The organism is Streptomyces sp. NPDC006335 (assembly GCF_040612795.1).
Classification (GTDB): domain Bacteria; phylum Actinomycetota; class Actinomycetes; order Streptomycetales; family Streptomycetaceae; genus Streptomyces.
The window spans coordinates 1-115343 of sequence record NZ_JBEXQX010000025.1 but is presented as its reverse complement, the minus strand read 5'-3'; the positions used below and the strand labels follow the sequence as shown (position 1 = coordinate 115343).

The window sequence follows — 115343 nt, the reverse complement described above, 5'->3', positions numbered from 1 at the left end:
ACCGAGAGCGTCGTTGTCCCAGCCGGTCACGCTGACGTCCCCCGGCACGTCCCAGCCGCGCTCCGCGGCGCCCCGGATGACGCCGGTGGCGACGAGGTCGTTGGCCGCTATCACCGCGGTCGGGCGGGCGCGGCTCGGAAGCGACCTGATCGCCTCGGTGCCGGACTCGCCGGACCAGTCGCCGTCGAAGACTCCGACGGACTCCAGCCCGAGGCGTTCGACCGTGTCGAGGTAACTCTGCTTGCGGGCCCTCGCCGAAGCGAACTGCGCGTCGCCCGCCACGTGCAGGAACCGCGAGTGCCCGAGCTCCGCCAAGTGCTCGATCATCCGCACGATCGGCGTGGCGTCGGCCAGTTGACCGATGACGCGCATCTCGTCGTCGAAGTCGGCCGAGATCACCACGGTCGTCCTCTGATGCAGCTTGTTCTCCACCGAGGGGAGGACCGGGGCGAGCGACAGGATGCCCTCGAACTGCCCCGAGTCGGCGAGTTCCAGCAGGCGCTCACTCCTCGCCCGTATGCCGCCCCCCGCGCTCACGACGTCCACGAAGTAGCCCGCGGCCTGTGCCTGCGCGGTGGCCCCCGCCAGCATGCGCGAGGGGTTGAACGCCATGGCGGGCATGAGGATCGCCAGCCGGCCGGTCTTCCGTGTCCGCATGGACCGTGCCACCAGGTTGGGGCGGTAGTCCAGTTCCCTGATCGCCTTCTCGACGCGTTCCAGGGTCGTCGGCTTCAGTCCGCCGTTGAACCGCAGATACCGCGACACCGTCTGGGGAGACACCCCGGCCAGCCGCGCCACATCGGTGATCGTCGGCCGTCGTTGCGCCGTGTCAGCGCCGTCCATCCGCTTCTCCCACCCATCCGCCAACGTTCGGTGAAGTCAGAGACTACACACCCTTGACGCAAAAAGTGATCGTTCACTATGGTCCTGGCATCCCCACAGAGTGAACGATCACTTTTCGGGTGACGCGGGGCCCGGGACGGGCCCGCACCACTGTGTTTCCGATGCCGCCGCTCAAGGGAGCAGTGCCGTGAGCTCCATCAACGAACTACGCCGGCTGCGCGGGTCCCAACGGGGCGCGCGTCAGCAGAACAAGGCGGCGTTCTTCTTCCTCCTGCCGTGGTTCCTCGGGCTGTTCGGGATCACTCTCGGCCCGATGCTGGCCTCGCTCTACCTCAGCTTCACCAAGTACAACCTGCTCCAGCCGCCGCAGTTCAGCGGGCTCGACAACTGGACCCGGATGCTCCACGACGAGCGGCTGCACCAGTCGCTCAAGGTGACCTTCACCTACGTCCTGGTCTCCGTCCCGCTGCAACTGGCGCTGGCCCTGGGGCTCGCCCTGCTGCTGGACAGGGGAGTGCGGGGTCTGGCGTTCTACCGCTCCGTCTTCTACCTGCCGTCACTGATCGGCGGCAGCGTGGCGATCGCGGTGCTGTGGCGCACGCTCTTCGGGACGACCGGCCTGGTGAACAAGGGGCTCGGGGTGTTCGGCCTCCATGGGCAGGGCTGGATCTCGGAACCCTCGACCGCGCTGTCGACCCTCATCGTCCTGAACGTATGGACGTTCGGCTCACCCATGGTGATCTTCCTGGCCGGTCTGCGTCAGATCCCGACCTCCTTCTACGAGGCGGCCTCCGTCGACGGCGCGTCGCGCTGGCGCCAGTTCCGCAGCATCACGATCCCGCTGCTGACACCGATCATCTTCTTCAACCTGGTGCTGCAGATCATCCACGCCTTCCAGACGTTCACCCAGGCCTTCGTGGTCTCGGGCGGCACCGGAGGCCCCGCCGACTCCACGCTCTTCTACTCGCTCTACCTCTACCAGCGCGGCTTCGGACACTTCGACATGGGTTACGCGTCCGCGCTCGCGTGGGTCCTGCTGCTCATCGTCGCGCTCTTCACCGCCGTCAACTTCTGGGCCTCAAAGTACTGGGTGTTTTACGATGACTGACCGCGCCGTAGCCGTACCCCCCTCGCCCCCCGTCGCCCCCTCGCCCCCCGCCGTCCGGTCACCCACGGCGAGCCGCGCCCAGCGCAGGATCCGCCCCCTCCTCAAGCACCTCCTGCTCGCCGGCTGTGCCCTGCTGATGCTGTACCCCGTCCTGTGGATGGTCGTCAGCTCCGTGCGCCCCAACAGCGAGATCTTCCGCAACGCCGGCCTCGCCCTGACGCACCTGCGGGTGGAGAACTACAGCAACGGCTGGAACGCCTTCTCCCAACCGTTCAGCCACTTCCTGATCAACTCGCTGATCGTCGTGACCGGCGCGATCCTCGGCAACCTCTTCGCCTGCTCCCTGGCCGCCTACGCGTTCGCCAGGCTGGAGTTCCGGGCCAAGCGCCTGTGGTTCGCCATCATGCTCGTCACGATCATGCTGCCGGTCCACGTGATCATCGTTCCGCAGTACGTCCTGTTCTCGCAGCTCGGCTGGGTCAACACCTTCCTGCCGCTGATCGTGCCGAAGTTCCTGGCGACCGACGCCTTCTTCATCTTCCTGATGGTGCAGTTCATCCGCGGCATCCCGCGGGAGATCGACGAGGCCGCACGGATCGACGGCGCGGGCCACCCGCGGATCTTCTTCCACGTCATCCTGCCGCTGATGGTCCCCGCGCTGGCGACCACCGCGATCTTCACCTTCATCTGGACCTGGAACGACTTCTACACCCAGCTCATCTACCTCACGGACCCGGACAAGTACACGACCCCCCTCGCGCTGCGGGCCTTCGTCGACCAGCAGAGCGCGACGGACTGGGGTTCGGTGTTCGCCATGAGCGTGGTGTCGCTCGCACCCGTCTTCCTCGTCTTCCTCGCCGGACAGCGCTTCCTGCTGCGAGGCATCGCGACCACCGGCGGCAAGTAACCCGGGGGCCACTGCCGGACATGCGGGGGCGACCGGGCCACGGCCGCCCGGAAGCACCGCAGCCATCCCTCTCACCCACACTCCACGCACAGGAGAAGCACATGGAAGCCAGCCCCTTCAGACGCGTCGCGATCGGAGCGGTCGCCTCTCTCTCGCTCGTACTGACCGCCTGCTCCGGCACCGGCAGCGACTCCCCGGCCAAGCTCAGTGACAAGCCGGTCACCCTCCGCCTCACCTACTGGGGAGCGGACGCCCGCGCCAAGCTCACCGACGAAGCCATCGCGGCGTTCGAGAAGAAGTACCCGAAGATCAAGGTCAAGGGCCAGTACAAGGACTGGAACGGCTACTGGGACGCGCTCGCCACCTCGACCGCGGCCAAGGACTCGCCCGACGTCGTCCAGATGGACGAGCTCTACCTCTCGTCGTACGCGGACCGCGGAGCGCTGTACGACCTCGGCAAGGCGAAGAAGTTCGTCGACACCTCGCAGTTCGACGCCAAGGCCCTCGCCACGGGACAGGTCGACGGTACGCAGTACGCGCTTCCCGTCGGTATCGGCGTGATGTCCGTCGTCGTGAACACCGACCTGTTCAAGAAGTACGGCGTGGCCCTCCCCGACGACAAGACGTGGACCTGGGACGACTACGCCAAGGTCGCCAAGGAGCTGACGGACAAGAGCGGCGGCAAGATCCACGGCACGTCCAGCGCACCGGGCTTCGACGCCGGCAGCGTCAAGTACTGGGCCCGTCAGCAGGGCGGCAACCTCTTCGGCAAGGACGGCAACGTCTCGCTCAAGCCGACGGCGCTCGCCGACATGTGGAAGTACGGCCAGAAGCTGATCTCCTCCGGGGCCAGCGTCAAGGCCTCGACGCTGGTCGAGGACCTGACCGCCGGTATCACCGCGGGCAGCTTCGCCACCGGCAAGACAGCCATGATCGGGGCCTACAACACGCAGATCACCGCGTTGCAGCAGGCGACGGGCGCGCATCTGAAGTTGCTGCAGGTGCCCCACGTCGGCACCACGAAGGCGAACTTCCTCAAGCCCTCCATGTACTGGGCCGTCTCGAGCCAGAGCAAGCACCCGGCCGAGGCTGCCGAGTTCGTCAACTTCCTGCTCAACGACCAGACGGCCGCCGACATCCTGAAGACGGAGCGCGGGACCCCCGCGAACAGCAAGATGCTCCAGCACCTCCAGGCCGGTCTGACCGGGCCCGACAAGGAGGCGGTCGACTACCTGAACACGGTGACACCGGGTGAGTCGCCGGTCGTGACCCCCAACGGCGGCAGCGGGATCGAGCCGGAGCTGCAGCGCTACAGCCAGGAGGTCTACTTCGGGAAGACCTCGCCGGAAGCCGCCGCGAAGGCCTTCATCAAGGAACTCCAGGGCGAGATCGACGCGGCCAAGTGACCTCTTCCCCGGGGGCCGCCGCCCTCCCCACGGCCCCCGGGAAGAGCCCCCGCGAAGAGCGGGTCGGAAACCAAGAGAGAGAAACCACCCATGCCCAGCTCCCGGCCGCAGTACCGCGTGGCCATCATCGGCACCGGCGGCATTGCCCACGCCCACGCCGAAGCTCTCGCCGAACTCCGCGAACGCGCCCAGCTGGTCGCCGTGGCCGATGTCGACCGGACACGCGCCACCGAGTTCGCCGACCGATACGCCGTGCCGAACGTCTTCGACGACCCCGAGGCCCTCCTGGCGAGCGAGAACCTCGACCTCGTGCACATCTGCACGCCACCCCAGACGCACGCACCCCTGTCCTCCATGGCGATGCGGGCCGGTGTCACCGCCCTGGTGGAGAAGCCGACGGCGCTGAGCCTGCGCGAGACCGACGAACTGGCCGCCGTGCAGGAGGAGACCGGCTCAAGGGTCCTGACCGTATTCCAGCACCGCTACGGAGCGGCGGCCGTGCGCCTGCGCGCACTCGTCCGGTCCGGCGCACTGGGCCGGCCGCTGGTCGCCACCTGCGAGACCCAGTGGTACCGGCCCGACGCGTACTTCGAGGTGCCGTGGCGGGGGCGCTGGGACATCGAGGGCGGCGGCCCCACCATGGGCCACGGCATCCACCAGTTCGACCTGATGCTGTCGGTCCTCGGCCCCTGGTCCCGGATCACCGCCCTCGCCGCGCGCCAGGCCCGGCCCACGGACACCGAGGACGTCTCCGTCGCCGCCGTCCGGTTCGACAACGGCGCCCTCGCCACGGTGGTCAACTCCCTGCTGTCCCCCCGGGAGACCTCACGCCTGCGCTTCGACTTCGAGTACGCCACGGTCGAACTGGAACACCTCTACGGCTACCGCGAGGAGCACTGGCGGTTCACCCCGGCCCCCGGTCACGAGGAGCTCGCGGAGCTCTGGACCCACGGCGACGCACCGGACATCACCAGCGGCCACCGGGTCCAGATCGAGGCCATCCTCGACGCGTGGGACGCCGGTCGGGAACCGGGGGTCTCCCTGCGGGACGCGCGGCGCACGCTGGAGTTCGCGGCGGCGACCTACGCCTCGGCCTTCCGCGGTGTCCCCGTCGCCGCCGGCGAGCTGACCGACGGTGACCCCTTCACGCTCAGCATGGACGGCGGCTCCGTGCCGTGGGAACAGATCAAGGAAACCCTCGTATGAACGCGCTGGAGATCAGACACGACCTCGACGCCTCGGTCACGGTCCGGGACGGCGACACCGAGCTGTTCCACTACGTGTACCGGCCGGACACCGTACAACTGGAATCGCCCAAGCCCTACCTGCACCCCCTGCGCACGCGCGCGGGCAAGGTCGTCAGCCTGTTCCGCCCCCACGACCACGTGTGGCACAAGGGCATCGCCTGGTCCCTGCCGCACGTCGGCGAGGAGAACTTCTGGGGCGGACCCACATACGTCCACGGCAGCTTCTACGTCCAGTTGGAGAACAACGGCACGCAGGCCCACCGGGAGGTCGTCACGCTCGACCGGTCCGACGGCACGGCGACGTTCGCTCACGACCTGGACTGGGTCACCCAGTCCGGCGCGCTGTTCTTCACCGAGCGCAGGACACTGCGGGCGAGCCTGATCTCCCCGGACGCCTGGGCGTTGACGTTCGAGACACGGATGACGAACGTCTCCGGATCGGACGTCGCCATGGGATCGCCGACCACCAAAGGGCGGGAGAACGCCGGCTACGGCGGCCTGTTCTGGCGCGGCCCGCGGTCGTTCACCGGCGGACAGTTCGTCACCGACCAGGGCCTGGGCGGCGACGAGGTGCGCGGGCGGCGTATGGAGTGGATGGCCTTCGCGGGCCGCCACGACGAGACGGACCTGGAGTCGCTGGTGCTCATGGTCGACGACACCGCCAACCCCAATCACCCGCCGCAGTGGTTCGCCCGCACGGAGGAGTTCGCCTGCCTGAACCCGGCACCGTTCTTCAGCGAGGAACTGACCGTCGAGGACGGCGAGACGGTGCGGTTCCGCTACGGCGTGGGCGTCGCCGACGCCGACGCGAGCGCGGCACCCGCCCTCGCGGACGCGGTGCGCGAAGTGCTCGCGCGGTCCACCGAGACCACCGCTGCCGCGCACCCCGCATGAGCACCGGGGAATGAGGGCCGAAGTGCCGGGGCGCACCCGGCACTTCGGCGTGATCCGCTGTGCGGCTCTCAGCGGCGGTCGCGCCTCACTGCGCCGAGGCGGGCTGCGGAGTCGGAGGTCGGGCTCTAGGATGATCACCCTTGGCCGAGGGGGCCGTGGGGGTCGTAGGTGACAGGGGGATGCCGGACATGACTGCGGCGGGGCCGAGACCTGACGAGACGGAACCGCCTCGTGCCTCCCCGAGCGCGACGAAGTCCGGGGGCAGATCCCGCGCTGGGGTCCGGCCGCGTTGGATCGTCGCGGCCGGGGCGGCTGTTGTCGTGCTGGTCGTCGGAGTGACCGCGATGGTCACCCGGGACACGGACGGTGCCAGGCCGCGATCGGAACCTGCTCCGGTCAAGACGTACGCGTCCCCGGCCGCTTCCGCGCCGAGCGACGGCCCGCCGTACGTGGCGGTTCCGCGGTTCAGCTCTCCTTCGGCCCGTGACACGGCGTTCGTGGGCGACGTCGCGCCCTTCTCCACGTGGCCGAGCGGCACCGAGTCCTACGGCGTCATGTCGTCCGCGCCCGGCGGCAGCGACATCTCGGACTTCCACGGGGCCGTCGTGGCGGACGCGAAGGCCGTCTGCGAGGCACTCACCGCCGGAACCGACATGAACGACGTGCCCGACACGGTGGGCCTGGCCCTGACCGACCCGATCGACCAGGCCGGGTTCATCGTGGAGGCGGTCACCTTCTACTGCCCCGCACGCATGGGCGCGGTGACCGACGGCGTCTACAGCAAGCCGGTACCGACCGAGCAGCGCGAGGACTGCCCCACGGCCCGCGCCCTGGAGGTGAAGGCCTCGATCGGGGAGGAGACGGGCGACGACCTGATTCACACGTCCTCGTACAGCGTGGAGGTCCACAACACCTCGTCGTACACCGTTCGCGCCCAGTTGCAACAGCGCTGGTTCGCCGACGGATTCGCGGATGACGGTGTCTGGGGGACCTTCGGCGACGTGACGGCCGATCCCGTCGTCACCATCGAGGCGGGAGAAAGCTTCACCTACGAGAGCGAGCAGAGCGGGATCTACCACTGGAAGCGGACGGACGTGCGTGTCCAGCCCGGGCAGTTCGTGTTCTTCGGATGCGGCTACCAGCCCGGCCCCGGCCCGGGGGACGCGATGTAGCGCAGGGCGGCCGGGCGCGCTCCTCGCGGGGGTGAGGGAGGCCGCCCCCCCCGGGTGAGGAGGGGCGGCCGTAGGGCGCGGAGTTCTACGGGTAGTTGGTCAGGTTCGCCACGTTGGTCGAGGAGTTGGACGGGCCGCCGGTGCCGTTGACGACGTGCCGGATGGTGCCAGTGCCGCCGAGGGAGACGGTCACCATGCTCTGGAATCGCACCCCGGCGGAGTTCGGCGCCTCGATGGCCCGTTCCGCGGCCACGCCCGGGTTCACGTTGAAGTAGCAGTAGCTGCCGAGGCCGTAGGCCTGGTGGCCGGTGACGGAGTCGGCGACCTTGTAGGCGGCGTAGCCCTGCGTGGAACCGTTCATCCAGGCCGCCTGGTTGGGCGGGTCGTAGGGCATCTCGTTCTGGTAGAAGTACGTGCGGCCGCCGTTGCCGTTCCAGACGGTCTGGTACTTCTGGTAGTGCTCGACGAACAGGCCGTACGCGGTGACGTTGTCGCCGTTGACGACGAGACCCGTGTCCGCGGTGTTGGTGGTCCAGCCGACCCCGCTGCCGTGGTCGGCGCGCCAGATCCACATGTGGTCGCCGATGACGTTGTCACTGTTGATCACGAGGCTGGTGGTCGCCTTGCCGACGCCCGCGCCGCCGACGCGGAAGTACACGTCGTGCAGGGAGGTGGGGTTCGCGGAGTGGGAGGCGGCGGAACCCGTGGGCCCGACCTCCATCAGGGTGGGCGAGTTGGTGGTGCCCGCGTCGAAGAGGACGCCCGCGACCTTCACGCCGTCGACGTCGGCCACCTTCATCGCGGTGACGCCGTTGTCCGGGACGAAAGTGGCGAGACCCAGGCCGAGGACGACGGTGTCGGCACGGTTCACCTGGAGGGTCTGGTTGAGGTGGTAGACCCCCGGGGTGACCAGGAGGTTCTTGCCCGCCGCCAGCGCCGCGTTGATGTCCGCGGCACTCGCGCCCGGCTTCACGACGTAGAAGGTGTCCAGGGAGAGGGAGCTGCCGGACGGGGTGCCGTTCGCCCAGCTGGTGCCCGTCGAGTTGGACCGCACCGACGGCACGAACACCTTGTAGGCGCCGTCGCCGTCGACGTACAGGAACGGCTTCTCCCGGCTGACCGGGGACTGCGCGACCGTGGTGTGGGGCGGGTTGGGGAAGGTGGTGCCGGGGACGCCCTGGCTGCCGACGAAGACCATGTTCCAGTTGGCGCCGGTCCAGCTGCCGAGCTGGGAGTTGCGGGTCAACCACTGTTGCTGCGAGCCGGAGTTGACCTGTCCGTCGACCTTCGTGTCGGCGAGCAGACCGCCGCTTGACCAGCCGTTGTCGTCCAGGGCGAGGTTGCCGCGCAGATGCATCCGGCGGTACGCCGCCGCCTGGGAGACCGCCCAACGGTCGCCGCCGCCGGTGGGGTTGACGGACAGGTTCTCGGCCCCGCGCCAGAAGTTCTGGGTCGCGTTGCCCTGGAACCAGTCGGCCTCGGCGTGCACCGCCCCGTTGATCGTGACCGCGTCCGGGGTCAGGCCCAGCCCCGCGACCTGGGTGTAGAAGCCGACGTTGGCGTCCGCGGTGTAGGAGCCGGGCTTGAACAGGACGGCGTAGCGCTGGGAGCCGAACTGGTTGGTCTCCTGCTGCTGGAAGATCGAGTTCAGCCTCGACTGGATGGTCGAGGACGACATCGACGGGTCGAAGACGACCACGTTGGGGCCGAGGTCGGGGTTCGTGGCGGACTGGGTCACGGGGACCACCTGGAAGCGCTGGGCCGCGCTGCCGTTGCACGTGTACTGCACGAACTGCACGCTGTCGGCGGTGGAGGCGCCCGGGTCGTCCAGGCACTTGCCGCTGTTGCGGTTGACGAAGTGGTAGGCGCCGCCGCCCTCGTGGACGGGCAGCCACTGCTGGTTGGCGCCGCCGCCGTAGGCCCACAGGTGCACGGGCGCGTTGTCGGCGGTGGAGACGTCGGCCACGTCCACGACGTGGGCGGTGTTGTTGCGGTTGTCGATGCGGACGTAGCCGTCGCTCGTGGCCGTGAAGCTCCACTGCTGGGCCGTGGTGCCGTTGCACGCGTACTGCTGGACGACGGTGCCGTTGGCGGTGGCGGCGGACCTGGCGTCCAGACACCGTCCACTTGCCGCGTTCATGACAGCAGAGAAGCCGGCGGGGAGCGCGGTGGCGGCGACGGCGGGGGTGGGGACGGAGGTCAGGGCGGAAGCGGCGGCCACCGTGACGAGGGTGGCGACGCCGGATCTGCGGAGGCGCGTAAGGGTGTGCATGCGCGGCCCTTCATGGGGGGTGGGGTGTCGCGGGGGTCTGGCTGACCCGTGAACCTAAAGGTATGGACCACTTACGTCAAGAGATGAAGTAAGGTTTGAGGGAAGGCGGTTGGGGCTGGAGGGGAAGCAGGAGTTTCCGGTCCGGGCGCTTGGACGGCCCGTGCGGGGAACCCGGCTCGATGTTGTCGGCCGGGAGGGAACCCGCGTTGTGATCGCCGTCGCCGTGTCGCTGCTGCCCGCCTTGGGGATGCTGCTGTACGCCATGGACCGCATCGAGGACCGGTTGTCGGCCAGGTCGTCGACGCCCCGTCATGCGAGGAGGCGTCATCTGCGGCTGGTCCGCGGCACCGCCCCCGCCCGTGCCGAGCGCGGTCCTGCCGAACGCTCCGGTACCGGGCCAAGCCCCGAACGCTCCACTGCCGGGCGCAGTCCCGCCGAACGCTCCGCGCGCCGCCTCGACGCGGCGTGACACCGCCGCGTGGCGGCCCCGATCCGCGGTCGCCGCACGGGGCGGGTGAACGGGGCGGGTGGGCGGATGCCCACCGCGTCGACGTCCCCCATGAGGGCCTGATTGGGCGGGTCTCCGGGGGTACCCGGCCGACATGAAGCTGCATTTGCCAGGACGAAAAGACCGCCACGGCAGCGACGAGGCTCCGGAGCGCGAGGTCCCGTCGTCGGAGGAGGTGGGCCCCGGGCCCGCCGTGGAGGAGCGTGCCCCGGACACGCCGACGCAACTGCCGAAGACGGCGTGGGGAGCGGTGCTGCGGGGCAGCATGCGGGAGTTCAAGGACGACGAACTGACCGACCGGGCCGCTGCGCTGACGTACTACGGCCTGTTGTCGCTCTTCCCGGCCATCCTGGTCCTGGTGTCGATGCTCGGCCTGACCGGCAAGTCCGCCACGGACACGGTGCTGAAGAACCTCAAGCAGTTCACGCCGGGTTCCGCCCGCGACATCATCACCGGGGCCGTCGAGCAGCTCCAGAACAAGGCCGGCGTCGGGTCGGTCATGGCGATCGTCGGCATCGTCCTGGCGGTGTGGTCGGCGTCCGGGTACGTGGCCGCGTTCATCCGGTCGGCCAACCGGGTCTACGACATGCCGGAGGGCCGCCCGATCTGGAAGATCCTTCCGGTACGGGTCGGCCTGACGGTCGTCCTGATGGTGCTCGCGGTCGTCAGCGCCCTGATCGTCGTGTTCACCGGCACCCTGGCCAACAAGGCGGGCTCGGCACTCGGCATCGGCGACACCGCCCTGACGGTGTGGGCGATCGCCAAGTGGCCCGTCCTGGTGGTCCTGGTCACGATCATGATCGCGCTCCTGTACTGGGGCACCCCGAACGCCCGCGTGAAGGGGTTCAGGTGGATCACCCCGGGCAGTTTCCTCGCCCTCCTCATCTGGCTGGTCGCCTCCGCCGGCTTCGCGTTCTACGTGGCCAACTTCGCCTCGTACAACAAGACCTACGGCACCATGGCCGGTGTCATCGTCTTCCTGGTCTGGTTGTGGATCAGCAACCTGGCGATCCTCCTGGGCCTGGAGTTCGACGCCGAGACCGTCCGGCAGCGGGCGATCGCCGGAGGGCTGCCGCCGGACAAGGAGCCCTACACGGAGCCGCGCGACACCAGGACGTGGGACGAGCAGGACCTGCGCAGGCTGGACGACTCGGGACCGGCGCACGGCGGGTGACGGACGGATCGGAATTCTGGCGGCTTATCTCGGGGAGCTTGGGACATTCGCAGGTCATGAGGTTGCTGACGGACTTGTGTGAGGTCGACGGGGCTCTGACACGGCGGGCGGCTTCCCGGATCCCGCCGGGCGTCGGCAAGGTGTTGTCGGCGGTGGAGGAGACGGCGGAGAGCTCCAAGCTGTGGTGCGGCGCGGCCGCCGTGATGGCGTGGAAGGGCGGGTGGCGGGGCCGACGTGCTGCGGCCGCCGGAATGGGGGCCCTGACGGTGGCCCAACTGGTGTCGAACGGCCTGTGCAAGCAACTGGCCGACCGCCCCAGGCCGCCCGCGGAGTGGATCCCGCACGACGAGGTGGCCGACCGCCCCGACTCGTCCTCGTTCCCCTCCGGGCACACGGCGGCCGCGGTCGCCTTCACCGCCGCCGTCGCGCCGACCTGGCCGGTCGCGGGCGCGCTGTGCGCGGTGCCGGCCGCCCTGGTCGCCGTGGAAAGGGTGCAGTCCGGCGCCCACTATCCCAGTGATGTCGCCGTCGGCGCCGCGATCGGCCTGGCCGGTGCCTGGCTCACACGTCGTGTCCCGGCGCTGTTCCTGCGCCACTGGCCGTAGGCGGTACGGAGAAAGAGGGCATCCGATGCGTCAGTGATGTCGCGCGTCGGCCCGCTCGAACGTGCTGAGCGGGCCGACGCCGTGTGCCGGCAGCCCCACACCGCGGGCACACACGGGACAAGCCACCGTGGGCCGCCGCCGCGGCTCCCCAGAGACCCAAGAGGCGGGTAACCCGTATCCCACGACGTAATCCCGGCGATCTGTGCCGCGTGAGGGCCGTGAGGACGAGGAGCACGTTGACCGGTGAGCCCGGTCCGGCCTACCGTCGTCGCCACACGTGTGCCGGAACGTTCCGGCAGGGAAGCGGCGGCACCTCGCCGCGGAAGCGGAGCGACCCATGGGCCTGCCGTCCACGGACTGGCTGGTGCGACCCGTCGCACCGATCGACGAAGCCACGGCGTCGGCCGAGCTGGCGGCCCGGTTCGGGGTGCGGGGCTCCGTGCGGGACCTGGGGAGCCAGCAGGACCGCAACTACCGGGTGCGCGCCGAGGCAGGGGAGTACGTCCTCAAGGTCGCCAACCCGGCCACCGGGACCGCCGAACTGCGGACCCAGTGCGACGCCGTGGAGCACCTGGCCCGTGCGCTGCCCGGCGTCCGGCTGCCCCGGGCGGTCCCCGGCACCGACGGTGACGTCGTGCAGCCCTTCCTCGCGGACGGAACCGAACTGGCCTGCCGGCTGCTGGACTTCGTGCCGGGTGAGCCGATCATGGACAGCCGCTACCTCGCCCCCGCGGTCGTCGCCCGCCTCGGCGAACTGTCCGGGCGGATCGCCGCGGCCCTCGCCGACTTCACCGCCCCCGACCCCGACCGCCTGCGTCCGTGGGACCTGCGCAACGCCCTCGAAGTGATCGAGGCCCTCGCCCCGCACTGGCCCGACCGGGACCGCGCCGACCGGGTGCTGAGCGCCGCCCGCACCGCGTACGCCCACGTGGAACCCCACGCGAAGTTTCTGCCGGTCCAGTTCGTGCACGGTGACATCACCGACAACAACGTCGTGTGCGAGACGGCCCGGGACGGCCGGCGGATGCCCGTCGGCGTGATCGACTTCGGGGATCTGGGCACCGGCTGGACCGTGGCGGAACTGGCGGTCACCTGCACGTCCGTCCTGCATCACCACGGCGCCGGCCCCGCCTCCGTCCTCCCCGCCGTCCGCGCCTTCGACGCCGTACGCCCGCTCTCGGACGGGGAGGCGGCCGCGCTGTGGCCGCTCATCGTGCTGCGGGCGGCCGTCATGGTGGTCAGCGGGCAGTACGACGTCCTCCAGGACCCGGGCAACGGCTACGCGTCCGCCGCCCTGGACCGGGAATGGGCCATGTTCGAGGCGGCCGTCTCCGTCCCGGCGGAGGTGATGACGGCCCAGGTGCGGGAGGCCCTCGGACGCCCCCTGCCCCGGGTCGCCGTCGAGCCCGCCCACCGCATGCTGCCGGACCTGCCCGACGACCTGCCGGTGCTCGACCTCTCGGCGCGGAGCGACGACCTGCACACGGGCCGCTGGCTGGAGGCGGACGCCGAAGCCGCCCTCGCCTCCGGCCGGCCGGCGGCCCGCACCCGGCACGGCGAGTTCCGCCTGACCAGGACCACGATCGACACCACGGCCGCCCCCGCGACCTGCGCCCTCGGAGTCGACCTGCACCTCGCCGACCCCCTGGAGGTGCGCGCGCCCTGGGCGGGCACGCTCACCCGGCACGCCGACGGCACGCTCGACCTGCGCGGCGAGGGGCCCGTCCTGTGGCTGTACGGCGTCGAAGGCCCGCCCGCATCCGGTCCGGTCGCCGCCGGACAGCGTCTCGGCACCGTCGCCGGGCGGGACGGCAGGCACACCCTCGGCCTCGGCCTGTCGACCCTCACCGACCGGCGTCCCCCTCGTTTCGCGACCCCCGACCTGGCCGCCGGCTGGCTGGCGGTGAGCCCGGATCCGACGCCACTGATCACCGGGCGGGCCCCCGTGGAGCCGTCCGCCGACCAGGACCTCCTCGACCGCCGCGACCGCGCCTTCGCCACCGTCCAGGAGCACTACTACGACGAGCCGCCCCGTATCGAACGCGGCTGGCGCCACCACCTCGTCGACGACCAGGGCCGCGGCTACCTCGACATGCTCAACAACGTGACCATCCTCGGCCACGGCCACCCCGCGCTCAGCGACGCCGTGCACCGGCAGTGGCGGCGCCTCAACACCAACTCCCGCTTCCACTACCGCTCGGTCGTGGAACTCTCCGAGCGGCTCACCGCGCTCCTGCCCACGGAACTGGACACCGTCTTCCTCGTCAACAGCGGCTCCGAGGCCGTGGACCTCGCCCTGCGCCTGGCCTGGGCGGCGACCGAGCGGCAGGACACGGTCGCGGTCGAGGAGGCGTACCACGGGTGGACGTACGCGAGCGACGCGGTCTCCACCTCGATCGCGGACAACCCGAACGCCCTTTCCTCGCGCCCGGGTTGGATCCACACGGTGGCCGCCCCCAACTCCTACCGCGGCCGCCACCGGGGCGCCGAGGCACGGCGGTACGGCTCCGAGGCCGCCGCGCGGATCACCGAACTCGCCGCGCAGGGCCGCCCGCCGGCCGCCTTCATCTGCGAGCCCTTCTACGGCAACGCGGGCGGCATCCCCCTCCCCGACGGCTACCTCCGCGAGGTCTACGAGGCGACACGCGCCGTCGGCGGACTGTGCATCGCGGACGAGGTGCAGGTCGGCTACGGGCGACTCGGCACCCACTTCTGGGGGTTCGAGCAGCAGGGTGTCGTGCCGGACATCGTCACTGTGGCCAAGGGGATGGGCAACGGGCATCCGCTGGGCGCTGTGATCACCCGACGCGAGATCGCCGACGCCTACCGCACCCAGGGGTACTTCTTCTCCTCGGCCGGGGGCAGTCCGGTCAGCAGCGTGGTCGGGCTGACCGTGCTGGACGCGCTGCGGGACGAACGGCTCCAGGACAACGCCCGGGAGACCGGAGGGTACTTGAAGCGGCGGCTGGAGGAGCTCGCCGCCCGGCACCCGCTGATCGGCGCGGTGCACGGCTCGGGGCTGTATCTGGGCGTCGAGTTCGTCCGGGACCGGGAGACCCTGGAGCCGGCCACCGAGGAGACCGCCGCGATCTGCGACCGGTTGCGCGAGCTCGGCGTGATCGTCCAGCCGACCTCGGACCGCCAGTGCGTGTTGAAGATCAAGCCGCCGCTGTGCCTGACCCGGCAGAGCGCCGACGTGTTCGTCACCGCCCTGGACGACGTGCTGACCCACGGCTGGTGAGGAGGGTGGCGGCCAGGAGTCCCCGTAAGCCGGCCGGATCGGGCGCGTCCGCCACCCTCGCCGACGTCGCCCGGGGAGCGGGCGTGTCCAAGACCACCGTGTCGGACGCGCTGCGGGGCCACGGCCGGGTCTCCGACGCGACCCGCCGGGCCGTCCTGGACACCGCCCGGCGCCTCGGATACACGCCCAACCGCAGCGCCCGCAGCCTGCGCACCTCCGTGACGGACACCGTCGCCCTGCACATCCCGGAGTTCCTCACCGGCGCCGAGTACTACATGTCGTTCGTGTTCGGCGTCGCCGAGCAGGCCGCGCGCGCCGGGCTGAACGTGACCCTGGTGTCCTCCGGCCGCCTCCCGCAGGCCGACGGGCTGATCCTGTGCGACCCGATGCCGGACAACCCGGTCGTGGCCGAGCTGATGGACGCGGGGCTCCCGGTCGTCACGGCCGAGCGCTACGGCGGCGAGGGCCGGCCGGCCGGGGTGGTCTGGTCCGACCACGAGACGGCACTGACGGAACTCCTCGACCACCTGCGGGCCAGGGGCGCCCGCGGGCCCGCGCTGATCGCCTCCGACACCACCGCCGACTGGGCCCTCACCCTCCAGCGCACCTACGCCCGCTGGTGCGCCGGGCACGGCGTCCGGCCGCTGCTGCGCAAAGCGCCGTTCGGCGCCCCACCCGAGGTGCTCCGGTCCGTCGTGGGGGAGTTGCTCGCCGAGGAGCCGGAGACCGACGCGATCGTGTGCGCGGCCGACGGGGCCGCGGCGGCCGTCCTGCCCGAGATCCGGTCGGCGGGCCGGGTCGTGGGCGAGGATCTGTTGCTGGCGTCCTGCGTGGACAGCCTGGCGATGCGGACCGCGGAGCCGCCGATCACGGCGATCGACCTGAGGCCCCGTCACATGGGCGCGGAATGCGTCCGGTTGCTCTGCGGGATCCTTGCCGGCGAAGCGCCGAGCGGCACCATCGGCACGGTGGCCATCGACATGGTCGTCCGGGCGTCCACGGGTTCGGGACGGTGAGGTTGGGCAGCGGGGCCGCTCTCAGCGTCCCGGCGCCGGTCCGCTGCTCGCGCGGACGACGAGGTCGACGGGGACGAGCGAGGCGGGACGGGGCGGTTCCGCCGAGGCGTCGATCCGGCTCAGCAGGAGCCGCAGGCACCGGGTGCCGATCTCCGCGAAGTCCGTGCGCACGGTGGTGAGCGGCGGCAGCAGATGCGCGGCCTCGGGGATGTCGTCGTAACCCACCACGCTGACCGAGTCCGGCACCGGGCGGCCCGCCTCCTGGAAGGCGTGCAGGGCGCCGAGGGCCATCTGGTCGTTGGACACGAACACCGCGGTGACGTCCTCGCGCCGGGCCAGCCTGCGGCCCAGGTGGTAGCCGGAGTCGGCGCTCCAGTCGCCGAACAGCGGCTCGGGGACCGGCGCGCCGGCCGCCTCCAGGGTGGAGCGCCAGCTCGCCAGACGCTGGTCGGCGGAGGTCCAGCCGCTCGGCCCCGCGATGTGCCAGACGGTGGGGTGGCCGAGCCCCAGCAGATGCTCGGTGGCCTTGCGGGCGCCCTCCCGGGAGTCGCCGGTGACCCGCTCGCTCTCGGGGTCGAAGCCGTTCTCCAGCACCACGAGCGGAGTGTCCAGACGGGTGTCCGCCAGGGCGTGGCCGACCCACAGCTGCGGGGCGATGGCGATCACCCCGTCCGCGCCCTCGGCGCAGAGCCGGTCGACGGCCTCGACGACCGTGTCGTGCTCGGCGGAGTCCAGGGCGATGGAGCTGAGCAGGTAACCGGCCTGCTGGGCGGCGGTGTTGATCGCGGTCAGGATCGCGGCCGGTCCGTAGCGGGCCGCGTCGAAGGAGATCACCCCGAGCATCCGGGTCCGCCCGCTGGCCAGCGACCGGGCGCTGCGGCTGGGCCGGTAGCCGAGGGTCCGCATGGCCGTCAGGACCGCCTCGCGGGTCTCGGGGCGGACGGACGGGTGCTCGTTGAGCACCCGGGAGACGGTCTGCTTGGAGACACCGGCCAGCCGGGCCACGTCGTCCATCACCGGGCGCGAGCCGGCGAAGTTGCGTCGGCTGCGCCCCTTCGGAACGGCTCCCTCGGCGGCGCTTGAGGTCATGGTGACGGTTTCCTAGACGTGGTGGTGGCGGTGGAGGTACGGCGGTGCCGGCCCGCCCGGGAGCACAGCATAGGCGGGCCGGTAAAGAGGGCCGGGCAGGTCAGCCGGCCAGGACCGACCAGGTGTGCCGGGTGATCCACTCGGCGTGCGTGACGGCGGCCGTCCCCCGCTCGCCACGCGCCTGCTCGGGCAGGTGAACCGGCGCACGCTCGTGCAGCGGCAGCACCCGAAGCCGCAGACCCTCGGCGCGCAGCGCGCCCGCGGGCAGCCGGTCCAGGCCGATGTCCCAGACCCGCCCCGCGCAGAACTGGTCGGCGACCAACGTGTCACCCACGTACGCCCGCCCCACGTCCCCGTGCCAGTGCAGCCGCAGCAGCGTCCCGGACGGCAGCCCGTCCGGGACCTCGACGCGGTACTCGGCGGCCACGGTGTCGAAGTACTTGTCGGCCGGCGCGCTCGCCCGGCCCAGGACACCGGTGACGGCCTCGGGGGCGGGCCCGACGGCCCGCACGAGGGTGACCTCCGCCGGGGAGCCCTCGACGGCCGACGCGGCCGGGACCGCGTACCTGGTGAACACCCCGTCCGCGACCGCCTCAGCGGTCTCTCCGTCCACCACGGGCGCCCGCTCCGGGGCGGGCAGCACGGCGAACGACGTCGCCGTCCCCGTGCCGTGCAGCCGTACCTCGTCCCGGTCGAAGACCACCCCGTCCCCGCTCAGCACCAGCCGCTCGGCACCCCAGGCCTCGCCCCGGTAGACGGTACGGGCCGTCGCCGCGTCCAGCACCAGCAGGCCGGCCCTCCCGCCGTCGGCGGTGTCCACCTCCACGAGGGCGTCGGTGCCGGGGCGCAGCCCGGTCACCAGCAGCCGCCCACCGACCGGGGCGACCTCGCCGGAGGGCGTGTGCACGGTCGCCACCGTGGCCGCGTCCAGGGCGAGTTCGGGCGCGATGCCGTCCGTGGCGGCCAGCACCAGGACCGTACGGCCGTCGACGTCGACCGTGCACACCGGCTGGGCGGTGGCCCACTCCAGGCGCAGACCGGCCACGTCGAGACGCAGCGGCCAGCAGAAGTACGCGCCGCTCGGAACCGTGACCGGAGTGCTGGGAAGGGTCAACTCGCCACCGTCGGATCCGAATTCGACCCTGAACGACGTGTCCGGGTGATCCGGGAGCTGCTCGTGCGGCTGGTGGTTGTTGACGAACAGGAAGCCCGCGGTGCCGTCGCCGCGCACCGCCCAGCGCAGGGTCTCCCGGTCGGACTGCCCCTTGGGCCGCCGCTCGGGCAGCGTGGACCCCATGGGGGCGATCAGGTGCCCGAAGTCCGCCAACAGCAGGTGCTGGAGCCGGAGTTCGTGATAGGTCCGCCGGTACTGGCCGTACTCGCCGAGGGGTGCCTGGAAGTCGTACGTGAGGACGGGCAGGTCGTTGGGATAGCCGGTGGCGTGCGACTCCTGGAGGGTGCTGAGCTCACCCGCCGGGTTGGTGCCGCCGTGGAACATGTAGTAGCCCTGCCAGACCGAGCCGCAGCCGATCTTGGTGAGGCCGAGTGCCCCGATGTCGTCGGGGTCGACGTACGGCCGACGGTGGTACGCCACCGCCATTCCGCCGCCCAACTCGCAGGTGGCCCAGGGGAACCGGTCCGCGAACGCGTCGGGCTCGCTGCCGCGCACGCGCACCGGGCGCAGGTCCGATCCGATGCCCTCGTCGTCGCGCTGGTGGGTGAAGAAGAAGTGCTTGCGGCACGTGTCGGGCCAGCCGCCGTCGGCCTCGGTCCAGAAGGCCTCGGTGTACCCGCCGTACAGCGGAAGGAGCTCGTCCGGCGGCAGTTGGACGCCACCCCAGGCGGTCGACGTCCACAGGGGAGCGCTCAGGCCGGCCTCCTGGGCCATCCGCTTCAGCGTCAGCAGATGGCCGGGCTGGTCGTAGAGCTCGTTCTCGATCTGGACGGCCACGATCGGACCGCCGTGGGCCCGGTCGAGGCCGTCCAACTGCTCGGCGATCGCCGCGAACCAGGGGCGTACGGCGTCCAGGTACACCGGGTCGTCGGTGCGGGGCACGCAGTCGCGGGCCAGGACCCAGTCGGGCAGTCCGCCGCCCCGGACCTCCGCGTGCGACCAGGGGCCGACGCGGGGGATGAAGTCCAGGCCGTGCCGGGCACACAGCTCGGCGAAACGGCGCAGGTCGCGGTCGCCGTCGAAGCGGACGCGGCCCTCGATCTCCTCGTGGTGGATCCAGATGATGTAACTGGCCACGGCCGTGACACCGCCCGCCTTCATCTTCAGCAGCTCCTCCTCCCACTCGCCCGCGGGGTAGCGGGAGTAGTGGAACTCGCCGGAGACCGGGAACCAGGGGCGGCCGCCGCGGGTGAGCCAGCGACTGGTGACCTCGATCGGGTCGGGCACCCCGGGGGCGTCCGCGAAGGGCAGGTGCCCGGTCAGCGGAGGCCCGGCGGGGGAGGGGACGCGAAGGTGGTGCGGGTGGGCCATCAGTCGCTCTCCGGTCCGAGGTCGGGCGTGTCGGTGAGCTGGGCGCGCGTACCGGTGGTGGCGTGCAGTTCCAGCAGGACCAGTTCGTTGGCGCCGGGGCGCAGCACGGGGCCGGGGACGTACAGGGTGTGCTGCGGGCCCCGGTTCCAGTAGCGGCCGAGGTGGAAGCCGTTGACCCAGGCCTGGCCCTTGGTCCAGCCGGGCAGCGAGAGGAAGGTGTCCGCCGGGCCGTCCACCTCGAAGGTGCCCCGGTGGAAGGCGGGTACCGCGTCCGTGGTCGCCTCGGACGGGCCGAACGGCACGTCGGCCAGGTCGTCCAGCGGCACGGCCCGGCACTCCCAGCCGCGCAGTTCGGTGCCCTGGAAGGACACCGGTCCGAGCAGCCCCTTGGGCGCCCCGATGCGCGGCCCGTAGTTGACGCCACCCATGTTCTCCACCAGGACCTCGAGGACGGCACCGGCGTGCGGGACCCGTACGGACAGGGTCTCGTCGTGCCGTTCCCGCTCCAGTACGCCGACCGGGGCGCCGTCCACGAAGACCTGGGCGCGGTCCCCGACCCCGCCCGGGAAGTGCAGCAGACCGTCGCCCGAGCCCGGAAGCGTGCTGCGGTAGAGCACGTAACCGGTGTGCACGCCCAGTTCGTTCATCGTCACCGGGGTCTCGGTCGTCGTCGACGACAGCCCGCGGACGTACGGCAGCAGCGGCGCCCGGTGATCCAGGTCGACGTCGGTCAGGGGGAGTTTGGGAGCGGGCGAGGGCGCCGGCTCGTCGGGCGTGGCCGTGTGGCGGGCGATCACCTCGCGGAACGCGTGGTACTTGGGACCGGGGTCGCCGCTCTCGGTGAGCGGCGCGTCGTAGTCGTAGGACGTGATGGTGGGCTCATAGGCGTGCTTGTGGTTGGCGCCGTTGGTGAAGCCGAAGTTGGTGCCCCCGTGGAACATGTAGATGTTGACCGAGGCGCCGGCCGACAGCAGGCGGTCCAGGTCGGCGGCGGCGTCCGCGGCGGACCGTACGTGGTGCGGGCCGCCCCAGTGGTCGAACCAGCCGACCCAGAACTCCGAGCACATCAGCGGGCCCTGGGGCTGGTGGGCGCGGAGCGCGGCCAGGTTCTCCTCGACCCGGCTGCCGAAGGTGACCGTGGCGAGCGTACCGGGCAGGGTGCCGGCCGCCAGGTGCTCGGCGCCCGCCTGGTCGCAGGTGTACAGCAGCTCCTCGACACCACGGTCGCGCAGCGCCTGGTGGACATGCTTGAGATACGCGGTGTCGTCGCCGTACGCCCCGTACTCGTTCTCCACCTGCACGGCGATCACCGGACCGCCGTGCGCGGCCATGAACGGCCGCAGCGCGGGCAGGAGCCGGTCGAGGTAGCCGTCGAACGCCGCCGTGAACCGGGGGTCGCTGCTGCGCAGCCGGATGTCGGGGTCCGCGAGCAGCCAGGCGGGCAGACCGCCGTCGTCCCACTCGGCGCAGATGAACGGCCCCGGGCGCAGCAGGACGTGCAGACCCTCGTCCTGGGCGAGGCGCAGCCAGCGGGGCAGATCCAGGAAGCCGTCCAGGACGAGCGTCCCCGGCTCGGGCTCGTGGAGGTTCCAGGGGAGATACGTCTCGACGGTGTTGAGGCCCATCAGCCGGGCCTTGCGCAGCCGGTCGGTCCACTGGTCGGGGTGGATACGGAAGTAGTGCATGGCCCCGGAGATGATCCGGAACGGCTCGCCGTGCAGGAGGAAACCGTCGGAGGACGTCGTCAGAGCGGGCATGCGGGGCAACCCTTCGAGTCAGCGGGAGTTCGGTTGTTTAGCGGGTTCGGGTGCTGCGGACGAGCCAGAGCGTGGCGGCCAGGCACAGGGCCGAGACAGCGCTCAGGAGAAGCGGGACGGCCCGGACGCCGGACCACTCGATGGCCCTGCCCAGGGCCGGCCCCGCCGCCACACCGCCGATCATCGAGGCGGCGATGACGAGGGCGCCCGCCCGTCGGGCGCCGGGGGCGGCCCGGTGCAGCCAGGGCAGGCCGGTGGGGAAGATGGGCGCGATGAACAGACCGACACCCGCGTACGCGTAGGGCGCCAACTCCCGTACGGATGCCAGGAGCAGACAGACCGTCATGCCCGCGCAGGACACGGTGACGATGGCCTGCGCCGAATATCGCAGGGCGATCGGGGCGACGAGGAAACGGCCCACGGTCATCATCAGCCAGTAGACGGAGGTGGCGGTCGCGGCCACCCCGGCGCCGTATCCAACGGTCTCCAGATGGGTGGGTTCCCAGCCGCCGACGCCCGCCTCGATGCCCACGTGCAGGACGTAGAGCGCGACGAACACGCCGAGCACCGAGGCCAGACTGCGGCGGAGGACGCCGGGGGAGTCGGAATCCGGGCCGGACGGCTGCGGCGCCCGGTCCCGTACGCCCTTCAGGCACAGCAGCAGGGGCAGGTTGGCGAGCGCGAAAGCGAGGAAGACCGCCGGATAGCGCCCGGCGCCCACCACGCCGATCAGCGCCGGACCGAGGATCGCGCCCACTCCGAAGTGCGCGTTGAGGATGTTCAGCATGGCGGTGGAACGGTGTCCGAAGCCGACCGCGAAGAGCTGGTTGAGGCCGTAGTCGATGCCGCCGAAGCCGAGACCGGCGAGGAGTGCGGCGGTCAGGGCGACGGGCCAGTTCGGCGCGAGCGCGAAACCCGCGGCGCCGAACGCCATCAGCAGGTACGAGGCGCCCAGGATCCGTCGGTTGCCGACGCGGCCGAAGAGCCGGTCGAACAGCAGGACACCGGCCACCCCGCCCACGAAGTGGGCGCTCAGCCCCAGTCCGGCCGCGGAAGGAGAGAGGCCGAACTCCTCGCGGAACGCGGGGATCGCCGGACCGTACAGCGCTTGGAGCGCGCCGATCAGTACGAAGCCGACGCAGGAGGCGACCACTGCGGCCGGGCTGAAGACCGGAGTGCGCGCGGGCGCCAGTGTCGAGGACATGAAGGTTGATGTTACCGGTAACATCAGGCCCGTCAAGATCCCGGGACATAGGCGTGAGGAAGATGGGGGTTGGACTGGTTGTCCAGCAGCTGGACTGTTAGTCTAGATGGACAGGTGGAGGCGGGAGGGTGTCATGGAGGCCGAGCGGGACGCGATCATCTCCGCGCTGACGTCGGTCGTCGACGGGATCGCGGCGACCTTCGGGCCGGTGTGCGAGGCGGTGCTGCACGACTACCGGAGACCGGAGAACTCGGTGGTGGCCATCGCCGGCTCGGTGACCGGGCGCACGGTGGGCGGGGCGATGAGCGAGATCGGCCTGCGGATGGTGGCCCGGGGCGACGAGGCGGCCGACGAGCTCAACTACGTCACCCGCACCGACACCGGCAAGCTCGTCAAGTCGTCGACGATGCTGCTGCGGGACTCCTCGGGCGCGGTCTTCGGCGCGTTGTGCCTCAATGTCGACGTCACCGCGGCGAGCGAGGTCCATGCCCTGCTGGGAGCCCTGGCGGGCATCGGCACGGCCCTCGGGGAACCGCCCGTCACCACCTTCGGCGACGACATCGACTCCGTCGTCGACGTCATGCTCGACACGCACCGGCACCAGTCGTGGGCGCTGCTCGACCGCGCCGCTCGCCTGGACCTGTTCCGCAGCCTGGACGAACGGGGCGTCTTCGCCGTCCGGCGGGCGATCGAACAGGTCGCCGGACGGCTCGGGATCTCCCGCGCCTCCGCCTACAGCTATCTGTCCCAGTCCCGCAAACAGGCGCACACTGGAGGGCACCCGTGACGACCACCACCCCGCCGGTCACCCTGGACGACGTCCGGGACGCGGCCACCCGGCTCCAGGGCGTCGCGCACCGCACCCCGGTGCTGCGCTCACGGACCCTCGACGCCCTGGTCGGCGCCGAGGTCTTCCTCAAGTGCGAGAACTTCCAGCGGGTCGGTGCCTTCAAGTTCCGCGGCGCCTACAACGCGGCCTCCCGGCTCAGCCCGCAGCAGCTGGCCCGGGGCATCGCCGCCTACTCCTCCGGGAACCACGCCCAGGCGGTCGCCCTGGCCGCCCGCGAACTCGGCACCACCGCGGTGATCGTCATGCCCGAGGACGCCCCCGGCTCCAAGCGGGCGGCCACCGAGGGCTACGGCGCCGAGATCGTCACGTACGACCGCTACACCGGCGACCGCGAGGCCATCGCGGCTGCCCTGGCCGCCGAGCGGGGCCTGGCGCTCATCCCGCCGTACGAGCACCCGCACGTGATGGCGGGACAGGGCACCGCCGCTCTCGAACTCCTTGAGGAAGTAGGGGAGTTGGGCGCCCTGCTCACCCCGGTCGGAGGCGGCGGGCTGATGGCGGGGAGCGCGACCGCCGCCAAGGGCCTGCACCCGGGCATCCGTATGGTCGGCGTGGAACCGGAGGCCGGCGACGACACCAAGCGGTCCCTGGAGGCGGGGCGGCGCGTCAGCATCCCGGTGCCTAAGACCATCGCCGACGGACAGGCCCTGCACACGCCCGGCGAACTGACCTTCTCGGTGAACCGGCGGCTGGTCGACGAGATCGCGCTGGTCTCCGACGACGAGATCCGCGCGGCCATGCGGTTCGCCTTCGAGCGGCTGAAGATCGTCGTCGAACCGAGCGGTGCGAGCCCGCTGGCCGCCCTGCTCAGCGGGCGGGTGAGCGGCCTCCCGGACCGGATCGGGGTGATCGTCTCCGGTGGCAATGTCGACGCGGACCGCTTCGCGCGGCTCTGCGCGGGCGGGGAGTGACCGGGCGGGGAGTGACCGGGCATCCTCACTCGAATGGCAGGCCCGAGTGGACAGGCGGACGATGGGGTGATGGGGCGCGGCCCCCGCCGGTGCCGCCCAGGAAGGGCGGGAGACGGAGACCGGCCCCGGCCGTACCGCAACACGGCCGGAAGGGAGAGCCGTCATGTTTGAGGTGAAGACGCTCGACAAGCCGGACGAGCGCCGCGATTTCCCGCGGGGCCACCTCGAGGCGGTCCACATGAGCGGACTGGACTTCGCCGTGGCCACCTTCGAACCGGGCTGGCGCTGGTCCGAGTCCGTGGCACCCCTAGCGGGGACCACGAGCTGCGAGGTCCACCACAACGGCTATGTGGTCCAGGGCCGCATGCACATCGTCATGGACGAGGGCGGCGAGGGCGAAGTGGGCCCCGGGGACATCTTCGTGGTGTCACCCGGGCACGACGCCTGGGTCGTCGGCGACGAGCAGTGCGTGGTCTACGACTTCGCCGGTGGCATGGCGAAGGACTACGCGAAGGGCAAGTGAGGCGACACGCCGCTTCCGTACCGTCACGGTTCACACCGTGACGACGATCTTCGCGCGTGCGTGCTCCACCTCCAGATGCCGGATGGCCTCGGCCGCCTGGCTCAGCGGATACATCCGCTCGACGGCCGGGGCGATCTTCCCCGCCTCGGCGAGTTCCCGCAGGGCGGCCAGGTTGTCCTTGCGCGCCTTCGCCGGGAGCTGGAGCACCCGCTGCCGGACGAAGGGGGACAGGAGCAGTCCCCGGAGCGTGAGCCGTACCGGGCCGAGGACGCTGCCGCCCTCGTACACACCCCCGCCGGACAGCACGACCGTTCCGGCGGGAGCCGTCGCGCGCCGCAGATCGCGCAGTGAACGATTGCCCACCAGGTCCAGTACGACGTCGTAGCGGCGCCCGGTGCGGGCGAAGTCCTCCCGGGTGTAGTCGACGATCTGGTCCGCCCCGAGGGATCCGACGAGCTCGACGTTGCGCGCACCGCACACGCCGGTCACCTCGGCGCCGTACGCCTTCGCGATCTGCACGGCGAACGTCCCCACACCTCCCGACGCGCCGTTCACCAGGACGGACTGTCCGGCCCTGACTCCGGCCACGTCCCGCAGTCCGATGAGGGCAGTGTTCGCGGCCAGCGGCATCGCGGCCGCCTGCTCGAAGGAGAGGCCGGCGGGCTTGAGGTCCGTCGCGCTGTCCTTCGCGCACACGAACTCGGCGAACGTCCCGTCCGCCTCGCCGTACACCTCGTCGCCCGGATGCAGCCCCTTGACCTCGGCGCCGACCGCCTCGACGCGGCCCGCGAAGTCCCGGCCCCGGATCCGCACCTTCGGCGGGCGCAGTCCGAACGACAGCCGGGCGATCTTCGGGTCGCCGCGCAGGTAGTGCCAGTCGTAGGCGTTGACCGAGGCCGCGTGCACCCGCACGAGCACCTCGTCGGCGGCCGGCACGGGCCGCTCGACCTCCCGCAGCTCCAGCGTGTCCGCCGAGCCGTACCGGTCCTGGACGACTGCCTTCATGCGACCCCCTCCGTCGCTTGGGAGCGTAGGGAAGAGGCCTCGGCTTGCCATCGGAAACCGATCGGTTTACTGTGGGGGTCGTAGTTAAACCGATCGGTTTCCCGACGCTCTGGAGGCTCCCATGACCACCATCGCAGGTTCCGTCGCCCTGGTCACCGGCGGCAGCCGCGGCATCGGCCGGGCGCTGGTGACCGCCCTGTACGAGCGTGGCGCGAAGAAGGTGTACGCCACCGCCCGCGACCCGCGGACCGTGACCCACCCGGACGCGGTGCCGCTGGCCCTGGAGGTGAGCGACCCCGCCTCCGTCGCGGCCGCCGCCGAACAGGCCCAGGACGTCACCCTGCTGATCAACAACGCCGGCGCGGCCGTGAGCGCGAGCTTCCTGGACGCCCCCGTCGAGGACGTCCGCCGCGAGTTCGAGACCAACTTCTACGGCCCGCTCCTCGTGACCCGCGCGTTCGTCCCGGTCATCGAATGCAACGGCGGCGGGCACCTCCTCAACGTCCACTCGGTGCTGTCCTGGCTCGGCGTCGCCGGCTCCTACAGCGCCTCCAAGGCCGCCCTGTGGTCGCAGACCAACTCCCTGCGTCTGGACCTGAAGCCGCGCGGCATCGAGGTCACCGGGCTGCACGTCGGGTACGTCGACACGGACATGACCGCGAAGATCGACGCCCCGAAGGTCACTCCCGAGAGCGTGGCCGCGCAGGCCCTCGACGGCATCGAGTCCGGCGCCTTCGAGGTCCTCGCCGATGACCTGACCCGACAGGTGAAGGCCGGCCTCGCCGCGGATCTCGCCGCGCTGTACCCGCAGTTGGCGGCCTGAGACACCCGGACGCGCGGCCCCGCGCTCCCACCGGGGGTGCACTGGCCCGCCGTCTCCGGCGCGGCCGGTCTCCGGGGCGGTGACGGTCGTTGTCGCCGGATGTGTGTCAGGGAACCCACGTAAGGGGCACCGGGCTGGCGCCATTGGCGGACTGATCCCGGACGCACGGCGCGAACCGGCGGTGGGTGCTCGCATCGGGGCCGCGTCGGCCCGCCGTTCCCGGTGCGGCCGGTCTCCGGGGCGGTGACGGTCGTTGTCGCCGTGTGTGTGTCGGGAACTCACTCGGTATTTCGCGGGGCTGCGCAGTTGGCGGTCTGAGGCGCCCGGACGCGTGGCGCGGGTGCGCCGGTGGGTGCTCCAGGCGGGGCCGCGTCGGCCCGCCGTTCCCGGTGCGGCCGGTTTTCGGGGCGGTGACGGTCGTCGTCGCCGGGTGGGTGTCGGGAACTCACTCGGTATTTCGCGGGGCTGCGCAGTTGGCGGCCTGAGGCGCCCGGACGCGTGGCGCGGGTGCGCCGGTGGGTGCTCGCATCGAGGCCGCGTCGGCCCGCCGTTCCCGGTGCGGCCGGTTTTCGGGGCGGTGACGGTCGTTGTCGCCGGGTGCGTGCACGGGAGCCCACGCTCCGGCACCGGGCCGGCGACCCCGGCTCACAGGTTCGGGGCGGCGCACCGGACAGCAACCTTCTGGGAGGCCTCGCCGTCACCCCCCCCGCCCGGCCCGACGGCATCCGGCGCGGCCCGCGGCCCTGCCGCTCAGATCGGCAGCAGTCGCCCCACCAGCGCGCTCAGCTGCCGGACATTGCGGCACTCGTGCATCTCCACCAACTCGGCGTACTCGTAAGCCGCCGAGTCACCCGTGCCCCACTGCGCACGTGCCTCCGGGTTCAACCAGTGGACGCGGCGCGCCCGTTCGGTGATCTCCCGGAGGGCGGGCAGGTTCGGGTCGCTCATGTTGGTGCGGGCGTCACCGAGCACGAACACCGTCGTGCGCGGGCTCAGCGCGTCCCCGTACAGCGACGCGAACTCGCCCAGCGCCACACCGTAGTCGCTGCTGCCGTGCCACCCCGTGAGCCTGGCCTCGGCGCGGATACGGGCGCCGAGCCCCTCCGCGTCCGCCGCCCCGTGTTCGAGGAGCCGGGTCACCTCGTCGATGCGATTGACGAAGGCGAACACCCGCACCTTGCTGAACTGGTCGTGCAGCGCCTGCACCAGCAGCATCGTGAAGTCCGAGAACCCCGACACCGAGCCCGACACATCGCACAGCAGCACCAGTTCGGGACGGGCCGGCCTGCGCCGCCGCAGCACCGGCTTCATCGGCACCCCGCCCGTCGACAGCGAACCGCGCAGGGTCCGCCGTAGATCGATACTGCCCCGCGCGGCACGACGACGGCGGGCCGCCAGCCGGGTGGCGAGCTTGCGGGCCAACGGCTGGACCGTGCGCCGCAGTTCGGCCAGCCGGTCCTTCCCGGCGAACAGGAAGTCGACCCGGTCGGTGGTCGGGGCCACCGCCCGCCGCGCGATCTCGTCCCGGTCCCGTCGCTCCGCCACCCGCCGCCGGGCCTCGGCCGCCACCAGCGCGCGGAACGCCTCGATGCGCCCCCGGATCTCGTCCTCGAGGAGCCGGTCCGTGAACCCGGACATGCCCTGCCGCGCCCGCACGTCGTCCCGGACGCGCGCGAGCAGCGTCTGCGGGCGCAGCCGGTCCAGGGCCTGGTACGAGGACCAGCCGTCGGAGGAGGGGGAGTTGCCGTATCCGCCGAACCCGTCGACGGCCTCCGCCGCGAGGCGGGCCATCAGGGTCTCGTCGTTCGCGGCGAGGGCCCCGGCGAGACGCTCGCGCAGGTCCTCCCGGTCCGCCGGCCCGGTCTCGGGCGCGCCGACGCCCCGCGGGAAGTACAGGTCGAAGACCGGGTCGAACACCCGCCGTTGCGCGGTGCTGTGCAGCAGGGTCGCCGCAAGCCCCTCCCGCAGCCGCTCGCGGTCGGCGAACCCGAGCGCCTCGACCGCCTGCGCCGCGTCCACCGTCTCGCCCGTCCCGATCCGCACGCCGTGCGCGCGCAGGGCGCCGACCAGGGAGGTGAGCCGCTCGGCGGTGCTCACACCGCGTCCAGGTCGAGCTTGGCCCCGGCCTTGAGGATGTCGTCCTGGTGCTTGAGGAGCACGCCCAGGCTGTCCCGTACGACCGTCTCGTCGAGGTGGTCCGCGCCGAGCGCGAGCAGCGTGCGTGCCCAGTCGATGGTCTCCGCGACCGAGGGCACCTTGCGCAGGTCCATGGCCCGCAGCGCCCCCACGACCCGCACCACGGACTTCGCCAGCGTCTCGTCGAGGCCCGGCACCTTCAGCCGTACGATCCGACGCTCCAGCTCCTCCTCCGGGAACCCGATGTGCAGGAACAGGCAGCGGCGGCGCAGGGCCTCCGACAGCTCGCGGCTGGCGTTGGAGGTCAGGACGACGAAGGGGCGGCGGGACGCGGTGATCGTGCCGAGCTCGGGGACGGTGACCTGGAAGTCGGAGAGCACCTCCAGGAGCAGGCCCTCGACCTCGACGTCCGCCTTGTCGGTCTCGTCGATCAGCAGGACCTTGGGCTCGTCACCGCGGATCGCCGTCAGCAGGGGCCGGGAGAGCAGGAACTCCTCGCTGAAGATGTCCGTGCGCGCCTCGTCCCAGGTCTCGTCCCGGCCGGCGCTGATGCGCAGGAGCTGCTTGGCGTGGTTCCACTCGTACAGTGCCCGCGACTCGTCCACGCCCTCGTAACACTGGAGCCGGACCAGTCGCGCCCCGGCGACCTCGGCCACCGCCTTGGCCAGCTCCGTCTTGCCGACCCCGGCGGGACCCTCGACCAGGAGCGGCTTGCCGAGCCGGTCGGCGAGGAAGACGGTCGTGGCGACCGCGGGCGAGGCGAGGTAGCCGGTCTCGGCGAGGCGTGCGGAGACGTCGTCGACGGATGTGAACAGCAACGGGGCCTCCAGGGCGGCGCGAACTCGTTCCGCCAACTATCTAAGCGCTTGTTCACCTCTTCTGTCACGGGGTCGAGGCCGGTGGACGCGGCCGGAGGGCAGCGAGAAGGGGCGTCACCGAAGTGACGCCCCGGGCCGACCGGTGTCCTTCACGCCGCCAGTCCCACCGCCTCCACCGCCGGAGTGCGCAGCACCCGGTGGGCCGTGGCCAGGCTCGTCCCGATCGTCGCGGCCGCCGCGATCCCCACCACCGCCAGCCAGATGCCGAGGCCCTGGTGGGGCAGCACCGAGTCGGTGCGGACGACGGTGAACGGGATGATCCCGGCCAGCGCCGCCACCGTGCCGAAGAACAGCCCGACCACCGTGAGGATCAGCCCCTCCGTACCCACCGTGCCCAGCACCTGACCCGGGCTCGCCCCGGCCAGCCGCTGCTGACCGAACTCCCGGCTGCGGTAAGTGGTCGCCGCGTACAGCGAGTTGACCAGCATCACGCACACGAACACCACGATGATGCCGACGACCGTGAGGTTCAGTGTCTCCAGGTTCTTCGCGTCGACCGTCTTGACCGCACCCGAGTCCCTCATGGCGTCGCTCTCCACGGCCTGCATGTACAGCGTGGCGACCGACACCGCCGTGAACAGGATCAGCGACACCAGGATCCCGGCGAGGTGGTCCACCCGCCGGCGCAGGTTCCGCACGGCCAGCCAGCCGCTCGCACCGGTCAGCGGCAACCGGTCCAGGACACCCTTCAGCAGCCGCGGCGCCAGCAGCGCGAACCCCACGGACAGCAGGATCGCCCCGTACGCCGGCGTCGCCATGAGCGCCTCGTCCGTCGCCGAGAAGGCGAAGGTGGAGGTCACCGACAGGGCTCCGAGACCGAGCGCCGCGTACGCCAGGTACGTGCGCGCCCGGCCCCGCTGCCGACGCCCCCGCGTGGCTCGTCGTACGGCGAGGAAGGCGGCGCCCGCCGCCGCGACCAGGGTGATGTCGACGCCCGACAGCAGCGCGACGGGGCCGAAGGAGTGGTCGACGTCCTGCGCGACCTGCCCGCTGTCCTGGAAGACGTCCAGCAGCGCCCGCCCGCCGAGCATCGCAGGACCGATCGCCAGCGCGGCACCGATCAGGGCGACCGCCACGGACTCGCCCACCACCATCCGCCTGATCTGCCCCGGTGTCGCCCCCGAACAGCGCAGCAGCTCCAACTCACCCGCGCGTTGACGTACGTTGACCGTCAGGGTCGACGCCACGGCGAAGAACACCAGGAGGGTGCCGTAACCGCCGACCACGCTCGCGGAGGTGGTCAGGGTGTTTGAGCTCGCCGGGTCGACACCCGGCCGACCCGCCGTGTCGTAGAGCGAGTTGAACGTCATGATGATCCCCGCGCCCAGGAAGGCGGCCAGCAGGGTCGCGAGAAACCGTCCGGGCCGTTGTCGTATCGACCGCATCGCCAGCATGAACATGGCTCACACCTCCGTCGTCATGTCGTCGCCCAGGTGCGCGAGCCGCTCGGCCACCGCGTCGGGCGTCGGCGCGTCCATCCGGCCCGCGAGCCGGCCGTCCGCCAGGAACAGCACGGAGTCGGCGTAGGAGGCGGCGACCGGGTCGTGGGTCACCATCACCACGGTCCGGCCGTGCACCCGCACCGCCTCCTGGAGCAGCCGCAGCACGTCCCGCGCGCTACGGGTGTCCAGGGCACCCGTCGGCTCGTCCGCGAAGATCACCCGGGGGTCCGTGACCAGCGCGCGGGCGATCGCCACCCGCTGCCGCTGACCGCCGGAGAGCTGGTCGGGCCGGTGCCCGAGCCGGTCGCCCAGACCGACAGCCGTGAGGACCTCCCTGACCCGCCTCCGGTCGACCTTCCGGCCGGCGAGCTTCAGCGGCAGGACGGTGTTCTGTGCGACCGTCAGCGTCTCCAGCAGGTTGTACTGCTGGAACACGAACCCCACCCGCCCGCGCCGGAACCTCGTCAGCTCCGCTTCGCCACCGCCGGTCAGCTCCGTGCCGTCCACCCGCACGATCCCGCTGTCCGGCCGGTCGAGACCGGCCGCGCACTGCAGCAGCGTGGACTTGCCGGACCCGGACGGCCCCATCACCGCGGTGAAGGTGCCCCGGCGCAGGCTCAGGGTGACCCCGTCCAGAGCGGTCACGGCACTGTCGTCGGTGCCGTAGGTCCTGCTGACCTTCACCAGCCGCAGCGCCTCCGTGGCGGGCCCCGCGTCGTGCGTGCCTCGTGAACCTGTGCGAAACATCGTCGTCCCCCTTCGTCCGGCACGCCGTGTGCCTTGCTGAAGAAGCTACGGAGTCGTGGACCGGGGCACATTGGGCGCAGAACCCGTCTTCGGGGGTGTACTCAGTGACACCCCTCGACGGATGCGGCAGGGTTGTTCGCCATGACCGACGGAATAGCGTGGCTCGCCGAACCGCAGTCCATCGCGTGGGGCGGCTACAGCGTGGTGATCGCCCCCGACCTCGAATCGGAGTCGCTGGCGAGACGGATCGCGGAGACCGCCCACCGACCCACCAGACCCCGCCCCATCGGCGAACTCACCGGCCGCCAGGTGCACGACCTGCTGGAAGGCCTGTACGAAGACGTCGCCCAGGGCATCGCCCTGCGCCACGGCGAGCTCGACGAGTGGTCCTACGTCATCAAGTACGGCGGCTGGCAGGGCGAGTTCGGCACCGGAAGCCGACCGGTCGACCGCGGCGGCCTGCACGTCTACCACCTGGAGTACGAGGAGGAGAACGGCAAGCCGGTGCCCCCGAACTTCGCCTACCGCCACGACGAGAACCTGATGTGCGCGTTCAACCTGCACCTGGACGGGAGTTGGGGCCACGGCAGCCCCGAGGGCGACCCCGACGTGGTCGCCGCCGTCCAGGAGCGGCTCACCGCAGCCGGACTTCCCGACGACGACCTGGAACACCCTGTCGTGCACCGGGCCTGTCTGGAGGTGCTCCAGCAGCACTTCGGCCTCACCCTGCCCCGCGAGCGGATCCTGGAGGACACCCTGCCCACACTCCTGCTGACCGGTCCCTGGCCGTAGGGGCCGCCGAAGCACGCGGGGGCGTTGTCAGTGGGGCGCTGTACTTTCGGCTCATGGGGATCTACCTGGTGAGCGTGGGCGCGCGGGAGTGGTTCGACGCGGACGAGGAGGAGGGCGGCAAGGGCGTCCTCGCCGCCGCGCTCGGCGAGGAGCTGCGCCGACGGGGCCTGCCGCCGTACGAGTCGGTGCCGGAGGAACCGGAGCGGGTGGTGCGCGGGGCGGGGCTCTCGTTCGAGGAGAAGCTGGTGCCTCCCATGGAGGGGTTCGGGGCACTGTGCCGGGAGCACCTGTCGCAGGAGGAGTACCAAATGCTCTGCGGCTGGTCGCTCCTGGTGCCGTTCGCGCTCGACGACGAGATCCGGCTGCCGGTCGAGAACTCCTACGCCGACACGACGACGGTCGCCGGTGCCCCGCAGGTGCTCGCCCTCGCCGAACGGCTCGCGGGGGCCGTCGGCCTGCCGGTGGACGAGATACCCGAGGCCTGCGACAACCTCGACCTGACCATGTGGTTCCTGGACGGGCCGGTGAAGGACGTGGCGGCCGCGCGGCCGGGACCGTGGGCCGACGACCTCGACGCCGCGTTCTACGTGGCCCTGTACCTGCGCGCCGCCCAGCACTCCCTGCGGCGCGGCTGCCCGATCGTCTACTGCTGACCTGAGGGTGGGTCAAGGCGGCAGTCCTTGAACGGTTTCACCTCGCGGCGCGGACGGTGGACACCCCTGTCATCTGCCGTTAACTTCAACCGCCCACCCAGCTGAATCGATACAACTGGGAGCAGTCGAAGGGACCACGGCATGACAGACGGAGCCGGCAGCACGGACGGCGTCGAGGGCCTCACGGTGGAGCACCGCACCGATCCGCTCGGCGTGGACGCGGCCCGCCCCCGATTCGGCTGGCGCACCGCGTCCCGGGTGCGCGGCCGGCGGCAGACGGCGTACCGCGTCCTCGTCGCGTCCACCCCGGACCGGCTCGCCGACGGCCGTGCGGACGTCTGGGACAGCGGCCGGACCGACTCGGCGGACTCGGTGGCCGTGCGCCACACGGGCCCCGAGCTGCGCCCCTCGACCCGCTACCACTGGACGGTCCAGCTCTGGGACGAGAACGGCCACAGGCTTCCCGACGCCCCGGCGGCCCGTTTCGAGACCGGCCTGCTCAGCACCGACGGCGTCAGCGGCTGGGACGGCGCGAAGTGGATCAGCATGGCGGGCAAGGCGCCGAACAGCCCCGGCTCGCCGCTCCTGAGAAGGCAGACGGCCCTGAGGACCGGCCGGGTGCGCGAAGCCCGGCTGTACGTCTCCGCGCTCGGCGTGTACGTGACCTACGTCAACGGCCGCCGGGTCACCGTGCCCCAGGACGGCGGCAGCACGTATGAGCTCCTCACCCCGGGCTGGACCAACTACGACACCACCGTCAACTACTTCACCTACGACGTGACGGCCCTGGTGGCGGGTGAGCCGCAGGTCACCCTCGCCGCGGTGCTGGGCAACGGCTGGTACAACAGCCGTGTCTCCGACAACAGCGTCTACTACTCCGAGGCCGGCGACCGCCTCGCCCTGAAGGCCAAGCTCCTGATCCGCTACGAGGACGGCTCGACCCAGACCGTCGTGACCACCCCCGGCGAGGAATGGCAGGCCACGGACACCGGCCCCTACCGCGCCGACGACCTCTACGACGGCCAGACCTACGACGCCCGCCGGGAACTGCCCGGCTGGACCGCGAACGGCTTCGACACCTCGGCCTGGTCCGCGACCGAGGAGCACGACTTCACCACCCGGTTCCCCGACTCCCGGCTGGTCGCCCACCCCGGCGAATCGGCCCGGCTGATGCCCGAGTGGGACCACAGGCCGCGGTCGATCTCCGTGTACACCGGCGGCGGCGATTTCGTCGCCGACCCCACCCGCACGGGCACCGACCCCACCGAGGCCGCAACCGCCCCCCTCACCCTGCACCCCGGCGACACCGCCGTGATCGACCTGGGCCAGAACCTGGTCGGCGTCCCCCGCTACACCCTCCGCGGCCCGGCCGGAGCCGAAGTCGCCTTCAGACCGGGGGAGATGCTCAACGACACCAGCGCGGGCGCGGACGGCCCCGAGGGTTCCGTGTACCGGGCGAACCTCCGCACCGCCGGGGCGACCAGCACCTACATCCTCAAGGGCGACCCGCAGGGCGAGACGCATGAGGACTCCCTGACGTTCTACGGCTTCCGCTACCTCTCCGTCACCACGTCGGAGACGGTCACCCTCACCGAAGCGACCGGCAGGGTCGCCACCTCCGCCCTCCGGGACATCGGCCAGGTCACCACCGACGACCCCGACATCAACCAACTGACCAGCAACGTCCGTTGGGGCCAGCGCGGCAACTACCTCTGGGTCCCCACCGACTGCCCGCAGCGCGACGAACGCTGCGGCTGGACCGGCGACACCCAGCTCTTCGCCCAGACCGGCCTCTACAACACCGAAGCGGTCGCCTTCCTGAGCCACTTCCAGGACATCCTGATCGACTCCCAGCACACCTACGGAGCGGACGGCGCCCAGTTCACCTGGATCGCGCCCGGCGCCCGCTACAACGAGCCGGTCCCGGCGAGCGGTTGGGCGGACTGCGGGGTCGTCGTGCCCTGGACCGTGTGGCAGATGAGCGGCGACACCACCATCGTCGACCGCAGCTGGGACGCGATGACCGCCTACATGGACTGGATCCGCGCGCGCACCGGCGACACGTACGCCGGACAAGGAGCGATCTTCGGCGACTGGCTGGCCTTCCAGGTCACCAGCACCCAACTCGTCAGCGACGCCTACTACGCCTACAGCGCCCGCCTCATGACGGACATGGCCCGCGCCACCGGCCGCACCGCAGAGGCCCACGCCTACGAGGACCTCTTCTCCCGCATCAAGCGGGCGTTCGTCACCAAGTACCTCCACACCGAGGACGGCCGGCTCACCGTCCGCTCCAGCCTCGGCTCCCCACCGCCGTGGACCCCGGGAGGCAGCCCCACCCGGACCGAGGACGACAGTCAGACCGCGCTGCTGTGGGTCCTCAAACTCGGCCTGTACGACACCGAGGCCCAGCGACGCGCGATCGTCGAGCTCCTCGTCCAGAACATCGGCAACTCCGCCGACTACAAGGCCGCCCACCCCGGCAGCACCCGCGTCGGCCACGCCGAGAACACCCTCTCCGTCGGCTTCCTCGGGGTGAACGTCCTGGCCCCCGTCCTCACCGAGGAGGGCCAGGTCGAGCTGGCGTACAAGGTGTTGCACCAGGACGCGATGCCGTCCTGGCTGTACTCGGTGAGGAACGGCGCGACCACGGTCTGGGAGCGCTGGAACTCGTACTCGAAGGAGGACGGCTTCGGGCCGGTCGAGATGAACTCCTTCAACCACTACGCCTACGGCGCGATCATGGAGTGGATGTACGAGAGCATGGCCGGCATCGCCAAGGACCCGGCCCACCCGGGCTTCAAGCACTTCTTCCTGCGGCCCCACCTCGACCCGACCGGCAGGATCACCCGGGTCACCGGCTCGCACCGGTCGCCGTACGGCGAGATCGTCAGCGCCTGGACGGTCCGGGAGGGCGAGTTCACGCACCGGGTCGCGGTCCCCGCCAACAGCACCGCGACCCTGCGCATTCCCACGGCCGACCCCGACTCCGTGCACGAGGGCGGCACACCTCTGTCACGCGTGGAGGGGGTGCAGTACCTGGGCTTCGACGAGGGGAGCGCTCGGTACGACATCCCCTCCGGCCGTTACGAGTTGACGTCCTCGCTCGCCTGAGTGTCCACCAGGACCACCTCCAGGGTGCGCGGACCGTGCACCCCCTCGACCCGGTCCAGCTCGATGTCACTGGTCGCCGAAGGACCGGAGATCCACGTCAACGGGCGTACCGGGTCGAGGCGTTCGAGGGCCTGCGGCACCGAGGAGACGACCTGGTCCGGAACCCGTACGACACAGATGTGGTGGTCCGGCACCAGGGTGATACGGCGGCGGCCCTGGTCCGGGCCGCCGTCCAGCACGATGGTGCCGGTCTCGGCGACGGCCACCGCGCACGCCGTGACCACGCTGTCGACCCGGTCCAGTTCGTGCGGGGTGCTCTCGGCCCGGTCCGGGACCTGCTCGGAGTCGGCGTCCGCGAGCCACGCCGACTCAAGGCCGGGCGGCACGAGGACGGTCTTCGCACCCCGGGCCGCCAGCATCCCGGCGAGCGTCGCCGGCAGATCGGCCGCGGTGCAGCGGTGCACGATCGCCCGGTAGTCCGCCAGGTTCTCGGCCAGCAGCTCCACCGTCTCCTCGATGCTCCGGTCGCCGTGCTCCCGCAGATAAGCGCGCTCGATCGGGACATCCTCGCCCGGGGCGTCGGCCAGCGCGCGCCGCACCCGGCCCAGGATCCGTTCCCTGCTGCTCACTTGCCGCCCTCCTTGCCGCCGCCTGTGCGCTGCCACCAGTCACGGAACGGTTCCGCGGGCACCGGCGGCAGATCCCGGGTGCCGCTCCACGCCTTGCCGGGACCCGGCAGGGTACGCGGATGGAGACGGCGGGTCCGCGAGGCCGCCCGCTGGCCGGTGCGCAGGACACCGGGGTGGGCGAACGCCCAGCGGGCCGCCCGCATCGCCGCCCGCTCGGCCGCGTGTCCCTTGGCGGGCTTGAGCACCACCTTGTTGCCCTCGCGCACCACAGGACCGCCCTGCACCACCCGCTCCCGCAGATGCACCAGCACCTCGGGGATGTCGATGGCGACCGGGCAGACCTCGTAACAGGCCCCGCACAGACTCGACGCATACGGCAGGGAGGCGTCGATCTCGCTTGCCGTGCCCCGCAGTTGCGGGCTGAGGATCGCGCCGATCGGGCCCGGGTACACCGAGCCGTACGCGTGCCCGCCGGCCCGCTCGTACACCGGGCACACGTTCAGGCACGCCGAGCAGCGGATGCAGCGCAGCGCCTGGCGGCCGACCTCGTCGGCGAGGGTGTCGGAGCGGCCGTTGTCGAGAAGCACGAGGTGGAAGTTCTGCGGCCCGTCCTCGTCGGTCGTGCCGGTCCACGTCGAGGTGTAGGGGTTCATGCGCTCGGCGGTCGAGGAACGGGGGAGCGTCTGGAGGAAGACCTCCAGGTCCTGCCAGCTCGGCACGATCTTCTCGATGCCGACGACCGAGATCAGCGTCTCCGGCAGGGTCAGGCACATCCGTCCGTTGCCCTCGGACTCCACGACCACCAGGGTGCCGGTGTCGGCGACCATGAAGTTGGCGCCGGAGATGCCGACCTTGGCGCGCAGGAACTTCTCCCGCAGGTGCAGCCGTGCCGCCTCCGCCAGTTCGGCGGGCGTGTCGGTGAGGCCCTCGGGGGCCGGGCGGCCCCACTCGCTCATCTCACGCTCGAAGATGTCCCGGATCTCGCCCCGGTTGCGGTGGATGGCCGGGACGAGGATGTGCGAGGGCCGGTCCTTGCCCAACTGCACGATCAGCTCGGCGAGATCGGTCTCGTAGGCGCGGATGCCCGCTTCGAGAAGGGCCTCGTTGAGCCCGATCTCCTGCGTGGCCATCGACTTGACCTTCACGACCTCCGACTCGCCCGTCATCTTGACGAGTTGGGTGACGATCTCGTTGGCCTCGTCGGCGTCGGCCGCCCAGTGGACGGTGCCGCCCGCCGCGACCACCGACTCCTCCAACTGCACGAGGTAGCGGTCGAGATGGCGCAGCGTGTGGTCCTTGATCCGCTTGCCCGCCTCGCGCAGCTCCGCCCAGTCGGAGACCTCGGCGACGGCGTTCGCCCGCTTGGCGCGGATGGTGTGCGTGGCGTGGCGCAGATTGCCGCGCAGGGTCTTGTTGTTGACGGCCTCGTGCGCGGCCTTCGGGAAGGCCGGCATCCCCACGAACGTCCCGCTCATACGGCCGCCTCCTCCTCAGTGCTCGCCAGGATCTCCGCGATGTGCACCGGCCGCATGTCCGACTCCAGCCGGCCCATCGTGCCGCCGATGTGCATCAGACAGGAGTTGTCGGCCGCGCACAGCACCTCGGCGCCCGTCGACTCGGCGTTGCGCACCTTGTCCGTGCCCATCGCCGCCGAGACATCGGCGTTCTTCAGGGCGAAGGTGCCACCGAAGCCGCAGCACTCGTCGGCACCCGGAAGCTCCCTCAGCTCCAGCCCCTTGACCGCCTGGAGCAGCCACCGCGGCCGGTCGCCGAGCCCGAGGCCGCGCAGTCCGTGACAGGTCGGGTGGTACGTCACCGTGTGCGGGTAGTACGCCCCGACGTCCGTCACCCCCAGCACGTCCACCAGGAACTCCGTGAGCTCGTACGTCTTCGGCACCACGGGCGCCAGCGCGGCCGCGAGGCCCTCCCCGCGACCCTCGGCCCGGGCCCGCTCACCCATCCGCGGGTACAGCTCCCGCACCATCGCCCCGCAGGATCCGGACGGCGTCACGATCGCCTCGTAGTCCCGGAAGACATCGGAGAAATGCCGGGCCAGCGGCTCCGCCTCATGCCGGTAGCCGGTGTTGTAGTGCGCCTGCCCGCAGCAGGTCTGGGACATCGGGAAGTCGACGTCGACGCCCAGCCTGGTCAGCAGTTTCACCACAGCGCGCCCGGTGTCCGGATACAGCGTGTCGTTGACACAGGTCAGGAACAGGGCGACACGCATCGCGGCTCCTTGTGGTCGGTCATCGGATGAGTGAAGCGTAGTCCGGGGGTGAGGGCCGGGGGAGACCCCGGGTCAGTTCCCGGCGAGCCGGGCCTGCGCCTCGCGCCAGCGCGCGGGATCGCCCTGCGGCTCGTACCGCGTGAGCGGCTGGGTACGGGTGAGCAGCGCGCGCCCGCCCGCGAGGTCGCCCACGAGCCCGTGGGCCCGAGCCTGGACCAGGACGTTCCCGAGCGCGGCCGCCTCGGTCGGCCCGGCCACCACCGGCAGCCCGCAGGCGTCGGCGGTGAGCTGGCACAGCAGGGCGTTGCGCGTCCCGCCCCCGACGACGTGCACGACGTCCACGGGGTGGTCGGCCAGCCGCTGCGCCTCCTCGACCGCCTTGCGGTGGGCCAGGGCCAGCGAGTCGAGGATGCAGCGCGTGATCTCCGCGGGTGTGCCCGGCACCGGCTGCCCCGAGGCACGGCACGCCTCGGCGATCCGCTCCGGCATCCGGCCCGGCGCGAGGAACCGCGCGTCCCCCGCGTCCACGACCGACCGCAGCGCCGGCACCTTGGCCGCGTCGAGGAGCAGCTCGCCCAGATCCGGGTCGCCCCAGGCCCGTACGCACTCCTGGAGCAGCCACAGCCCCATGATGTTCCGCAGGTACCGGACCGTGCCGTCGAGCCCCAGCTCGTTGGTGAAGTTGGCGGCCCGGCTCTCCTCGGTCAGCACCGGCGCGTCGAGCTCAAGACCCGCGAGGGACCAGGTGCCGGTGCAGATGTAGGCGAACCGCTCGCCGGACGCGGGCACAGCGGCGACCGCGGAGGCGGTGTCGTGCGACCCGACGGCCGTCACCGGCACGGGCCCGCGGAGTCCGGTCTCCTCCAGGACCTCCGGCCGCAGCAGCCCCGCCGGATCGCCCGGCTGCCGCAGCGGCGCGAACAACTCCAGGTCGATGCCGAGACGCGAGGCGATGTCGTACGACCATCCGCGCGTCCGGGGATCGATCAGCTGGGTCGTCGAGGCGTTGGTGAGCTCGGTGCCCTGCTCGCCGGTCAGCCAGTAGGTGAGCAGGTCGGGGACGAGCAACAGCCGCTCGGCGCCGGTGAGTTGGTCGGCGACCAGCTGGTACAGCGTGTTGAAGGGCGCGTACTGGAGCCCGGTCGCCGCGTACAACTCCGGCGCGGGCACGGTCGCCCACACCTTCTCGGCGACGCCCTCGGTGCGGGAGTCGCGGTAGTGCACGGGGTTGCCGAGCAGCTTGCCGTCCGCGTCCAGCAGCCCGTAGTCCACGGCCCAGCTGTCGATCCCGACGGAGTCGACCTGCCCGGCGGCCCTGAGCCCGTCCAGGACACCGCCGTAGAGCGAGAGGATGTCCCAGCGCAGGCCCTCGGGCAGCCGCACGGGCCGGTTCACGAACCGGTGGGCCTCGGTCAGCTCCAGGCTGTCGGGGCCCACGCGGCCGACCATGACACGTCCGCTGGACGCGCCGAGGTCGACCGCGGCGTACGACTTCACGGACGCGCTCATCGCAGGAAGGCGGCCGCGACGCCGGCGTCGACCGGGACGTGCAGCCCGGTGGTGTGCGTCAGCTCCCCGCCGGTCAGCGCGAACACGGCGTTGGCCACGTGCTCGGGGAGCACCTCGCGCTTGAGGATGGTCCGCTGCGCGTAGAACTCGCCCAGCTTCTCCTCCTCCACGCCGTACACGGCGGCCCGCTTGGCACCCCAGCCCCCGGCGAAGATGCCGGACCCGCGCACCACGCCGTCGGGGTTGACACCGTTGACGCGGATGCCGTGCTCGCCCAGCTCGGCGGCCAGCAGCCGCACCTGGTGGGCCTGGTCGGCCTTGGTGGCGGAGTAGGCGATGTTGTTGGGACCGGCGAACACGGCGTTCTTGGAGGCGATGTAGACGATGTCGCCGCCCAGCTTCTGCGCGATCATCACGCGGGCCGCCTCCCGCGACACCAGGAAGGAACCGCGCGCCATGATGTCGTGCTGGAGGTCCCAGTCCTTGGCGGAGGTCTCCAGGAGAGGCTTGGAGATGGAGATACCGGCGTTGTTGACCACGAGGTCCACCCCGCCGAAGGCCAGCACAGCGGCCCGGAACGACTCGGCGATCTGCTCCTCGGAGGTGACGTCGACGGTCACGGCGACGGCCTTGTCGGGCCCGCCGAGCTCCTCGGCGACCGCGGCCGCGTTCTCGCCGTTGAGGTCGGCGACCACGACACACGCGCCCTCGGCGACCAGCCGCTGCGCGATGGCCTTGCCGATCCCGCTGCCGGCGCCGGTCACCAGCGCGACCCGGGTCGCGAGCGGCTTGGGCTTCGGCATCCGCTGGAGCTTCGCCTCCTCCAGCGCCCAGTACTCGATGCGGAACTTCTCGGACTCCTCGATCGGCGCGTACGACGAGACGGCCTCGGCGCCCCGCATCACGTTGATCGCGTTGACGTAGAACTCACCCGCGACCCGGGCGGTCTGCTTGTCCTTGCCGAAGGAGAACATGCCGACACCCGGGATCAGCACGATCGCCGGGTCGGCGCCGCGCATGGCGGGGGAGTCGGGCAGGGCGTGCCGCTGGTAGTAGGCGGCGTACTCCTCGCGGTACTCGGCGTGCAGTTCGTCGAGCCGCGCGATGGCTTCCTCCAGAGGAGCCGTAGGCGGCAGGTCGAGGACGAGCGGGCGCACCTTGGTCCGCAGGAAGTGGTCGGGGCAGGAGGTCCCGAGGGCGGCGAGGCGCGGGTGCTCGGCGCGGGCCAGGAACTCCAGCACCGGCTCGGAGTCGTTGAAGTGCCCGACCTGCGGCTTGTCCTGGGAGGCGATCGCGCGGACGTACGGCGCGAGGGCGGCGGCCCGCTCCCGGCGCTCGGCCTCGGACAGAGCGCCGTACCCCTCGATGACGGGGCCGAAGGGCTCGGCCTTGCCACGCTCCTCCAGGAACTTCTCGGCCGTCCGGATGATGTGCAGCGAGTTCTTCTCGCACTCCTCGGCCGTGTCGCCCCAGGCGGTGATGCCGTGCCCGCCGAGGACGACACCGATCGCCTGCGGGTTGGCCGCCTTGATGGCGGCGATGTCCAGTCCGAGCTGGAAGCCCGGCCGCCGCCACGGCACCCAGGCGACGGTGTCCCCGAAGCACTCGGCGGTCAGCTTCTCCCCGTCGGCGGCGCAGGCGAGCGCGATGCCGGAGTCGGGGTGCAGGTGGTCGACGTGAGCGGCCTCGACGAGCCCGTGCATGGCGGTGTCGATGGAGGGAGCCGCCCCGCCCTTGCCGTGCAGGCAGTAGTCGAACGCGGCGACCATCTCGTCCTCGCGCTCCACACCGGGGTACACGTCGACGAGCGCCCGCATACGGTCCAGCCGCAGAACGGCGAGCCCGGCCTCGGTCAGGGTCCCGAGGTCGCCCCCGGACCCCTTGACCCACATCAGTTCGACGTCCCCGCCGGTGACGGGATCGACGGAGGTGCCCTTGGCGGACGCGTTGCCACCGGCGTAGTTGGTGTTACGGGGATCGGAGCCAAGCCGACGGGAACGGGCGAGGAGGGCGGCGGCTTCGGGATGGGGTGCCATGACTTTCGGTTCCTTACTGGAGAGAGGGCGGGATTTCGCTTTCAGGGGCGCGGGGCTGTATCAATTTGCGGCTCCGCCGCGCGGGCGCGACCAGCCACAGCCGGCCCGCACCCCGCAGACGACAGGACCAGGCAGACGCTTACGCCCCCCAGCCAGCCTGTTCCCCACCAACCCGCGAGGCCACGATCTTCTCGGCCCACCCGGACCGCTTGTACGCGGCAATGGGATTCGCGTCCAGCCCCATCTCCTCGCGCACCTCCGCGAGCAGCGGCCGCACATCCGTGTTGTACGCGTCCATCAGCACCGCGTTCGCCTCCAGCACATCCCCCTCGCGCTGAGCCACCGCAAGAGCATCCCGGTCCACCAGGAGCGCCTTGGCCGTCGCTTCCTGGACGTTCATGACGGACCGGATGATCGCCGGAATCTTCGCCTCGATGTTGTGGCACTGGTCGAGCATGAACGCCACCTCGGAGGTGAACCCGCCCCCGCGCACCACTTCGTACATGATCCGGAAGAGCTGGAACGGATCGGCCGCCCCCACCATGAGGTCGTCGTCGGCGTAGAACCGCGAGTTGAAGTCGAACCCGCCGAGCTTCCCCTCCCGCAGCAGCGTGGCGACGATGAACTCGATGTTGGTGCCGGGCGCGTGGTGCCCGGTGTCGACGACGACCTGGGCCTTGGGGCCGAGCTTGAGGCAGTGCGCGTACGCCGTGCCCCAGTCCGGTACGTCCGTCGAGTAGAAGGCCGGCTCGAAGAACTTGTACTCGAGCAGCATCCGCTGCCCGTCACCCAGACGGTCGTACACCTCGGAGAGACCTTCGGCCAGCCGGTCCTGCCGGGCCCGCAGATCGTCCTGGCCGGGATAGTTCGTCCCGTCGGCGAACCACAGCTTCAGGTCCTGGGAGCCGGTCGCGTCCATGATGTCGACGCACTCCAGCAGATGATCGAGAGCCTTCCGGCGCACCGCGGCGTCCGGATGACAGATGCTGCCCAGCTTGTAGTCGTCGTCCTGGAAGGTGTTGGAGTTGATGGCGCCCAGCTTCACGCCCCGCTCCCCGGCGAACTTCGCCAGCGCGGCGTAGTCCTCGACCTTGTCCCAGGGGATGTGCAGGGCGACGGTCGGGGCCACTCCGGTGAACGCGTGCACCTGCGCCGCGTCCTCCAGCTTCTCCTGCGGGGTACGCGGTACACCCTGCTGGGCGAACACCTTGAAGCGGGTTCCCGAGTTCCCGTACGCCCACGACGGCGTCTCGACGGCCTGGGTCTTGAGAGCGGCCTTCACCGCGGCGAGCTCGGTCACTTGAGGGCTCCTGTGACGTCGGGTCTGAAGGGCATCCGAACAGCTTCACTGTGAAACGATTCAAGACGGGAAAGTATGGGGACCTCGCGGGGGTGTCAACCCCTGCGACCAAGGCTGTTGCCCGTGACCCCCCTGTGACCTGAGTCCATCGAAACTTTTTCGACACGAACCCATTGACGTGACATGCGCTCCATGCCTAACGTCCCGGCAACCAAGTTGAAACCTTTCACGACGCCGTGAGGGCCGTCCCGCCGGCGTCGTCGAGGAGCCCCCAATGACCCACCCGTCCACCACGGGTCCGGCCCCGGTTCTCGCGCTCAAGGACATCTCGAAGTCCTTCGGCGCGGTTCGCGCCCTGCGGGACGTCTCCCTGGAGCTGTTTCCCGGGGAGGTACACGCCCTCGCCGGCGAGAACGGCGCGGGCAAGTCGACCCTCATCAAGACCCTCGCGGGAGTGCACCGGCCGGACACCGGCCAGGTACTGCTCGACGGTGAGCCGGTCGTCTTCCACGGTCCCGGTGACGCCCGCGACGCCGGTATCGCCGTGATCTACCAGGAGCCCACGCTCTTCCCCGACCTGTCGATCGCCGAGAACATCTTCATGGGCCGCCAGCCCCGGCGGGCCCTCGGCCGGATCGACCACAAGGCCACCCATGCCGCGACCCTGGCCCTGATGCAGCGCCTCGGGGTCGAGCTCGACCCCGACCGTCCGGCGCGCGGCCTGTCCATCGCCGACCAGCAGATCGTCGAGATCGCCAAGGCGCTGTCCTTCGAGGCCCGCGTCCTGATCATGGACGAGCCCACCGCGGCCCTGACCGGCAGCGAGGTGGCCCGCCTCTTCGGGGTCGTCAAGGCGCTCCGTGAGCAGGGTGCCGCGGTGCTGTTCATCTCGCACCGCCTGGAGGAGATCTTCCAGATCTGCCAGACGGTCACCACCCTGCGCGACGGCGCCTGGATCTCCAGTGAGCCGATCGACGGCATGACCGAGGACGACCTGGTCCGCCGCATGGTCGGCCGTGACCTCGACGAGCTCTACCCCAAGCAGGACGTACGCCCCGGCGAGGTCGCGCTCACGGTGCGCCGGCTGACCCGGGAGGGCGTCTTCACCGACGTCTCGTTCGAGGTCAGGCGAGGCGAGATCGTCGGCCTGGCGGGTCTCGTCGGAGCGGGCCGTACCGAGGTCGCCCGGGCCGTGTTCGGCATCGACCGCTGGGACGCCGGCGAGGTCTCCGTCGACGGCAGGGCGCTGGTCAACGGCGCCCCGTCCACCGCGATGGCCGCGGGCCTCGCCCTGGTCCCCGAGGACCGGCGCGCCCAGGGCCTCGTGATGGACATGTCCATCGAGCGCAACATCGGCCTCACGGGTCTGCGCACGACCGTCAAGGCCGGTCTGATGGACCGCGGCGCCGAACGCAGCCGTTCACTCGACTGGGCGGTCAAGCTCCAGGTGAAGTACGCCCGCATCGCCGACACCGTCAACACGCTGTCGGGCGGCAACCAGCAGAAGGTCGTCCTCGCCAAGTGGCTGGCCACCGGCCCCAAGGTGCTCATCGTCGACGAGCCGACCCGTGGCATCGACGTCGGCACCAAGGCCGAGGTGCACCGGCTGCTCAGCGAGCTGGCCGCCGACGGGGTGGCCATCCTGATGATCTCCTCCGACCTGCCCGAGATCCTCGGCATGGCGGACCGCGTGCTCGTGATGCACGAGGGCCGCCTCACCGCCGAGATCCCGCGCTCCGACGCCACCGAGGAAACCGTGATGGCCGCAGCCACCGGGAGGGCCGCCGCATGACGGTGACGACTCCCAACCAGGCCCCCGTGACCGACGTACCCAAGTCCAGCGGCACCCGCCTGGTCGACCGCGTCTTCAAGATGCGCGAGCTCGCCATCCTGGTCGTCTTCCTGGTGATGATCGTCGTCACCCAGATCGGGAACAGCGACTTCCTCACCGAGCAGGGCATCAAGGACCTGCTGCTGAACGCCACCATCCTGGTGCTGGTCGCCACCGGTCAGTCGCTGGTCGTGATCACGAGGAACGTCGACCTCTCGGTCGGCTCCACCCTCGGCATCAGCGCCTTCGCCGCCGGCACGTACCTGCACGGCGGCGGGAACCCCGTCGTGGCGATCGTGCTCGCGGTCCTGCTCGGCATCGGCTTCGGCCTCCTCAACGGCCTGCTCGTCAGCCTCGGCCAGGTGCCCGCGCTCGTGGTCACCCTCGGCACGCTCTACATCATCCGGGGCATCGACTCCATCTGGGTCGGCTCCCGTCAGATCACGGCGGCCGACCTCCCGGACAGCTTCGTCGACTTCGGCTCCGGCGGGATCTCCGCCGTGCCGTGGCTGGCCCTGATCGCGCTGGCGGTCCTCGTCGCCACCGCCTACTACCTCAAGCACTTCGGCAGCGGACGCGAGCTGTACGCGCTCGGCTCCAACCCCGAGGCCGCACGGCTCGCCGGCATCCCGGTGCGCAAGCGGATCCTGGCCGCCTACACCTTCTGCGGCGGCCTCGCCGGTCTCGCCGGGGCGATGTACCTGGCCCGGTTCGGCAACGTCGACTCCGGGACCGGCACCGGCTACGAACTGACCGTCGTCAGCGCGGTCGTGGTCGGCGGTGTCGTCTTCACCGGCGGCTCCGGCAGCGTCTACGGCGCGGCTCTCGGCGCCCTGCTGCTGACCTCCATCAACAGCGTGCTGCCCGCCCTCGGCGTCAGCTCGGTCTGGGTGCTCGCCATCAACGGCATCCTGCTCATCCTCGCCATCGCGGTCGACCGGGTCGTCGCGCTGCGCGTGGCCTCCGCCCTGAAGAAGAGGAACGCCCGCCATGCCTGACTCCCTCACGCGTGCGATCCGCTGGGACACGGTGGTCGGCACCCTCCTGATCGTCGTCCTGCTGCTGTCCTTCGGTACGGTCGACGGGTTCGGCAACGCGCTGAACCTGTCCTTCCTGATCGGCAACACCCTGCCGATCGCGCTGATCGCCCTGCCCATGACCCTGCTCGTGGTCTCCGGTGAGATCGACCTCTCCGTCGCCTCCACGGCCGGCCTGTCCGGCGCGGTGATGGGCGCCCTGTGGAACCAGGGCCTGACGATCGAGGTGATCATCCCGATCTGCCTGGTCCTCGGTGTGGTGTGCGGGCTGATCAACGGCCTGCTCGTCACGAGGCTCGGCCTGCCCTCCCTCGCCGTCACCATCGGCACCCTCGCCGCCTACCGGGGCATCGCACAGATCGTGCTCGGCTCCGACGCGGTCACCGACTTCCCCACGCAGTACCTGGACTTCGCCGCCGGACGGATCGGGGACACGTTCATCCCGCAGGCCTTCCTGCCCTTCCTGGTCCTGCTCGCGATCGCCGTGGTCGTCCTGCACGCCACGCCGTTCGGACGCTCGGTGTTCGCGACCGGCGCCAGCGAGGAGGCGGCGCGGTTCGCCGGCATCCGGGTCAAGCGCCAGAAGCTGATCCTGTTCACGGTGACGGGCCTGATGGCCTCGCTCACCGGCATCTTCTGGGCACTGCACTACGCCAGCGCCCGCTACGACAACGCCACGGGGCTCGAACTCTCCGTCGTGGCGGCCGTGTTGCTGGGCGGCATCGACTTCGACGGCGGCAAGGGCACGCTCGGCGGCGCGATCGCGGGAGTCTTCCTGCTCGGCGCGCTGCAGAACGTGATGAGCCTCCAGGACGTCTCCGCCCAGTCCCAGATCGTCGTCACCGGCGTTCTGCTCGTCCTCTCCGTGCTCGGCCCGCGGGTCGCACGGCAGATCTCGGTTGCGAGGGCCGGCCGCCGAGCCGCCTCGACACCGGCGTCCAAGGCGCCCGCCCCGGCCGGCTAGGCCCGGGCGCCCCGGAAACCTCGTATCCGCTCACCCTCGTAAGGAAGATCCGTCATGCGTAAGTCATCCCTCCGCCGTTCCTGCGCAGCCCTCGCCGCCGGCACCTCGCTCGCCCTCGCGCTCACCGCGTGCGGCGGCACCACCAAGAAGGACGTGCAGGACGAGGGCGCCTCGGCGGCCTCCACCGCCAAGGCCGACCCGAACGCGGCCACCAAGAAGGGCCTGACCGTCGGCTTCCTGCCCAAGCAGGTCAACAACCCGTACTTCACCTCCGCGGACAAGGGCGGCGAGAAGGCGCTGACCGAACTGGGCAGCAAGTACAAGGAGGTCGGCCCCTCCAGCGCCACCGACACCGCCGGGCAGGTCTCCTACGTCAACACGCTCACCCAGCAGCAGGTGAACGCGATGGCCGTGTCCGCGCAGGACCCGGGCGCCCTGTGCACCGCCCTCAAGCAGGCCATGTCGAACGACATCAAGGTCGTCACCTACGACTCCGACACCAAGCCGGAGTGCCGCAACGCCTTCGTCTCGCAGGCCTCCGCCGAGGACCTGGGCCGCACCGAGGTCCAGCTGCTCGCCGAGCAGATCGGCTACAAGGGCGAGATCGCGATCCTGTCCGCCGCCCAGACGGCGACGAACCAGAACACCTGGATCGACTTCATGAAGGACGAGCTGAAGCAGGACAAGTACAAGAACATCAAGCTCGTCAAGATCGCGTACGGCAACGACGACGCCCAGCAGTCCTTCCAGCAGACCCAGGGCCTGCTCCAGCAGTACCCGAACCTGAAGGGGATCATCTCCCCGACCACCGTCGGCATCAAGGCCGCCGCCCAGTACCTCTCCGGCTCCAAGTACAAGGGCAAGGTCAAGCTGACCGGCCTCGGCACCCCCAACGACATGCGCAAGTACGTCAAGAACGGCACCGTCGAGGCGTTCGAGCTGTGGGACCCGTCGAAGCTCGGCGCGCTGGCCGCCCAGACCGCCGTCGCGCTGGTCTCCGGCCAGATCACCGGCAAGGAGGGCGAGACCTTCAAGGCCGGCGGCACCACGTACACCATCGGCAAGGACGGCGTGATCAACCTCGGCAAGCCGACCGTGTTCGACGCCAAGAACATCGACCAGTTCAACTTCTGATCTCCCCCTCAAGGAGCGGTACTTCATGCAGCGCGTCTGTTTCCTCCTCAAGGTCCGTGAGGACCGACTCGCCGAGTACCGCGAACGCCACGCCGCCGTGTGGCCGGAGATGCTGGAAGCACTCTCGGCCACCGGCTGGCACAACTACTCGCTCTTCCTGCGCGACGACGGCCTGCTCGTCGGCTACCTGGAGACCGAGGACTTCGAGGCCGCCAAGGCAGGTATGGAAGCCACCGAAGTCAACGCCCGCTGGCAGGCCGAGATGGGCGAGTTCTTCGAGTCCCTCGACGGAGCCCGCCCGGACGAGGCGATGAAACCGCTCACCGAGGTGTTCCACCTCGCCTGAGCCTCCCCATCAGGCCCCATCGGGCCCGATCAGGACAGCAGGAGCCGCTCCATGAAAAGACGCACGCTGCTCGCAGGTGCCATCGTGTCCGCCATGTCCACCTCCGCGCTCACCGGCGGCACCGCCCGCGCCGCCGACCCCGGTCCCTCCGTCACCCGGACCGGCACCACCACGCTCGACAGCCAGGCCGTCTTCTTCGTCTCCTACGACGGCCTCGTCAACAACAACTCGTTCCAGAAGAACGGCCTGTTGACCTACAAGGGCTACCAGTACGCCGTCTGGTACACCGCCGACAAGAACGCCGTCGTCGGCCGGCGCGTCCTCGGCGGGAGCACCTGGTCCACCGTCCAGGTCGGCCACACCCTCAAGGCCAGCGACTCCCACAACGTCATCTCCATGGGCGTGTCCAAGGTGGACGGCCGCCTCCACCTCAACATGGACTCGCACAGCGACGGCTTCACCTACGTCAAGTCGGTCGCGGGGCTCATGGACAACCCGGCGGGGCTGAGCTGGACCTCCGCCCGCTTCGGCGCACCCCAGTCCACCCTGGACGGCCTGGCGCTGACGAGTCAGTTCACCTACCCGCAGTTCATCTCGACCCCCGACGGCAAGCTCCAGCTCAGCTACCGCGTCGGGATATCCGGCAACGGCCGCAACGCCCTCGCGGAGTACAACGGTTCGGCCTGGACCAACCTCGGGGAGTGGTCCAGCTCCACCGGCACCTACACCAGCGAGCACGGCTCCTCGACGGCCCGCAACATGTACCTGCACGGCATCGACTACGACAGGAACGGCCGGCTGCACTCCTTCTTCACCTGGCGCGAGCAGAACGGCGCCGTGATGTGCTCCTCCGGCGGCATCACCAACCACGACACCGGCTACGTCTACTCCGACGACCGCGGCCGCACCTGGCGGAACAACGGCGGCACCGTCGTCGGTACCACCGGCGGCTCCGACAAGGTCGCCGTCACCGACAGCGGCCTGGTCGTCGACGCGCTGAACCCGGACCACTCCCTGATGAACCAGGAGAGCCAGTCCACCGACTCCTCCGGCCTGCCGCACGCGATCATCAGCTACGTCCCCGGCCGCTTCGGGCAGTGCACCACGAACTACGTCGCGGACCGCACCGCCAACGGTCGCGCCTTCCACCTCCGCAAGAACTCCACGGGCACCTGGCAGAAGACCGAGATCCCGGTCGTGCTCGGCTCCAGTCAGCGCACCAAGCTGATCCTGGACAAGTACGACAACGCCTACGCGATCTTCCCGTTCGGCCGGATCGCCGCCGCCTCCAAGGCGTCGGGCTACACCGACTGGAAGGTCCTCTTCGACGGCAGCGGCCTCAACGCCTTCGGCGAGGTCGTGATCGACGAGGCGCGGGTGGCACAGGACAACGTGCTGTCGTTCATGTACCAGGAGAAGTCGAGCGGTACGACCCCCTCGGCGCTCCACGTGGTCGACTTCGCACTGCCCACCTGATCGTGACCGGTGTGGGGGCGGCTCGACGATAATGTGAAGGTCGTCCTGCCGCCCCTCGTCTCCCTGGAGGTCCCTGCCCGATGGCCCAGTCGGTGGGTATCAAGGACGTCGCCCGCGCCGCCGGAGTCTCCGTCGGTACGGTCTCGAACGTCATCAACCGTCCGGACTCCGTCGCGACCGAGACCCGGGCGCGCGTCCTGTCCGCGATAGACCGGCTCGGCTATGTCCGCAGCGAGTCCGCGCGCCAGCTGCGCGCGGGCCGCAGCCGGATCATGGGCCTGCTCGTCCTCGACATGGGCAACCCCTTCTTCGTCGACGTGGCGCGCGGCGCCGAGCGGGCCGCCCGCGAGGACGGCCTCGGCGTGATGGTCTGCAACAGCGCCCAGAGCACGAGCGAGGAGTCCGAGTACCTCTCCCTCTTCGCCGAACAGCGGGTCCGGGGCGTGCTGCTCACCCCGACCGACGCCTCCGGCCGCAACATCGCCTCCTTCCGTCGCCACGGCATCCCCTTCGTCCTCGTCGACCGGGTCGCCGAGGGCACCACGGAGTGCTCGGTCTCCGTCGACGACGTCGCCGGCGGCGCGCTCGCCGTGCGCCACCTCGTCGACGCGGGACACCGCTCCATCGCCTACGTGAGCGGCCCGCCCGGCCTGAACCAGGTCCGCGACCGCCGCACCGGCGCCCTGGGCGCGCTGGCCGAGGCGGGCCTGGGCCCCGAGAACCTGCGCGAGCTGCCCACCGAACGGCTCGACGTGGCCGCGGGCCGGGACGCGGGCGCCCGCCTGCTCGGTCTCGCGGACCGCCCGACCGCCGTGTTCTGCGCCAACGACCTGCTCGCTCTCGGCGTGCTCCAGGCCATGTACGCGGCGGGGGTCACCGTCCCCGACGACCTGGCCATCGTCGGCTACGACGACATCGAGTTCGCCGCCGCCGCGGCCGTCCCCCTCACCTCGGTCCGCCAGCCCGCCGTCACGATGGGCGCCCTGGCCGCCGAACTGCTCCTGGAGGAGACGGAGGCGGAGACCACCGGCAAGCGGCACGAGCACCGCCGGGTGGTGCTCCAGCCCGAACTGGTCGTGCGCCGCTCCAGCCTGGCGGCTCGCTGACCGGAGAGTCAGTAAGATTTCATGATCGAAGGGCTCCGGCGGCGGAGGAACATGTGCTGAACTGGGACGCGCCCTGAAGAATCCGTCCGTCCCGGGAGCCCTGTTGACCTCGACGTACCGCCAGCCCGGCCTCGTCCTCACCGACCGCCGCTTCACCGTCCCCCTCGACCACGACGACCCGGCCGGGGAGACGATCGAGCTCTACGCCCGCGAGGCCGTGGCGAGCGACAAGGCGGGCCAGAACCTGCCATGGCTGGTCTACCTCCAGGGCGGCCCCGGCTTCGGGGCGAACCGCTTCGTCGGCAAGGGAGCCTGGTTCGGGCGGGCCCTGAAGGAGTACCGCGTCCTCCTGCTCGACCAGCGCGGCACCGGCCACTCCAGCCCCGCCAACCGGCAGACGCTGCCCCTGCGCGGTGACGCCGCCGCCCAGGCCGACTACCTCACCCACTTCCGTGCCGACTCCATCGTCCGCGACTGCGAGGCGATCCGCGCCAAGGTCACCGGCGGTGCCCCCTGGACCGTCCTCGGCCAGAGCTTCGGCGGCTTCTGCGCGACGACCTATCTCTCCTTCGCCCCGGAGGGTCTCGCCGGCGCCCTCGTCACCGGCGGCCTCCCGTCCCTCGACGCCCACGCCGACGACGTCTACCGGGCCGCCTACCCGCGCGTGGAGCGCAAGGTCGCCGCGCACTACGCCCGCTATCCGCAGGACGTCGAGCGGGCCCGCCGTATCGCCGACCACCTCCTCACGCACGAAGTGAGGCTGCCGAACGGCTACCGGCTGACCGTCGAGGCCTTCCAGTCCCTCGGCATCCTCCTCGGCGGCGGCGAGGGCAGCCACCGCCTGCACTTCCTCCTGGAACACGCCTTCGTCCGCACCCCGCAGGGCCCCGAGCTCTGCGACGCGTTCCAGGAAGAGGTCCAGGGCCTCCTCTCCTACGCGTCCCACCCGCTGTACGCCCTCGTCCACGAGGCCGCCTACGGTCAGGACGAGCGCCCCACCGCCTGGTCGGCCGAACGGGTGCGCGCCGAGTTCCCGCAGTTCGACGCGGCCAAGTCCCTCGCCGGCGACGAGCCGCTGCTGTTCACGGGGGAGACCATCCACCCCTGGATGTTCGACTGCGACCCGGCCCTGCGACCGCTGCGCGAGACCGCCGAACTCCTCGCCGCCCGCACCGACTGGCAGCCCCTGTACGACCCGGCCCGCCTCGCCGCCAACCAGGTCCCGGTCGCCGCCGCCGTGTACTACGACGACATGTACGTCGACACGGCCCACTCCCTGGAGACCGCCCGCGCCATCCGCGGTCTGCGTACCTGGGTGACGGACGAGTTCGAGCACGACGGTGTCCGCGCGGGCGGCCCCCGTGTCCTGGACCGGCTGCTCGCCCTCGCCCGCGACGAGGTCTGACGCCAAAGACCTGGGCGTTCGTGGCCGCGGGCGCCCTCGGGCGACGACATGCCTCACTCTCGATTCCGGCATAGGGTTCATTTCGGCCGAGTGTCGACGCCGGAGTCGAGAGGACGTCAGCCGATGAGCACACCGTCACCCCACGGACGGTCCCGGATCGCAGCCCTGGCCGTGACTCTGGCCGCCGCCGGCACGCTCGCGCTGACGGCGTGCGGCAGCGACGACGACTCCGGCGGCACGTCGGCCTCCGCGGAACGGCCCACGGCCCCGGACACCGCCTCCTTCTCCGGCGACGCGGCCTCCGCTCTCGCGTCCGTCGAGGCCTCGGCGCGGGCGGAGGCCTCCGAACGGGCCGCGTCCGCCTCGGCGGCCGCCTCCTCCTTCGAGGCCTCCGTCTCCGCCGAGACGGAACGCGCCAACCTGGCCGCGCGCACCGAGCTCGCCAAGGTCGACGGGCAGGGCAACGCGATGTCGGAGGTCACCATGACCGGCAAGCCGCGTTCGGAGACCGGCGGCCTGCTCGCCGTGGTCGTCACCATCACCAACAAGACCGACGAGGCGGCCTCGTACGCGGTCCAGGTCGACTTCCTCGACTCCTCGGACAAGGTCGTGGAGACCCGTTACGTCGGCGCCGAGGACCTGAAGCCGGGGGAGAAGGCGCAGCCCGTCGCCGTGAGCCGCAAGCCCGCCGATCCGGCGCTGACGCCCAAGCTGGCGAAGGCGCAACGGTATTGACCCGAGCCGGGCATCATGTGATCGTCTCGCTTTCACGGACGACACGGGGGTGGCGTGAACGGAACGGAACTGCTCGCGGAGCGCTTCCAGGAGCACCGTGGGCACCTCAGGGCGGTGGCCTACCGCATGCTCGGCTCGCTGGGCGAGGCGGAGGAGGCCGTCGAGGAGACCTGGCTCGAACTGAGCCGCAGCGACCCCGGCGAGATCCCGGACCCGGGCGGCCGGCTGGTCATCTCCGTCGGCCGGGTGTGCCTCGACCGGCTCCGCGCACGCGCCGCACGCCGTGCGGACCCCTCGGCTGACGCCCACGTCCCCGACCCCGTCATCACGCCGCTGTCCCCGGCCGACCCGGAACAGGAAGTCCTGTACGCCGACGCGGTCGGTCTCGCGCTGCTGGTGGCGCTGGAGGAGTTGGACCCCGCCGAGCGCCTCGCGTTCGTGCTGCACGACATGTTCGCCGTGCCCTTCGACGACATCGCGCCGATCGTGGAACGCCCTCCGGCCGCCGCGCGGCAACTCGCCGGTCGTGCCCGGCGCCGGGTGCGCGAGGCCGCCCCCGCCGCGGAACCCGACCTGGACCGGCAGCGCGAGGTGCTCGGAGCGTTCCTGGCGGCCGCCAGGGCGGGGGACGTCGAGGCCCTGGTCGCCGTGCTCCACCCCGACGTGGTGCTGCGCGCGGACTCCGGGGCGCCGGCCTCCAAGGTCCACGGTGCCCGAGCGGTGGCCGAACAGGCCCTGCAATTCCGGCAGTTCGCCGACTGCGCCCGCCTCGCGCTGGTCAACGGCGAGGTCGGGATCGTCAACCTGCCCGAGGGCCGTCCGCTCGCGGTCGCGGGCGTCACCGTCACCGAGGGCAGGATCGCCGCCCTGCACGTCCTGGCCGACCCCGCCAGGCTCGCCCGCCTCGACCTGCCGGGCACCGCCCACTGACACGGGCGGCCACGGCCGAAGGCGGGCCGCTCCGCGGGCCCGTTAGGCTGGCGGCAATGCAAGAACAAATGATCGATCTGCGCGGGGACTGCGGGCGGTGCTTCGGCCTGTGCTGTGTCGCGCTCCCCTTCGCCGCCTCCGCCGACTTCGCCCGCGACAAGCCGGCCGGCAAGCCCTGCCTGAACCTGCGGGACGACCACCGGTGCGGTATCCACGCCAGGCTGCGCACCGAGGGCTACACCGGGTGCACGGTCTACGACTGCTTCGGTGCCGGACAGAAGGTCTCCCAGGTCACCTTCGGCGGCCGGGACTGGCGTACCGGCACGAGCGCGGACGCCCGCCGGATGTTCGACGTGTTCCCCGTGGTGCGCCAGCTCCACGAACTGCTCTGGTACCTCACCGAAGCGCTCACCCTGCCCGCCGCCCGCCCCGTCCACGCCGACCTGCGCCGCATGCTGGAGCGGACCGAGGCGCTCACCCGGACAAGTGCCGAGGAACTCGCCGCCCTGGACGTCCCCGCGCACCGGCAGGAGGTCAACGTCCTCCTGCTGCGAACCAGCGACCTCGTGCGGGCCGGGATCGGCGGCAAGAAGAAGAACCGCCGGGGCGCCGACCTGATGGGCGCCCGTCTCAGGGGCGCCGACCTGCGCGGAGCCAGTCTGCGCGGCGCCTACCTCATCGCGGCCGACCTCACCGGCGCCGACCTGCGCGGCGCGGATCTGATCGGCGCCGACCTGCGCGACGCCGAGCTGACGGACGCGGATCTGACCGGCGCGTTCTTCCTCACCCAGCCCCAGCTCAACGCGGCCCGGGGCAGCGCCGGCACCCGGCTGCCGGAGTCAGTCACCCGCCCGGTGCACTGGACAGCGTGACTCCGCGGCCGGGACCTCGTCGGGCACCGGCACGGGGACGGCCGCGGAGCCACTGAGAGCCCGCCGTTCCAAGTGCAGCCGCAGCCCCTCCGGCATCAGCGTCAGCCGCTCGGTGACGCTGAGCCGGTAGGCGGGGTCGGCCCGCAGCTCGTAGCGGCGCAGCAGCAGCCCGAGCACCAGCGTGGCCTCGTGGAGCGCGAACTGGCGCCCGATGCAGGCCCGCGCCCCGGTGCCGAACGGCTTGAAGACATGCGGGGGACGCGAGCGTACGGCCTTGGGGTCGAAGCGGTCCGGATCGAACCGTTCGGCGTCGGCGCCCCACACCTCGGGGTCGCGCTGGAGCATCGGCGTGAGCACCAGCGTCCACGCGCCCCGGCGCATCGGGTGCCGTCCGGCCAGCACGGTGTCCTCGACGGCCTCCCGGGCGAACGCGGGCGCCGTCGGCCACAGCCGCAGCGACTCGTCCAGCACCCGGCGCACGTACCGCAGCTTCGCCACCTGGTCGTAGCCCGGCGTCTCGGCGGAGCCCCAGACGCGGTCCACCTCGGCACGCGCGCGTGCCGCGACCTCCGGGTGACGGGAGAGGTAGTGCAGGGCGAAGGACAGCGCGCCGGACGTGGTCTCGTGGCCGGCCACCAGGAAGGTGATGACCTGCCGGCGGACGTTCTCCGGCGACAGCCGCTCACCGGTCTCCGGGTGGGCCGTCTCCAGCATCCGGTCCAGCAGGTCGCCGTCCCCGGCCGTCGCGCGCCGGGCCCGGACCAGGTCGTCGACCATGCGGTTGAGGTAGGCGATGTCGTCCGCGTTGCGCCGCGCCGCACGCCGTAGCAGAGCGGGGAACGGCACGGAGTTGAGGCGCTGCGCGTAGGTCAGGGTGCCCACCATCGCGGTCACGAAGGGGTGCGGCCGGTCACGTTCGAAGGAGCCGAAGTCATGCCCGAACCCGGTACGCGCGATGGTCTCCAGGGTCAGCCTGGTCATGTCCCCGGGCACGTCCACCGACCGGCCCGCCGCCTGTTCGCGGTCCCAGTGGTCCGTCAACCGCCCTGCCACGGCCAGCATCATCGGGTGGTAGGCCGCCATCGCCTCCCGGCTGAAGCCAGGTGCCAGCACGTCGTGCGCGAGCTGCCAGTTCGGCTCGTGGTTGTACGCGGTGAACAGTCCGTCGCCGGCGACCGGCCGCAGATTGGCGACCCCGAGGCCGACGTGCTTGGCGAACCGTGACTCGTCCGCCAGGTCCGCCACCAGCTCGGCGCCCCAGGTGAAGACGAACTCCCTGTTGAACGCCTTGCGCCGGTAGATCGGCCCCAACTGGCGGGCGAAGCGCACCGAGTCCTGGAGCGGGGTGGCCCGGTTGACGCCCAGCACATCACCGAGCAGGGGGAGCCGACGCGGCGGATGCGGAATGCGGTGCAGCTCCGGCCAGCCCAGTTCGGCGCTGCGAAATCCCGTGGGCCGGGTGGCCGTCGTCGTCTCCGCCATGACGAGATCTCCCTTGATCCAGCGGCAGTTGAGCGCGTTGTACGTGGGTTCAATAACGCGATCAGTCTCGTCCCCTTGTTGAACCGGCGTCAAGTAAAGTGCGGGCATGGCCGGGAAGCAGGGCGAGCGCACGCGCCGCAGGCTCAGCACCGGGGAGCGTCGGGAGCAGCTCCTGTCGGTGGGGGCGAGGCTGTTCTCGGAGAGCCCGTACGACGACGTGTGGATCGAGCAGGTCGCCGAGATCGCCGGTGTCTCGCGGGGGCTGCTCTACCACTACTTCCCGACGAAGCGGGAGTTCTTCGCGGCGGTCGTCGAGCGCGAGAGCGAGCGGATGCTGGCCATGACCGCCGCCGTGCCCGGCATCCCCGTGCGCGAGCAGCTCACGGCGGGGCTGGACACCTATCTGGAGTACGTCCACGCCCACGCGCACGGCTTCCGCGCCTTCCACCGTGCCGATGCCGCCGGCGACCAGGCCGTACGCCGGGTCTACCAGCGGGCGCTGGCCACACAGGAGCGGCAGATCCTGGCGGCACTGGCCGCCGATCCCGAGTTCGGTCCGGCTGCGCAGGAGCGCCCCGACCTCCAGCTGGCCGTGCGCGGCTGGCTGGCGTTCACGACGGCGGTCTGTCTGGAGTGGCTGCGAGGCCAGGACCTACCCCGGGAACAGGTGCGCGATTTGTGCGCGCGGGCACTGCTCGGCGTTCTCACGCCCTGACCGGAATTCGCATGTCCGTCACACGTCTTCGGTTGGCTTCGTCGCCGATCTTCGATAGGTTAGGCAAGGCTTACCTAAGGAGGAACTGGATGGGTGACAGCCAACCGTGGACGGCCGCGCCTTCCGCGGCGGAACACGCCCGGTCGGTGCTCGCCGCCTCGTGGTCCTGCGCGGTGACCGCCGAGGGCGGCCGCGAGGAGTTCGTCGGCGCGCACACCGTCGCCGAGGACGGGCGGGTGACGCTGGACGTGCCCGAGGACAGCACCCTGCTCGCGGCCGCGATCTGCGCACCCCGCGGCGAGCCGTCGGCCGTCCTGGAGTTCGCCGACGTGGCCCCGGTCCCGGTGCGCAGCCGTATCCGCGCCCGGCTGTGGATCGCCGGCTGGTTCGTCCCCGGGCAGGAGGAGCGGCGGCTGGAGTTCAAGGCCACGCGCGTGGTGCTGCGCCGGCCGTCCGGGGCGGTGGTCGTCGACCTCGACGAGTTCGCCGCCGCCGCGCCCGACCCCCTCGCCACGGCCGAGGCCCGGCTGCTCACCCACCTCGCCGACTGCCATCCGGACGCGATCGAGCGGCTCACCCGGCTCGTCGACCCCGACAGCCTGCACGGCGCGGTCCGCGTCCAGCCCCTCGCCGTCGACCGGCACGGCCTGACCCTGCGCATCGAGCGGGCCCGTGCCGACGGCGAAGTACGCCTGCCCTTCCACGCACCCGCCGACGACGTGGCGCGGCTGACCGAGCGCATGCACGTGCTGCTGACCCAGGCGAGCGCGGCGTCCTGCCCCCGGGCCCTACAGCGGCAGCGCACAGACGGCGACGGGTGAGGCGAACGGCTTGCCCGCGCGGCGCAGTTCACCGCTTTTGACGTCCGCGTGGAACACGCTGACGGTGCCGGACCTCTGGTTCGCCGCGAAGAGCAGCCGGCCGTCCGGGGAGAAGGCGATGTGCCGCGGGAAGTCACCGTCCACCGGCACCGTGTCGAGCAGCCTCAGCCGGGCGCCGTCCGCCTCCACGGCGTACCGGGTGAGGCTGTTGTGCCCCCGGTTGGCGAGGTAGGCGTACGCGCCGTTCGCGGTGACCAGGAACTGCGCCGGGTAGTTCGTGCCCGCACCCGTGCCCGTCGACTGCGGCGCCCCGACGGACAGACGGCCGGTCCGGCGGTCGTAGGCGCAGACCGCCACCGTGTTGTCGGTCTCGTTGGCCAGATAGGCGTACCGGCCCCCGGGGTGGAAGGTGAGGTGGCGCGGTCCGGCGCCCGCCCGGGTGCGGGCCCGCGAGACCTCCGTGAGGGCACCGGTCCGTTCGTTCAGGCGGTAGCTGTAGACGGTGTCCGTGCCGAGGTCGACGGCGAGCACATGGCCGCCGTCCGGGCTGGTGAGGAACTGGTGGGCGTGCGGGCCCTCCTGACCCGGTCCCGGGGCCGGACTGGAGTGCGTGACCACGTCCCTGCGCTCACCGAGCGCCCCCGAGGAGTCGATCGGGTGCACGGCCACGCTGCCGGAGCCGTAGTTGGCGCTGAGCAGCCAGCGCCCGCCCGGATGCACCGACAGGTGGCACGGCCCCGCCCCGCCGGTGCTCCGGCTCCCCAGGACCTTGCGGTCGGACAGGCGTACGGCGGTCACGGCACCGGCGTCCTGCTCGGCGACCGCGTACAGGGTGCGCCCGTCGGGGTGCGGCGCCAGATACGACGGGTTGGTGACCCCGGTGATCGTGCCGGTGCCGGTGATCCGGCCGCTCGTGGCGTCGTAGGTGGCGACGCCGATGCCGGTGCCGCCGCCCTCGGCGGAGGTGTAGGTGCCGAGATAGAGGGGGCGCGGGCCGGTCGCAGCCGGAGCGGACGGGGTTCTCGCCGGGCTTGGTGAGGTGGTGCCGGGGGAGCGGGGAGCCTTCGAGGGCGCCGACGCGGGTCCGGATGAGGCCGACGAAGGACCGGACGCCGTCGACGACGGTCCGGATGACGTGGAGCAGCCGGTGAGGCCCGCGCCCGCTCCCGCGAGAGCGCCGACGAACCGGCGCCTGCTCCAGCCGCCGTTCGCACTGCCCATCCCTGCGCACCCCGGTGATCGATCGACTCGGACCTGGACAGCCACCTTCACCCGGATCGCCCGGCCGGTGCAACCCGAGCCCTCGCCGCCCGCTACCAGTCGCCGTCCTCGACCGGCTTGCCCGGCGCGTCCCCCAGCGGCTCGACCTGCTGTGGCGTGGGCTGCTGCCAGGGCTCGTGGTCGTCCCCGAGCCAGTCGCCCACCGGCTTCACGCCCTCCAGGGTGCCCGTCGGGGCGAGATCCTCCGCGTCCTGGTCGTAGTAGTCGAACCACGGCAGCCCCGCCCGGGTGTAGGCCGCGCGGTCCACGGGCGACGGTGGGGGAGCCTCGCCGGTGATGCGGCGCCACTCGGGCGGTGTCACCAGGTGCACGAAGACCCGCCCGGCCGGTGTGTCCTTCCAGTCCGACAGCGGCCGCTCGTCCTGGTAGACCTCCTGGCGCATGGAACCGCCGACGCCGAGTCCCATCGCGGGGGCGCTGCGGGGTGCCCCCGCCGGGGCGGGCGGGGCGGCCATCGCCATGGGTACGGCCGCGCCGTAGGCCATGGCGGGCCCGCTCGTCGAGCGCAGCCGCCGCTGCGCCTCCCGCCACTCGGTCAGCCGCTCCTCGACCAGCGGAAAGGCCTGGAGCTGTACGCCGCCCCACACCTCTTCGCCCGTGACCTGTCCCTCGACGGTGGCGCCCAGTCCGAGCGGCACCGCGACGAACTGGCGGACCGTCCCCTTGCCGGAGTTGATGCCGTCCAGCCACGGCTGACGGGGCAGGACCACGTAGTTCTGCGGGTCACGGGCGAGCCGGTCGCTCCAAGGCTTCCCGGAGACCGCGCACACCTTGCCCACCCCGACCTGGAGGGCGGCCGGTTCGACGGTGCCCCCGAAGCTGAGCCACATCGCCTCCCGCAGATACACCGGCAGCATCACCCCGCCCCGGGCCCGCCACTGCGCGGGCACGGTGTCCGGGTAGTCGCAGACGCGGCGCACCGGGAACTCGCCGAGCCCCGGCGGCAGCGGGTGCGTGCCCGTCTCGGGAAGCCGCAGGGTGCGGATGAACCGCACCGCCGCACCGCCCGGCAGCCGCAGTGTGTTCCCGTCGATCCGCACGCTCGTGCCGGTCATCCGTCCGCCCCCTGTACTGGTCCCATCGTGCCTGTGTCAGCTGGAACGACGGGAGAGGGCCGCGCGGTTCCTGCGCCAGCGTTCCTGCATGCGGGTCAGGTGCGGCATCCGCTCCCGCTGTTCGCGGGACGCACGGTCCAGCTCCTCCAGCAGACGGCGGGAGCGGTGCTCGGTGTCCAGTTCGTCGAGGATGCGGTTGACCTCGGTGAGCACCGCCCCGTGCAGTTGCCACTGGCGGGAGTCCCGCTGGATCTCCTCCAGCAGCAGTTGGGCCAGCTTGTCGCGGGTCGACGTGGCCTGGCGCAGTTCGGCGGTGAGCCGGGCCTCCGCGGACTCGGCGCTCACACTGACATGGGTGGTGACCAGGACGGCGAAGCTGACCACGGCATCGCCGATCTCGGACAGCAACTGCTCCACGGCCCGACCGGTCTCCGGCCCGAACAGCGGCTCGGGAGCCTGTTCCTCCTCGCTCGCGAACGGCTCGTCGGCGAAGGGGTCGCGTTCCTTCGCGAGGTCGGTGAGGGTGCGCGCGAGGACCCGCAGCACGACCGTGCAGATCTCCAGGGTGTCCAGGCCGGTGCGCAGCACCACCCGGTGCAGCAGGCCCTCCTTCACCCTGGGGTTCAGCTTGAGGGAGTCCTCGGCCTGCTTGAGGGCCGCGTCGACCTCGACGATGTCGTGGTCCAGCTCCCGCGCCTCGTACAGCCGGGCCGTCGCCAGCTCCACGGGCGTACGGCCCGCGGCCTCCTCGCCCATCCGCAGCATCAGCTTCCGGACCCGGCGGGCCAGCCCCTCGATCGACTCGCCCGCCTCGTCCACCCATACCGGGGGAGCGAGCAGCAGATTGCAGGCGAGGCCGACGACCGCGCCGATCAGCGTCTCCACCACGCGGGCCCAGGCGGTGTCCCCGACCGTCGTCACCCCGAGCACCAGCATCGCGCTGATCGCCACCTCGGGCACGAACTCCTCGACCCGCACCAGCCGTCCGACCACGAGCGACGCCACGATCAGCAGGCCCAGACTCCACCAGGTCAGACCCACCAGCAGACTGAACGCGATGGCCACCAGGACACCGGTCACCACCGAGTTCACCCGGCGGATGCCGGTGGTGAGCGTGGAGTAGAGGGTGACCTGGACGACGAGGAGCGCGGTCAGGGGCGCGGTGAGCGGGGCCGCCTCGGGGCTGAGCCGCAGGGCGATGACGTACGCGATCGTCGCCGCGGCCGCCGACCGCAGCGTCTGCACGACCACGGGGTCCCGGCGCCCTTTCACAAAGTGCGCCAGGGACGCCGTCCACTCACGTACATCTCGCATCCTCAGTGTGTTCCTCTTCCACGTAAGCGGCCGGTGCACTCCTTGCGGACGGTGACCGTCCGCAACGTGCCCCATTGTGGTGCGCGGCAGGTCCACGGCAAGGACCCGGGGCAGTGACGGCGGACACCCGGCGCCACCTCGGACGACCCCTGGGGAAAACCCCCGTCGTCGACGGTGGGCCGCCGGATGGCCCGCGACCGGTCCGGGGCGAAAGCGTGGAGCGATGAACTGGAAACGGACCTCGACCATCCTGACCCTGCTCATCACTCTCGGCACGACCGCGCCGGCCGCCGCCACGACCCGGGCACCGGCACCCTCCGTCGTCGGGGCCCTCGACCGGGCCGCCCACCCCCTGCGGACCGTCGAACCCGGCGGCGACACCCGGGATCTGCGCCCCCTCGGCCGGATGATCGCCGGTGCCGAGGTCGTCGGCGTCGGCGAGGCCACGCACGGCTCCCACGACTTCTTCGCCCTCAAGGACCGCCTCTTCCGCCACCTCGTCGAGGAGAAGGGCTTTCGCACCTTCGCCCTGGAGGCCCCCTGGAGCACCGGTCTGCGGCTCGACGACTACGTCGTGCACGGCAGGGGGAACCCGCGGCGCATCATGCGCGAGGAGTTCCAGCGGGACTACCTGTGGTGGAACAACAGCGACTATCTGCGGCTGGTCGAGTGGATGCGGGCGTACAACGTCCGCCACCCGGGCGACCCCGTCCGCTTCGTCGGCGACGACACCGCCTGGACCGGGCCGGAGACGTACGACGCGGTCGTGGCCCGGGTGGCCGCCGCCGACCCCGCCGCCGGCCGGCGCCTGGCCGGGCTGTACCGCGGGCTGCGGCCCACCCTGCCCACGGGGACGTACATCGAGCACTACCTCGGCAGGCCGTACGCCGAACGCAGGGAGATGGCCGCACGCAGCGGTGCGGCGCTGGAGCTGGTGCGGCGGGCCGGGGCCGACGACCGGACCGTCCAGGACGCGACGGCGATCGACCGGACCGCCCGCCAGTACGCCTTCGACTTCGAGGAGCCCGGACAGATCGCCGCGGCCATGCGCTACCGCGACGAGGCGATGGCCGCCAACGTCGTCTGGTGGCAGCGCCACACCGGCACCAAGATCCTGCTGTCCGCGCACGACGCCCATGTCGGCTACGAGAGCTACGACGCCGCCTACCCGCAGATGCAGGGCGCGTTCCTGCGGGACAGCCTGGGCCCGGCGTACGTGAACATCGGCCTCACCTTCGACCGGGGCTCCTTCAACGCCACCGGCCAGGACGAGACCGCCGTGCGGCGCTGGACGGTGGGCCCGGCCGCCCCGGGCAGCAACGAGCGGACCCTGGACCGGGTGCGGTACCGCGACTACGCCCTCGACCTGCGGACCGTCGGCTCACCGGCCCGCGCATGGCTGCACGAGGCCCGCCCGACCTACCGGATCGGCACCGCCTACCCCGAGGGCCCGCACGACGTCGCCCTGGCCCGCACCCATGACGTCCTGATCCACCTTCACCGGGTGGTGGCGGCCCGGCTGCGGGACCGGTAACCGGCGATCTTCGCGAGGTTGCCGCAGCGGTCCATCGAGCACCAGCGGCGGCGGCGGGCCTGCGAGTCGTCCAGGAACAGCAGGGAACAGTCCGGGTTCTCGCACTCCTTGACCCGCTCCAGGAGCGGCCCCCGCACCAGGAGTACGGCGTCCCGCGCCACCGTCGCCAGGGCCGCGCGGGCCGGACTGCGCGCCGTCCAGCGGGCCGGGCCGAGCTGGGGCGCGAGGTCCGGCTGGGCGGCGGCCGCGTTGACCCGCTCCACGTCGGACGGGTCCGGGTCCCGCCCGGCCATCGCGGCGCGGACCAGGCAGTACAGGGATTCACGCAGGAGACGGGCCTGCGTCAGATCCCGTGCGGTGACCCGCACCGGATCCGCGCCGGTGGTCAGCCCGGCCTCCGTGAACCAACGCGCGAGCGCGGCGGTGTCGGGGAGCCGCTCCAGCGGGACGGCGTGCCGTTTGCCGAGGGTGGCGGCGAAGTCCAGGCAGGGGCGACCGCCGATGAACGGGAACGCGAGGGCCGGGTCGGCGGGGGCGGGGCTGCCGGTCATGCCGTCGAGAGTACACCGGTTCATGTGGTGTCGACGTGCCGCCGTACACCTCTTGACACCGGTTGAGCAGGTGTCGGATGGTGACACCACTTCAACTGGTGTCAGTGGCTCGGGTGTCCGGGCAGGGAGCAGGTGCGGTATGCGCGCGGTGCGGATCGACAGGTTCGGCGGACCGGAGGTACTGGTGCCGGGCGACGTGCCCGACCCGGTGCCGGGGCCCGGAGAGGTGCTGGTGCGGATCGTCGCGGCCGGGGTGAACCGGGCGGACGCCCTGCTCCGCGCCGGCCTGTACCACCGCGCCGGACAGCCGCCGCTCGTCCCGGGTGCCGAGGCGGCCGGCGTCGTCGTCGAGGTGGGGGAGGGGGTGACGGGCGTCGCGCCGGGGCAGCGGGTCATGGCCATCGACGGCGGCAAGTCCTCCGGTTTCTACGCCGAGTTGGCCACGGTGCCCGCCACCCACCTGGTCGTGCTCCCCGACGGCCTGGACCCGACCCGGGCGGCCGCCCTGCCGATCGCCTGGCTCAGCGCCTGGTACTGCGTGCGCCACCTCGCCCGGGTCACCAAGGACGACACCGTGGTGGTGAAGGCGGCGGCGAGCGGGGTGGGCACGGCGGCCGTGCAGATCGCCGCCGAGGCCGGAGCGCGGGTCATCGCGCTGGCCGGGTCGGCCGAGAAGGCCGCCTGGGCGGGGGAGTTCGGCGCCGACGTCACCCTCGACACCTCCGCCCACCCCGACGACGCCGAGGTCGAGGAGGTGCTGCGGCTCACCGGCGGACGCGGCGCCGACATCGTCCTGGACACCGTCGGCGGCCGGGCCTTCGGGCGCAGCCTGCGTGAAGTGGGTCACGGCGGCCGGGTCGTGGCCCTGGCCAACGTCGCGCTGGAACCGAGCACCGTCGACACCCGCGACTTCTATCCCAAGAACGCCTCCATCCTCGGCTTCCAGCTCACCAACCTCCAGCTCCACGGCTACGACCCGCGCCCCGACCTGCGAGAACTGGCCGAGCGTGTCGCCGCCGGCGGCTACCGTGTGCCGATCGAGACCGTCGTACCCCTGGAAGAGGCGCGGGCCGCCCACGAGCGGCTGGAGCGGCGTGACAACCGCGGCAAGATCGTGCTCACCGTCGGTCCGGACGTCGGCAATTGAGGTGCGCGCGGCTTCCTCGGCAGGTGATCATCCGGTGAGTGGTGGAGGGTGAGGAGGCGACGGTGAACTCGATCGGATCGGTGCGGGCGCGAGCGGCGCTGGATCATGTGGCGGCCGTGTCCGAGGGGCCGGCCGTCGCCCCGGACGTGCGCGTCACGCTCAACTTCCACCCGGACCGCCTCGCGCGCGGCCTGCCCCTCCTCCAGGCGCTGGCCCAGGACGGCGTCTACCACTCGCAGTTCGTCACCGGCACGAGCAACGGCGGCCTGACCGCCCACCCCGGCGGTGACCGGTGGCGCTGGGAGAGCCGGATCTTCGGCGGTGCCTACGACGACGCGGACGCGCACGAGCGGCCGGTGTACGGCGCGCTGAACTTCCGTCGCCAAGTGGTCGGCGCCGCCCCGCGGTTCGGCTCCTCGTACTTGCGGCTGACCGCCGAGCCGCTCGCCCGCGCCACCTTCTGCTACCCCGACAGCGCCGCCGAGCCGGTCCACTTCGGCGTCGCCGCCGGCATGTCGCTGATCGCCCTCGCGGAGGCGGACGAGCGGGACGCCCTCGACGACTACATCGAGGCCCAGGTGCACGGGGGCGTCGACCTGGCCCGCGACGTGGAGGCGCTCGTCCTCGACCCGAGCTACCGGAACACCCCCGTCGAGGCGGCGGCCCGCCTGCTGCCCGTCCCCGTCGAGTGGCACCCCGGCTACCGGATCACCGTCGCCGCACTGCGCCGTCACGCCCACTACCGGGGCGAGGAGTACGCCGAGCTGGGCGCGAGCATCGCCGAGGACGGACTGGTCGACCCGCGGATCATCGGCGACGCCGCCCGCACCGGCCGCCACGAACTCCAGCACCTGAAGATGGTGTGGCACACGCTGGCCCGCTTCGGGGGGCCGGCGGGGACGGCCTCCGCAGGGACGGCCTCCGCGGGGACGGCTTCCGCGGGGACGGGCTACGCGGGGGAGGCCGCCGGGGGTCGGACCCCAGTGGCCGGCACCCCGAGCCCGTAGGCCCGCGCGACCACTACGCGTGCGGGGACGGATCACGAATGGCACCCGGCGTGCCGGACTCGTTCCGTACCCTGTTCCGGGAACACACGCCCGACAGGACGTGTACGCCACGGGGTGGGAGAAGGGGCGGGACGCTGGTGGACTCCTGGGAGTGGGCTCGGCAGGTGCTGGACGGCGCGGGCCTCGACCCCGGCCGGCTGGCCCGCGTCCGGTCCCTGAGCGGCGGCACGTACAACACCGTCGAGGAGCTCCTCCTCACCGACGGCACCCGGTACGTCCTCAAGGTCCCGCCCGCGTCCACCGTTCCCGGCCTGCGCTACGAGCGCGAACTCCTCGTCTCCGAGGCGGAGTTCTACCGCGCGGCCGCCGTGGCCGAGGTCCCGGCACCGCACGTGGTGGCCTTCCACGCCGGCGCCGACGTACCGCATCTGCTGATGACGGCCTGTCCCGGAGAACCCTGGGACGGGTCGGTCACCGAAGCCGAACGAACCCCGCTGCGCAGGGAGCTGGGCCGTCAGGTGGCCCGGCTGCACACGGTGACCGGGCCCGGCTTCGGCTACCCCTCCCGCGCACTCGGCCCGCTCGCCCCCGACTGGCGGACCGCGTTCACCGCCATGACCGAGGCCGTCCTCGACGACGCCCGGGACTACGGGGCGCGGCTGCCCCGCTCCGTCGAGCAGGTCCAGGGCACGCTCCGGGCCGGTTGCCCCGCGCTCGACGAGGTCACGGTCCCCGCCCTGGTCCACTTCGACCTGTGGGACGGGAACATCCTGCTGCACCGCCCGGCCGACGGGGAGCCGCGCATCGGGGGGCTCATCGACGGGGAGCGGATGTTCTGGGGCGACCCCCTCGCCGACTTCGTCTCGCTCGCGCTGCTCGGGGACATCAAGAAGGACGAGGCGTTCCTCGCCGGCTACCGGGAGGCGGGCGGCCGGGCCGAGTTCGACGTACCGGCCCGGGTGCGGCTGGCCCTGTACCGTGCCTACCTCTACCTGATCATGCTCACCGAGACCGTCCCCCGCGCGGTCGACGACGAGAAGGAACGCTGGGTCCAGTCGGCGGTGGCCCCCGAACTGGTCGCCGCCCTCGACGAGATCGACGCCCTCGCCAGGGTCACGGGAGCCTGAACACCCTTGAACGGACGCACCGTACGCGACCTCAGACGCGCCAACCGCACGGCCGTGTTGCAGCGCCTCTACTTCGACGGACCCCTCAGCCGCTTCGAGCTCGGCCCCGTCACCGGGCTCAGCTCCGGTTCGGTCAGCAACGTCGTCGCCGACCTCGTGGCCGACGGCCTGCTGGAGGAGGCCGGAAGCGTCGACTCCGACGGCGGACGCCCCCGCACCCTGCTGCGGGTGGCGCCCGGCAGCGGCCACATGATCGGCGTCGACGTCGGCGAGACCCGGGTGCGCGTCGAGCTGTTCGACCTGACCCTCACCGAACTGGCCCGCGCCGAACGCCCGTTGACCCAGCACGGCTACGACGTCGAGGCCATCGTCGGGCACATCCGCGACGGCATCGCCGAAGTACTCACCGGTGCCGCGATCGAGCCCGAGGCGCTGCTCGGCGTCGGCATCGGCGTGCCCGGCATCGTCGCGCACACCCCCGAGAGGGGGGCCGTCGTGCACGGACAGACCATCGGCTGGGACGCCGTCCCGCTGGAGGCACTGCTGCGCACCGGCTCCCCGCTGCCCGGCAGCGTCCGGTACTTCATCGACAACGGCGCCAAGACCCTCGGCCAGGCCGAGATGTGGTTCGGCGGCGGGCGCGGTGCCCGCAGCGCCGTCGTGGTCCTCTTCGGCTCCGGCGTCGGCGCCTGTCTGGTGACGCCCGAGGTGGAGCACGGCCGCGCGGTCGAATGGGGGCATCTGACCGTACGGGTCAGGGGGCGCCGCTGCCGCTGCGGTGCCCTCGGCTGCCTGGAGGCCTACGCGGGCGCCGAGTCGCTGCTGGAGCGCTGGCGGGAGGAGGGCGGCCACCCGCCCGAGGGCGCCGACGAGGAGACCGCGCTGACCGCGATGCTCGCCGCCGCCCACCCGGCCGACGGCACCCCGGCCGACCCCGTGGCGCTCGCCGTCCTGGAGGAGACCGCCGAGTACCTGGGCGCCGGACTGTCCGACCTGATCAACCTCTTCCAGCCCGAGCGGATCATCGTCGGCGGCTGGGCCGGGCTCCAGCTCGGCGAACGGTTCCTGCCCTCCGTACGGCGCCACGCGACGGCGTACGCGCTGCGGTACCCGGCCGGGAAGGTCACCGTCGACCTCGGCCGCCTCGGCCCCGACGCGGTCACCGTCGGCGCGGCCATCCTCCCGCTCGCCGACTTCTTCGCCCGCGGCGGCCGGCGCCCCGAACCCGCGCCCGAGGGGCCGGCACCGGCCTGGCGGACCGCCCTGGAGGAGCGCGCCCCGCACTGACGTTTCGCCGACCTGCGCGGAGGTACTCGCGCTCCCGCCGTCCACACGAAGGGAGAACACCGTGGACCACCGCAACGAAGGACCGGGCGAGAACGGCGACCCCGTCCCGCGTGATCTGCCGGACCAGCAGGCGGGCGAGGGCGAGGACCCCTGGGAGGTCGCCACCGTCCCGGACGGGGAGCCCGGCACCGACGAGCCCGAGGACGTCCCCGACACCGACGAGGCGGGGACCGGCCGGCAGGGGGCGCCGCGGTCGGACACCGTGCACCCCGAGCACCCGGGAGCCGAGGAGTCCTCCGGCTGATCCACGCGGTCCGCCGGGTCAGCCCACCTTGCGGCCCTTCATCGGCTCCGTGCGCGCCCCCGCGCCCTGCTGCATCCCGTGCAGGAACTCCTCCAGGACCTCGGTCGCGGTGTGCTCCGGACGCCAGCCGAGTTCCGTACGCGCACGTGTGCAGTCCATCAGGGGCAGCCGCAGGACCGCGTCGAACAGGTGCGGGGACGCGGGCAGCAGATGCAGCCCCCACGCCGCGGCGATCGCCGAGCGGGCCGCGGTGCGCGGCAGCCGTACCGGACGGGCGCCGAGCAGCTCACCCAGCAGCTCGGCGTCGACCGGCGGCTCGCCCGCCAGGTTGAAGGCGCCCCGCACGTCCGAGTGGACCGCGAGCCGATAGGCCCGGGCGGCGTCGTCGGTGTGCAGTGCCTGCACCCGCAGGCCGGGAATGTCGGGCAGGAAGGGCAGCAGGTCGGGCCGGGCGAGCTGACCCGGCAGGAACCGGCCGCCGAAGATGCGGCGCTGCTCGCTCGCCGACTCCCGCTTGAAGAGGAACGCCGGACGCATCCGTACGACCCGGACGGCGGGGTGGTCGCGCTCGAAGGTGTCCAGGGCACGCTCCAGGTACGCCTTCTCCCGGCAGTACGCGGCATCCGGCCAGCCGTGCGTCGGCCACGACTCGTCGACCGCGTGCTCCTTGGGGCCGGGGGAGTAGGCGCCCACGGACGAGGCATGGACCAGCGTCGGTACCTTGGCGGCCGCCACCGCCTCGAACACCCGGATGGAACCGAGGACGTTGGTGCGCCAGGTCACCGCCGGGTCGTGCGTCGGCTGGAACGCCCACGCGAGATGGACCACCGCGTCGGCGCCCGCGAACTCCTCGGCCAGGTCCGTCCGTTCCGCTGACAGGTCGACCGCGGACCACTCCGTCTTCGCGGGCGACCAGTCCGGCAGGCGCCGGGCCAGGCCCCGTACGGAGCCGACCTCCGGATCCTCCGAGAGAAGGCGCACCACGCTGGTTCCCACGTTGCCGGTGGCGCCCGTGACCACGATCCTGCTGCCGGTTGAAGTGCTCACCTTCGGCTCCTTCGGGCCGCTGGGGCGGGGAGCCGCCCGAGTACCCGGCCCGCGCGGATGCCCGCGGTGCCCGGTCCGGTGCGCGGCCACGGGATGATCAGCCCATGAGCGAGATCATCCTGATGTCCGACGCCCGTGTCGCCGCCGTCCCCGTGCGGGAGAACGGCGAGCCCCTCGTGGACGTCCGCGACCACCTCCTCGTCGACGACCGCAAGCACGAGGACTCCCGCGGCGCCGAGGTCCATCTGCGCCAGGGTGTCCTCGACCGCCTGCTCCGGGCGCAGGCCCTCCTCCCCGACGGTCTGCGCCTGCTCTTCGTGGAGGGGTACCGGCCGCCCGCGCTCCAGCGGCACTACTTCGAGAAGTACGCGGGCGCCCTGCGCGTCGCCCACCCCGACTGGTCGGCGGACCGGATCCACACCGCGGCCAGCCGCTACGTCTCCCCGCCCGGAATAGCCCCGCACAGTGCCGGCGCGGCCGTCGACCTCACCCTCGCCGACGCCGACGGCCGCGAACTCGACCTGGGCACCGCGATGAACGCCGACCCCGAGGAGAGCGACGGCGCCTGCTACACGGCGGCCGCCAACATCACCGAGCAGGCCAGGGCCAACCGCGCCCTGCTGAGCGGGGCCCTGACCGCGGCGGGCCTGGTCAACTACCCGACCGAGTGGTGGCACTGGTCCTACGGCGACCGCTACTGGGCCCTGGAGACGGGGGCACCCGCCGCGCTGTACGGCGTGAAGGAACTCACCGCGCCATAGCGCCTCGTGCCGACCCGGGGTGTTCAGGGGCGTGCCGCACCGGACTCACGGCCCTCGGTGTCGGCCGTGCCCGGAACAGGCCGGGTCTCGCCGCGCCGGATCCGGCAGCCGTGCCGAGCGGGTCCGAAAACCTCGGCGCCGACCGGTCCGCGCTGAGCGGGTCCTGAGCTCTCGGTGCCGACCTGTCCGAAGGGTCCCGGCGTCACGCGAACGCGTTCACGCCCGTCAGTTTCGCCGAGAGCGTCCACAGCCGCTCCGCCTGGTCCGGGTCGGTCGCCCACGCCCTGACACCGCTGCTCTGGTCGCCGTCGACCGCGGGCTCGGCGATGTCGCAGTCCTCCAGGTAGACGCCGCCCATTCCCTCCAGCTGGGAGGAGGTCGCCGCCCACACCTGCGTGGCCGCGCCCTGCTCCGGGCTCTTGAAGCCCGACGGGTTGAGCACGTTGCCCTGTTCGTCGATCCAGCCGCGCTCCACCATCTCCGCCTTGGGGAGGTGGCGCTGCAACGGGGTGAGGATGCCGCCCGGGTGGAGCGAGAAGGCCCGTACCCCGCGGTCGGCGCCGAGCTTGTCGAGGTGGACGGCGAACAGGACGTTCGCCGTCTTGGCCTGGCCGTACGCCTGCCACTTGTCGTAGCCCGTGCGCCAGTGGACGTCGTCCCAGCGCATGCCGGAGAAGTGGTGGGCGCGCGAGGACACCGAGACCACCCGGGCGCCGCCGGGCTCGATGGCCGGCCACAGTCGGTTGACCAGTGCGAAGTGCCCGAGGTGGTTGGTCGCGAACTGCGCCTCCCAGCCCGGTCCGACGCGGGTCTCCGGGCAGGCCATGATCCCGGCGCTGTCGATGACGAAGTCGACCGTGCGGCCCGTCTCCAGGAACCGCTCGGCGAAGGCGCGCACGCTGTCCAGGTCACCGAGGTCGAGCTCGTCCAGTTCGACACCGTCGAGGCCGGCGAGGGCCTTCCCGGCGGTGTCGGGACGCCGGGCCGGAACGACGACCCGGGCGCCGGCCTTGGCGAGGGACCGGGTGGTCTCCAGACCGAGCCCCGAGTAGCCGCCGGTGACGATGGCGAGCTTGCCGGACAGGTCGACGCCCGCGAGGACGTCGTCGGCCGTGCTGTGGGCGCCGAACCCCGAACCGATCTTGTGCTGTGCAGTGCTCATGACGGGAACGCTACGAATTGGAGTGCTCTCGAAGTCAAGCGCGGCCCGCCCGGCCCACCGGGCCCGGACAGAAGGAAGCCCCGACCGGACGGGGGAATCACGGTCGGGGCGGTCGAGTGGCGGGTACGGATGGCGGTCGCCTCTCGGCGAAAGGCTCCACAGGGCTTCAGCCGAACGATCGTCCCTGTGGGCAAAAGGTGAGGCCCGGGGACACTGTCCCATCCGTACCCACGGTCTGTTCAACGGGCAACGACCCTCCGGTGTTCCGCCGCTCGGGGCGTTCCCGGGTGAGCTGCGTCACCCGGGCCGACCGGTCGGAACGGTCTCGCTCCACAGGTTCTCTGCCTGCAGCAGCAGGGTCCCCAGCACGGTCGTGCCCTCGGCGTTCTGTCCGGCGTGCTCCCGCAGGCCGTCCTGGAGCTGACCGCGCAGTTCCCGCATCGCCGCCTCCGCGTGGTCGTCCGGCCGGGCCTCACCGCCGGCCGCGAGCAGCCGGTCCCCCTCGGCGCGGCAGGCGTCGCCGATGAGCTGGAGGAGGTCGGCGTACGAGGCCAGTACCGGCCCGTCGGGCGGCACGGGGGCGCGGTCGTCGTCGGCGGCCACGGCCAGCGTCCGGGTGAGCGCGCGGATGTGCCCGGTGACACGGCTCCAGCGCTCGTCGTCCTCCTCCGGCGGGAGCGACGCGGGAGGCCGCCGGACGGCACGCAGCGGGGTGGCGGTCAGCCGCAGGCTCTCCCGGCTCCAGGCGCGGGCGGACCGCAGCGCCGCCAGCCGACGCTCCAGCCGGGACGAGGCGTGCGACCAGCCCTGGGTGTCCCATTCGCCGTCCCGGAGGTCACCGGCCACGGTGTGCAGGGTGTCGCCCGCCTCCCGGGCCAGCCCCGCGAGGTTCTCCCGAACGTCCCGCAGATGGACCGGTGGGAAGACGAACGCGTTGACGGCGATCCCGATGACCGCGCCGAGCGCGGCCTGTCCCACCCGGTGGCCGACCGCGGACGCCCCGACCGTGCTGGTGGAGAGGGTGAACAGCGCGGTGGTGGCGCCGTAGATCCCCTGGTCGCCGAAGCGCGGCCAGTTCGCCAGGAGCACCAGCAGCGGCACGGACAGGGCCACCGCGCCCAGCGTGCTCCCGGTGACGGCCAGTGCCACCGACGCGAAGACGGCGCCGCAGCAGATCGCCGCCAGTTGCCGCGCGGCCTGCACCAGCGAGCCGTACACGGTGGCCTGCACCAGCACGACCGCCACCCAGGGCGCCATCAGGGCCATCGGATCGCCCATCCACACGCCCGCCACGAGCCAGGCGAGGATCGCTGCGGCCGAGGCCTTGAGCGACTGCACGAGCAGGTCGCGCTCGCGCCCCGGCCCGCGGCAGGCGGCACGGGCGGCCCGGCCGAGGGCACCGGCTCCCTGCCGCAGGGCATGTGTCGGACGGGGCTGTCGGCGGAGAGCTTGTGTCACACCAGTCATGCGCTGTGGGTTCCGTGCCTGCGAGAACGTCATGCCAGGGGACTGTCCGCGAGGGAGGCCAGCAGGTGGGCCGGATCGTCGTAGATCGCCTGCGCGCCCGCCTCCTCCAGGTCGGCGCGGGGGATGCCGCCGCACAGGACACCGACGCAGCGCACCCCCGCCCGGGTGCCGGCCTGCATGTCCCAGACGGTGTCGCCGACGAAGACCGCGCGCTCCGCTGGCACCCCGGCCAGCTCCAGCGCGTGCTCGACGGGCTCGGGGGCCGGCTTGCCCTCCTCGACGTCGTCGGCGCTGGCCGTGGCCAGGATCGCGTCGTCCGCGTCGATCGCCCGGCGAAGCGCGGACAGTTCCGCCCCGCCCGCCGAGGTGGCCAGCACCACCCGCCAGCCCTCGTGGTCCAGCCGACGCAACAGCCGGCCGGCGTCCTGGAGGGCGGGCAGCCGGTCGAAGTACTGCCCGTACAGGGCCTTGTGGGCGGCGCTCAGCTCGGCGTCCTGGTCCTTGTCGCGGTCCTCACCGAGGAGATGCGCGACGAGGTCGTCGGAGCCGAGCCCGATGGCCCGGTGGACGGCGTGCATCGGCACCCGGTGGCCCGCCTGCCGCAGCGCCTCCCACCAGGTCGCCACATGCAGGTGGTTGGTGTCGACCAGGGTGCCGTCGACGTCGAACACTGCCGCCCGTTCCATGAACCGCTCCTTCTCTCTCGGGCCGCACGGGTACCACTTCAGGTGCCCGCCACTCGGGCGGGCACCCGGCCCTCCCGGGACCAGGCGAGCAGTTCGTCGAGATTCCAGGTGGTCACGATCCGCTCGGCGGGCACCCCGCACTCCTCCGCCCGCTCGCACCCGAGGATCTGCCAGTCCAGCTGGCCGGGAGCGTGCGCGTCGGTGTCGACCGAGAACAGCACGCCCGCCTCGACCGCCCGGCGCAGCAGTCGGCGCGGCGGGTCGAGGCGCTCCGGGCGGCTGTTGATCTCCACCGCCGTGCCCGACTCGGCGCACGCGGCGAACACCTCGTCCGCGTCGAACTGCGACTCGGGCCGCCCGCGCCCGGTCACCAGCCGTCCCGTGCAGTGCCCGAGGACGTTCGCGTGCGGATCGCGTACGGCGGCCACCATGCGCCGGGTCATCGCGCGGGCGTCCATGCGCAGCTTGGAGTGCACGGACACGACCACCACGTCCAGGCGGTCCAGGAGATCGGGTTCCTGGTCCAGGGATCCGTCGTCGAGGATGTCGCACTCGATGCCGGTGAGCAGCCGGAACGGCGCCCAGGTCTCGTTCAGGGCCGCCACCACGTCCAACTGCTCCCGCAGCCGCTCCGGGGACAGTCCCCGGGCGACGGTCAGGCGCGGCGAGTGGTCGGTCAGCACCGCCCACTGGTGGCCGAGCTCCGCCGCGGTCCGGCCCATCTCCTCGATCGGGCTGCCGCCGTCCGACCAGTCGGAGTGCAGATGGCAGTCGCCGCGCAGGAGCGCCCGCAGCTTCTCGCCGCCCCGGCCCCGGGGCGCGGTGGACTCCGCCTCCAGCTTCTCCAGATAACCGGGCACGCCTCCCGCCAGCGCCTCACGCACCACTTGGGCCGTCTTCGGGCCGACGCCCTTGAGCGACTCCAGCGACCCGGCCTCCGCGCGTTCGCGCACCTCGTCCGCGGACAGCCCGGTCAGCACCCGGGCCGCCGTACGGAAGGCACGGACGCGGTACGTCGGCGCCAGGGACCGCTCCAGCAGGAAGGCGATCCGTTCCAGGGCCTCGACGGGATCCATGGCCACCTCCTCCTCCAGAGTTCCCCAGGCACCCGGGGGCCGCACGACGGGCGCGCGGTTTGTCGCACGCGCCGCCGGGTACTGCGATGGCTCGTCGGACGTCCCTCGAACCCGGACCCCGGACGTCCGGCGGCTGCCTCGTCAGCCCTGACGACACCCCGTCCCGAGGAGGCCGAGATGTCCGCCCCCACCGAACCCCGCACCGAGGTGGCCGTGGTCACCGGCGCCGACTCCGGCATCGGCCGGGCCACCGCCGTCCGGCTGGCCCGGGCGGGGATGGACGTCGGCATCACCTGGCACACCGACCTCAAGGGCGCGGAGGAGACCGCCGAGGAGGTCCGCGCCCTCGGCCGGCGTGCCGCGGTGGCCCGGATGGACCTCACCCGGCTCCCCGAAGCCGCCGACACCGTCGACGAGCTGTGCGAGCGGCTCGGGCGTCTCGACGTCCTGGTCAACAACGCGGGCACCGGCACCATGACGCCCTTCCTCGACCTGGAGCTCGACACCGTCCGCGAGGTCCTCGACGTCGACCTGGTCGGCCCCTTCCTGTGCGGTCAGCGGGCCGCCCGGCACATGATCCGGCAGGGCTCCGGCGGCCGGATCGTCAACGTGACCTCCGTCCACGAGCACCAGCCCCGGGTCGGCGCGGCCCCGTACTGCGCGGCCAAGGGCGGCCTCGGTCTGCTCACCCAGGTCATGGCCCTGGAACTCGCCGAGCACGGCATCACCGTCAACGCCGTCGCGCCCGGCGAGATCGCCACCCCGATGACGGGCCAGGAGGACACCGACGTCCACACCGAGGACCGCCCCGGCGTCCCGCTCGGCCGCCCGGGTGACGCCCGCGAGGTCGCCGCCGTGATCGCCTTCCTGGCCGGTCCCGAGGCCACCTACGTCACCGGCGCGTCCTGGAGCGTCGACGGCGGGATGCTGCGCATGGGCCCGCAGGCCGGCTCGCACCTCGGGGGCGACGAGTGGCGGCGCCCTTGACACCGCGGACCAGTTCCCGCGCCCGCTCCGGCCGGGGCTTCCGTTACCGGGGCGCCGAGGGCGAGCAGGTTACCGACCCGGACGCGCTCATGGACCGACGCCGCCGGACGCCGCCGGCGCCCAGCAGGACCAGAACGGGGAACTGCGCCGACTGTCCGACACCGACGTCACCGCCAAGGACTTCCGGACCTGGCACGCCGCGGTCCTGACCGCCGTCGCCCTCGCCGTCACCGCCGAGGACGGCCCGGACCGTGCGCGAGGTCAGCCACTACCTGGGCAACACGCCGGCGGTTCGAGCAGGTGAGGACCGTAGCCCTGGCGTTCACCCGGCTGGGTGAACAGGGGGATTTCGGGCGGCCGGCCACCCAGGGAGCGGTCGAGGGGGCGGTCCTCGACCTGCTCGGCGGATGAGGCGCGCCTCTCCTTCCCGCGGGATGCGTTCTACGCTCGTTCCATGACCGAAATCGGGAGCCCGCACATCGCCAATCCGCGGATCATCGTGCTCGGGGTGCAGCCGACCACGCCGCCGTTCCGGATCGTGGAGATCGACGGGGAGGTGGTCGGCGAGGCGAGGGCCGTCACCGACGTGCTGGAGGCGGCCGCCGCCTTCGGTATCACCATCCACGACCTGGACGACCCGGACGTGGTGCGCTGGGTGGGCGGCGACAAGTTCACCTGGACCCGGCACTGACCGACCGGCTCAGCCGACCGTCCACTTCTGGTTGGCGCCGCCCGTGCAGGTCCACAGCTGGAGCCGGGTGCCGTTGGCCGAGCTGTTGCCGGTCACGTCGAGGCACTTGCCGGCCTGCGGGTTGACGATGTCGCGTGCGCCCGTGACGGTCCACCGCTGGGCGCCGGAGCCGTTGCAGTCGTAGAGCTGGACCGCCGTCCCGTCCGCGGTGCCGCCGCCCGTCACGTCCAGGCACTTGCCGAGTGCGCGGATCGTGCCGTCCGAGCCGACGGTCCACTGCTGGGCGGCGGTGCCGTTGCAGTCGTAGAGCTGTACGGCCGTCCCGTTCGCCGGGTTCGCCCCGGCCACGTCGACGCACTTGCCCGCCAGGCCCCGGATCGCCGTCCCGGTGGCCGTGTCGCCGGTGGTCACCGACACGTGGTCCACCACGAGCTGCTGCGGGAAGGACGTGGAGCCGTCCGGGTCGCCGGGCCAGTAGCCGCCGACCGCGAGATTCAGGATCAGGAAGAACGGCTTGTTGAACACCCAGGTGCGGCCGCCCAGGTCGGCGGGGGTGCGCCGCTGGTAGACGGTGCCGTCCACGGACCAGGTGATCGAGTCAGGTGCCCAGTCGACGGCGAAGGTGTGGAAGGCGTCCGCGAAGGCCTGGCCGTTGGGCAGGGTGTAGCCGGCGCCTATGCCGCCCGAGCCGGAGTAACCGGGGCCGTGGAGTGTGCCGTGCACGGTCGAGGGCTCGAAGCCGACGTTCTCCATGATGTCGATCTCGCCCGAGTCCGGCCAGTTGACCGGTGTGCCGAGCATCCAGAACGCCGGCCACATGCCCTGTCCGCGTGGGATCTTCATGCGCGCCTCGACATGCCCGTACTGCGCGGTGAACTTCCCGGAGGTGTTCAGCCGGGCCGAGGTGTACTGGCAGGTGCCGTACCAGCACTGGTAGTTCGCCGGGTTCTCGCGACGGGCCGTGATCACCAGGTGGCCCTGGCCGTCGAGGGCAGCGTTCTTGTTGCCCGACGTGTAGTACTGCCGCTCGTGGTTGTTGACGTTGTCGCCGGTCTCGATCTGCCACTTCGAGGAGTCGACCGCGGCTCCGGCGGGCCCGTCGAAGGTGTCGGAGAACGCCACCGCGGCGGCGGCGGGGACGGCGGGCGGGTCCGCCTGGGCGGTACCGGAGGAGATCAGTACGGCGGACAGTGCGGCGAGGAGACATCCGCGCAACAGGCGTGAGGCGGCCACGGCTCTTCCTTCGAGGTGGGGGGTGAAGATGTCGCCTCTTGATTTAAGGAGTGAGTTAAGGGGGCGTCAATACTTTGGTACAGACCAGAAGTCGAGCGGCCCCCGAGTTCCCTACGCCTTCTTCGCCGGCTTGTGCACGGCCCGGCTCAGCCGCCGTCCCAGCAGCAGATAACCGATCAGGGCGCCGAAGGAGTTGAGGATGACGTCGTCGATGTCGAAGGCCCGCCCCTCCACCAGCGCGCCCTGCGCGAACTCGACCAGCAGCATCACCACGGCCGTCAGCAGCAGGATCCGCAGCAGTCCGCGGGTCTTGGGGGCGATGATCGGGACCAGGATGCCGAACGGCACGCCCAGCAGGATGTTCCCGCCGATCTGCTTGACGGCGTCCCGCATCTCGGGCTGGTCCAGATAGGCCCTGAGTGACGCGCCGGGATGCAGATTGGTGTGGGTCAGGTCCACCGACGCGGGCGAGGGTTCGAGCGTGAGCCGGGCCAGGACCACGGCGAACGCCACCATGAACGCGAAGGCGAACACCATCGCCACGAAACGGACGACGAGGGAGACCGGATTGCGCCGCGGGCGGGCGGGCTGTGCCGCGCGCTCGGTCTTGGCGGTGCCGGCGTCTGACCCCGCTCGCGAACGTGAGGGCGCCCAGGCCATTAGATCCTCCGCTCTGCAACTTCCCTGTGTCGTAAGGCGATTACCCCTGAACGGCCCGAGGATGCCGCCGTGCGCAGACCGGACTCCGGTTTCCCTTCGTACGGTCGGGGCACTGGGGCTGAGGACCGCGCGTGTCGCCACCGCACGCCCCCGGGGGCGGTGTTCGGATGGCGCGTGACGGACGTCTCCCGGGCCGCGGTGTGCAGGAGGTGGCGCATGAGCAGGCGTACGACACTCCTCGCCACGGCCGACCTCCTCGGCTGATGGGCCGCACTCGCCGTGCTCTGGCTCGTGTTCATCAGCACCGTGGACACCCTGGAACTCGCGGTCGGTGAGGGCGCCGCCTGTCTCGGCGCCCTCACCCTGCCGGGCATGCTCGGCGGCTGATCAGGTGCCGTAGGTGACCTCGACCTTCTTAAAGCCGAGCGAGTTCAGCAGTCCCTTGAGCATGTTGGTCGTGTTGGTCTCGGCCCGCTTGGTCAGCTCGCTCTCCTTCGCGGCCTCGGTGATGTGCTTCACCGCGAGCTTCTGCACGGCCTGTTCGCTGTTGGGGTTGTCGGAGAAGAAGTCGCCGAGCCGGTCGAGCAGACCGCGCTGCTTGGAGACCGCGTAGGAGCGGTCGGCGTCCAGCGTGGCCTTGCCGAGCCGGGCGTGCGGCAGGTGCAGGGTGGCGGCGGTGCGGTCCTCGTTGACCGTCACGTCGTTCTTGGCGACCTTGCCGAGGTCGACGTAGGCGTCGACGGCGCCGGCCCCGACGTACAGGGTGCGGGAGCCGCGGATCGCGTCGGGCAGGAACTTGGTGTCCTTCTCCAGGTCCACGACGACCTGGAAATTGCCGGAGGCGGCGTCGTAACGGCTGATGTCCTGGATGGACTCCAGAAGTGCGGGACCCGAGCGGTCGTGGGTCTCCGTGCCGAACAGGTCCTTGAGGCCAGGGATCACACTGAACCGGATACCGACGAAGAACACCACGAGCACCAGCACCACGGCGCTCACCGCCTTCGCCCAGCCGGGCATGCGCCTGGACACGCGCCTGATGGGAGTCGTCATGCGACGGCCCTCCTTCCTACTGCACGGATGCCCACGGATGACCCCCAAAAGCCCTGCCGGTCCGTCTTGTTGGCCGATTGGGACACTGACGGGACACTCCGGGGCGCACTAGCGTGGAGCACTCCGCGTACCGGCGTGTCTGGAGACCCGGATGAGCACAGACAGCACGGCCCGGCCCCTTCCTCCCATGCACCGCATCCCCCTGCCGGACAACGGCCCGCCCCGGCTCACCACCCTGGCCACCGGCACCCCCGTGTGGCTCGTCACCCGCTACGCCGACGTGCGCCAGGTGCTCATGGACCCCCGCTTCAACAGGAAGTCGCTCAGGGACGAGGACGCACCGCCGCTGCTCCTCGTGCCGAACCTGCTGGACTCCCCTGACGGCCTCCTCAACCAGGACGGCCCGCCCCACCAGCTGCTGCGGGGCACGGTCCAGCGGGCCTTCACCCCGCGCGCGATCACCCGCTGGCGGCCCTGGACCGCCGCCGTGGTGGAGTCCCTCCTCGACGACCTGGCACGGCAGCCGCAGCCCGCCGACATCGTCGAGGCGTTCACCCGCCGACTGCCGGTCTCGGTGATCTCCCGGCTGATGGGGCTGGAACACGCCGACTGGGAGCGTATCCGCGACTGGGCCGACCACGCCCTGTCCGGCGGCGCCCACACCGCCGAGGAGGTCGGCGCGGCCATGCGGGAGTTCGGCCTCTTCTGCGCGGAACTGGTCGCCGAGCGACGCAAGGAACCGGGCGACGACCTGGTGAGCGCCCTGGTCGTGGCCGGCGACGGCCTCGGCATCGAGGAGCCGCGCCTGGTCGTTCTGGTCCTGGGCCTGGTGGTCGCCGGGCACGAGACGACCACGACGGCCCTCGGCAACATCGTCGTCCACCTCCTGACCGACGGGCGGCAGGCCTGGCCGGGCCTCGCCGAGAGCCAGGAAGCCGCTGAGACCGCCGTCGAACAGCTTCTGCGCACGATCCCGCTCAGCGAGGGCAGGGTGCTGCCCGGTCTGATCCGCCGGGCCGTCGAGGACGTCGAGGTCGGCGGGGTGACGATCCCGGCGGGGGCCGTGGTCGCCGTCCAGACCAACGCGGCCAACAGGGACCCGGACGTTTTCCCGAGGCCCGAGGACACCGACCTGTTCGCCCCGCTGACCACACCGAGCGTGGTCTTCGGCGCCGGTCCCCACCACTGCCTGGGCGCGTGGCTGGCCCGCCTGGAGCTGGGCCTGGCCCTGCACCGGCTGGCGGTCCGCTTCCCGGGCCTGCGGGCCGAGTTCACCCCGGACACCATCGCGTGGCGGGAGGGGCAGATGACGCGCGGCCCACGACGGCTGCCGGTGTCCTGGTGAGCAGCCACCCTCGTCATGCTTCGTTACGTTGAGTTATCGCCAGGTGCTGGGCGGGGAGAGGGCGAGTGTTGTCCGCGGGGCCTGATGCCGGACGGGTGCCGGAACCCGTTCCGGCCTATGGCCGAGCGGCTGCCGGCCGGCCACCCCGAAAGACCTCCCCTGTCCTGCTCACGGACGGGCTGATGTAATTCCTCCAGATCACGTGCCCCTCGCCCCGCCGAAGCGGAGGCCTCTGGTGCAGCACTGGACGGAGACCCCGTGAGCCACCCCCGCGTCAAGCCATCACCCTCGGCAGCACCGCCACGACCCGTTCTCGCCTACGACGGGGACTGCGGCTTCTGCCAGGCGTCCGTCGACCGGATCCGGGCCCTCGCCACACCGGCACTGCAAGCGGTGCCGTGGCAGTTCCTGCCCGCGGGGTCGACGGCGCCGCATCTCGACCGTCTGGACCGTGAGGTTCTGCTGCTGCGCGACGGTGAGGTCCTCGCGGGCGGGGTGGACGCCCTGGCCTCCTACATGGGCACCTCGCCCGCGCGGGCGTACCGCGTGCTCGCGTCCGTGGTGCGCCTTCCCGGCATCCGCGCCTGCGCCGGCGCGCTCTACCGCTGGGTGTCCCGCAACCGGCGTCGTCTGCCCGGCGGCACGCCCGCCTGCGCGGTGCCGCCGCGCGGCGCGTGAGGGCCGTCGTGCGCCGACCCATTCCGACCTGTGTGTTCAGCGACACCGGCCCGCCGGCTTCCAGCGACGGTCACGCCGTCGACCGCTTCGTTCAGATCGCCTCCCTCACCAAGGTTGTCACCGGCACGGCGCTGACCCGTATGGCCGCGTCCGGGGTGCTGGCGCTCGACGACCCCGTCGAGCGGTGGCTGCCCGTGGCCCCGGGGACAGGGATCACACTCCTGCACCTGGCCCGGCACACCTCCGGTCTCCCTCGCCTGCCACCCGGCCTTCACTCCCGGCGCGACCCGTACGCGGCGTTCGACCGCCCCGCCCTGGACCGGCTGCTGCCCCGCCTCGACACGCTCGCCACGCGACCCGCCGGCGAGGTGGAGGAGTACTCCAACCTCGGCTACGCCGTGCTCGGCGCGGCCCTGACGGCAGCCTCAGGGACCACGTACGAGGAACTGGTGACCGAGTACGTCCTGCGGCCCCTCGGCATCACGGAGATGACCGCCCACCCCGATCCCGGCCGGCGTCTGCCGATCCCCGGGCGTTTCGGCCGGCCCCGCAGGCCGTGGAAGATGGACGGCGCGATCCTTCCGGCGGGAGGGCTGTGGGCGACTCCCCGTGCGGCGGCCGACCTGGTGGTACGACTCTTGGTGGAGCGTCGGCTGGGGGATCCCGCGCCGAGCTGGCAGACGTCAGGCCCGCTGCGGTGGCACAACGGGGCGACACGCCACGCCTCGCTCTTCGCCGGAGCGATGGACGACGGCCGCTGGGTGCTGATCCATCGCCTGAACGCGGTACCGGAGGACACCGACCGAGCGGGTATCGAGATACTCCGGGGAGGGGGTGAAACGCGGTCGGCCTGATGCCCCGGGCCGCGTCAGCAGCGAACCTGGCGTTCACCGTGCGGGCTGGGGCTTCGGTTGGTGGCCGGAGGGGACGAACACCACCACGTAGTCCTCGTAGCCCTCATGGACGCCCCCTGGCTCGCGCTCCATGGCTGCCTCGAACCTGACTCGGGAGTCCTGGCGGCCCCTGGCGTAGACGTGGACGGTGTAGACCCGGGAGGGATCGAGTGCCAGCGACCGGTCATCGCCCTGCCCTCCGGAGAGCCAGCCCATGGCGGGCGTCGCGGGACCGGTGGTGGGGCCCGACACACCCATCCGCCCCCCGTACACGGGCGCATAGGGCCATGTACCTAGCCGTTGCCACTGTTCCGTCTGCTGGACGGGCTCCGCATCGGACAACATGAGCGTCACCCAGGCGTCATGGGTCTGCACCTGACTGACGATGGTGAGCCGGCCAGGCGTGAGGATCACCGGGGCGTCGGTGCGGAAGTCCGGTGCCTGTGTGCTGTTGTCGAAGCCGGGCTCCACGTACTCGCTGACGTAGAAGTGCGAGTACGCGATGCCGACGACGCCGCTGACCAGGTCCATGCCCTGACGGTATGTCACCGCCCCTCCGGCGACGTCCAGTTCGTGAGCAACAGGTCGGCGGAGGGCGGGGGCCACGGGACGATCGAGCCGGAGCTGAGCCGAGGCGGCGATCACCGTCCAGGACCGCCTCGGGCGCTGACCGGGTCGACCCGCCGGACTTCCCCGCGATGGACAAGGCGGAGGCGCTCGCCCAGCGCGAGGTACCGCGTCTGTTTGTCTGTCCCGGTCGCCTACCTGCGGAAGGGGCGGCCCGGAGGCCATGGCGCTCACCCGTGTCCCGCAGATCGTTCGGCGCACGGCATGATCGGTGCACGAGGCGTGCGGCAACCTGATCGGAAGGGCGGCGGGGACGACGTGGACGGACAGGCGGAGATCTCGACGGCCCAGGAGGCCGCGAACAACGCGCTGGTGCTGGCCTTCGGGCGGCTTCAGGGGGCGGCCAACCGGCTGGAGTACATCCTGGGACGGGCCCTGGAGCAGGAGTGCGGGATCAGCCATCTCATGTTCGAGGTGCTGCTGATCCTGGGCCGGGCCGGTGAGCCCGGACTGTCCATGCGGGCCGTCGCCCAGGAGCAGGTGCTGACCACCGGGGGCGCGACCCGGCTGGTGGACCGCATGGAGGCGGCGGGCCTGGTCGCGCGTGCCGAGGATCCCGGTGACCGCCGGGGGCGGCTGGTGCGCCTCACCCCGAAGGGCGAGGAGACCGCGGTCACCGCGTCCCGGGTACACGTCGAGAACATCAGGCGCTACTTCGTGGAACCCCTGCCGCCCGGCGACCGGGAGCGGTTCGCCGAGAACCTGCGCATCCTGAGCCACACGGCGCGGGACGTACTGCCCCGCCTGCCCTGACAGCCGCGCTTCCGGGCTGCGGCCGACCGCCCGGCTCGCTCAAGCGTCAGAAGTGCAAAGCATGGCGACCGTCCAGGCCGTGGTCCTGCCTGTCGTGCCCGTGAACTCGGTTCCCACGGCGGCGAGTTGTCCGGTGACCGGAGCCAGCGCGTCCAGTGGAACCTCCGCCTCGAACGCGTGGTACGGCTCGAACAGCCAGGTCCCCGCACGCTCAAGGCCCGGCACAGCACGATCGGAGTGAGCCCGCGGAAGTCGGCGGCGGTGCTGAGCGGTGCCACGAAACGGGAGCGGACGAGGGTGACCCGGTAGTCCGTCACGGTCGCGCCGGTCAGACCGGTGCGCATGTTCGCGTGGGCGGTCTCCTCGACGGCCTGGTGGAACGCCCGGGGCAGCGCGCCGAGTTCGGTCTCGCAAGCGAAGACCCCACCGGAGCCGCGCTCGCCCGGCTCGACCCGCAGCCCGATCGTCGCCCAGTAGCGGGTCCCGGGACGCCAGGGGCTCTCCTCGCAGGCTTCCCCGTGCCGCGCGGACGCTCCAGGCGGCGCACCCGGCCCGGCTCGAAGTCCGCCTCGACGCCGAAGTCCTGGGCGAGGGGCGCAGCGAGCACCTCCATCTGGACCTCGCCGTAGAGGAGCAGCACGGTGCCGCCGCCGGCCGCGGGGCGTGCGTGGAAGGGGTCTGGTCGGCGAGGGCGAGGAGGGCCGAGCGCGGCCGGGCCGCCTGACCGGGGCGGCGGGCGGTGACCAGGGTCTGGAGGGTCGGGGGAGCGAACTGCGGTGCGGTGTCCGTGAGTTCGCCGAGACGGTCGCCCACGCGGAGTGCGGAGGAGAACGTCAGCGCCGCGATGGTGTGGGCGGTGAGGGGTCCGCTCAGGTGGGTCACCCGCCCGCGGATCCGGCTCGTCGCGCCGTCGGCCTCGCACCTGAGCAACGTAAGCCGCTGACGCTCCGTCACCTCACCGTCGTAGCGGCGCAGGGAGGCGATGCGCTCACCGCCGGGTCCGGGACGTACGGCGAACACGGTGCCGCGCGGTTCACCCTCTTGTGTCGCGGAGTCGGCCGGGCTCAGCCGGGTCACGCCTCGTCGAGGTGGGCCACGCCCTGGCCGCCGAGGGTGGAGCCGAAGAACACCGGGTGGAAGGAGCCGTCGGCGGTGCGGGCGGTGAGGGCCTCGCGCCGGTCGACCTGTGGGCTCGGGGCCGTCCACGAGCGCCGCCAGAATGCCCGGGTCGACCTCGGTGAGGGCCTCGGCCAGCCGGCCGTCCTCGGGCAGGGCGGCCACCCCGGCCCCGGACGTGCCGATGCTCGTCACCTCCGCGAGCGGGGCGACGTACGGCGTGAGCCTGCGCCGGGCGTCGGCGAGCAGGCCCTCGTCATGGGCGCCGACCCGGTCGACCTTGTCGACGGTCAACTGTGCCCCAGGCGGAGGAGATTGGCTCCAGGCCACAGGATGCCGCGATGGAACGGCTGACGGAACTGTATGCGGAACGAAAGGGAATCCCGCCTCGTGCGGGAGGGCCTGGTCCGGGTCGGACTCCGCTGCGGCTCGACCGGCCGACGGAGCACCGCTACCGCATCGTCCACTGACCAGGCGTTTGGTGTTCCGCTGCACCATCACACGGGACCGTAGCCGTGGCCATGATTTGCGCGGTAAGTGACAACCTGGCTCGTCTGACCCTGACAATATTGAAGTTGGATCGCTTATGTTGCCATCATGTTGATACGGGGGCAGATGATGGTGGGGAACAGTGACAAGAACCGACATTTCGGGTCGCTAGTACGTGCGTATCGTCGCGAGATGGGGCTGACCCAACGGGAACTCGCGGCAAAGGCAGGACTGAGCCTCGCCGCGTTGCGCGACTTCGAGCAGTCTCGGCGGGTGCGGCCGCGAGCGGATTCGCTGACCGCGCTGACCGACGCTCTGGGCCTTGACGCAGACCAGGCGGCCAGCCTGGCCCGGGCGGCCGCGTTACCGCGGCGACGTCCCGATGAGGTGCCGTCGGCACATCGCCCGCTCGGTGGTTCCGATTGCGCGCGCAGGGCGCACCCGCCCGGCCATGACACAGGACTGTGGTTGTCGGTCCTCGGCCCACTCGAGGCCTGGACGGACGGGAAGCCGTTGCGCTTCGGTTCCCCCGCGCGGCGAGCGGTGCTCGGGCTGCTCCTTCTGGACCCAGGAGTCCCCGTGCACCGGGACGCGATCGTCGACCTGCTGTGGGGTGACGCGCCGCCTCGCACCGCGGTGAGCCTGGTACAGGCACATGTCAGCAGAATCCGCAGGGCCCTGAAAGGCAGCCGCCGCGTCGGTGGCGATGACGAGGTGATCGATTCGTTCGGGGGCGCCTACCGGCTGAGCCTCTCGGCCATGGAAGTCGATCTGCTGGACTTCAGGGACTTGGCCGCTCGTGCCGCCGCGGCCCGGGAGGACGGGGAGGACGCGACCGCAGTCGAGTACTACGAGCGGGCGATGAGCCTGTGGCGCGGTGAGCCGTTCGCCGACGTCGCCGCACTCCGGGGACACCCGGGCATCACGGCACTCAGACAGGAACTGGTCGGGGTCCTGCTGCAGTATGCGGAGCTCACCCGCGAGTTGGGCCAGCACAACCGGGCGCTGGTGCGGCTGCAGGCGCTGGCCGACGCCGAGCCGCTCAACGAACGGGTCCATGCCTACCTCATGATCGCTCTGGCCGGCTCCGGGCAGCAGGCGGACGCCATCCGGGTCTACGAGGGCGTGAGGTCGCGCCTGGACCGCGAGCTGGGACTGTATCCGGGCGAGGAGTTGGCCGATGCCTACATGCGGGTGCTGCGGCAGGACCTTCGGGCTCCGGACCGGGAGCCGACGCACGCCCGGATGCCCCCGATCGCCGCCGCTGCCGGGCACCCGGTGCCGAGGCAGCTGCCCGCCGCGCCGCGCTGCTTCACCGGACGTGCCGGCGAACTCGCCTGGCTTTCCGCCCTGGCGGAACAGGACATGACGCATGCGAAGGGCGTGGTCATCGCGGCGCTGACGGGAACGGCCGGGATCGGCAAGACCGCGCTGGCTGTGCACTGGGCGCATCAGATGGCCCCTCGGTTCCCCGGCGGGCAGTTGTTCGTCAACCTGCGCGGCTCCGGGCCGTCCGGAACGCCGGTCGCTCCGGCCGACGCGGTGGCCGGCGTCCTGCTCTCACTCGGCGTGCCGCCTGGGCGGATCCCTCCGGACATCGATGGGCGGGCCGCCCTGTACCGCAGCCTGCTGGCGGACTGTCGCATGCTCATCGTCCTGGACGACGCTCACGACGCGGAACAGGTCCGCCCCTTGCTGCCGGGATCACCGACCTGTCTGGTCCTGATAACCAGCAGGAGCTGGCTGACCGGTCTGGCTGCGGAAGGCGCCCATCTGATGACGCTGGGAGCCCTGCCGGAGAACGAATCGCGCAAACTGCTGGCCCTGCACCTGCGTGCCAGATCGACGACGGCCGATCCTGCCGTGATCAATGAACTGGCCGCCTCGTGCGGCGGTCTGCCGCTGGCCGTGTGCGATGCCGCCACTCGTGCTGTCGTGAGCCCCGGCTTGCCACTGGCCACGCTCGCGTCCGAGCTGCCGGACACACGGAGGCGGCTCGACGCGCCGGACGCGAGGGAGCCGGTCAGTGGCCTCAGGGCGGTGTTCTCCTGGTCGCGAGCCAGGCTCGGCAGCTTGGCGTCGCGCCTGTTCCGGCTGCTGGGAATCTATCCCGGCCCGGACATCACTGTTCCGGTGGCGGCGAGTCTGGCGGCGCTGACACCAGGACAGACGCGCCTGGCACTGGGAGAACTGTGCGCCGAGCACCTGCTGACGGAGCACCTGCCTGGTCGCTACACCTGTCATGAGCTGCTGCGCTCCTACGCGGCCGAAGAGGCCGGCCTCCGCGAGAACCAAGAAGACCGGCGGGCCGCGGTACAGCGTGTGCTCGACCACTACCTGCGTGCCTCCGTCCTGGCGTCGAGTTTCCTCGGCCATGGTCAGGCAGAGGTCGATTCCGTCCCGCCACGCCCTGGGATCACCCTCGAGGAGATCGAGGGCCTGGAACAGGCGGCCGATTGGTTTGAGAACGAACAGCACGTCCTGCTCGCCGTCATCAGGCAGGCCGCCGAAGGCGGCTACGCCCCGTACGCCTGGGAGTTGCCCTGGACTGCGGGGTGGTTCTTCCGGGGCCAGGCATGCTGGCGAAGGCTCGCTTCCGCTCAGGAGGCCGCACTGGCCGTCGCCATCGGTCAGGATGATCTCGTCGGCCAGGCGATGGCTCGTCAGCAGCTTGGCTGGCTGAGCTTTCTGCTCGGTGATGTCGTCAGCGCAAGTCACCACCTGGACAAGGCCGACGAGGTGACTCAGCAGTTCGGCAACGGTCGGTTCCAGGCGCCGTCGGGTCTCAGCCGCGCCCACGTCCCGCCCTTGCAGCATCGCATCCTGGTGACGACGGCCCAGGCACGACAGGTGGTGCGGCTGTCCCGTGACGCCGCAGACCTGCAAGACGAGATCCGGGCCCTCCACACCATCGACTCCTGCCTCGTCCGGCTCGGCGGGCGCCGGCAGGCAGTGCATCTCAGCAGCCGCGCGCCCACGGCCTACCGTGAACTGGGGTTGCGCTGTTGCCCCTATTCCCAGGCAAGCTGACATCCACTGCCACTGGGGCGGCTGACGCGGGCATGGCGGCATCGGGACAGTGCCCCTGTGAGCGCGGACCATGGGTGTGGACGCGGCCGCCGGCCCACACCCTGCGGCGGCCACGTCCGGGAGAGAGCCAACCCTCCCGCGTAGCGGGTGCCCGTCGGCCGAGGACCGGTCCGGCACCTCAGGCGGATCTGGTCGGCGGGCGGCTCGCGAAGGGGTCGACGATGCGGGCTCGCCTGTCCAGTTCCCGAGCGCAGTCCTGCCACATGCTGGCGTACTGCTGGGCGAGTTGCACGATGATGGCGACGCAGTGCGGTGGTACCGATTCGGCCGCGTCCGGCAGCTGTTTCGAGCCGACCGCGTTGACATGCAGGAGCCGGAGGATGCTCTTGCCCTGCTCGCTGTTGCGCAGGGACGGATCACGCATGAGCTTTTCGACCGTGGCGGCAGGATCCGGCGCCTTCCCGGAGCCCGACCGCGGTTCGATGCGCAGCGGCGGCACGGGGGCAGCGGTGGCATTGTCCTGGCCGACACCGGCGCCGTGACCGGCCGCCTCGTTCCCGGCGTTCGCGCCCGTATCGGCGGTACGTGCCCGGCCTGTGCGCCCGGCTGCCTTCTCCGGAACAGGTGACTCACCGCTTTCCAGGCGCTTGCGCACGTCGAACGCCGTCGCCGGGGAGATGCCCGCGGCACGGGCCACATCGCGTAGGGACGCGTTCGGCTGTTCGGCCAGCAGTTCCGCGGCTCGCCGTCGACCAGCCCGGCCGTCCAGCGGGCGGACCCGGCCGTCCCTGCCGACCCGCACACTCGGCTGTGGTGCGCTTTCGCCGGAGAGCTTCCTGATGGCGGCGACCGTCTTCGCCGCCAGCCCCGCCGTCTGGCCGATCGCCCGGTCGGACAGGTGCGGGTGCGAGGCGATGATCCGCTCCGCCGCGGCGCGGCGGTCGGCTCGGGACAGCGGCAGGCCGTGCGTGACATTTTCCTGGACGGCACGCAGGAAGATGTCCGCCTCGTTGCCCTCGAAGAACATGACGTCAATGGTTTCCTGGCCCCGCAGGGACGCGGCCATGAGGCGGTGCATCCCGTCGATCACCTGCATGGAGCGCCGGTCCACCAGGATCGGCGGTAGCGGCGTCTCGGCCTCGGCGAGGCGCATGATGTGGGCCCTGTCCTCGCCGTTCAGCCGTGGGGAATCGGCCGGGCGAAGCGAGAGCAGGGGTACGGACACCACCACCGCTGTGCTGTCACTGCTGGTGTGTGTGTCCAGGTCGTCGACGGGTGGATGAGAGGACGCTGTATTGCTCACCGACTGGGACACACGAGCACCTGGATGGGCCACGGCTGCGCTCCTTCGCATGGTTCGGTTGAGCGAAACTGGCGCTGACGCTACGCGGCGATGCTGGCGGTCGACTGGTGGTCGGCTGACACCGAATTGCCGTACCTGGTCCATGAGTTGGCAAGGACATCCCTCTTCAGAGGCAGACTGCCGCGCGGCCTGGGCGCCGTGGTTGCCGTAGTACAGGCTTACGTTCGGAGCGGTGGGCCGAGACGTCGAGCGGAAGGACGGCGGAATCGATCATGCCGCGTAAGTTCCAGCCGCAATCGGTGAATCACGTCCTAGGTGGCCTGCGGTCCGGAATTATTGGAGCGGGGCAGCGAAATGTCAATTCGCTGATTATTGGCGAGGCCCCCCGTGCGGTGTTCAACTGAGGATTTGCAGCAGTCGAACATTGCTGAGCCTGCCTTGACAGGCTATTGCTGGAACGCAACAGTTATCCCAGTGTGTGGCCATGGCGGAAGATGCGGCGGCGCGGGACAATAAATGGCTCACTTCAATTTGCCGAGGTGGTGGCGGTCCAATGTCGGCGCAGGGCATCCCGCACGTTGAGTTGAATATCGGCGATCTGCACGGCAGTCTGTCCGACCCGCTGCTGGACACGATGAACTTTCTGAATGAGGTCACCTTTCGGTATCCGGAGGCGATCTCGTTCGCACCGGGCAGGCCTTATGACGGATTCTTCGATGTCGATCAGGTTTTCGCCTATCTCCACGAGTACATCGATCACTTGGCGGCGGGCGGGAGCTCCGCCGACCGGATCCGTGACGCGATCTTCCAGTACGGCCCGACGGCCGGCCGGATCCAGGAGCTGATCGCGGACTCGCTGCGCGCGGACGAGGGCATCGACGTCGGGCCGGAGTCGATCGTGGTCACCGTGGGCTGCCAGGAGGCCATGTTCCTGGTGCTGCGGGCCCTCATCGCCGACCAGACGGACGTCCTTCTGGTGTCCAGCCCGTGCTACGTGGGGATGACGGGCGCTGCCCGGCTGCTCGACATCGAGCCGACGCCGGTGGAGGAACGTGAGGACGGTCTGAGCTGCGCGAACCTGGAGGAGGCCATCAGGAGGGAACGCGCGGGGGGCCGGCGCCCTCGTGCCTTCTACGTGGTGCCCGACCACTCGAATCCGGCGGGGACCACCATGCCGGTGCACACGCGCCACGAACTTCTCGACCTTGCCCGTCGCGAGGACATCCTGATCCTGGAGGACAGCCCCTACCGCCTGGTCAGCCCCCCGCCGTACCTGCCGACGCTCAAGTCACTGGACCGCGACCGCAGGGTCATCCATCTGGGCTCCTACTCCAAGACGGCCTTTCCCGGTGCCCGGGTGGGCTTCGCCGTGGCCGACCAGCTGGTCGCCGACCGGGCGGGCGGCACCGGCCCGCTGGCCGCCGAGCTGGCCAAGATCAAGAGCATGGTGACAGTGAACACCTCGCCGCTGAGCCAGGCCGTCGTGGCCGGAATGCTCCTCAGCTGCCAGGGGCGAGTCTCGGAACTCAACGCCAAGACGGCCGATCATTACGCCACCGCGATGCGGTCCACCTTGCGGCAGCTTGAGCAATGTTTCCCAGCGGACCGGCGAGAGGCCCTCGGGGTGCGGTGGAACACCCCCACCGGGGGCTTCTTCCTGAGCATGCGCGTCCCGTTCCGGGCGGGCAATGCCGCCTTGGCGCGGTCGGCCGAGGAATTCGGCGTCATCTGGACGCCGATGTCGTATTTCTACCCGGGTGGCGGCGGGGAGCACGGCATCCGGCTGTCGGTCAGCTACCTGTCCGAAGAGGAGATCACCGAAGGGATCCTCCGGCTCGCCCGCTTCATCGTGGCCGAGACCGAAAAGTGACCAGCAACCAGGTGCCGCCCACCGGAAGGGAAAGACCAATGATCAAGGCAGAGCCGCCTGTGCGGAGTCAGCGTCGCAGGTGGGGGTGGAAGTACCGATGACCATGTGCGTGGAGCTCGCGAGTTCCGGCGTCCGGAATCCAGCGGCGCCGGGTACCCCGGAGATCGCCGGCGTCGGGACTGCCGTGGCCGGGGAGGCGTATTCCCAGGAAGAGGTGCTGGAGGAATTCGGCATCGATGACACCAAGGTCCGGTCCGTCTTCCTGAACAGCGCCATTCAGCGGCGTTACCTGACGCTCCCCGCACCAGGGGACGGTGGGGTCCGCGTCCAGGAGACCCAAGGAGAGCTGCTCGCCAAGCACAAGGCGCTGGCGGTCGACATGGGAGCGCGGGCCATAGAGGCGTGCCTCAAGGACATGGGAGCCGCGCTGGAGGACGTCAGACACCTGTGCTGTGTCACCTCCACGGGATTCCTCACCCCCGGTCTGAGCGCCCTGCTCATCCGCGACCTGGGCATCGCGCCGTCGTGCAGCAGGGTCGACATAGTGGGCATGGGATGCAACGCGGGGCTGAACGCGCTGGGTGTGACGTCCTCATGGTCGGCCGCTCACCCCGGCGAACTGGCCGTCATGCTGTGCGCCGAGGCCTGCTCCGCGGCCTACGTCTTCGACTCGACGATGCGGACCGCGGTCGTGAACAGCCTGTTCGGCGACGGTGCGGCCGCCGTCGGGATAGTCAGCGGCGACCGGGCGGACGGCCAGGCCTGCGCCCCGTCGGCGCCCGCCACCGGAACGCCGCGGCTCGTTTCGTTCGCCAGCCACGTCATCACGGACGCGCTCGAGGCGATGCGTTACGACTGGGACGGGTCGCAGGGGAAGTTCAGCTTCTTCCTGGACCCGGGCATCCCCTACGTCGTGGGCGCCCATGCCGAGTTCGTCATCGACCGACTCCTGTCGGGAGCCGGGCTGCGCCGCAGCGACATCAGCCACTGGCTGGTCCATTCCGGCGGCAAGAAGGTCATCGACGCGGTCCGCGTGAACCTGGGCCTGACTCGCCATGAGGTGCGGCACACCACCGGAGTGCTGCGGGACTACGGAAACCTGTCGAGCGCCTCCTTCCTGTTCTCCTACCAGCGACTGGTGCGCGAGGGTGTCACCAGGCCCGGTGACTACGGCGTGCTGATGACGATGGGGCCGGGATCGACCATCGAGACGGCGCTGGTCCAGTGGTGACGCGGGAGAGGGACGACCTGGTCATCCGGGTCGACGGCAGGCTCCCCCTGTCGGCTGAGCTGGTGGCGGCCTTCGAGGTCCTGTGCGACCGTGCGGAGGACCGCGCTGACCGCGGTTCGGTCATCCTGCATGTGTCAGGAGCCCCCGCAGAGCCCTCCGACGAGGGCATCACCGTTGCCCTGGTGAGCAAGTGGGAACGCGCACTGCGACGCTTCGAGCGCCTCCCGGCCGCCACGGTCGCGGTGGCCTCGGGCGAGTGCGGCGGGGTCGCGCTGGAGGCACTCCTGGCCACGGACTACCGCATCGGGACGGACTCGCTGCGGCTGCTCATGGCCAGACAGGCGTTGGCGACCTGGCCGGGTATGGCCTTGTACCGGATCGTGCGGCAGGCGGGCTCCGCCGCGGCTCGCCGGGCGGTGCTTCTCGGCATCCCGATCATGGCCGCCGACGCGGTCGCGATGCGCCTGATCGACGAGCTGACCGTGGACACGCAGACCGCGCTGACGGCCGCCATGCGGCTGGCCGAGGCGATTCCCGGATCAGAGCTCGCCATCAGGCGGCAACTGATGCATGACGCCTCCGTGATCAGTTTCGAGGAAGCGCTGGGCGCGCACCTGGCAGCCTGCGATCGTGCGCTTCGGCTCTCCTCTGCCGAGAGCGGCCGATGACCGGGCCGGGGGCGGCGCCGGCCGTGCTCGAGGAGCCTCCGGCCGTCAGCGCGGAAGACCTCTCCTGTGCCCGGCGGGCGCTGGCCGGGGCGGCCCGCCGCAGCGACGACGCACTCGCGGCCCTGCCGGCGCCCGGCCAACGGTCACCGGAGCAGCGGGCCACAGCGGCCGCCGCCAAGGACACCGCTCGTGCGCTGCGCTGCAGGTTCATGGACGCCCACGCCGAGGCCGTCTACGACGAGCTCACCGATGGCCGCACGCGTCACCTGCGCCTGGCGGAACTCGTGGAGGCCGCAGCAGGTGCCTTTCCCGGTCTGGTGCCCACCGCTGACCAGCTCGCCGCCGAACGACGCCGACCGCAGGCCGGCAAGGAGGGGCACGAGATAGATCAGGGCATCTTCTTCAGCCGCGTGCTGCGCTCGCCCGTGGCAGGCCCCCACCTGCTCGACGCCATGCTGCGACCGACGCCTCGCGCACTGCGGCTGCTCCCGGAGTTCATCCGGACCGGCAGCGCCGACCTGGGGTCGGTGAGACTGCTGCGCACCGGTGAGGTGGCACGACTGACGATGTGCCGGGACGACTGCCTGAACGCGGAAGACGACCGCCAGGTCGACGACATGGAGACCGCGGTGGACCTCGCGCTGCTCGACCCGAACGTGAGCGTCGGCTTGCTGCGCGGCGGAGTGATGACCCACCCGCGCTATCGAGGCAGGCGGGTGTTCAGCGCGGGCATCAACCTCAGGGCGCTGCACGGCGGTGGCATCTCGCTGGTGGACTTCCTGCTCCGGCGCGAACTGGGGTACATCCACAAGCTGCTTCGTGGAGTTCTGACCGTGGACGGGGCGCGCTGGCACTCGCGGACCATCGAGAAGCCATGGGTAGCCGTGGTGGACGGCTTCGCCATCGGCGGAGGCGCACAGCTGCTGCTCGTCTTCGATCAGGTGCTCGCCGCGGCCGACGCCTACCTCAGCCTGCCCGCGGCCGACGAGGGCATCATTCCCGGTGCCGCCAACCTCCGGCTGACCAAACGAGCCGGTCCGCGGCTGTCCCGCCAGATCATCCTGACCGGGCGCAGGATCCGGGCGAGCGAACCGGACGCCCGGCTGCTGGTCGACGAGATCGCGGAATCCGATGAACTGGACGCGGCCACGGAAAGGTGCCTGGCTCGTCTGCAGAGCCCCGCGGTGGTGGCCAACCGGCGGATGCAGACTCTCGCCGAGGAAACTCCCGAGGAATTCCTCCGGTACATGGCGGAATTCTCGCTTCAGCAGGCGCTGCGGCTCTACAGCGACGATGTGATAGCTAAAGCAGGCCGTTTTCAGGCGAAAAAGCAGGCGGCCCATGATTCGGACGCCGACTGACCGCCGGACACCGCCGTAGCCGGGCTGTCTCGTAGGAGAGAAATGCCCGGTGAGCGGACGTGCCCGGGTGTTCAACCGATCCCGTGCCGCAGTTGAACGGCACAGCATTGAATAAATGCGCGGTGAATTGCGATAGTGGAGATGTCCTGACCCGGAAGCGGGAGGTTGTCATGCGAACCGTGAGTTTTGACTTCGATACACCGGAAGCGCGATTCAAGGTGCTGATCAACCACGAGGAGCAGTACTCACTCTGGCCGGCCGATCTGGAGGTGCCGGGCGGCTGGACGGAGACGGGGGTTTGCGCCTCGAAGGAAGAGTGCGACAAATACCTGGAAGCGACCTGGACCGACATGCGGCCCAAGAGCCTGCGCATCGCGCTCGATGGCGAATAGTCCATACCGCCATGCCGTACGTCTTCACCAATGGCATCCGGATTGCCTATGAGCGGTTCGGCCGGGGCGAGCGCGTCCTCATGATCATGGGATCCGCGGCCGCCGGCCGGGTCTGGACCATGCATCAGACGCCCGCTCTGGGCGAGGCCGGGTACCAGGCGATCACGTTCGACAACCGGGGGATCCCGCCCTCGGACGTCCCCGCCGGGAAGTATTCACTGGCCGACATGGTCGCCGACACCAGGGGAGTGATCGAGGGGCTGGCCCTCGCGCCGTGCCGGATCGTCGGAGCCTCACTGGGCGCGCTGATCGCTCAGGAGTTGCTCATCAGTTCCCCTGAACTGGTTCGGTGCGCCGTGCTCATCGCCACGAAGGCGCGCTCGGACGCCATCCGCAACGCCCAGGCCAAGGCGGAGCAGGCGCTGGAGGCGAGCGGCATCAAGCTTCCGCCCGACTACCACGCCGCGACGGCGGCGATGCAGGCGCTGTCGCCGGCGACGCTGAACGACGACGGGACCATTCCCCTGTGGCTGGACACGTTCCGGCTCTCACCGAGCGGTGACGTGGGCGGCGGGCAGGTCTGGATCGACACCAGCCAGGACCGCAGGAAGGCGCTTCGGGATGTGGCCGTACCCTGCCGGGTGATCGCCTTCGAGCATGACCTCATCACCCCGCCGCACCTGGCCGCGGAGGTCGCGGAGGCCATACCCGACTGTGACTACGTGGAGATCCCGGCCTGCGGCCACTTCGGGTATCTGGAGCGCCCCGACGAGGTCAATTCGGCGATCGTCGAATTCCTGGACAAGAGCTGACGATGTCCAGCGCAGCCGGTGAACACTCCAGCCCGTCCATGGGGTCGTCGCCCCGGCGCGCTGCCGACCGCCCCTATCAACGGGGATACGCAACGCCGCCGCAGGAGCGCCGGGCGGTCGCCGACGCTCATGCGACCAAGCTGTGGCTGTCCGCCCTGCTGGCGATGGTGGATCAGGCCGTCATCGTCATGATCGTCATAGGCTGCGCCTGGCCGGTCCTGTGGACCGGCTGGCACATCCTGGCCGGGCTGGCCGTGTCCGGATTGGGCGCAGTGCTGCTGGGGCGGCAGTTTCGTGCGCTGGAGTGCATGGCCCACGAGGCGTCCCACCACAACTGGACCCGCGTCAACCGCCGCCTCAACGATCTGCTGGCCACGGTGCTCGCCTGCGTTCCGACCGGGGCGCGGCTCGGCGTCTATCGCGCGTCGCACCTTCGGCACCACAGGCGCTTCGGAACCCGCGAGGATCCTGACCTCGCCAACTACCGGCAGTTCGGATGGGAAGAGCTGGACCGGGCGAGCATCCTGTCGTTCGCGCTGGATTCGCTCAGCCGGACGCGGGCCTACCGGCGCCGGTGGAAGGAGACCTCAGGGGGGCTGGGCAGGCTTCCCGCCATACCGTTCCTCTGGGCCGTCGTACTGGCGATCGGGCCTGCGGGGCTCGTGTGGGGGAGTTGGCCGGCCGCCTTCGCCGCGGCGGGCGTCTGGCTCCTCGGCTACGGCGTCCTGTTGCCTGTGGTGCGTTTCCTCGGAGAGTGCAACGAGCACGTCTACACCGGCTCGCAGACCGTGTTCGACGCGACCATCTCCAACCTGGGACTGATGTCGCGAATCTTCATCCATCCGCACGGGGACGGATATCACACGGTGCATCACCTGTGGCCGGGTGTTCCGCATCATCAGATCCGGAATCTGCACCGGAGGCTGGTGGTGAATGATCCGGAAGGCTACACGGCGCGGCTGCGCCACCGGACGAGGTTCCTTTCTTCGCCTGTCCGGGGACTTCAGCCGGACGCACGCGCCGGCCGCTGGACCCACCGGCGGCAGTCGCGACACGCCTCGATTGCCGGAGACCGGTACGAGCAGCGAAGGTGATCCTCGACGGAGTCACCTGGTTACCGGGCTTGCGGGATGATCAGCCCCGTCTCGTAGGCGATGATGACGGCCTGCGTCCGGTCACGCAGTTCCAGTTTGGCCAGAATCCGGCTCACGTGTGTCTTCACGGTCTCCTCAGTGATGACGAGCCGACTGGCGATCTCCGCGTTGGACAGGCCGCGCGCCATCTGCCGCAAGACCTCGGTCTCGCGCGCGGTGAGCCTGTCGAGCTCAGGAGCGGGCGTGTCCTGCGACTGCGGGCGGAGCCGGGTGAATTCCGCGATGAGACGGCGGGTCACGTTCGGCGCGAGGAGCGCCTCACCACTCGCTACGACCCGTACCGCTTCGAAGAGGGTCTCGGCGTTGACGTCCTTGAGCAGGAAGCCGCTGGCGCCGGCACAGAGCGCGTCGTAGACGTAATGGTCCAGGTCGAACGTCGTCAGGATGAGGATGCGCGTGCCGCCCGGGTTTGCACCGGTGAGCTGCCGGGTGGCGGTGATGCCGTCCATGCCGGGCATGCGCACGTCCATCAGCACGACGTCCGGGGACAGATCAGAGCACATCTGGAGCGCCTGTAACCCGTCGGAGGCGGTGCCGGTCACCGTGAAGTCGGGCTGGGTGTCCAGCAGCGCGGCGAACCCGGTGCGGACCACGAGGTGATCGTCAGCCACGACGATCCGAATGTCTGGTGGCGAACCGGTCACCGCATGCTCCCCGTCTCGACGTTCACCGTGTCCACCGCGCTGAGCGGGGACTGTTCCACCCTGGCCGGCAGCGTGGCCTCGATCAGGAAACCGCCGCTCAGCGCGGCCCCGGCGCTCAGCCGGCCGCCGACCGCTGCGGCGCGTTCGCGCATCCCCAGCAGTCCGTGTCCCGCGCCGGACGGCGCCGCAGGCGGCCCAGGTCCGTTGTCGCGAATACGCAGGAGTAACGCCTCTTTGGTGTAGACCAGCTCGACATCGACCGCAGCGCCGGGCGCGTGCCGCCGTGCGTTGGTCAGTGCTTCCTGGACGATGCGGAAGGCGGCCAGCTCGATGCCGGAATCGAGTGGCACCGGCCGGCCCCGCATGATCAGCCTCGTCCCGGACCTGTTGGTGTTCCGGACGTCGTCCAGCAGCTCGTTGAGCTGACTGAGGCTGGGCTGCGGGCGGCGGTCCTCGGTGTCCTTGATCTCGGTGTCCTCGCGGAGCACGCCGAGCAGCCGCCGCATCTCGGTCAGCGCGGCCCGTGCGGCGTCGCCGATCTCGGACAGGCGCTGTGCCCCGGCGGGCGGCATACCGGGAGTGGTCAGCCGGGCCGTCTCCGCCTGCACCGCGATGATGGAGATGTGGTGTGCGACCACGTCGTGCAGCTCGCGGGCGATGCGCGCACGCTCGCCCCGGGCTGTGTGCTCCATGAGACGGCCCATGATGGCCTGCCGGGCCGCCCCGTGCTGCTCGGCGTCGATGTGTCCTCGCTGGACGGCACCGGCCCAGGCCGCGGCCGGTGCGAGCGAGGCCAGCACGACGGTGAGAATCCCGACCTCACGCTCCGGGTTGCTGAACAGTGCCAGCGAGAGGAACGACACGGCCGCGGCTGGAGTGAGCATGAGGGCGCCGCCGTGCCGGGGGCCCGTCCGGCCGAGCCGGTAGAAGACGATCAAGGTGGCACACGAGGCCGCCACGGTCAGGGCGTGGAAGCCCGCCAGTGACAGGACGGCGATGGCGCAGATGCACGCCGCGGCCGCGGCAGGGGGCAGGAAGGCCAGTGGCAGTGTGCCGGCGAGCCCGAGCAGGCAGAACACCGAGACGTTCGACAGACTCCAGTCGGAGATCACCGCTCGTCCGATGGACTCGGCAGTCGCCGCCCCACCCAGCAGCACGCCCGTCACCTTCAGGGGCAGCGGACCTGCCCCGGTCTGCCGCTCCTTTCCCGCCCAGCCCCCACTCGTCAGGCCCATGCCCTCATTGTGCCCGTTCCGGCCGTCGGGGCGTGCCTTCTCGGCCGACGAGGCCGACGAGGCCGCCGTCGCCGGTCCGCTGCCGGTTCCGGCCCGGACGCCGAGGAAGGCGGAGGCGGGGCACCAAGTATCGAGGTAGCTCCCAAATCAGTCATGCCCTAGGTTTATTCGCAGGGTTTGGGGCCGTGCTTTTTGCGGGCGCTCATCGTGTTGTCGGGAGGGTGGACAGTGGACCGAACTTCGGCACGAACTGTCGCCTCCTTTCTCCGCAACAATCTCAGACCCACGCCCACGGTGCCCGCAGCCTTTGAATACCGCGGGATGCGCCACAGATTTCTGCTCAAGCTCGAAGGTGAGAATATCACCGGGTCGATCAAGGATCGCACGGCAAGCGGCCTGATCCTGATGCTCGAAAACGAAAGACCACTGACTCCGGGCAGTGTTGTCATCGAGTCGACATCGGGCAACCTGGGCCTGGCGATGGCGTCACTACTGCGGCAGATCGACTGCCGGTGCATCGCGGTCATCGACCCGAGGACACCGGCCGCGACACGCGAGCGGCTGAGCCGCTGGGGAGCCGAGACGGTACTCATCGACGAACCGGACCAGTACGGCGGGTACCTGGTCAGCCGCTTGCGCGAGGTTGCCCGCCTGCTGGACGCCAACCCCGAGTACCGGTGGCCCGACCAGTACCGGAATCACGCCAACCCGCGGATTCACGAGCTCACGACCGGCCGGGAGATCGCTGAGCAGGGCGGCCCCGCCTGTGACGGTGTCTACGTCGCCGTCTCGACCGGAGGCACGCTCGCCGGCGTCTCGTCGTACCTGCGCCGCCACCGCCCTGACATGCGCATCGTGGCGGTCGACGCGGTGGGGTCGCAGGCGATCACCGACAGCGCGGGCCGGCGACTTGTGCCGGGCATCGGGTCCAGCCTGCGGTCGAGCTTCCTCGACGAGACCTGTTACGACGATTTCGCCGTGATCGGAGCAGCTGAGTCCTTCGCCATGTGCAGGGTCTTGAGGGATGACCTCAAAATCGCCGTGGGCGGTTCGAGCGGCAGCGTGCTCTACGCGATGGTCACCGGGGCCGATCTGCTGGAAACCTCGCTTCCGCTGTGCCTGTGCCCCGATGACGGCGCCAAGTATCTGGACACCTTCTACTCGGACAGCTGGCTGGCGGGCATGGGCCTGCTCGACGAGACAACTGCGGTGATCGACCGGCTCCGCTCCGACGGGCTGAGTTTCAGACCGGAGAAATCCTCGACCTGATGCGTCATCGATGGATGCGCACGCGAAGGAGACGACGGAAAATCATGGCCCGATCCTCGCTCGTAGTGCCGAATCTCGTGGACCCGAAAAGTTACCGCGATCATGACATGCCCGAGGTGTGGCGGGGTCTGCGTGCCCAGGATCCCGTGCACTGGCACGCGGCGACGTCCGAGGGGCCAGGATTCTGGGTGGTCACCAGGTATGACGACATCGCGCGAGTGCTGCGGGACGACGGCAATTTCACGTCGGAGAAGGGCAATGTCCTGGCGACCATGCTCAAGGGCGCGGACATGGGTGCCGGCCGCATGCTGGCGGTCAGTGACGGGAACTATCACACGAGCCTGCGGAAGATCCTGCTCGAGGCGTTCTCTCCGCGCGCAGTGGCGGGGGTCGAACGCCATGTGCGCCGGATCGCGAGGCAGCTGATAGTCGAAGCCACCGAGAAGGGGGAATGCGACTTCGCCCGCGATATCGCATCCGCCATACCGCTGGAGACGATATGTGACCTTCTAGATATTCCCCGGGGGGACCGACAGGAAGTCGCCAAGCTCACCAAGTCCGCCTTGGCGTCGGATTACGAGAATCCGGAAGCCCATGCCGACATGGCTGCGCGCAGCGCCCTCGTGGTGTATTTCCAGAACCTGGTGGCGGAACGCCGCAAAGCCCCGGGGGCCGATCCCATCAGCCTGATGGCGACCGCGGAGGTGGACGGCCGGCGCCTCGAAGACCTCGACATCGTCCTCAACTGCTACAGCCTGATCATGGGCGGGGACGAGACCAGCAGACTGGCCATGATAGGAGCCGTCCGGACCTTCATCCGGAATCCCGATCAGTGGCGGGCGTTCAAGGGCCGTGAGTCGTCCGTCGAGGCGGCGGGAGAGGAGGTGCTGCGCTGGACCACACCGGCGATGCACTTCGGACGCACCGCCACCGCGGACGTCAGCCTGCGGGACCGCACCATCAGGGCGGGCGACCTCGTCACCCTGTGGCTGATCTCCGGCAACCGGGACGAGGCGGTGTTCCAGGACCCCGATCGATTCGACATCACCCGCTCGCCGAACAGGCACCTGGCGCTGGGGCACGGGCGGCACTTCTGCCTGGGTGCCTACCTGGGGAGGATCGAGATCCGCGCGATGCTGGACGGTCTGCGAGCCTTCGTCGGCGGGATCCAGCAGGCCGGGCCCGAACGCTGGATCTATTCGAACTTCCTCACCGGCATGAGCAGCCTCCCGGTGGTGCTGGAGAGGGATCCGGCTCCCGCCGTGAGCTGGGAGGAGTAGCCGCGGGGGGTGCCGTGCGGCTACGGCGCCAGATCCTGTCCGGCGGATCAGGTCGCAGGAAAGCAACGGCGGCTGATCAACGCGGATAAGTGTGGCAGCCCCGCGTCCGCGGGATGATCCGCCGGGCAGCACACCCAGGCCGTTTCCTTCGGATCACTCGCTGACGAGATGCACCGTTCGACGGCGTTGCGCCGCTTGTACGCCTCGCGGTCGAAGGCCGGCGGGCGGCCGCCGGCTCGGCCTCGCTTCTTGCACCGGGCGACCATGTCGCAGGGTTGAGGATAGGCCTTCGGTCAGGACCACCTCCGGGGTGGTTCCGGGCCGGCCGATCGCCCGCGGCACCCGTGACTTGGCCATGACCTGGGGGAACGCAGGTGCGTCGCCTGCCTGGCCGGGCGTGGGTACGAAGGCGAGTGGCCGGCTGCGGCTGTCCGCGGCGAGATGGATCCTGGTGTCTTACCGCCGCGGGACCGTCCGAGGGCATGGTCGTCCGGTTCACGGGCCGGGGCCCCTTTTGCCGGGCCCCGGCGGCGTGCGTCGGCCTGGGCGAGCAGGGCGGTGAAGACCTTCCCCCAGGTCCCGTCAGCAGTGCTCGAGCAGGTCCCTCCAGGGCGTGCCGGTGCGGTACTTGAACGCGATCGCGTCGATCACCCGCCGGTGATCACGCCACCGCCCTCCCCGCTCAGGTCTGCGGACTTAGGTGTCCGGTCGGCAGCGGCGGCTCGATCCTCAGCGCCGGAACGTGGTCCGTACGCGCAGGCTGACCACGCCGGCTATCTCGTTGGAGGCGAGGTGCACGGGCTCGTCGGCGAGTTCGAAGGACTCGATGGCTGCGCACAGCTCCGTGAAGGAGCTCCGCAGCATCAGCTGGGCCAGATGACGGCCCAGGCAGGTGTGCGGACCGGCCCCGAACACGATGTGCCGGTTCGGCGTGCGTTCGAAATCGAGGCCGTACGGCCGCTCGAACGTGCTCTCGTCGCGGTTGGCGGACGCGAGCCACGCGGTGACCGCCTCACCGGCCGCGATCTTCTGGCCGGCGATCGTGGTGTCGTGGCGAGCACGCCGCATGAAGTGGGTCACCGGCGAGGCCCAGCGCAACGCCTCCTCGACGGCCGTCCGCGCCGGCATGGCGTGCGGCCAGAAGCCTTCCCCGCCGTTCTCCTCCGCCAGCGCGATGATCGTCGCGTTGACGACGTGCGAGGTGGTGACCACGGCGCCCAGGAGCAGGCTCAGGCAGTTGTACAGCAGCTCCTCGTCGGTCAGGCGCCGCCCGGCCACCTCGATCGACATCAGGTAGCTGGTCAGGTCGTCGGTGGGATTCCTGCGCCGGTCCCCGATGCATTTCGCGAAGTAGCCCATGATCTCGTAGTGCGCCGGACCGGCGGTGGGCTTCGCGGCGCCATGGGTGCTGTAGCGGGGGTCGTCCGGTGCGAGGGAGGCGTACGCAAGCCGGAGCAGCGGGTCGATGTCGTCGTCCGGCAGGCCCATCATCATGGCGCACAGGGCCATCGGCAGTCGGACGAACGACGACGCCACATCCCACACTTCGCCGTCACGCGCCGGCTCGATGGACTTCTTGACGAACGATTGCACGAACTCGGTGTAGGCGGGCACGGCGCGAGCGGAGAACGGCTTGCCGAGCTGCTCACGGTACTTCCGGTGCCGGGGCGGGTCGGTCGACTGCATCATGAGGCCGGCGGCCGGGTCCGGCGCGTCGAGCATGGCGATGGCGGTCCCGCCCTCGGAGCTGAACGTCTCGTGATCACTGAGCACGCGCTGGACGTCGGCCCGCCGGGTCACGGCCCAGAACCCGTGGCCGTCTCCCCGGTTCTGCCAGAACACCGGGCACTCGGCCCGGAGCGTCTGCCATACGAGGTGGGCGTCTCCGTTGACGTAGAGGTCGGTGTCCGTCAGATCGATCTGGTCGAGGGGGACACGCGCGTGTGCGGCTGGCCTGGTTATCCGCATGGGAATCCTTCCGGTACCGGTCGCCTCCACGGGTCAGGCGGGCGGTGACCAGCTCAAGCCGTCGGGCGAGGCGATCAGGCCGCCGTCGAAGAGCGGGGTCTCGGGCCCGATGCCCGACCCGAGGTGCGCGCGGATCTGTTCGTTGGCGCCCTGCTGCATGGCGTCCCTGACCACCTGGGCCCGCATCAGCGGCAGGATGCTCGGTTCCTCGCTGCCGGCGAGCTCGTCCACCGCTGCCGCGAACTCGCTGGACTGGCTCTTGTAGCGCTCTGCCAGCGTCTTCGGCGTCGCCAGGGCGGCCTCGCCCGAGGACACCCCGCCGACCAGGCTGACGAACGATTCGAGCGCGGAACTGTTGCTGTCGGTGACCTTCTTCGCGGACCAGAAGTAGGAGGTCTCGTTGACGTGCAGGTTGTAGAAGGACACCAGGAAGTCGTGGAACGCGCTGTACTCGCGGCGGTACCGCCTCTCGAACTCGCGGAAGGCGGTGTCTTCGTCGAGCGTCCCGGCGAGCACGCTGTTGATGGAGCGCGCTGCGAGCAGCGCACCGTAGGTGGCCAGGTGGACGCCGGAGGAGAAGATGGGATCGATGAAGCACGCCGCGTCGCCGATGAGCGCCATGCCGGGGCGCCAGAATCTCGTGTTCGCGTAGGAGTAGTCCTTGCGCACCCGCAGCTGCCCGTACTGCCCCTCGGTGACCCGCGTGGCCCCCTGGAGGTACTCGGTGATCAGCGGGCATTCGGCGATGAGCGACGTGAACGCTTCTTCCGGATCGCCCTGGATCTTGTCGGCGAGTTCCCGCCGCACGACCGCGCCGACGCTGGTGAGAGTGGGGCTGAGCGGGATGTACCAGAACCAGCCGCTGTCGAAGGCGGCGCAGAGGATGTTGCCCGAGTTGGGCTCCGGCAGGCGCTTGCCGTTTTCGAAGTAGCCGAAGAGCGCGAGGCTGCGGAAGAACTCCGAGTACTCCCGGGTCGCCCCGACCCGCTGGTGGATGCGGCTCTTGTTGCCCGAGGCGTCCACCACGTACCGCGCGCGGATCGTTCCCCGGGAGCCCTCGGCGTCGGTGTAGGTCACGCCGTGAACCCGGCCGTCGCCGTCGCCGTCGATGACGTCGACGACGGCGTGCTGCTCGCGGACGTCCACGCCCGTGTGCCGTGCATGGTCGAGCAGGATCTGGTCGAATCTGCTCCGCTCGACCTGGTAGGCATGGGAAGTCTCACTGGTTATTCTTGGCGACGCCGAGAAGGAGAACGTCCACGGCTCGGGGTTCGCTCCCCAGCGCATTGTGCCGCCTTTTTTCTTGGTGAAACCTGCTTTCGCGAGTTCATCGGCGACGCCGGTGAGGCGGCAGACCCCGTGGACGGTGGACGGGAGCAGTGACTCGCCAATCTGCCACCGGGGGAACTTCTCTTTCTCGAGCAGGACGACACGGTGCCCGCGCATCGCGATCAGCGTCGCCAGCGTGGATCCGCCAGGTCCGCCGCCGACGACAACCACGTGCGCTTCTTCGCTAATGCCCTCGGTGCTGCTCATCGACTACATCTCGCTTCCGGCAGGAGCGCGGTCCGGGGCCGGCCGTGAAATGGTCGCGGGCCCCGCGGTATGAGATCACTGAACTATGGCATCCAGGAACATCACTGCCAAGACATGATGACCGCACCTGTTCAACCGGTGAATCGCGCCAGTTGAACAGGTGCGGTTCCGGGATTCGCGGCTGACACTCTCGATGGGGAAGCGCCGCTGTCGTAAAGTCCATCTGGCGCCGAATGATCCCTGATGAAGGCAGGAACTTCTGGAGGGTTACTGGTGAAGAAGTACTGCAAAGCCTATTCACTGGGTGAGCTGCGCAAGTTCCCCGGCTGGGCCGCCGGCGCGGCGGCGGAGGAGCACGACATCGCGGATGACCAGCCGGTCTTTCTGTGTGACGAACTCACGGTGCTGATCAGTCCGGTCGGCAAGGACAAGGACAAGAGGCTCTTCTCCGACGTCACTCCCGAATGGCGGGAGTTCTGCACGGAGGTCCTGAAGTTCGAGATTCCGGAAGATCTGGCCTTCGCCTACACGGAGTCGGAACAGAGCTGAGCGGACAACCGGCGAAGAAATCGCCCTCGGGAGGGTAACCCATGGATGAACTGACCCAGCGCCTGTCCACCGATCAGCCGGTGGCGGTGGGTGGACCGAACCCCTCGCTGGAGGAGTTCAGGACCCGGCTGGACGAGATCGGCACGGTGTTCATCAAGTTCACGGAGACACGTGGCGGCACCGATCTGGGAATTCAACTGGACCGCTCGGCCTCCGACACCAGCGGGGCCGATTTCGATCAGGGCAGCGGCAGCGTGCACGTCGAGGGAACGCTCATTCTCAACGACGACCACGTGCGCTGCATCGCCGATATCGACCTGACCACCCTCAAGGGGACCGGGCGCCTGAAGGCTGTAGCAGAAGCCGAAGTGCTCGTCGACTGAGCAGCACCGGACAGCTGAAGGAGAACCGAAATGGACGAGCCGATATTTCTTCGCTCGGACGCGATCATAGAACCGCTCGTTGACCGGTTCTATGCCTGGATGCACAATGTGGCCCCGGTCCAGTCGGCGATGAACCTGGCCTTCCTTCAGGTGCCGCTTCTCGAGTCGTACCTGCAGTCTCCGCAGGTGCATATCAACGCGAGTGCCAACCCCGAGCTGCGGGGCGGCTTCTTCGTCAACATCCCTGAGGAGCGCAGCGGCGAAGTACGCGAACTGCTGGCCTCGATCAAGCGCGATCGGGCGGAGCAGCTTCGCTTCGCCGAAGCGATCGCCGAGGCCGACGAGCTCGTCGGGCGGGAAGCGACCGGGTTCGACCTGACACCGCTCTACCCGAAGCTGCCCCCCGAGCTCTCCGGGCTCGTGGAGATCGCCTACGACGTCAGCAACCAGGCGTCGATGCGGTTCCACGAGCCGGTGGTGTACGCGAGCAGCGTCTATTCCGAGGACCGGCAGTCGGTGCAGCTGTCCCGCGAGACCGGGATCGAGCGGCCCTTCATCCTCAGCACCCCGCGACTGCCGAACCCCGGCGTGCTCGACCTGCCCATCCCGTTCCGCCACCCCGGCCTCGTCGACCTGTTCCGGGCCCGGATCGAGCCGACGACACGGGCGCGCCTGCGCGAGGCGCTGGAACTCGGCGACGCCGAAGCCGACCAGCTCAACGCACTCCTGACCGACGCGCCCGACCTGGCGAGCGACCGGCACATCGATGCCGGCGGCCGGATCCGCTACTTCGGGCACGCCTGCCTGGTCATGCAGACGCCGGAAGCCGCGATCATCACCGACCCCTGGGTCAGCGCCGACAGCACGGCGTCCGACCGGTACACCTACCGGGACCTGCCCGACTACATCGACCTGGTGCTGCTCACCCACGGCCACCAGGACCACATCGTGCTGGAGACGCTGCTGCAGCTGCGCGGCCGGGTCGGCGCCGTCGTCGTTCCGCGGGCCTCACGGGGCAACATCTGCGATCCGTCGCTGGCGCTCTACCTGCAGCACGTCGGTCTGCCCGTGATCGAGGTGGACGACTTCTCCGAGGTGGAGTTCCCGGGCGGAAAGGTGACCGCGGCGCCGTTCCTCGGCGAACACGCCGACCTGGACATCAGGGCCAAGTCGACGTACTTCCTGGAACTGGGCGGGCGAAAGATCTTCGTGGGAGCGGATTCCTCCGGCATCGATCCCGGGCTCTACCGCCACATGCGTCAGCACGTCGGGCAGATCGACGTGGCGTTCCTGGGCATGGAATGCGCGGGCGCTCCGCTCACGTGGTTGTACCAGGCACTGCTGGTCCGGCCGGTGAGCAAGAAGATGAGCGACTCGCGGACGCTGTCGGGTTCCAACGCGGCACAGGCCAGCACGATCGTGACCGAACTGGGCGCCAGCGAGGCCTACATCTACGCCATGGGCGAGGAGCAGTGGCTCGTCGGCCACGTCATGGCGACCTCGTACAACGAGGACTCCGTCCAGCTCAAGCAGGTCGAGGAGTTCATGACCTGGAGCTCCGCCCAGGGCGTCAAGGCCGACCACCTCTACGGCCAGCATGAATGGCGCTGGTGACCAGGAGCACCGGGAAGGGCGGCAGCTCCGCGGGCATTTCCTGGCACCACGGGAACTGCTGCCGCGAGCAGCAGAGTGCGCTCGCGGCGTCGCCGCCCGCCCCCCGCGGGTTCCGCCGACTGCGGAGTGAGAACTGATCATGGACCTGGCCGACGGCTTCGTCCGGGGGATGCGGCGGCTGGCGAGCGGTGTGTGCGTCGTGACCACCGCCACCGCCGACGGCAAGCGGTGCGGCCTGACCGCCACGGCGGTTTCGTCGCTGTCGCTGTGCCCCCCTTCCCTCGTCGTCGGTGTGAACCGGCGGAGCCGGCTGGGGGAGGTGATCAAGGATGTGCCCGCCTTCGCGGTCAACATCCTCGGCACGCGGCACCGCGGGGTCGCCGAGGTGTTCGCCGGAAACGTGGCCGGGATCCGCGGGACCGCCCGGTTCGACCACGGCGAGTGGCGGCCCAGTGCGGAAGGCGTCCCGGTCCTTGATGACGCCCCCGCGAGTTTCATCTGCAAGGTCGACGACATCATCGAGCGAAACACCCATCTGTTGCTGATCGGCGTCGTCACCGGCGTGCAGGTATCGGACGACGAAGAATGCAATCTGCTGATTTATTTCGCCCAGAATTTCTCTGCCATCAGCACATAGGGATAGTGGAGGACGGGTACCGGACGGAGTCGGTCGAATGACAGGCAGGACTGTTCCAGGTCCCCCGGGACTGGACGGCACGGAAGTCGCAGATCGGCCGGAGCCCCACCAGCGGCTCAGACCCGGGACGATCCCGCGGATCGTCCCCTACGTCCGCCCGTACCGCTGGCTGTTGCTGCTGTTGACGACCGTCACGTTGCTGGGCGCCGGCACCGCGGCCCTCACCCCGGTGCTGTTCGGGAAGGTCATCGACGAGGGCGTCGTGCCGCGCAGGATGGAGGTCGTCGTCGGGCTGGCCCTGACCCTCGCCGGGCTGGCCCTGCTGAAGGCCGCAAGCGACTACTTCCGGGCCCGGCTGTCTGCCGGGATAGGGCAGGGCCTGATCTTCGATCTCCGGGGCCAGGCCTACGCGCACGTGCAGGAGCAGTCGCTGGCCTTCTTCACCCGTACCCAGACCGGCGCGCTGGTGAGCAGGCTGAACACCGACGTCGTAGGGGCGCAGCAGGCGGTGACGATGCTGCTGTCACAGACCGCGGAGACCCTGCTGACCCTGGTCCTGGTGCTGGTCGCCATGTTCTACCTGTCCTGGCAGCTGGCCATAGCCGCCCTGCTGACCATCCCGTTCTTCATCCTCCCCGCGAAGATCATCGGAGGCCGGCTGGAACGGCTCACCCGGGAGACCATGCAGCTCAACGCCGAGCTGGGCTCGCTCATGAACGAGCGGTTCAACGTGGCCGGGGCGATGCTGGTCAAGCTGTACGGGCGGCGCGACGAGGAGTCCACCCTGTTCACCGGGCGTGCGAGCCGGGTCCGCGACATCGGCGTGAAGACCGACGTGACCAGCGAGACGCTCGCCCTCGTCATCGGCCTGGCCAGCACGCTCGCCCTCGCCCTGATGCTCGGTGTCGGCGGCGCCCTCGTCGTCAACGGCGAGTTCCAGGTGGGCACGCTGGTCGCCATGATCACCCTGCTGACCATGTTGTACGGCCCGGTCAACATGCTGTCCAGCCTGCCGGTCAGTGTCCTGGTCGCGCTGGTGAGCTTCGACCGGATCTTCGAGGTGCTGGACCTCAAGCCACTGGTCGCGGAGCGGCCCGAAGCCAAGGTGCTACCCGTCGCCGCGAGCGCCGCCTCCAACGGCCACGGCGCGGTACCGGAGATCGAGTTCCAGCACGTCTCGTTCCGCTACCCCGACGCGGCGAAGGTCTCGCTGGCCTCGCTGGAGTCGATCTCGCTCCCCGCACCCGAGCGGGGCGACAAGGCCTCGATCCTCAAAGAGGTGAGCTTCCTCGCTCCGGCCGGGCGGCTTACGGCGCTGGTCGGTCCGTCAGGCGCGGGGAAGACCACCATCACCCACCTGGTGCCCAGGTTCTACGACCCGGACTCGGGAGCCGTGCGGATCGGCGGGCACGACATCCGTGACCTCACGCTGACCTCGTTGCGCGACTCGATAGGCGTGGTGACGCAGGACGCCCATCTGTTCCACGACACGATCCGGGCCAACCTGCTGTACGCGCGGCCGGACGCCTCCGAGCCCGAGCTGGTCGAGGCCTGCGACGCGGCCCGGATCTGGGATCTCATCGCATCGTTCCCCGACGGCCTCGACACGATGGTCGGCGACCAGGGCTACCGGATGTCCGGTGGCGAGAAGCAGCGGATCGCCCTGGCGAGGCTGCTCCTGAAGGCCCCGTCGATCGTCGTCCTGGACGAGGCCACGGCTCATCTCGACTCCGCGTCCGAAGCGGCGATCCAGAGTGCGCTCAAGACCGCGCTGACCGACCGCACCTCGCTGGTCATCGCGCACCGACTGTCCACCATCCGCGACGCCGACCAGATCCTGGTCGTCGACGGGGGCCAGATCGTCGAACGCGGCACCCATGAGGTGCTGCTCGAGTCGGGCGGCCTCTACGCGGATCTGTACGACAAGCAGTTCGTCCGGCAGGCCGGCGGCGGTTCCGGTCCCACGACTTCCTGAACGCCGCGTTGAGGCGGAGGTGTTGGCAGTGCCTTCCGAGTACCCGTCCGGTGGGGAAATGGCCGATTTCATCGCAGTGCACGAGCTCATCGCCGCCCGGGCGACGGCCCACCCGGATGCGGTGGCACTGGTATGCGGGGAGCGGTCGCTCACCTACGCCGGGCTGCTGGGGCGGTCGGCCCGGCTGGCCCGGTATCTGCGCGCCCTGGGAGTGGGGCCGGAATCCACGGTGGCGCTGTTCCTGCCGCGCGGTGCGGAGATGGTGGTAGCCGTACTGGCGGTGTGGCAGGCCGGGGGCGCGTACCTGCCGCTGGATCCGGACTACCCGCCCGAGCGGCTCGCGTTCATGCTCACCGACGGCGGCGCCACCGTCCTGGTCGGGGACCGGACCGCGGCGAGCGGCCCGGACGACGCCGTCGCGCAGGCGGTGGACGACGCCAAGGTGGTGTGGTTGGACGACCCCGCCGTACGCGCGGAGCTGGCCGCGCTGCCCACCGCGCCGCCTGAACCGGTGGCGGTGGACCAGGCCGGACTGGCCTACACGATCTACACGTCGGGATCGACCGGGACGCCGAAGGGCGTCCAGGTGCCCCACGCCGGGCTGGCCAATCTGGTGGCCGGGCTGGGACCCGTGCTCGGGGTGGCTCCCGGCGTGCGCATGCTGCAGTTCGCCTCGTTCAGCTTCGACGCCGCGGTGCTCGACATCGCGGCCACGCTGGCGTACGGCGCGACCCTCGTGGTGGCCACCGGGCAGGAGCGGGCCGAGCCGTCCCGGCTGACCGCTCTGCTCCAAGCCGGTGCGGTGCAGGCCGCCAGTGTGGTGCCGTCCCTGCTGGGCGTGCTGTCACCGGAGGACCTGCCCGGCCTCGGCACTGTCCTGGTGGGCGCCGAGCGGCTCACCGAGCGGGTGGCGCGGGCGTGGGCACGGAACCGCCGGCTGGTCAACACGTATGGGCCGACCGAGGCTTCCGTGATGGTCACCACCGGCCAGGTCGATCCCGAGGTCCGGCAGGCGCCGCCGATCGGCTCCGCCGTGTCCCGCATGTCCCTGCACGTCCTGGACGAGGAGCTGAGGCCGGTGCCCGCCGGGGTCACCGGGGAGCTGTTCATCGGCGGACCGCAGGTGGCGCGCGGTTACGGCCACCGCCCGGCCCTCACCGCGGAGCGGTTCGTCGCCGACCCGTTCGCGGGGGACGGGACGCGCCTGTACCGGACGGGCGACCGGGTGCGGCGGACCGCGGCCGGTGACCTGGAGTTCGTGGGCCGGACCGACGACCAGGTCAAGGTGCGCGGATTCCGGGTCGAGCTGGGGGAGGTGGAGGCCGTGCTGGCCGGCCACCCCGGCGTCCGGACCGCGGTCGTGGCGCCGGCCGGGGACGGGACGCGGTCCCGGCTGGCGGCCTACCTGCTCCCGGCCGGTCCCGGCGCGGGCATCCCGAGCGCCGCCGACCTGCGGGAGTACCTGCGGGGCAAGCTGCCGGGCTTCATGATTCCGGCCTCGTACACCGAGTTGTCCGCACTGCCGCTCACTCCGGCCGGCAAGACCGACCGGTCCGCCCTCCCCGACCCCGGCCCGGACCGCCCCGGTCTGGACAGCCCCTACGTCGCGCCCGCGACGCCCACCGAGGACCTGCTGGCCGAGATCCTGTCCGAGGTCCTGGGCGTGCGCCCGATCGGGGCACTCGACGACTTCTTCGAACTCGGCGGACATTCCCTGCTCGCCATGCAGGTGATCTCCAGGGTGCGCGCGGTGTTCGAGGTCGAGCTGCCGCTCGCCGTCCTGTTCGACCAGCCCACGGTGCGGGGCCTGGCCGCGGCCGTCGAAGGGCCGTCGGCGCGGACCCCGGCCCCGCCGGTGACACCGGCGCCCCGCGACCAGGCGCTGCCGCTGTCCTTCGCCCAGCAGCGGCTCTGGTTCATCGACCAGCTCGAACCCGGGTCGGCCGAGTACAACGTGCCGATGCGGGTGCCGCTGGCGGCGGACACCGATGTCCGCGCCCTGGGGGCGGCGCTGGACGCCGTGGTCGCCCGGCACGAGGCGCTGCGGACCCGGCTGGTGGCCGGCTCCGACGGGACGGCCTGGCAGGTGATCGATCCGCCCGGCCCGGTACCGCTGCCGATTGCCGACGTGTCGGCGACGGCGGAGCCGGTGCGCGCGGCCGACCGGCTGATCGCCCTCGACGCGGTCGCCCCCTTCGACCTTGCCGCCGGTCCGCTGCTGCGCGCTTGTCTGATCCGGCTCGGCCAAGCCGGTTACGTGCTGTCGCTGACGATGCACCACGTGGCCTTCGACGAATGGTCGGGCGGGATCCTCCGGCGTGAACTCGCGGCCCTCACCGAGGCGTTCCGTGCGGGGCAGCCGGATCCACTGCCGCCGCTGCCGGTGCAGTACGCCGACTTCGCGCTCTGGCAGCGCTCGTGGCTGACCGGCGACGTGCTGGACCGGCAGCTGGCCTACTGGCGGGACCGGCTGGACGGCCTGCCCGTGCTCGAACTGCCTACCGACCACCCGCGTTTGCCGGTCCGGTCGTCGTCGGGGAGGGTCACCCGGTTCGCGGTTCCCGGCGATACGGCACAGGGGCTGCGGAGGGTTGCTCGCGAGAGCGACGCCTCGATGTTCATGGTGGTCTACGCCGCATACGCCGCGTTGCTCGGACAGTACTGCGGAACCGACGACGTCGTGGCGGGCACTCCGGTGGCGAACCGGAACCGTGCCGAGACCGAGGACCTGATCGGATTCTTCGTCAACACCCTGGTGCTGCGCGCCGACCTGTCGGGAGACCCGTCCTTCGCCGAGTTGGTGGGACGGGTGCGAGAGGCGGCCCTGGGGGCCTTCGCCCATCAGGACCTGCCGTTCGAACAGTTGGTCGAGGCGCTGGTGAGCGAGCGGGACCGCTCCCGCACCCCGCTGTTCCAGGCGTTCTTCAACTACGACGTCGAGGATCCGGGCGACGTCGGTACGGACGTGATCGCGAAGTTCGATCTGCGGCTGATCATGGTGGACGACGGCACGGACCTGATCGGGATGGTGGAGTACAGCACCGCGTTGTTCGAGGCGGCGACGATCTCCCGGCTCACCGGTCACCTGATCACCTTGCTGGGCGCGGTCGCCGGTGACGCGGAGACCCGCCTGTCGGGTCTGCCGATGCTCACCGCCGACGAGCGTGCGGAGTTGGTGGAGGGTTGGAGCGGGGCGGGGGTTGCGGACCTGGCTCGGGGTGGGGTTGCGGACCTGGTGTTGGAGCGTGCGGGTTTCGCTGGTGACGCGGTGGCGGTGGTGGGTCCGGAGGGGTGTCTGACGTACGGCGGTCTGGCGGAGCGGGCGGGGAGGCTGGCCGGGTATTTGCGTGGGGTTGGGGTGGGGCCTGAGTCCGTGGTGGGGCTGTGTCTGCCCGCGGGGGTGGAGATGGTGACGGCGGTGTTGGGGGTGTGGCTGGCGGGTGCCGCGTATCTGCCGCTGGATCCGGCGTTCCCGGCCGACCGGTTGGGGTTCATGCTCGCCGACAGCCGCGCGGCGGTGGTGGTGGGCACGGGCGAGACGGTGGGTGACCTGCCCGCGGGGCGGTTGCGTGTCGTGGAGCTGGACGATCCGGTGGTGCGGCTGACGCTGGCGGCCACGGTGCCCGTCGAGCCGTCGCAGCCGCGGGCCGAGCAGCTGGCGTATGTGGTGTATACGTCGGGTTCGTCGGGGCGGCCGAAGGGTGTGCAGGTCACGTTCGGTGGTGTGGCGGCGTATGTGGCGGGGGT

96 protein-coding genes and 3 pseudogenes (1 of these 99 running past the window's edge) are annotated in these 115343 nt (G+C 71.0%); 61 read left to right on the top strand and 38 right to left on the bottom strand.

The window, feature by feature from the left end; translation table 11 throughout:
• On the bottom strand, positions 1–843 hold the 5' portion of the coding sequence (locus ABZ098_RS40910) for a LacI family DNA-binding transcriptional regulator (protein WP_356599408.1). Its footprint begins 168 nt before the window's first position; only the first 843 of its 1011 coding nucleotides appear in the window; it begins with the start codon at positions 841–843; its stop codon lies beyond the left edge, outside the window.
• A gap of 187 nt (positions 844–1030) precedes the next feature.
• Here ABZ098_RS40910 and ABZ098_RS40905 point away from each other — a divergent pair, with 187 nt between their 5' ends.
• From ABZ098_RS40905 to ABZ098_RS40880, 6 genes are all read left to right on the top strand, one after another.
• Positions 1031–1951: a sugar ABC transporter permease gene (locus ABZ098_RS40905; protein ID WP_356599406.1), complete on the top strand. Its 921-nt coding sequence runs from the start codon at positions 1031–1033 to the stop codon at positions 1949–1951.
• A complete protein-coding gene (locus tag ABZ098_RS40900; RefSeq protein WP_356599404.1) occupies positions 1944–2858 on the top strand; it encodes a carbohydrate ABC transporter permease in 915 nt (304 codons plus the stop codon). The genes ABZ098_RS40905 and ABZ098_RS40900 overlap by 8 nt, the downstream gene beginning before the upstream one ends.
• A 101-nt stretch (positions 2859–2959) precedes the next feature.
• Positions 2960–4264, top strand: coding sequence for a sugar ABC transporter substrate-binding protein (locus tag ABZ098_RS40895; protein ID WP_356599402.1), 1305 nt, complete (start codon positions 2960–2962; stop codon positions 4262–4264).
• A 90-nt stretch (positions 4265–4354) separates the two neighbouring features.
• Entirely contained in the window at positions 4355–5470 is a 1116-nt protein-coding gene (locus tag ABZ098_RS40890; protein WP_356599400.1) for a Gfo/Idh/MocA family oxidoreductase, read from the top strand.
• Entirely contained in the window at positions 5467–6405 is a 939-nt protein-coding gene (locus tag ABZ098_RS40885; protein WP_356599398.1) for a PmoA family protein, read from the top strand. Before ABZ098_RS40890 ends, ABZ098_RS40885 begins: the two co-directional genes overlap by 4 nt.
• 320 nt (positions 6406–6725) lie before the next feature.
• Entirely contained in the window at positions 6726–7577 is an 852-nt protein-coding gene (locus ABZ098_RS40880) for a DUF732 domain-containing protein (RefSeq protein WP_356599396.1), read from the top strand.
• Between the two features lie 85 nt (positions 7578–7662).
• On the opposite strand, the gene ABZ098_RS40875 is transcribed toward ABZ098_RS40880, so the two are convergent.
• A complete protein-coding gene (locus ABZ098_RS40875) occupies positions 7663–9849 on the bottom strand; it encodes an RICIN domain-containing protein (RefSeq protein ID WP_356599394.1) in 2187 nt (728 codons plus the stop codon).
• A 208-nt stretch (positions 9850–10057) separates the two neighbouring features.
• Between ABZ098_RS40875 and ABZ098_RS40870 the strand changes: the two genes are divergently transcribed.
• The 5 genes from ABZ098_RS40870 to ABZ098_RS40850 all read left to right on the top strand — a co-directional run bounded on the left by ABZ098_RS40870 (position 10058) and on the right by ABZ098_RS40850 (position 16393).
• On the top strand, positions 10058–10318 hold the full coding sequence (locus tag ABZ098_RS40870) for a hypothetical protein (protein WP_356599392.1): 261 nt from the start codon (positions 10058–10060) through the stop codon (positions 10316–10318).
• A gap of 133 nt (positions 10319–10451) precedes the next feature.
• The gene (locus ABZ098_RS40865) at positions 10452–11531 is read left to right on the top strand and encodes a YihY/virulence factor BrkB family protein (RefSeq protein WP_356599390.1); all 1080 of its coding nucleotides are present in this window, start codon (positions 10452–10454) and stop codon (positions 11529–11531) included.
• Positions 11532–11587: 56 nt separating this feature from the next.
• Complete coding sequence (locus tag ABZ098_RS40860; protein WP_356599388.1) at positions 11588–12136, top strand: phosphatase PAP2 family protein; 549 nt, start codon at positions 11588–11590, stop codon at positions 12134–12136.
• A 337-nt stretch (positions 12137–12473) separates the two neighbouring features.
• On the top strand, positions 12474–15377 hold the full coding sequence (locus tag ABZ098_RS40855) for an aminotransferase (protein ID WP_356599386.1): 2904 nt from the start codon (positions 12474–12476) through the stop codon (positions 15375–15377).
• Positions 15374–16393 carry a LacI family DNA-binding transcriptional regulator gene (locus tag ABZ098_RS40850; RefSeq protein ID WP_356599384.1) on the top strand — a complete coding sequence of 340 codons (1020 nt, stop codon included), beginning with the start codon at positions 15374–15376 and terminating at the stop codon, positions 16391–16393. Before ABZ098_RS40855 ends, ABZ098_RS40850 begins: the two co-directional genes overlap by 4 nt.
• Positions 16394–16414: 21 nt before the next feature.
• On the opposite strand, the gene ABZ098_RS40845 is transcribed toward ABZ098_RS40850, so the two are convergent.
• The 4 genes from ABZ098_RS40845 to ABZ098_RS40830 all read right to left on the bottom strand — a co-directional run bounded on the left by ABZ098_RS40845 (position 16415) and on the right by ABZ098_RS40830 (position 22928).
• Positions 16415–17482: a LacI family DNA-binding transcriptional regulator gene (locus ABZ098_RS40845; protein WP_356599382.1), complete on the bottom strand. Its 1068-nt coding sequence runs from the start codon at positions 17480–17482 to the stop codon at positions 16415–16417.
• Between the two features lie 100 nt (positions 17483–17582).
• Complete coding sequence (locus ABZ098_RS40840) at positions 17583–19967, bottom strand: beta-galactosidase (RefSeq protein WP_356599380.1); 2385 nt, start codon at positions 19965–19967, stop codon at positions 17583–17585.
• Positions 19967–21724: a beta-galactosidase gene (locus ABZ098_RS40835; RefSeq protein WP_356599378.1), complete on the bottom strand. Its 1758-nt coding sequence runs from the start codon at positions 21722–21724 to the stop codon at positions 19967–19969. Before ABZ098_RS40835 ends, ABZ098_RS40840 begins: the two co-directional genes overlap by 1 nt.
• A 37-nt stretch (positions 21725–21761) precedes the next feature.
• Positions 21762–22928, bottom strand: coding sequence for an MFS transporter (locus ABZ098_RS40830; protein WP_356599376.1), 1167 nt, complete (start codon positions 22926–22928; stop codon positions 21762–21764).
• Positions 22929–23061: 133 nt separating this feature from the next.
• On the opposite strand from ABZ098_RS40830, the gene ABZ098_RS40825 reads away from it, so the two are divergent.
• The 3 genes from ABZ098_RS40825 to ABZ098_RS40815 all read left to right on the top strand — a co-directional run bounded on the left by ABZ098_RS40825 (position 23062) and on the right by ABZ098_RS40815 (position 25212).
• Entirely contained in the window at positions 23062–23715 is a 654-nt protein-coding gene (locus ABZ098_RS40825; protein ID WP_356599374.1) for a PAS domain-containing protein, read from the top strand.
• Positions 23712–24689, top strand: coding sequence for a threo-3-hydroxy-L-aspartate ammonia-lyase (locus ABZ098_RS40820; protein WP_356599372.1), 978 nt, complete (start codon positions 23712–23714; stop codon positions 24687–24689). The genes ABZ098_RS40825 and ABZ098_RS40820 overlap by 4 nt, the downstream gene beginning before the upstream one ends.
• A gap of 163 nt (positions 24690–24852) precedes the next feature.
• Positions 24853–25212: a cupin domain-containing protein gene (locus tag ABZ098_RS40815; RefSeq protein ID WP_356599370.1), complete on the top strand. Its 360-nt coding sequence runs from the start codon at positions 24853–24855 to the stop codon at positions 25210–25212.
• A 30-nt stretch (positions 25213–25242) separates the two neighbouring features.
• Here ABZ098_RS40815 and ABZ098_RS40810 read toward each other — a convergent pair whose 3' ends face one another.
• On the bottom strand, positions 25243–26217 hold the full coding sequence (locus tag ABZ098_RS40810) for an NAD(P)-dependent alcohol dehydrogenase (RefSeq protein WP_356599368.1): 975 nt from the start codon (positions 26215–26217) through the stop codon (positions 25243–25245).
• 121 nt (positions 26218–26338) lie between these two features.
• Here ABZ098_RS40810 and ABZ098_RS40805 point away from each other — a divergent pair, with 121 nt between their 5' ends.
• The gene (locus tag ABZ098_RS40805) at positions 26339–27040 is read left to right on the top strand and encodes an SDR family oxidoreductase (RefSeq protein WP_356599366.1); all 702 of its coding nucleotides are present in this window, start codon (positions 26339–26341) and stop codon (positions 27038–27040) included.
• 750 nt (positions 27041–27790) lie between these two features.
• Here the strand turns inward: ABZ098_RS40805 and ABZ098_RS40800 are convergent.
• The 4 genes from ABZ098_RS40800 to ABZ098_RS40785 all read right to left on the bottom strand — a co-directional run bounded on the left by ABZ098_RS40800 (position 27791) and on the right by ABZ098_RS40785 (position 32243).
• Entirely contained in the window at positions 27791–29137 is a 1347-nt protein-coding gene (locus tag ABZ098_RS40800) for a VWA domain-containing protein (RefSeq protein ID WP_356599364.1), read from the bottom strand.
• Entirely contained in the window at positions 29134–29991 is an 858-nt protein-coding gene (locus tag ABZ098_RS40795; protein WP_028807604.1) for a MoxR family ATPase, read from the bottom strand. Before ABZ098_RS40795 ends, ABZ098_RS40800 begins: the two co-directional genes overlap by 4 nt.
• Positions 29992–30143: 152 nt before the next feature.
• A complete protein-coding gene (locus ABZ098_RS40790; protein ID WP_356599362.1) occupies positions 30144–31454 on the bottom strand; it encodes an FtsX-like permease family protein in 1311 nt (436 codons plus the stop codon).
• A gap of 3 nt (positions 31455–31457) precedes the next feature.
• Positions 31458–32243, bottom strand: a complete 786-nt coding sequence (locus tag ABZ098_RS40785) for an ABC transporter ATP-binding protein (RefSeq protein ID WP_356599361.1) — start codon at positions 32241–32243, stop codon at positions 31458–31460.
• A 141-nt stretch (positions 32244–32384) separates the two neighbouring features.
• On the opposite strand from ABZ098_RS40785, the gene ABZ098_RS40780 reads away from it, so the two are divergent.
• The 3 genes from ABZ098_RS40780 (at position 32385) to ABZ098_RS40770 (ending at position 36802) form a co-directional block, all read left to right on the top strand.
• The gene (locus ABZ098_RS40780) at positions 32385–33035 is read left to right on the top strand and encodes a hypothetical protein (protein ID WP_356599359.1); all 651 of its coding nucleotides are present in this window, start codon (positions 32385–32387) and stop codon (positions 33033–33035) included.
• Between the two features lie 53 nt (positions 33036–33088).
• Complete coding sequence (locus ABZ098_RS40775) at positions 33089–33688, top strand: hypothetical protein (protein ID WP_356599357.1); 600 nt, start codon at positions 33089–33091, stop codon at positions 33686–33688.
• A gap of 141 nt (positions 33689–33829) precedes the next feature.
• Entirely contained in the window at positions 33830–36802 is a 2973-nt protein-coding gene (locus tag ABZ098_RS40770; RefSeq protein ID WP_356599355.1) for a family 78 glycoside hydrolase catalytic domain, read from the top strand.
• Here ABZ098_RS40770 and ABZ098_RS40765 read toward each other — a convergent pair.
• From ABZ098_RS40765 to rhaI, 6 genes are all read right to left on the bottom strand, one after another.
• Positions 36775–37431: an LUD domain-containing protein gene (locus ABZ098_RS40765; RefSeq protein ID WP_356599353.1), complete on the bottom strand. Its 657-nt coding sequence runs from the start codon at positions 37429–37431 to the stop codon at positions 36775–36777. The genes ABZ098_RS40770 and ABZ098_RS40765 overlap by 28 nt on opposite strands.
• Positions 37428–38906, bottom strand: a complete 1479-nt coding sequence (locus ABZ098_RS40760; RefSeq protein WP_356599351.1) for a LutB/LldF family L-lactate oxidation iron-sulfur protein — start codon at positions 38904–38906, stop codon at positions 37428–37430. Before ABZ098_RS40760 ends, ABZ098_RS40765 begins: the two co-directional genes overlap by 4 nt.
• The gene (locus ABZ098_RS40755; RefSeq protein WP_356599349.1) at positions 38903–39658 is read right to left on the bottom strand and encodes a (Fe-S)-binding protein; all 756 of its coding nucleotides are present in this window, start codon (positions 39656–39658) and stop codon (positions 38903–38905) included. The genes ABZ098_RS40760 and ABZ098_RS40755 overlap by 4 nt, the downstream gene beginning before the upstream one ends.
• A gap of 72 nt (positions 39659–39730) precedes the next feature.
• Positions 39731–41167, bottom strand: coding sequence for a rhamnulokinase family protein (locus tag ABZ098_RS40750; protein WP_356599347.1), 1437 nt, complete (start codon positions 41165–41167; stop codon positions 39731–39733).
• Complete coding sequence (locus ABZ098_RS40745; protein ID WP_356599345.1) at positions 41164–43203, bottom strand: bifunctional aldolase/short-chain dehydrogenase; 2040 nt, start codon at positions 43201–43203, stop codon at positions 41164–41166. Before ABZ098_RS40745 ends, ABZ098_RS40750 begins: the two co-directional genes overlap by 4 nt.
• A 139-nt stretch (positions 43204–43342) precedes the next feature.
• Entirely contained in the window at positions 43343–44503 is a 1161-nt protein-coding gene (gene rhaI / locus ABZ098_RS40740) for an L-rhamnose isomerase (RefSeq protein ID WP_356599343.1), read from the bottom strand.
• Between the two features lie 274 nt (positions 44504–44777).
• On the opposite strand from rhaI, the gene ABZ098_RS40735 reads away from it, so the two are divergent.
• The 11 genes from ABZ098_RS40735 (at position 44778) to ABZ098_RS40685 (ending at position 56339) form a co-directional block, all read left to right on the top strand.
• Positions 44778–46295, top strand: coding sequence for a sugar ABC transporter ATP-binding protein (locus ABZ098_RS40735; protein WP_356599341.1), 1518 nt, complete (start codon positions 44778–44780; stop codon positions 46293–46295).
• On the top strand, positions 46292–47332 hold the full coding sequence (locus ABZ098_RS40730) for an ABC transporter permease (protein WP_356599339.1): 1041 nt from the start codon (positions 46292–46294) through the stop codon (positions 47330–47332). The genes ABZ098_RS40735 and ABZ098_RS40730 overlap by 4 nt, the downstream gene beginning before the upstream one ends.
• Complete coding sequence (locus ABZ098_RS40725) at positions 47325–48335, top strand: ABC transporter permease (protein WP_356599337.1); 1011 nt, start codon at positions 47325–47327, stop codon at positions 48333–48335. The genes ABZ098_RS40730 and ABZ098_RS40725 overlap by 8 nt, the downstream gene beginning before the upstream one ends.
• 54 nt (positions 48336–48389) lie before the next feature.
• On the top strand, positions 48390–49469 hold the full coding sequence (gene rhaS / locus ABZ098_RS40720; protein ID WP_356599335.1) for a rhamnose ABC transporter substrate-binding protein: 1080 nt from the start codon (positions 48390–48392) through the stop codon (positions 49467–49469).
• A 25-nt stretch (positions 49470–49494) separates the two neighbouring features.
• Positions 49495–49815: an L-rhamnose mutarotase gene (locus ABZ098_RS40715; RefSeq protein WP_356599333.1), complete on the top strand. Its 321-nt coding sequence runs from the start codon at positions 49495–49497 to the stop codon at positions 49813–49815.
• Positions 49816–49866: 51 nt separating this feature from the next.
• Entirely contained in the window at positions 49867–51291 is a 1425-nt protein-coding gene (locus tag ABZ098_RS40710; protein ID WP_356599331.1) for a BNR repeat-containing protein, read from the top strand.
• Between the two features lie 80 nt (positions 51292–51371).
• Positions 51372–52397: a LacI family DNA-binding transcriptional regulator gene (locus ABZ098_RS40705; protein ID WP_356599329.1), complete on the top strand. Its 1026-nt coding sequence runs from the start codon at positions 51372–51374 to the stop codon at positions 52395–52397.
• Positions 52398–52500: 103 nt separating this feature from the next.
• Positions 52501–53802, top strand: coding sequence for an alpha/beta fold hydrolase (locus tag ABZ098_RS40700; RefSeq protein ID WP_356599327.1), 1302 nt, complete (start codon positions 52501–52503; stop codon positions 53800–53802).
• A gap of 123 nt (positions 53803–53925) precedes the next feature.
• The gene (locus tag ABZ098_RS40695; RefSeq protein WP_356599325.1) at positions 53926–54537 is read left to right on the top strand and encodes an FxLYD domain-containing protein; all 612 of its coding nucleotides are present in this window, start codon (positions 53926–53928) and stop codon (positions 54535–54537) included.
• Between the two features lie 54 nt (positions 54538–54591).
• Entirely contained in the window at positions 54592–55467 is an 876-nt protein-coding gene (locus tag ABZ098_RS40690) for a sigma factor-like helix-turn-helix DNA-binding protein (protein ID WP_356599323.1), read from the top strand.
• Positions 55468–55523: 56 nt separating this feature from the next.
• Positions 55524–56339: a pentapeptide repeat-containing protein gene (locus ABZ098_RS40685; protein WP_356599321.1), complete on the top strand. Its 816-nt coding sequence runs from the start codon at positions 55524–55526 to the stop codon at positions 56337–56339.
• Here the strand turns inward: ABZ098_RS40685 and ABZ098_RS40680 are convergent.
• Positions 56307–57821 (bottom strand): cytochrome P450, encoded by a 1515-nt coding sequence (locus tag ABZ098_RS40680; protein WP_356599319.1) that lies wholly within the window; start codon positions 57819–57821, stop codon positions 56307–56309. The two genes, ABZ098_RS40685 and ABZ098_RS40680, sit on opposite strands and share 33 nt — an antisense overlap.
• A gap of 106 nt (positions 57822–57927) precedes the next feature.
• Here ABZ098_RS40680 and ABZ098_RS40675 point away from each other — a divergent pair, with 106 nt between their 5' ends.
• Positions 57928–58536 (top strand): TetR/AcrR family transcriptional regulator, encoded by a 609-nt coding sequence (locus tag ABZ098_RS40675; protein ID WP_356599317.1) that lies wholly within the window; start codon positions 57928–57930, stop codon positions 58534–58536.
• Between the two features lie 89 nt (positions 58537–58625).
• Positions 58626–59357, top strand: a complete 732-nt coding sequence (locus tag ABZ098_RS40670) for a DUF2470 domain-containing protein (protein ID WP_356599316.1) — start codon at positions 58626–58628, stop codon at positions 59355–59357.
• On the opposite strand, the gene ABZ098_RS40665 is transcribed toward ABZ098_RS40670, so the two are convergent.
• The 3 genes from ABZ098_RS40665 to ABZ098_RS40655 form a co-directional block, all read right to left on the bottom strand.
• Positions 59325–60578 (bottom strand): lactonase family protein, encoded by a 1254-nt coding sequence (locus ABZ098_RS40665; RefSeq protein ID WP_356599314.1) that lies wholly within the window; start codon positions 60576–60578, stop codon positions 59325–59327. The genes ABZ098_RS40670 and ABZ098_RS40665 overlap by 33 nt on opposite strands.
• Positions 60579–60670: 92 nt before the next feature.
• Positions 60671–61693, bottom strand: coding sequence for a hypothetical protein (locus ABZ098_RS40660; RefSeq protein WP_356599312.1), 1023 nt, complete (start codon positions 61691–61693; stop codon positions 60671–60673).
• Between the two features lie 36 nt (positions 61694–61729).
• Positions 61730–63007 carry an aromatic acid exporter family protein gene (locus ABZ098_RS40655; protein ID WP_356599310.1) on the bottom strand — a complete coding sequence of 426 codons (1278 nt, stop codon included), beginning with the start codon at positions 63005–63007 and terminating at the stop codon, positions 61730–61732.
• 223 nt (positions 63008–63230) lie between these two features.
• Here ABZ098_RS40655 and ABZ098_RS40650 point away from each other — a divergent pair, with 223 nt between their 5' ends.
• A complete protein-coding gene (locus ABZ098_RS40650) occupies positions 63231–64541 on the top strand; it encodes an erythromycin esterase family protein (protein WP_356599308.1) in 1311 nt (436 codons plus the stop codon).
• On the opposite strand, the gene ABZ098_RS40645 is transcribed toward ABZ098_RS40650, so the two are convergent.
• Positions 64505–65092 (bottom strand): ABATE domain-containing protein, encoded by a 588-nt coding sequence (locus tag ABZ098_RS40645; protein WP_356599306.1) that lies wholly within the window; start codon positions 65090–65092, stop codon positions 64505–64507. The two genes, ABZ098_RS40650 and ABZ098_RS40645, sit on opposite strands and share 37 nt — an antisense overlap.
• A 139-nt stretch (positions 65093–65231) precedes the next feature.
• On the opposite strand from ABZ098_RS40645, the gene ABZ098_RS40640 reads away from it, so the two are divergent.
• The 5 genes from ABZ098_RS40640 to ABZ098_RS40620 all read left to right on the top strand — a co-directional run bounded on the left by ABZ098_RS40640 (position 65232) and on the right by ABZ098_RS40620 (position 69964).
• Positions 65232–66239, top strand: coding sequence for a zinc-binding dehydrogenase (locus ABZ098_RS40640; protein ID WP_356599304.1), 1008 nt, complete (start codon positions 65232–65234; stop codon positions 66237–66239).
• Positions 66240–66346: 107 nt separating this feature from the next.
• Positions 66347–67246, top strand: a complete 900-nt coding sequence (locus ABZ098_RS40635; RefSeq protein ID WP_356599423.1) for a DUF3626 domain-containing protein — start codon at positions 66347–66349, stop codon at positions 67244–67246.
• A 134-nt stretch (positions 67247–67380) separates the two neighbouring features.
• On the top strand, positions 67381–68373 hold the full coding sequence (locus ABZ098_RS40630; RefSeq protein WP_356599421.1) for an aminoglycoside phosphotransferase family protein: 993 nt from the start codon (positions 67381–67383) through the stop codon (positions 68371–68373).
• Between the two features lie 6 nt (positions 68374–68379).
• A complete protein-coding gene (locus ABZ098_RS40625) occupies positions 68380–69660 on the top strand; it encodes an ROK family protein (protein ID WP_356599302.1) in 1281 nt (426 codons plus the stop codon).
• A 61-nt stretch (positions 69661–69721) separates the two neighbouring features.
• A complete protein-coding gene (locus ABZ098_RS40620; RefSeq protein WP_356599300.1) occupies positions 69722–69964 on the top strand; it encodes a hypothetical protein in 243 nt (80 codons plus the stop codon).
• 18 nt (positions 69965–69982) lie between these two features.
• On the opposite strand, the gene ABZ098_RS40615 is transcribed toward ABZ098_RS40620, so the two are convergent.
• A complete protein-coding gene (locus ABZ098_RS40615; protein WP_356599298.1) occupies positions 69983–71011 on the bottom strand; it encodes an SDR family oxidoreductase in 1029 nt (342 codons plus the stop codon).
• Positions 71012–71115: 104 nt separating this feature from the next.
• On the opposite strand from ABZ098_RS40615, the gene ABZ098_RS40610 reads away from it, so the two are divergent.
• On the top strand, positions 71116–71772 hold the full coding sequence (locus ABZ098_RS40610) for a M15 family metallopeptidase (protein ID WP_356599296.1): 657 nt from the start codon (positions 71116–71118) through the stop codon (positions 71770–71772).
• A gap of 202 nt (positions 71773–71974) precedes the next feature.
• On the opposite strand, the gene ABZ098_RS40605 is transcribed toward ABZ098_RS40610, so the two are convergent.
• The 4 genes from ABZ098_RS40605 to ABZ098_RS40590 all read right to left on the bottom strand — a co-directional run bounded on the left by ABZ098_RS40605 (position 71975) and on the right by ABZ098_RS40590 (position 76163).
• Positions 71975–72934: an SDR family NAD(P)-dependent oxidoreductase gene (locus ABZ098_RS40605; protein WP_356599294.1), complete on the bottom strand. Its 960-nt coding sequence runs from the start codon at positions 72932–72934 to the stop codon at positions 71975–71977.
• A gap of 297 nt (positions 72935–73231) precedes the next feature.
• Entirely contained in the window at positions 73232–74401 is a 1170-nt protein-coding gene (locus ABZ098_RS40600) for an aromatic acid exporter family protein (RefSeq protein ID WP_356599292.1), read from the bottom strand.
• A 29-nt stretch (positions 74402–74430) separates the two neighbouring features.
• Entirely contained in the window at positions 74431–75087 is a 657-nt protein-coding gene (locus ABZ098_RS40595) for an HAD family hydrolase (RefSeq protein WP_356599290.1), read from the bottom strand.
• Between the two features lie 38 nt (positions 75088–75125).
• Entirely contained in the window at positions 75126–76163 is a 1038-nt protein-coding gene (locus ABZ098_RS40590; protein ID WP_356599288.1) for a PHP domain-containing protein, read from the bottom strand.
• Between the two features lie 177 nt (positions 76164–76340).
• Between ABZ098_RS40590 and ABZ098_RS40585 the strand changes: the two genes are divergently transcribed.
• From ABZ098_RS40585 to ABZ098_RS40575, 3 genes and pseudogenes are all read left to right on the top strand, one after another.
• Complete coding sequence (locus ABZ098_RS40585; protein ID WP_356599286.1) at positions 76341–77150, top strand: SDR family oxidoreductase; 810 nt, start codon at positions 76341–76343, stop codon at positions 77148–77150.
• A 142-nt stretch (positions 77151–77292) separates the two neighbouring features.
• Positions 77293–77561: pseudogene (locus ABZ098_RS40580) on the top strand (DNA topoisomerase IB); the annotation flags it as partial.
• Positions 77562–77604: 43 nt separating this feature from the next.
• Positions 77605–77841 carry a hypothetical protein gene (locus tag ABZ098_RS40575; RefSeq protein WP_356599284.1) on the top strand — a complete coding sequence of 79 codons (237 nt, stop codon included), beginning with the start codon at positions 77605–77607 and terminating at the stop codon, positions 77839–77841.
• A 9-nt stretch (positions 77842–77850) separates the two neighbouring features.
• Here the strand turns inward: ABZ098_RS40575 and ABZ098_RS40570 are convergent, their stop codons facing one another.
• The 3 genes from ABZ098_RS40570 to ABZ098_RS40560 form a co-directional block, all read right to left on the bottom strand.
• The gene (locus ABZ098_RS40570) at positions 77851–79074 is read right to left on the bottom strand and encodes an RICIN domain-containing protein (protein ID WP_356599283.1); all 1224 of its coding nucleotides are present in this window, start codon (positions 79072–79074) and stop codon (positions 77851–77853) included.
• Positions 79075–79185: 111 nt separating this feature from the next.
• On the bottom strand, positions 79186–79734 hold the full coding sequence (locus ABZ098_RS40565) for a VanZ family protein (protein WP_356599281.1): 549 nt from the start codon (positions 79732–79734) through the stop codon (positions 79186–79188).
• A 387-nt stretch (positions 79735–80121) separates the two neighbouring features.
• The gene (locus ABZ098_RS40560; RefSeq protein WP_356599279.1) at positions 80122–80784 is read right to left on the bottom strand and encodes a DUF4230 domain-containing protein; all 663 of its coding nucleotides are present in this window, start codon (positions 80782–80784) and stop codon (positions 80122–80124) included.
• 151 nt (positions 80785–80935) lie between these two features.
• On the opposite strand from ABZ098_RS40560, the gene ABZ098_RS40555 reads away from it, so the two are divergent.
• The 3 genes from ABZ098_RS40555 (at position 80936) to ABZ098_RS40545 (ending at position 83661) form a co-directional block, all read left to right on the top strand.
• Positions 80936–82129 (top strand): cytochrome P450, encoded by a 1194-nt coding sequence (locus tag ABZ098_RS40555; protein WP_356599277.1) that lies wholly within the window; start codon positions 80936–80938, stop codon positions 82127–82129.
• Between the two features lie 258 nt (positions 82130–82387).
• The gene (locus ABZ098_RS40550) at positions 82388–82807 is read left to right on the top strand and encodes a DCC1-like thiol-disulfide oxidoreductase family protein (RefSeq protein ID WP_356599275.1); all 420 of its coding nucleotides are present in this window, start codon (positions 82388–82390) and stop codon (positions 82805–82807) included.
• An 8-nt stretch (positions 82808–82815) separates the two neighbouring features.
• Positions 82816–83661, top strand: a complete 846-nt coding sequence (locus tag ABZ098_RS40545) for a serine hydrolase domain-containing protein (protein ID WP_356599273.1) — start codon at positions 82816–82818, stop codon at positions 83659–83661.
• A gap of 33 nt (positions 83662–83694) precedes the next feature.
• Here ABZ098_RS40545 and ABZ098_RS40540 read toward each other — a convergent pair whose 3' ends face one another.
• The gene (locus ABZ098_RS40540; protein WP_356599271.1) at positions 83695–84231 is read right to left on the bottom strand and encodes a hypothetical protein; all 537 of its coding nucleotides are present in this window, start codon (positions 84229–84231) and stop codon (positions 83695–83697) included.
• 354 nt (positions 84232–84585) lie between these two features.
• Between ABZ098_RS40540 and ABZ098_RS40535 the strand changes: the two genes are divergently transcribed.
• Entirely contained in the window at positions 84586–85080 is a 495-nt protein-coding gene (locus ABZ098_RS40535; protein ID WP_356599419.1) for a MarR family transcriptional regulator, read from the top strand.
• 87 nt (positions 85081–85167) lie between these two features.
• On the opposite strand, the pseudogene ABZ098_RS40530 reads toward ABZ098_RS40535, so the two are convergent.
• Positions 85168–86490, bottom strand: a pseudogene (locus ABZ098_RS40530) (GTP-binding protein); the annotation flags it as partial.
• A gap of 303 nt (positions 86491–86793) precedes the next feature.
• On the opposite strand from ABZ098_RS40530, the gene ABZ098_RS40525 reads away from it, so the two are divergent.
• Positions 86794–89715 carry a BTAD domain-containing putative transcriptional regulator gene (locus ABZ098_RS40525; protein ID WP_356599269.1) on the top strand — a complete coding sequence of 974 codons (2922 nt, stop codon included), beginning with the start codon at positions 86794–86796 and terminating at the stop codon, positions 89713–89715.
• Positions 89716–89893: 178 nt separating this feature from the next.
• Here ABZ098_RS40525 and ABZ098_RS40520 read toward each other — a convergent pair whose 3' ends face one another.
• Positions 89894–91030, bottom strand: coding sequence for a ParB N-terminal domain-containing protein (locus ABZ098_RS40520; protein WP_356599267.1), 1137 nt, complete (start codon positions 91028–91030; stop codon positions 89894–89896).
• Between the two features lie 541 nt (positions 91031–91571).
• Between ABZ098_RS40520 and ABZ098_RS40515 the strand changes: the two genes are divergently transcribed.
• The 7 genes from ABZ098_RS40515 (at position 91572) to ABZ098_RS40485 (ending at position 98446) form a co-directional block, all read left to right on the top strand.
• Positions 91572–92888 carry a PLP-dependent aminotransferase family protein gene (locus ABZ098_RS40515; RefSeq protein ID WP_356599265.1) on the top strand — a complete coding sequence of 439 codons (1317 nt, stop codon included), beginning with the start codon at positions 91572–91574 and terminating at the stop codon, positions 92886–92888.
• 103 nt (positions 92889–92991) lie between these two features.
• Positions 92992–94119 carry a 3,5-dihydroxyphenylacetyl-CoA synthase DpgA gene (gene dpgA, locus ABZ098_RS40510; protein WP_356599417.1) on the top strand — a complete coding sequence of 376 codons (1128 nt, stop codon included), beginning with the start codon at positions 92992–92994 and terminating at the stop codon, positions 94117–94119.
• Positions 94116–94787, top strand: a complete 672-nt coding sequence (gene dpgB, locus ABZ098_RS40505) for an enoyl-CoA-hydratase DpgB (RefSeq protein WP_356599263.1) — start codon at positions 94116–94118, stop codon at positions 94785–94787. Before dpgA ends, dpgB begins: the two co-directional genes overlap by 4 nt.
• Complete coding sequence (gene dpgC, locus ABZ098_RS40500; RefSeq protein ID WP_356599261.1) at positions 94784–96148, top strand: (3,5-dihydroxyphenyl)acetyl-CoA 1,2-dioxygenase DpgC; 1365 nt, start codon at positions 94784–94786, stop codon at positions 96146–96148. The genes dpgB and dpgC overlap by 4 nt, the downstream gene beginning before the upstream one ends.
• A 179-nt stretch (positions 96149–96327) precedes the next feature.
• Complete coding sequence (locus ABZ098_RS40495; protein ID WP_356599259.1) at positions 96328–96540, top strand: MbtH family NRPS accessory protein; 213 nt, start codon at positions 96328–96330, stop codon at positions 96538–96540.
• An 11-nt stretch (positions 96541–96551) separates the two neighbouring features.
• Positions 96552–97352 carry an alpha/beta fold hydrolase gene (locus ABZ098_RS40490; RefSeq protein WP_356599257.1) on the top strand — a complete coding sequence of 267 codons (801 nt, stop codon included), beginning with the start codon at positions 96552–96554 and terminating at the stop codon, positions 97350–97352.
• Positions 97353–97354: 2 nt separating this feature from the next.
• The gene (locus ABZ098_RS40485; protein WP_356599255.1) at positions 97355–98446 is read left to right on the top strand and encodes a fatty acid desaturase; all 1092 of its coding nucleotides are present in this window, start codon (positions 97355–97357) and stop codon (positions 98444–98446) included.
• A gap of 20 nt (positions 98447–98466) precedes the next feature.
• Here ABZ098_RS40485 and ABZ098_RS40480 read toward each other — a convergent pair whose 3' ends face one another.
• Positions 98467–99150 (bottom strand): response regulator transcription factor, encoded by a 684-nt coding sequence (locus tag ABZ098_RS40480; protein ID WP_356599253.1) that lies wholly within the window; start codon positions 99148–99150, stop codon positions 98467–98469.
• Entirely contained in the window at positions 99147–100385 is a 1239-nt protein-coding gene (locus ABZ098_RS40475) for a sensor histidine kinase (protein WP_356599251.1), read from the bottom strand. The genes ABZ098_RS40480 and ABZ098_RS40475 overlap by 4 nt, the downstream gene beginning before the upstream one ends.
• A 207-nt stretch (positions 100386–100592) precedes the next feature.
• Between ABZ098_RS40475 and ABZ098_RS40470 the strand changes: the two genes are divergently transcribed.
• Positions 100593–101654: a pyridoxal-phosphate dependent enzyme gene (locus ABZ098_RS40470; protein ID WP_356599416.1), complete on the top strand. Its 1062-nt coding sequence runs from the start codon at positions 100593–100595 to the stop codon at positions 101652–101654.
• Positions 101655–101698: 44 nt separating this feature from the next.
• Positions 101699–102934, top strand: coding sequence for a cytochrome P450 (locus ABZ098_RS40465; RefSeq protein WP_356599249.1), 1236 nt, complete (start codon positions 101699–101701; stop codon positions 102932–102934).
• A 164-nt stretch (positions 102935–103098) separates the two neighbouring features.
• Here ABZ098_RS40465 and ABZ098_RS40460 read toward each other — a convergent pair.
• The 3 genes and pseudogenes from ABZ098_RS40460 to ABZ098_RS40450 all read right to left on the bottom strand — a co-directional run.
• Positions 103099–103621 (bottom strand): annotated as a pseudogene (locus ABZ098_RS40460) (IS5/IS1182 family transposase); the annotation flags it as partial.
• Between the two features lie 42 nt (positions 103622–103663).
• The gene (locus ABZ098_RS40455; RefSeq protein WP_356599247.1) at positions 103664–104902 is read right to left on the bottom strand and encodes a cytochrome P450; all 1239 of its coding nucleotides are present in this window, start codon (positions 104900–104902) and stop codon (positions 103664–103666) included.
• A gap of 33 nt (positions 104903–104935) precedes the next feature.
• Positions 104936–106438, bottom strand: coding sequence for a tryptophan 7-halogenase (locus ABZ098_RS40450; RefSeq protein ID WP_356599245.1), 1503 nt, complete (start codon positions 106436–106438; stop codon positions 104936–104938).
• A 243-nt stretch (positions 106439–106681) separates the two neighbouring features.
• On the opposite strand from ABZ098_RS40450, the gene ABZ098_RS40445 reads away from it, so the two are divergent.
• The 6 genes from ABZ098_RS40445 to ABZ098_RS40420 all read left to right on the top strand — a co-directional run.
• The gene (locus ABZ098_RS40445; RefSeq protein WP_356599243.1) at positions 106682–106987 is read left to right on the top strand and encodes a hypothetical protein; all 306 of its coding nucleotides are present in this window, start codon (positions 106682–106684) and stop codon (positions 106985–106987) included.
• Between the two features lie 41 nt (positions 106988–107028).
• The gene (locus tag ABZ098_RS40440; RefSeq protein WP_356599241.1) at positions 107029–107370 is read left to right on the top strand and encodes a hypothetical protein; all 342 of its coding nucleotides are present in this window, start codon (positions 107029–107031) and stop codon (positions 107368–107370) included.
• 30 nt (positions 107371–107400) lie between these two features.
• A complete protein-coding gene (locus tag ABZ098_RS40435; protein WP_356599239.1) occupies positions 107401–108984 on the top strand; it encodes an MBL fold metallo-hydrolase in 1584 nt (527 codons plus the stop codon).
• A gap of 139 nt (positions 108985–109123) precedes the next feature.
• Positions 109124–109621 carry a flavin reductase family protein gene (locus tag ABZ098_RS40430; RefSeq protein WP_356599237.1) on the top strand — a complete coding sequence of 166 codons (498 nt, stop codon included), beginning with the start codon at positions 109124–109126 and terminating at the stop codon, positions 109619–109621.
• Positions 109622–109658: 37 nt separating this feature from the next.
• Positions 109659–111596 (top strand): ABC transporter ATP-binding protein, encoded by a 1938-nt coding sequence (locus ABZ098_RS40425; RefSeq protein WP_356599235.1) that lies wholly within the window; start codon positions 109659–109661, stop codon positions 111594–111596.
• Positions 111597–111654: 58 nt separating this feature from the next.
• The coding region (locus ABZ098_RS40420; protein WP_356599233.1) for an amino acid adenylation domain-containing protein at positions 111655–115343 on the top strand (3689 nt) is incomplete at its 3' end.

Bases quoted from the DNA above. Each gene is read 5' to 3' on its own strand.
- ABZ098_RS40585 (WP_356599286.1), top strand. From the start codon at position 76,341: ATGTCCGCCCCCACCGAACCCCGCACCGAGGTGGCCGTGGTCACCGGC.
- ABZ098_RS40865 (WP_356599390.1), top strand. From the start codon at position 10,452: ATGAAGCTGCATTTGCCAGGACGAAAAGACCGCCACGGCAGCGACGAG.
- ABZ098_RS40515 (WP_356599265.1), top strand. From the start codon at position 91,572: ATGTCGGCGCAGGGCATCCCGCACGTTGAGTTGAATATCGGCGATCTG.
- ABZ098_RS40860 (WP_356599388.1), top strand. From the start codon at position 11,588: ATGAGGTTGCTGACGGACTTGTGTGAGGTCGACGGGGCTCTGACACGG.
- ABZ098_RS40590 (WP_356599288.1), bottom strand. From the start codon at position 76,163: ATGGATCCCGTCGAGGCCCTGGAACGGATCGCCTTCCTGCTGGAGCGG.
- ABZ098_RS40885 (WP_356599398.1), top strand. From the start codon at position 5,467: ATGAACGCGCTGGAGATCAGACACGACCTCGACGCCTCGGTCACGGTC.
- ABZ098_RS40780 (WP_356599359.1), top strand. From the start codon at position 32,385: ATGACCGACGGAATAGCGTGGCTCGCCGAACCGCAGTCCATCGCGTGG.
- ABZ098_RS40540 (WP_356599271.1), bottom strand. From the start codon at position 84,231: ATGGACCTGGTCAGCGGCGTCGTCGGCATCGCGTACTCGCACTTCTAC.
- ABZ098_RS40685 (WP_356599321.1), top strand. From the start codon at position 55,524: ATGCAAGAACAAATGATCGATCTGCGCGGGGACTGCGGGCGGTGCTTC.
- ABZ098_RS40840 (WP_356599380.1), bottom strand. From the start codon at position 19,967: ATGGCCCACCCGCACCACCTTCGCGTCCCCTCCCCCGCCGGGCCTCCG.
- ABZ098_RS40600 (WP_356599292.1), bottom strand. From the start codon at position 74,401: ATGACTGGTGTGACACAAGCTCTCCGCCGACAGCCCCGTCCGACACAT.
- ABZ098_RS40815 (WP_356599370.1), top strand. From the start codon at position 24,853: ATGTTTGAGGTGAAGACGCTCGACAAGCCGGACGAGCGCCGCGATTTC.
- ABZ098_RS40695 (WP_356599325.1), top strand. From the start codon at position 53,926: ATGAGCACACCGTCACCCCACGGACGGTCCCGGATCGCAGCCCTGGCC.
- ABZ098_RS40805 (WP_356599366.1), top strand. From the start codon at position 26,339: ATGACCACCATCGCAGGTTCCGTCGCCCTGGTCACCGGCGGCAGCCGC.
- ABZ098_RS40790 (WP_356599362.1), bottom strand. From the start codon at position 31,454: ATGTTCATGCTGGCGATGCGGTCGATACGACAACGGCCCGGACGGTTT.
- dpgA (WP_356599417.1), top strand. From the start codon at position 92,992: ATGTGCGTGGAGCTCGCGAGTTCCGGCGTCCGGAATCCAGCGGCGCCG.
- ABZ098_RS40450 (WP_356599245.1), bottom strand. From the start codon at position 106,438: ATGAGCAGCACCGAGGGCATTAGCGAAGAAGCGCACGTGGTTGTCGTC.
- ABZ098_RS40555 (WP_356599277.1), top strand. From the start codon at position 80,936: ATGAGCACAGACAGCACGGCCCGGCCCCTTCCTCCCATGCACCGCATC.
- ABZ098_RS40605 (WP_356599294.1), bottom strand. From the start codon at position 72,934: ATGAGCACTGCACAGCACAAGATCGGTTCGGGGTTCGGCGCCCACAGC.
- ABZ098_RS40475 (WP_356599251.1), bottom strand. From the start codon at position 100,385: ATGGGCCTGACGAGTGGGGGCTGGGCGGGAAAGGAGCGGCAGACCGGG.
- ABZ098_RS40845 (WP_356599382.1), bottom strand. From the start codon at position 17,482: ATGACCTCAAGCGCCGCCGAGGGAGCCGTTCCGAAGGGGCGCAGCCGA.
- ABZ098_RS40640 (WP_356599304.1), top strand. From the start codon at position 65,232: ATGCGCGCGGTGCGGATCGACAGGTTCGGCGGACCGGAGGTACTGGTG.
- ABZ098_RS40835 (WP_356599378.1), bottom strand. From the start codon at position 21,724: ATGCCCGCTCTGACGACGTCCTCCGACGGTTTCCTCCTGCACGGCGAG.
- ABZ098_RS40830 (WP_356599376.1), bottom strand. From the start codon at position 22,928: ATGTCCTCGACACTGGCGCCCGCGCGCACTCCGGTCTTCAGCCCGGCC.
- ABZ098_RS40810 (WP_356599368.1), bottom strand. From the start codon at position 26,217: ATGAAGGCAGTCGTCCAGGACCGGTACGGCTCGGCGGACACGCTGGAG.
- ABZ098_RS40680 (WP_356599319.1), bottom strand. From the start codon at position 57,821: ATGGCGGAGACGACGACGGCCACCCGGCCCACGGGATTTCGCAGCGCC.
- ABZ098_RS40490 (WP_356599257.1), top strand. From the start codon at position 96,552: ATGCCGTACGTCTTCACCAATGGCATCCGGATTGCCTATGAGCGGTTC.
- ABZ098_RS40660 (WP_356599312.1), bottom strand. From the start codon at position 61,693: ATGACCGGCACGAGCGTGCGGATCGACGGGAACACACTGCGGCTGCCG.
- ABZ098_RS40650 (WP_356599308.1), top strand. From the start codon at position 63,231: ATGAACTGGAAACGGACCTCGACCATCCTGACCCTGCTCATCACTCTC.
- ABZ098_RS40645 (WP_356599306.1), bottom strand. From the start codon at position 65,092: ATGACCGGCAGCCCCGCCCCCGCCGACCCGGCCCTCGCGTTCCCGTTC.
- dpgC (WP_356599261.1), top strand. From the start codon at position 94,784: ATGACCGGGCCGGGGGCGGCGCCGGCCGTGCTCGAGGAGCCTCCGGCC.
- ABZ098_RS40770 (WP_356599355.1), top strand. From the start codon at position 33,830: ATGACAGACGGAGCCGGCAGCACGGACGGCGTCGAGGGCCTCACGGTG.
- ABZ098_RS40565 (WP_356599281.1), bottom strand. From the start codon at position 79,734: ATGGCCTGGGCGCCCTCACGTTCGCGAGCGGGGTCAGACGCCGGCACC.
- ABZ098_RS40445 (WP_356599243.1), top strand. From the start codon at position 106,682: ATGAAGGCAGGAACTTCTGGAGGGTTACTGGTGAAGAAGTACTGCAAA.
- ABZ098_RS40710 (WP_356599331.1), top strand. From the start codon at position 49,867: ATGAAAAGACGCACGCTGCTCGCAGGTGCCATCGTGTCCGCCATGTCC.
- ABZ098_RS40440 (WP_356599241.1), top strand. From the start codon at position 107,029: ATGGATGAACTGACCCAGCGCCTGTCCACCGATCAGCCGGTGGCGGTG.
- ABZ098_RS40455 (WP_356599247.1), bottom strand. From the start codon at position 104,902: ATGCGGATAACCAGGCCAGCCGCACACGCGCGTGTCCCCCTCGACCAG.
- ABZ098_RS40560 (WP_356599279.1), bottom strand. From the start codon at position 80,784: ATGACGACTCCCATCAGGCGCGTGTCCAGGCGCATGCCCGGCTGGGCG.
- ABZ098_RS40760 (WP_356599351.1), bottom strand. From the start codon at position 38,906: ATGAGCGGGACGTTCGTGGGGATGCCGGCCTTCCCGAAGGCCGCGCAC.
- ABZ098_RS40610 (WP_356599296.1), top strand. From the start codon at position 71,116: ATGAGCGAGATCATCCTGATGTCCGACGCCCGTGTCGCCGCCGTCCCC.
- ABZ098_RS40525 (WP_356599269.1), top strand. From the start codon at position 86,794: ATGTTGATACGGGGGCAGATGATGGTGGGGAACAGTGACAAGAACCGA.
- ABZ098_RS40730 (WP_356599339.1), top strand. From the start codon at position 46,292: ATGACGGTGACGACTCCCAACCAGGCCCCCGTGACCGACGTACCCAAG.
- ABZ098_RS40755 (WP_356599349.1), bottom strand. From the start codon at position 39,658: ATGCGTGTCGCCCTGTTCCTGACCTGTGTCAACGACACGCTGTATCCG.
- ABZ098_RS40435 (WP_356599239.1), top strand. From the start codon at position 107,401: ATGGACGAGCCGATATTTCTTCGCTCGGACGCGATCATAGAACCGCTC.
- ABZ098_RS40725 (WP_356599337.1), top strand. From the start codon at position 47,325: ATGCCTGACTCCCTCACGCGTGCGATCCGCTGGGACACGGTGGTCGGC.
- ABZ098_RS40775 (WP_356599357.1), top strand. From the start codon at position 33,089: ATGGGGATCTACCTGGTGAGCGTGGGCGCGCGGGAGTGGTTCGACGCG.
- ABZ098_RS40430 (WP_356599237.1), top strand. From the start codon at position 109,124: ATGGACCTGGCCGACGGCTTCGTCCGGGGGATGCGGCGGCTGGCGAGC.
- ABZ098_RS40670 (WP_356599316.1), top strand. From the start codon at position 58,626: ATGGGTGACAGCCAACCGTGGACGGCCGCGCCTTCCGCGGCGGAACAC.
- ABZ098_RS40715 (WP_356599333.1), top strand. From the start codon at position 49,495: ATGCAGCGCGTCTGTTTCCTCCTCAAGGTCCGTGAGGACCGACTCGCC.
- ABZ098_RS40785 (WP_356599361.1), bottom strand. From the start codon at position 32,243: ATGTTTCGCACAGGTTCACGAGGCACGCACGACGCGGGGCCCGCCACG.
- ABZ098_RS40655 (WP_356599310.1), bottom strand. From the start codon at position 63,007: ATGCGAGATGTACGTGAGTGGACGGCGTCCCTGGCGCACTTTGTGAAA.
- ABZ098_RS40745 (WP_356599345.1), bottom strand. From the start codon at position 43,203: ATGGCACCCCATCCCGAAGCCGCCGCCCTCCTCGCCCGTTCCCGTCGG.
- ABZ098_RS40895 (WP_356599402.1), top strand. From the start codon at position 2,960: ATGGAAGCCAGCCCCTTCAGACGCGTCGCGATCGGAGCGGTCGCCTCT.
- rhaS (WP_356599335.1), top strand. From the start codon at position 48,390: ATGCGTAAGTCATCCCTCCGCCGTTCCTGCGCAGCCCTCGCCGCCGGC.
- ABZ098_RS40705 (WP_356599329.1), top strand. From the start codon at position 51,372: ATGGCCCAGTCGGTGGGTATCAAGGACGTCGCCCGCGCCGCCGGAGTC.
- ABZ098_RS40855 (WP_356599386.1), top strand. From the start codon at position 12,474: ATGGGCCTGCCGTCCACGGACTGGCTGGTGCGACCCGTCGCACCGATC.
- ABZ098_RS40595 (WP_356599290.1), bottom strand. From the start codon at position 75,087: ATGGAACGGGCGGCAGTGTTCGACGTCGACGGCACCCTGGTCGACACC.
- ABZ098_RS40825 (WP_356599374.1), top strand. From the start codon at position 23,062: ATGGAGGCCGAGCGGGACGCGATCATCTCCGCGCTGACGTCGGTCGTC.
- ABZ098_RS40875 (WP_356599394.1), bottom strand. From the start codon at position 9,849: ATGCACACCCTTACGCGCCTCCGCAGATCCGGCGTCGCCACCCTCGTC.
- ABZ098_RS40900 (WP_356599404.1), top strand. From the start codon at position 1,944: ATGACTGACCGCGCCGTAGCCGTACCCCCCTCGCCCCCCGTCGCCCCC.
- ABZ098_RS40485 (WP_356599255.1), top strand. From the start codon at position 97,355: ATGTCCAGCGCAGCCGGTGAACACTCCAGCCCGTCCATGGGGTCGTCG.
- ABZ098_RS40735 (WP_356599341.1), top strand. From the start codon at position 44,778: ATGACCCACCCGTCCACCACGGGTCCGGCCCCGGTTCTCGCGCTCAAG.
- ABZ098_RS40890 (WP_356599400.1), top strand. From the start codon at position 4,355: ATGCCCAGCTCCCGGCCGCAGTACCGCGTGGCCATCATCGGCACCGGC.
- ABZ098_RS40575 (WP_356599284.1), top strand. From the start codon at position 77,605: ATGACCGAAATCGGGAGCCCGCACATCGCCAATCCGCGGATCATCGTG.
- ABZ098_RS40675 (WP_356599317.1), top strand. From the start codon at position 57,928: ATGGCCGGGAAGCAGGGCGAGCGCACGCGCCGCAGGCTCAGCACCGGG.
- ABZ098_RS40465 (WP_356599249.1), top strand. From the start codon at position 101,699: ATGGCCCGATCCTCGCTCGTAGTGCCGAATCTCGTGGACCCGAAAAGT.
- ABZ098_RS40425 (WP_356599235.1), top strand. From the start codon at position 109,659: ATGACAGGCAGGACTGTTCCAGGTCCCCCGGGACTGGACGGCACGGAA.
- ABZ098_RS40750 (WP_356599347.1), bottom strand. From the start codon at position 41,167: ATGAGCGCGTCCGTGAAGTCGTACGCCGCGGTCGACCTCGGCGCGTCC.
- ABZ098_RS40665 (WP_356599314.1), bottom strand. From the start codon at position 60,578: ATGGGCAGTGCGAACGGCGGCTGGAGCAGGCGCCGGTTCGTCGGCGCT.